Consider the following 112416-nt stretch of genomic DNA (forward strand, 5'->3'; position numbering starts at 1 on the left):
GGGCTCGGTCTGCGAACCGGGAACGTATAATGTCATCCATCGTTTTCAGCTTGCAGACGGAGAGCCCGCAGAGTTACAGCAAGTCTGGAGTTTCCTCTGCCTGTATATGAAAGGCGAGCCAGTGCCCGCAGAGCCCAAAAATAAAGGCAGACCCGACAGCTGGCGTCCACGAAAAGCAGACAAATGGCCGGAAGAGTGGGGGCGGGAATCCACCACCGCACCAGATGGTAGCACTCCTGTTATTCGGTCTCGTGAAACGCTGCCGGAATAAGTGATATTATGGACAGTCAACAAGGAAAGGGAAATGACCGACAATTTATTTGTTCGCGCTAAACCGAAGCTTAACCCTCCCGTCAGTGCCTGGAAAACGGATATGCCGGAAAGCCGTGAACCACAACTGGTGCCTCCGCGGCTTATCTGGATGAACAAGATAAATGATGTGTATCTTGAAATCCCCCGTTATGATAAAGGGATGACCTGGTGGGGCATGTTCCCATTAGCATTAGTAGTGCTTTTGTTTTTAGGGTTTATGTTAACTATGTGTGCTTTGATGCTGCAATACGTAGATGGCTACGCAATACCTTGCTTGGCAATATTGAGCGTTGTGGTTTTATCGACATTGGCATTTTTTTGTTTGAAAATTGCATTCGTTACACCTCGCGATCAGCCAATTCGTCTGAACTGCAGACGACAAAATATTTATGTCTTTAAATATAAAAAAGATCCTATCCCCTGGATGAAATGGCCGGTCATTATCACCCGATATAACTGGGCTGATGTTCACGGTGAAATCCGGTATTGCAGCGATCGCTACCGTTCGGGCCATCAGCTATGGGGCTCGGTCTGCGAACCGGGAACGTATAATGTCATCCATCGTTTTCAGCTTGCAGACGGAGAACCCGCAGAGTTACAGCAAGTCTGGAGTTTCCTCTGTCTGTATATGAAAGGCGAGCCAGTACCCGCAGAGCCCAAAAATAAAGGCAGACCCGACAGCTGGCGTCCACGAAAAGCAGATAAATGGCCGGAAGAGTGGGAGTGGGAATCCACCACCGCTCCTGATGGCAAACAACCATCCGTTTCACACCAAAAAATATTAACTGACTCTGTAAAATAACCCCCTGGCAGGCATCTGGTGAGTTTGCTCATTGAATGCAGCCAGCCTGCTATCCATTGCCGTTACTTCAAAACAAGAATCGTACTATGCCTGTCGATCTAAAAAATATGCCTGATGTCAGCGCCAGGCCTGCATCTCCCAAATTTTCTCGCTGGATGATGGTGCTGATGATCCTGATTGGTTTCTGTATCGTCATTTCCCGTCTGGTGACGGGTAAAAATAACGTGTTGCTGACCGTGGGCGCTCCCGCGATTATGCTTGGTGGGTTGCTGTTTATTTTGTTCGTGATTTATCTGCTGCGTGCAATTTCCGCCAATGCCCGGGACAGGGAGCGGGAACAGACGATCCTCAAAGAAGTTCGCCGGGGCAGACGTGCGCTGCAAATTCTGGCGGCCGAATGCTGCACGGCACACTCCTCTGCGAATAAACCGTTCACGGCCATTGGCAGCAATCTCGTGAAAAATGAGAATGTCTTTTATCCCCAGCAATCCTGGCGCGGGGAGGAAGATACCCGTCTGAGTCAGATAGCCCGTACTGGGGGAGCCAAAGAAGAGCAGCATCTTCAGGCGTTATTCAGGGCACTAATCCGCAAACTGGCGCAGCCGCTGTCTTTCCTGCCAGCAGACAAGTCCGTAATGGTGCTTCTGGAGCACTCCTCGTCTATATCTGAGGAGGAAGCCTTCGCCCTTTTTGGGGACGCATTGCGGCAGTCAGGTATTCAGCAATCTGTTTCTACCCTTGCCGGGAGCGGTGCGCAGGCGATTGATCACTGGCTCGACCATCATATCCGCAGCGAGGCTGTCCTTCTGGTGGTGTCGTGGCAATACGCACCGCTCAATACCTCAATGTCCGCTGAAGCTATAAGCGGAATACTGCTGGGGAACCGACTGACGCAGGATATCCTTCCGCCGTTGGCCTTTCTTCACCGCCCGGAAGCCGGAGAAGGAGAGCCTGACGCATTGCACTATGCCATTACTCAGGCGCTCGATTGGGTGCCGGTTGGCGCCGAAAAGCCGGAGCATCTTTGGCTTAGTGGGGTTGATGCTGAAACCGAAGCGCATGCCGCTTTGATGAAAGGCATTAGTGCTACAGGTCTGAAAAATGTCGACCCGCAGATGGGTTTTCATAATTTCAATGATTTTCTGGGTGATCCTGGTAACGCATCACTCTGGCTTGCCGTGGCAGGTGCCACACAATCAATACAACAACAACCGGCACATCACTTACTGATTAGCCGCGATCAACAAACTGGAAAGGTCTGGAATATGGTTGTATCCCCTGCGTCTTCCACTAAGGAGGGCGAAGCATGAGGCGCTTCCTCTCGCTATTTAAAAAACCGGAAATTGTGTTCTGGCTTTTGGTGTTAATTGTGCTGGTTTGCAGCCTTGCCGTGGTGAGTATCGTCTACTGGCTGCCTGAAAGGCTACAGCTCATCAGGGAAACCTCCGCCTGGTATGCCTGGTTGAGCGGTTCTGTGGCAGCAAGTATTGCACTGGCCATAACTGGAGTATTTCTTTTCTTTGGTGCGCGAGCTGAAGGTAAACGTAGCTTCAGTAAAGAGCGGCAAAATGCGCAGGGTGATGATGTTAAGACGCCACCAAAGAAAGATGTAACACCCGTATCTGCTGCAGTGACGACCCGTCAACAAATTCGCGATCACCTCCGCCGCCGTTACCATCTTTTCTGGTACCACAAAGTCCGCCTGCTGCTGATTACCGGCGATGAAGCCGCAATCGAACAGCTGGTTCCCGGCCTGCAACAGCAGCAGTGGCTCGAAGGCAACCGCACCGTGCTGATTTACGGTGGCAGCCTGGCACCGGAGCCTGACCGTGAAAAATACACCGCATTACGCAAGCTGCGCCGCGGACGCCCGCTGGACGGGATTGTCCGCGTCATGCCGCAGTCACTTAACCTGGCCCCGCAAATCAGCGACAGCGATTTACGCGGGCTGGAAAAAATCAGCGAACTGCTGCGTTATTCCGCCCCGGTCTGGCTGTGGCAGCTGTGCGACAGCAACTGGTCGCAGGGTATGCGTCCTGAGCAGGCTGTGGGGGCAAGTTTTCCCCTACGCGCAAAAGAAGACGATATTATCCGCCAGCTGGAGCGGATGCTCCCGGCCCTGCGGGCGCAGGGGGTAAGCCAGGTCGCTGAGAACAACAGCCACGACTTCCTGCTGCGTCTGGGCCAGCACCTCCAGGACGGCGGTATCGTCCGCCGGGCTCAGCAACTGCTGCCATGGCTCTACGACTCTCAGCAGCGTGTTCCTCTACGTGGCCTGATGTTCAGCCTGCCGGAGAATAAATCCGCCAGTACGTCAGCGGGAACAGCCGATGCTGAGCAATATATCCCTGAATTACAGCGCCATGCCCTGACCCTGCCGGCGACCTGGCAGGGTATCGTTGACGACTGCACCCGTGTGCGGGGCCGCCGTGTCGGCATGGCGTGGGAGAGGACGCTTGCCTGGACACTGATGACCATCATCGTTGTCTGGGGGGCGGGAATGCTGCTGTCGTTTACGGTCAACCGCCAGCAGATAGTCTCCGTCGCCGAACAGGCACATGCCCTGGTGGCGCATCCTTCCGTATCGGACAACCAGCTGACGGCCCTGCATACTCTGCGTAATGATGCCGGGCGTCTGCAGCATAATGCTCAGGAGGGCGCCCCCTGGTATCAGCGCTTCGGCCTGGACCATAACCAGCAGTTGCTCCGCGCGATGCTCCCCTGGTACGGCGTGGCCAACAACCGCCTGATACGCGACCCGGCAAATGAGGCGCTTAAGCAAAAGCTCAGTGCGCTGGCAAACTCTGCACCCAACAGCGACCAGCGGGCGCAGCTGGCGAAACCGGGCTACGACCAGCTGAAGGCCTGGCTGATGATGGCCCGGCCGGATAAAGCCGACGGCGCATTCTACGCACAGACCATGAAAACCGTGCAGCCGACGCGGACAGGTATCTCAGCCGGTCTGTGGCAGAGCCTGGCGCCGGATTTGTGGGCTTTTTACATTTCCGAACTGCCTGCGCAGCCAAAGTGGGTAATCACGCCGGATGCGCAGCTGATCAGCCAGAGCCGCCAGGTCCTGCTGCAGCAGATAGGACGGCGCAACGCGGAAAGCACGCTGTATGAGAACATGCTCAAATCCGTGCGTCGTAACTTTGCCGATGTGTCTCTGGAGGACATGACTGGCGGTACCGATGCGCGGCGACTGTTTACCACCGAGGAGGTGGTGCCGGGAATGTTTACCCGCCAGGCCTGGGATGGGGGGATTCAGCAGGCCATCGAAAAGGCGGCGAATTCCCGCCGGGATGAAATCGACTGGGTGCTCAGCGACAGCCGAAAAGCCGTCTCCTCAGACCTGTCGCCGGAAGCCCTGAAAGCGCGTCTGACACAGCGTTACTTCACTGACTTTGCCGGCAGCTGGCTGAGCTTCCTCAACAGCCTGCAGCTTAATCCGGCGAACAATATTGCAGACGTTACCGATCAGCTGACGCTGATGAGTGACGTCCGCCAGTCGCCGCTGATTGCCCTGATGAATACGCTCGCCTGGCAGGGACAGACCGGCCAGCAAAGCGAAGGCCTTTCGGATTCCATCATCAAATCGGCCAAAGACCTGGTCGGCGGAAAAGACAAACCGGTGATTGACCAGTCTGCATCAGGCCCGCAGGGGCCGCTGGATGAAACCTTTGGTCCGCTGCTTCAGCTGCTGGGCAAAAACAAAGGCAGCAACGTGATGTCGGCGGATAACACGCTGAGCCTGCAGACTTACCTGACCCGTATCACCCGCGTGCGTCTGCGCCTGCAACAGGTAGCCAGCGCTTCTGACCCGCAGGCGATGATGCAGACCCTGGCGCAGACCGTATTCCAGGGCAAAAGCGTGGACCTCACCGACACCTGGCAGTACGGCAGCCTGATTTCGGCAAGCCTTGGCGAGGAGTGGAGCGGATTTGGCAGCACAATGTTTGTGCAGCCGCTGACTCAGGCCTGGGAGACCGTGCTTCAGCCGTCGGCAGCCAGCCTGAATGATAAATGGAGCCGCTCGGTTGTCGCGAACTGGCAAACTGCCTTTGACGGTCGTTTCCCGTTTGCCGCCAGCAAAAGTGATGCCTCCCTGCCGATGCTGGCGGAGTTTGTGCGCAAGGACAGCGGGCGCATTGAGCGCTTCCTGACGACGGAGCTCAGCGGTGTGCTGCACAAGGAGGGCAGCCAGTGGGTGCCGGATAAGGTCAACAGCCAGGGGCTGAGCTTCAACCCGGCCTTCCTGCGGGCCATTAATCAGCTGAGCCAGCTGTCGGACATTCTGTTTACCGATGGCAATCAGGGCATTACCTTTGAGCTGCAGGCGCGCCCTGTGCCGCAGGTGGTGGAAACGCAGCTGACCATTGATGGGCAAAAGCTGCACTACTTTAACCAGATGGCTGACTGGCAGTCCATTCGCTGGCCTGGCGACACTTACAAGCCAGGAACCATGCTGACCTGGACCACCGTCAATGCCGGTGCGCGTCTGTTTGGTGATTACAGCGGGACCTGGGGCTTTATTCGCTGGCTTGACCTGGGTAAGCGCCAGCAGCTTGACCGCAGCCAGTGGATGATGAGTTTCACCGCACCGGATGGTCATACCCTGCAGTGGGTGCTGCGTTCACAGCTTGGCAGCGGGCCGCTGGCGTTACTGGCACTGCGCGGCTTCACGCTGCCGGAACAGATATTCAGCGTCGACAGCGCGGCTACGGCTCAGGCGCTGATGACCAAAACGGAAGACAGTGATATGGACGGAACTGAATGATGGACACTCTGCAGGATCTGGTTACTGCCTGTCAGGCGAATGAAAATCTGCTGCGACAGCAGGCGCAGGCACGCACGGAAAGCTGGCAGCCCTAGCTTGCCCCGGTCAGCGCTACCCGTCCGAGGGGAGAGGTGCCGGGATATGACGATGATTCCCAGCTCATCCGGGAGGAGGTCAATAAACTCTCCGGCATACGCCGCGGGCTGATCAGCGGGCGATGCTCAAACGTCTGTACCTGCAATAGAGTTGGCTGGAAATACCGGAGCAGGCGACCGCATCTTTTCGCGTGGCACTAACCCTCACGCAGTGGGTGCCGGCACTGCTGTTTGAAGTGAAATCGCGCCGCCTCAGACTGCTGCGCGTGAAAGCCGCACGTAGTGAAACCGATAAGACGTGGTTACAGCCAGAGATGGACCAGCTTCTGGCCGGACTGCGGCAGGCAGTGCGGTGCTTTGCGGTTGAATGGTTGATGAACTCAGGATGGGAAAAATGGCGAAAGGTTATTATCTGGTAAAGGGTGACATGACCACTTGTGGTGGAAAAATTCTTGGAGGTGATCCGACCGATACCGTCATGGGGATCCCTGTAGCCCGGGAGCAGGAGAATGTGACCTGCGGAAAACATGCCGGCACGTACAAAATAGTGGGACATATTCCGAACAATAATGCCAGTGGGCGGAAATATGCTGGTTCGCTACATAGCACCAGCAGTTGCCCCTGCGGCGCAAAATTTATCCCTTCCCGGCATCAACGTACTTATGGTGGCTAACGACAGCATCTGCCATCGTTATGTGTTTTCTCCTTATGCTGAAGATACTACAGGGCGCAGCTGTGCTCTGAATCCAACGGAAACAAAGCAAAAATAAATATGGACGACTTAACCCTGCGTTATTACGACGCCGAAATGCGCTACCTGCTGGAAGCCGGCGAAGAGTTTGCCCGCGCTCACCCCGAGCAGGCGGCAATGCTCAATCTCGATAAAGCGGGTGCGCGCGACCCGTACGTGGAGCGCCTGTTTGAGGGCTTTGCTTTCCTGATGGGTCGTCTTCGCGAGAAACTCGATGACGACCTGCCGGAACTGACCGAAGGGCTGGTCAGCCTGCTGTGGCCGCAATACCTGCGCACCATTCCGTCGATGTCGGTGGTGGAGTTCACGCCCGACTGGCGCGAGATGAAAGAGAAGATGCGTATCGTCAAAGGTTTCGAGGTCAATTCGCAGCCGATCGGCGAAAAGGCTACCCGCTGCCGATACACCACCACCAAAGAAATCTCCCTTCAGCCATTGTCGCTGGAGCATGCCCGTCTGTCGACTGCCCCTGACGGGCGTTCGGTCATCAACCTGCGCTTTAACTGCAGCCATCTCGCCGACTGGAGTCGTGCCGATCTCAGCCAGATCCCGTTCTACTTCAATGCTGATGCACCGCTGGCCTGCGCCATGCATGAAGCCTTTACCATGAACACGGCGCGTCTCTGGCTGCGGATGCCGGGTGACACGGACAGAAAGTCACTCGACGGGTATTTCACCGCGCTGGGATTCGGTGATGATGACGGGCTGTGGCCGAAGGACAGCAGCAGCTTTAGCGGCTACCAGTTGCTGCTGGAGTACTTCACCTTCCGCGAAAAATTCATGTTCACGGCTCTGCGCGGGCTGGAGACCGTAGTCTTTCCGGCTGAGCTCGCGTGGTTCGAAATCGACGTGGTGCTGGCCGAGCGCTGGGAGCATGACTTCAGCTTTACCGAAAAACATCTGCGCCTGAACTGTGTGCCGGTGATTAACCTGTTTCCGCTGGAATCTGACCCGCTGACGCTGAATTCACTGCAGACCGAATACATGCTGCGCCCGATGCGCGTGCAGGATGGCCATACCGAGATTTATGCTGTCGATTCGGTGATATCCTCAAGCCAGCATACCTATGTACCGTTCTCCAGTTTCCGCCACAAAGGCGGCATGATGCGCCATGAAGCGCCGGAATATTACTACCACACCCGCGTGCGCCGCGGTCCGTCAGGACTGTATAACACCTGGCTTATCCTCGGCGGCGAAGCCTTTGATAATCACACGGTGCCGGAAAACGAAAGCCTGTCCCTCACGCTCACCGGTACCAATGGCCAGCTGCCGCGACGCGCATTACAAAGCACCGTGCTGGATACGGTGATGAAAAGCACCTCGGCCAGCGTCGCCGTGCGTAACCTGTGTGCGCCGACGCTGCCCTGCTATCCCCCGGCACAGGACCGTTTTCACTGGCGCGTGCTGAGCCACCTCGGCAGCGGGTTTCTGTCGATGATGGATAATGCCGATGTGCTGCGCGGCACCCTGGCGCTGTATGAATGGACCGACAGCGAGATGAACCGCCGTCGCCTGGAAGCCATTATTGACGTGAAGCACAGTGAGACCGGGCGATTTGAGCAGGGCTACCTGGTACGCGGCGTGCAGATTGAGGTGACGCTCGACAGCCACGGCTTTGCCGGGCGCGGCGACATCTGCCTGTTCGGCGAGATGCTGAGCCGCTTCTTCGCGCTCTACACCGACATCTATCTGTTTAACCGCCTGATTATTATTCTGCAACCGACCGGAGAGCGCCTGGAATGGGAAGAGAAGCACAACCGCCGCATTCCCGGCTGAGCCCGCGGCTGGCAGCCGACCTGCACCGCATGAATTTTTATCGCTTCTGCCAGCTTCTGGAGAAGCGTAATCCGGACAGGCCGCTGATGGGGTCAACCAGCCACCCTGCTGATGACCCGGTGCGGTTTGCGCCGCATCCGGGGATGGGGTTTCCGGGCAGCGAACTGAAAGCTGTCGAATATGACGAGGATGATGACAGCAGGCCACCGCTCATCCGCACAACCTTTATGGGGATGTACGGTGTCGACTCACCCCTGCCGACAGCCTATCTTGATGACATCACTCAGTGCCGTGAAGGGCATGAGGTGCTACAGGGCTTTCTGGATATCTTCAGCCACCGCATCCTGACGCAGTTTTACCGCATCTGGCGGAAATACTCTTATCCGGCCACGTTTGAGGCAGGGGGAACTGACAGCATTTCGCAGTCGCTGCTGGGTCTGGTGGGGCTGGGCATACCGGGAACCGCAAACCACATCGCCACACCGGTATCCCGCTTTCTGGCGCTGCTCGGTGTGCTGCGCCAACCCGGCAAAACCCAGGAGGGGATGCAGGCGCTGGTGAGACTGCTGGCCCCGGATACTACGGTGCAGGTGAGTCCGTACTGCCTGCGGCCGGTGGAGATCGGCCAGCCGCTGGGTTTTTACGGCGATGACGATTTTCTGCTGGACGGCAATACGCCGCTGGGGGAAGAAGCGATGGATGCGGGCAGTCAACTGCTGGTTGCGCTCAGGACGGATAACGAACAGGAAGCGCAGGGCTGGAAACCGGATGGTCTGCTGTATCAGGATTTTCTGGTGATGCTGCGTGTTTATCTCGGCTGGCGTTTTAAGGCCAGGATCACCCTGACCACCCGGACCCGACTGCTGGCCGTCCCGCCGCTCGGCGAAGAACCTTTCTGGCTCGGCATGAACGGCGTGCTGGGAGCGGAGGAGGGGGCGTTTGCGGACGATCTCCCGCTGACCTTTACGACAGAACTGGGTTACTACACCGGGCTGGCGCCTGCGAAACCACAACAAGGAAATCGACGTGCTAAGTACAAATTTGATTAAACCCGCGTGCTGGCTATCTGCACTACTGGCGTTCAGCCTGGCAGGCTGTGGGGTGACGCAGAGTATTACGGATGGCACCAAAGCGGTGTATACGGCGGTGTTTTATAAGAAGATTAAGGTGCTGCATCTGGATTTTATAGCCCGTGAAGCACTGAATACGGATTCCCGCGAGAGTAACTCACTGTCTGAGCCGGTGGTGGTTCGTGTCTACCAGTTGAAAGACCGCAAAAACTTCGACAAAACGGTTTATCAGCAACTCCTCAAGAACGGCGACACGATCCTGAAAGCCGACCTGCTGGCGACCCGCGACGTGGTGATAAAGCCGGGTGGGGATGCGAATCTTGATATGCCAATGGAAGAACGCGCGCAGTTTGTCGCGGTGGCCGGACTGTTCCGCCATCCGGATATGGTCAACAATACCTGGAAGCAGGTTCTCAGACGTGAAGATCTCGATCCGGATAAACCCCGTGTTCTGGAAGCCGGAAATAACCACTTTGCATTACAGCCGCTGAAGGAGGACTAATGCCACAGGGACACAACACCCCCTCGCTGTATGAAATGCTAAGTGGTAATCCCGCCAGCCAGCAATGACGTCAAGGACATAGCGGAGATAGCTTTCTGGCTACATAGGCCTGGTTCCATTTTAAATTCAGGAGAATGGCGAGTTCATTTGATGAAATGCCTTTTCATTACGTTATTTAACAGCTCAATTGTAAGGCCGATCGCAAAATTTACCCTGATGGCAATATCCATAAGCGCGATTGATGTTCGCCCGGCGCCAGCGGGTATTATTTTTGTGTGCAAGAAAACGCAACACTGAGGGGGTAAAAAACAAAAAAATTAATGTTTTCTTAATATTCCCGCCCAACAACCTTTATCTCTTTAGCAGCGCCCCACGAATCTTCCTTTAAATTACGCCAGCGTCACAAAAGCCGTAAAAAAACAAACCCCGGCGTTGCAAGGCTCTGGTGTCCCACTATATGTTAAATTTACGTTTAATAATTGATGCCTAAAGGTTGATTTTATGTATATGAAAATTAGTGGCTTAGTGATTTCACTGACGGCAGCTATCTCCGGACAGGTCCTTGCCGCAGTTCCTCAGGGCTATCCGGCGGATTATCAAAAGGTGGTGGATGCCGGGATTAAAGAAGGCAAAGTGGTTATCTATTCAACGACCGATACCAAGGCCGCAGGCCCGTTAATTAAAGGCTTTGAAGCGCAATATCCCGGCATTAAAGTTGAATATAACGATATGAACAGCACCGAATTGTACAACCGCTATATCAGCGAACAGGCGGCGGGCGGCGGCAGCGGCGACGTGGTCTGGAGCTCTTCCATGGATACGGCGCTGAAGCTTGCCACCGATTACGCCGAAGAGTACGCCTCGCCGGAGCGGGATAAGCTGCCAAAATGGGCGGTCTGGCAACAGAAAGCCTACGGCACGACCTACGAGCCGGTGGTCTTTATCTACAATAAGCGGCTGATCCCTCAGGGCGAAGTACCGGACTCGCATACCGCGCTGGCGAAGCTGATCGCCGGCCAGGCCGATAAATTCAAAGGTAAGGTCACGACTTATGACATTGAAAAATCGGGTCTGGGTTTTATGCTGGCGGTACAGGACAGCAAAGCCGATGTCAGCTACTTTGACGATCTGGCGGGCATAGCGAAAGGCGGCCTGACCGTGCAATCGTCCACCGGTACGATGATGGAGCGCGTCTCCTCCGGGGAAAACCTGATTGGCTACAATATTCTCGGATCCTACGCGGAGGCGCGGGCCAAAAACGATCCTTCGCTCGGCATCTCCTATCCGAAAGATTATGTACTGGTGCTCTCGCGGGTCTCTTTTATTACCGCAGAAGCCGAGCACCTTAATGCCGCGAAGCTGTGGTTTGATTACGTGCTGTCGGAAAAGGGACAAAGCATCCTGGCGAACCAGGCCGATATTCCCTCCCTGCGCAATGATATCGAAGGTAAAAATGATATCGACGGTATGACCAAAATGCTTGGCAGCGCGCTGAAGCCTATTCCGGTCGATGAAACGCTGCTGGCGTATCTTGAGCCGAAACAACGACTGGAATTTATCAAACAGTGGCGTACCGCCGCGGCGAAATAACCCTCCGGCGCTGCGCATCATTTCAGGATGCGCAGCCCGCTTAACGCCCGCCAGGTTTAAAGGGATCGCTTATGAATGTCTTACGTCGAAAATGGCAGGGTTTGCCGCGCGGTATCGTCGTCGTGATGACGGCGCTGGCGATTTATGTCCCGCTGTTATTTATCGTGGTGCAGAGCTTTCTCTCGGCGCCTTTTTTTGCCCGCACGAAATCGTTCAGCCTCGAAGCCTTCGCTTTCATCTTTAGCGACCCGGATTTTTATCTGGCGCTCAAGTCCGGCTTTATTCTGGCGTTTGGTCTGGTGGCGATTGCCATCCCCCTCGGCGGGATCCTCGCCTTTTTAATGGTACGTACCGATTTGCCCGGGCGGCGGTTTATCGAGCCGCTGATTCTGGTACCGATTTTCGTTTCGCCGATGGTACTGGGCTTTGGTTACGTGGTGGCGGCCGGGCCGGTGGGCTTCTTTTCGCAGTGGGCCGAGCAGCTGATCGGCTTCGTGCCGTGGAATATTTACTCGATGTTCAGCATCGTGGTAATTGCCGGGCTGACGCACGTTCCGCATGCCTATCTCTATATCTCTTCCGCGCTGCGCAGCGTCGGATCGGATGTCGAGGAGGCCGCGCGGACGGTGGGCGCATCGCCGCTGCAGGTGATGACCTCGGTGAGCCTGCCGATGGTGCGACCGTCGATACTCTACGCCTGCGTACTGCTGTTTTTCCTCGGCCTGGAGGTATTTGGCCTGATGCTGGTGCTGGGCGATCCGGAAGGCAACATGGTGCTGGCGACCTATCTTTATAAGCTCACCAACAAGCTCGGTACGCCTTCTTATCACCTGATGGCGGCGGTGGCGGTGGTCCTGATCTGCATCACCGTTCCGCTGGTGATGCTCCAGCGCCGCCTGATGCGCACCGCCAACCGCTTTGTCACCATGAAGGGAAAAGCGTCCCAGGCCCGCGCGCTGCCGCTGGGGAAGTGGCGCTGGGTCGCCGGGGTTGTGGTGGTGGCATGGCTGACGGTCACCATTGGGGTGCCGCTGATCGGCGTGGCGCTGCGGGCCTTTATTTCAAACTGGGGCGTGGGCGTTTCGCTGTGGGATGAACTCTCGCTGGCGACGTTCCGTAACATCTGGCAGCAGCCGAATCTGCTGCGCGCCATCGTTAACTCTATGGCGATTGGGGTGATTGGCGGCGCGCTGGCGGTGGTCTGCTATCTGTTCGTGGGCATCGCGATGCACCGCAAACCGGATAACGTCACGCGCTTTCTGGACTATAGCGTGCTGGTGCCGCGTGCGGTGCCCGGGCTGCTGGCCGGGCTGGCGTTTCTGTGGGTATTTCTGTTTCTGCCGATGTGGCTCGATCAGTCGCTGAAAAACGGCTGGCTCTCGGCGCTGCCGGTGGCAGACTGGCTGCGTGAACATCTGATCGTTCAGCTGCGCGCGCTGCGTAACACCATTTTTAGCGTCTGGCTGGCCTATACCGTCGTATGGATGGCTTACGGGCTGCGGCTCATCTCCTCGACGCTGCTGCAGGTAGCGCCGGAGCTGGAGGAGGCCGCACGCAGTACCGGCGCATCGCGCGGGCAGATCACCCGCCACGTCACGGTTCCGCTGTCGCGCTACGGCTTAATCGGCTCCTGGCTGCTGATGTTTCTTATCTTCGAGCGCGAATATTCCACCGGGGTTTATCTGCTCTCTCCGGGCACCGAAACCATCGGTTCGATGCTGGTGTCGCTGTGGGCGGCGGGGGCTATCGATATCGTTGCCGCGCTCTCCTTCATTAATATTCTGCTGGTGGTCGTGGGCCTGGGTATCGCCCTGCGCTTTGGAGTGAAATTACATGATTGAATTATCGGTAGAAAACCTGCATCTGACCTACGGTGATAACCCGGTGCTCAAGGGCGTGTCAATGGAGCTGAAGCGGGGAGAGGTGGTCTCGCTGCTCGGGCCATCGGGCAGCGGAAAAACCACGCTGCTGCGGGCAGTCGCCGGGCTGGAGAAGCCGACCAGCGGCATTATCACTATTGGTAAAACCCGCGTCTATGACGGCAACCCGCGTAGCGAAATCCCGGCGGAGGCGCGCAACCTGGGGCTGGTATTTCAGTCCTACGCGCTGTGGCCGCATAAAACGGTGTTTGAAAACGTGGCGTATCCGCTGAAGCTGCGTAAGGTTGCCGCCGCGGAGATCAAGCAGCGGGTGCAGACCGTGCTTGAACAGCTGGGTCTGGGGCATCTTGGCAATCGCCATCCGCACCAGCTCTCCGGAGGGCAGCAGCAGCGCGTGGCCATCGGCCGGGCGCTGGTTTACAACCCGCCGGTGATTCTGCTGGATGAGCCGCTGTCGAATCTTGACGCCAAGCTGCGGGAAGAGGCGCGGGTCTTTTTGCGCGAGCTGATCGTCAAGCTGGGGCTGTCGGCGCTGATGGTCACGCACGATCAGAACGAGGCGATGGCGATTTCCGATCGCATTCTGCTGCTCAATAACGGGGTGATCGAGCAGCAGGGAACGCCGCAGGAGATGTACGGTAGCCCGAGAACGCTGTTTGTCGCCGAGTTTATGGGCAGCAATAACCGGCTGCATGGCACCGTCACCGCTCTGGATAATGGTCGGGCGCGAATTGAGGGCGCCAGCTGGGCGCTGTGGGGGATGGTCGGGGAGGGGGTCAAGGTGGGGGAAGAGGCGACGGCGGTGATCCGCGTTGAACGCCTGCGCATCGCCTCAGCGCCTGAGGAGAATATGCTGGCACTGCCGCTGCTGACCAGTATGTATCTCGGCGACCGCTGGGAGTACCTGTTTCGCACCGAGGGCGATGATTTCGCCATTCGCGCCTACGGCAGCGCGCTGCGCGATGCCGAGCGCTGCCATCTGGCCTTGCCCGTCAGCGACCTGTGGATCTTCCCTAAAGGGTGAGATAAAAAAGCCCCGGCGCTGAAGCCGGGGCAAACCATGTCAGAGCTTATTTATTATTAGCTAAATACCATGCCGCCATCGATCAGCAGCGATTGGCCGGTCATATAGTTGGAGTCCGGACCGGCGAGATAAGAGACGCAGGCCGCGACGTCTTCCGGCTCTGAAAGCCGTCCAAGGGTAATGCGTTTGGCGAACTCCTGGGTCCCGTAGCCCAGCGGTTTACCCGCCGCTTCGGAAACCTGACGGTCGATTTCCGCCCACATTGGGGTTTTAACGATCCCCGGGCAGTAGCCGTTAACGGTAATTCCCAGATGCGCCAGATCGCGGGCGGCGGTTTGCGTCAGGCCGCGCACGGCAAACTTACTTGAGCTATAGACCGCCAGTTCCGGGTTACCCACGTGGCCCGCCTGGGAGCAGGCGTTGATGATTTTGCCGCCGTGGCCCTCTTTTTTAAACGCCTCTACCGCGGCCTGGATACCCCAGATAACGCCTTTAACGTTGATATTGTAGACTTTATCGATCACGTCCTCGCGAATCTCTTCGATAGGCGTGGAGGGCGCCACCCCGGCGTTGTTCACAATCACGTCAAAACCGCCCAGGCCCTTCCGCGCCTGTTCTACGGCGGCAAAAACCTGGTCGCGTTTAGAGACATCCACCTTCACCGCCAGCGCCTGACCGCCGCCGCGGTTAATTTCATCGGCGACCGCCTGTGCGGTGGCGTCATTGTAATCGGCGATAGCCACGGCAAAACCATCTTTAACCAGGCGAAGGGCGATAGCTTTCCCGATGCCCTGGCCCGCGCCGGTCACGAGTGCGACTTTTTTCATTGCTGGATTCCTTCTGTAGTGACTCAAAGTATTTGACTGAGATGAAGCTGGCCCATCAGCAGCGGGTTGTCGCTGTAATCAACGGGGATGGCGACCACGGCGGGGCCGTCGACGTCCATCGCCGCCCGCAGCGTCGGCTCAAGGGCGGCAGCGCTCTCTACCGCAAACCCTTTGGCGCCGAAGGCTTCGGCGTAGGCTTTAAAGTCCACCGGACCGAACTCAACGCCGGAGAGCCGCTGGTATTTTTTCTCTTCCTGAATCGCCACCATGTTGTAGCCGTTATCGACCCAGATGATATGCAGGACGTTAGCTTTTAGCCGTACGGCGGTCTCCAGCTCCATACTGGATTGCAGGAAGCCGCCGTCGCCGGAAACCGAAACCACTTTGCGCTGCGGGTTCACCAGCCAGGCGCCAATCGCCCACGGCAGCGCCACCCCCATGGTCTGCTGGCCGTTGGAAATCATGACCTGACGGGCGCGGAAGCTGTAGAGATAGCGGGCGATCCAGATATGAAAGCTCCCCATATCGACGGTCAGCGTCACGTCGCTGTTGACGATGTCCTGCATGGCGCGAACGATGCGCAGCGGATGAAGGGCAAACTGGTTCAGCTGCGCGCCGCGGCGGTCGAGCAGCTCCCGCTGATGCTGGCGGTCAACCAGGATCTCGGCGGCCTGCGGCGACAGCACCAGCTGGTGGTCGATACGCTGAGAGAGTTTGTTCAGGGTGGCGGCAATATTGCCGACCAGCTCGATGTCCGGGGTATAGTTGCGCTCTTCGTAAGCCGGCAGTACGTCGATATGCACCAGCGTGGCATTGCCGTTATTCCACATGGCCGGTTCGTACTCCACCGGGCTATAGCCGATGCAGATGACCAGGTCGGCGAGATGCAGGAGTCGATCCCCCGCCTGGTTATTGAACAGCCCAACCCGCCCGGCAAAGCGGGTAAAGTGGTCCTGATTCACCGCGCCGGCGGCCTGATAGGTGCTGGTAACCGGGATATGGCTTTTTTTCAGCAATTCACGCAGCGCCGCGCTGTTTTCCGCCTGGCTGGCCATCAGGCCGAGCAGGAATATCGGATTTTTAGCGCCGGCAATCATCTTCGCGACTCGCTCAATGGCTTCGTCCGGCGCCGCGCCGGTCTGCGGCGCATCGCTGGCGGGCAGAACCCTGGCGTGGACCGGCCCGTCGACCACGTCCTGCGGCAGGCTGACGAAGGCGCTGCCGGGGCGTCCCTGCTCGGCTGCGCGAAACGCGTTGGAAACCACTTCCGCCAGCGCTTCCGCGGCGGTGACTTCCACCGAGTATTTGGTTACCGGACTAAACATCGCCACCGTATCCATACTCTGGTGCACCTGTTTGGCCTTGTCGGCGCGTTTTACCGCACCGCCCAGCGCCACCACCGGGTCGCCTTCGCTGTTTGCGGTGGCCATGCCGGTAATCAGGTTAGAGCAGCCGGGGCCGGACGTGACCAGCGCGACGCCCGCTTTCCCGGTGATGCGGCCAACCGCGGCGGCCATAAACGCGGCGTTGGCTTCGTGGCGTACCGGAATAATGCGAATGGAGGAGTCCAGCAGCGAATCGAAGACTTTATCGATTTTGGCCCCTGGAATGCCGAACACCTGTTGTACGCCCTGCGCCTCAAGCTGGCTGACGATAAGGTCGGCGCCGTGCGCCCACTGGCGCGGTTGATGTTGATTATCCACGAGAATCTCCTTAGTTTTCGACTGAGCGAATGGCGGCATCAAGATTGTCAGGATGCAGATCCGCCTGCAGGAAGGCGCTATCGGCAGGAAGGTCAATCATCAATTTGTGGATCTCACCAAAGGTCAGCACGCCGTGGTCGAGCTGATAATCGAGCAGATGGCCGCCGCCCTGGCGGTCATCGGTGATGAAGTGTTCGTGGTAGCCGGCAACGTTAATGCCCTGCATATGCTGCGGCGTGCGAAACCCCACCAGCACCCCTTCGCGCTGGTTGAAGCGGAAAACGGGCTGGTCGTCGAGCACGTCGGTCATCGCCCGGTAGGGCGGCGTCTGGCGCGGTACGGTGCGGGTATGGGCGTGGCGAAAATGGCCGTTGATACGCAGGGCGCAGAACAGATTATCGGAGGGGATTTGCCGGTCGATAATGTCGTGCAGCTGTTCGCGGCTGACCGGTTTATCAAACGTTTTGCGGTACTGCGGCTGAAACCAGGTCATCACCGCGAAGGGCGTGCGCTGTTCCATTCGGGCTTTACGGGCGCTGCCGTCGGCGCGCAGCTGGTAAACCTCGCTGCTAAACGCGATCAGCTCGCCGTCCAGTTCATTAAAGGTGCCCAGGCCGAAATCGCCGTGGGTGAGCAAATCGGCGATGGTGGTATTGCCCTCATAAACGCCGCTCAACAGCGCGCTCATCAGAGAAGTCTGGTAGATGACGCTATCGGGATGTTGCGCGGAAAATCCTCGTAGAGTTTCACACAGGCTCTCTTCGCAAGAGCATTCAGCAGAATGGTTCATTACCCGCTTCCTCGTTCAACGAATATCAGAAAGGTTAAATAAATGTTGACGCGATTCAGCTCACAGTTCCAATATAGAATCTATGATTGTTTGAGACGTTTTCGATATGGAACTTCGTTATCTGCGCTACTTCGTCGCCGTCGCTGAGGCGCGACACTTCACTAAAGCGGCAAAAGAACTTGGCATCTCCCAGCCGCCATTAAGCCAGCAAATACAGAGACTTGAACGGGAAATTGGCACACCGCTTTTCCGCCGTTTAACCCGCGGCGTCGAGCTGACGGAAGCGGGGGAGTCTTTCTATGAGGATGCCTGCCAGATCCTGGCATTAAGCGACGCGGCGCTGGAAAAGACCAAGGGGATCGCCCGCGGGTTGAACGGCCGACTCTCTCTGGGCATTACCAGTTCTGATGCCTTTCATCCGCAGATCTTTAGCCTGCTCCAGCAGTTTCAGCACAGTCACCCGGGAGTCACGTTACATCAGGTCGAGGGCAATATGGCGACGCTGATGGGGGCGCTTGGCGAAGCGGAGCTGGATATCGCTTTTGTGCGCCTGCCCTGTGAAAGCAGTAAAGCGTTCAACCTGCGAATTATCGACCAGGAGCCGATGGTGATTGCGCTGGCGCGTTCGCATCCGCTGTCGTCCCATAGCGAGCTGACGCTGGAGCAGTTAACGGACGTGGCGCCGATTCTTTTCCCGCGGGAAGTGGCTCCGGGGCTGTATGAGCTGGTGTATAACAGCTATCTGCGCGCCGGTATTGATATGCAACGAACGTATCAGTCATCGCAAATATCGTCGTCGTTAAGCATGGTGGAGGCCGGATTCGGGTTTGCGCTGGTGCCGCAGTCCATGACCTGCATCACGCTACCTAACGTCAGCTATCACCCTTTGTCGGGCACGCCGCTAAAAACCGATATTGCTATCGCCTGGCGACGCTACGAGCGCTCGCGCACGGTGAAGCGTTTTCTGGCCATGTTTTAATCCGCTCGGTAGCGCCTGGAGCCGGTGTTTACGAAAGATAGACATTGGCGGCGGTTGGCCCTCGCAGTCCGTTAACTCGACGAAATTCAACGCGGATTCCCGGGCTGATTGTGGTGGGTTCGCCGGGCGATAATGCGGAAATATGAACCTGAACGTCTTTGCGACCATCGGAGGGGATTATCAGGCCTTTGCCTGTTTTATTATCAAATGCTTTGACAATACCTGTCATTTTTTGGAACAACGAAATACCTTTTAAATATGAAAACCGCCACGACTATACAGTAAGCGCGCGGGAAGTCTATTCAAATCAAAATAAAACCCGCGCTGGCGGGCTTTTTTTCGCCAAAAGAGATCGGCGCTGGCTGATTATTGCTCAGCCACGCGCGGCAATCGGCATCTGGCAAGAGAAAATTATGCAGCGGGTCGTGATGAGGACTGAAAGAGTTTATGGCAGTAGGGACAAATGAGTTGTGCACCTTTTTGGACTCGGCTGAAGCTGTGTTCTGAATCCTGGGAGCAGTTAGGGCAGGAGCATTTAACGAGATAATTACGGCGAGTTTTAGCGTCTTTGCGTTCTGACATATGATATTTCCTGATTTAAGAGCGTATGACCATACAGCATTCTAAAGAAAATAGCTCTAACTCATTCTTCGCAGCGGCGGCTCAGGCTGTGAGCGGCAGGACGAAAAAAAGATCCAGCGGAAGCGTGCAGGAGAAGATTTTTCCTCTACCTTTTGTGATTAACATCACCCTTTAAAATAAAGTTATTTTATATCAATTGCTTAATGATTATTGATTTTGGCGTGTAGAGAACAGTTTTCTCGTTTTTTCCCTGAATAGAGTGAAAATAGGCAAAATTTTCTTCCTTGTCTGATATACATTTTAATAGTGATTGAAGGACGCAAATCTCTTTTATCTGGTTCCGCGCGCGGTATTCTGAACGTTGAGAACTTTTCAAAGAACTTTATATCGGCTAAGCCAGCATAGTTAAAATTAGTTTAATCATGATCCTGGCTTTCCTGATGGGGCATATTTCAGCGGAACTGAACACCGGGCAGTATATTGCCTCCATTACCTCCGGCGTTATTCCATCCGGTTTCGCGATCGGCTTTATCTTTCTGATTGCCACGGTGATGTCGCTGGCCGCGGGCATCCCCTGGGGGAGAGGCAGGTAAAAAAAACCGGCAGGGTAGCCGGTTTCGTCGTTAGATCTTACAGGCGTCGCCGCAGTCATCGTCGGCAACAACGGCCTGCGCTTTTTTATCTGCCTCTTCAAGGCGTTCAGCGTTGCGCTCTTGCGCTTCTTCCAGCCCGCTAAAGACGAGGTTATCGAGATCAATTTCCATGCGTTACCCACTTAAGTTCAGTTTTGACCGTGAGCAAGTATAGGCAAAACGCCGGGGGGATGCACCCGGTGTGAACCCGGGTAGCACATAGCGATAAGTGCGGGTGTGCTACTGCATACAGTCGGGAGCGAGCGCGGGTCGGGATCCTACTAATAATAATAGTTGAAAGCATGTTTCATAACCTGCCAGCGATTATTTTAGTCGCGATCAAATTATTTATTAAACGAATCGACAACGAGCGCTGGGTTAGACATTGACTTGTATAAAATATGCTAATATTGACCGGCTTATGGATGTATCTATGGATTATGGTCAATGGTCTCGACAACAGCAGTAGCCGCTATCAAAGAATGGCGGAAAACTAATAAATTTATTTGTCACGTTAAACTCAACTATAAAAAGGTATTGCGGAAATGCAGGGAAATATCTTTAATCGGAGGAAAATATAAGGAATATCAGACGTTATGTGAAAATTACGCTTGTGCAAAACTAACGGGAGCAACCGAGGGGCTGGTTAACTTTGAAGATAAACCCTTTAAGGCCTATTTAAATAAAAAGATGTCAAAAAGAGCGAAGCTCAATATTGCTCATGGCGCTTTGAATTTTATAGAGAAAACCTTTCTTCCCGAGGCGTTGCCGCAGCTGTACGATATGAAAGCATTTGGTCGTTCGCTAATCACTATTGCGCTGAAAAACGGTACCTGCATTGATGTGAAGCTGCTGGCATCGCCTTTTCAGGAGGAGGGGGAGCTGATGCTCTTAATGTTCCTTGGTGATAAACGCGTCTACAGTATCTGTTTTTCCTGCACCGAAGATGGCCGAGCCTGGATTGGCGGCATCCAGGGTGGGAAAGACATTGATAATGAAGAAGTGAAAGCGCTGACCAAGGAGCTTTACGGCATCCGACCGAAGAACTTAATTATCACGCTGCTGTACGGTTTTTTGTCGCATTTCAATATCAAGGAGATCTATGCGATCGACAGCCAATACCATGTAAAAAGCGACAGAGTAAAAACCAGCTATTCTGAGCTTTGGCTGGAAATTGGCGGTGAGAAGCATCGTCGCGGCTGGTATAAATTGCCGGCGAACGAGATAAAGAAAAGCCTGGAAGAGGTTAAAAGCAAGCACCGGAGCCAGTTTATCAAGCGAGAAGGCTTGAAAGAGCTGGCCCAGCTGGATATGGCCGCCGCGCTACGCGATATTAGCGTGAATCGTTACGGCTGATTATCCTCGTTTCGCATTTGCCGATGGGCAGGGGGCTGCCCACCGGCAATGGCGGAGTCAACCAGGCTGAATGCGGCCGGCGCCCTCATCGCGGTGGCCGCTCGGCTAAAGACGTTATTCGCTAAGCTTCAGGCTGGGAGGCAGTTGATTCATGGTCACCAGAATGCCTCGATGGAGCTGAATAGCGCCCAGCTGTTTTAATTTGGCCAGGGTTCTCATGACCCCACTGCGCGACAAAAAGGTTCGCGACAGAATATAATTGGCGGCGGTGATTTTATTTTTGATCGCTTCTGGTTCATTGTTTAATTCTATAAGCTGATGAACAATGATCTCATAACAGGAAAGTTTAGAAACCTTAAAACAGTGGGCGTAGACTTTTGCCGAGGAATATTCCAGGAGACGTGAGACATTTTCCCATAATTGCTGTTCGGCGATGATCTTATGCGCCTCGTTAATTGATATCAGGCCAATAGAAGATGTTTCCTGGGTGCGCAGGTAAATATGCCGAGAATAACGTAGCTGACTATTCATGCCAAAGATGAATGGACTCGTTTCGGAGTTGATGATGAGTCCGTCGTTGTTGCGATATAAAGACATCGTGCCGCGGAACAAAACCAAGCATTGATGCTGGTTTTCTTTTACTATGCCGATGTTTCGTCTACCATTCATTAACATTTTGTTACATTTAGGCGCCAGGCAGCGAATGAGTTTATCAATGTCGTCTATGGGTTTGGTGATGGTCCGGAGCAGGTCTGTGTCATGTTGTACACGAGGGATTGTTTCCATGCTTATGATTTCCTTATAAAAAATAGAACTTCCAAAAAACAGCAAACTGTAGCCAAAACATTATCGATGACGCTGAGGGGGCGAATAAACCCCCAATAAGTCTACACATAGACTTAAAAAAACTTGCCGCCTCATCAGACTTAAGATAAATATTAATAGCATAAGCTTATAAATCTCCTTATTTACATAACAGCTAAATCTATTTGTTTTTAATTTTACCGATGTGATATTTGGGCTATTCCTGATATTTGATACTATTGGGCGGTAGCGTTTATGACTATTAACAGTGTTCAGGACTTGCAGTTATCAAGGATTGCTCGACAGTGGATTGCCAGTAGCCATGAGCAGAGTCAATACAGGAGCCGAATCTCAGGGGCTCCATTGAAGAAACCGTCAGGTTGGCTATGAAAAAACGAAAATATTTAAGTAAAAAAGAGGTGCAGGCATTAATTGATGCTTCGCAGCAGCAGGATGGCTCGCTGCGGGATTATTGCATGCTCCTCATGTGTTTTATTCACGGACTGCGCGTAAGTGAATTACGTTTTTTAAAAGTGAGCGATATTGATTTATCCAGCCAGCGGATCGCCATTCGGCGTTTAAAAAATGGCTTTTCAACTATTCACCCTCTTCAGCCCCGTGAACAGCTGGCGTTAAGCCAGTGGCTGGTTAAGCGCACGAGCTGTTTAAACGCCGATCTTCCCTGGCTGTTCCTGTCGCGAAAAGGCACTCCGCTTTCCCGACAGCATATTCACGTTATGATGCGAAATTATGGCGTGCAGGCCGGCATTGCCGTTCCGGTACACCCGCATATGCTGCGCCACGCCTGCGGTTATGCGCTTGCGGAAGAGGGCGTTGATACACGCCTGATTCAGGATTATCTCGGCCATCGCAATATCCAGCATACCGTCTTGTATACGGCGAGCAATCCGGCGCGCTTTAGCTCAATTACCCTCTGAAGCCGGAGTATCTGGCTCGGTAAGAGCCAGATAACCTTTAGTTATAGGTAAAATTCATAACGACCATTGCGCTAATATTACCCGCGGTGGCACCCCCTGCGACGCTAAAAATGCGCGCCCGCATATCGAATATGGCCTGACGGTTATTATCGACGTCGACGGCAATAGATTTTCCGCTGCCGGCATTTACTGAACCGGTTATACGCTGAAGTTCTATCGCGACATTGCGTGAACTATCGGGGCTGCTCACGTTGGCATATAAATCAGGGTCAGCTCCGTCAACAGGGCCTGTAAAGTGAGCGGTAACTCTTGATGTCCCCACGGGACAGTGGCTCAGCGTGACGTAAAACTCTTTCCACGCGGAGTAAGAGTTGGCCGCGCTAAGCCGGCGGCTGGGAATATTATGTCCGAGATCGATATTATAAATACCGTTATTTTCGACGGTGCAGGAAGACGCAACAATATCGCCGTTGATATAAAGAGTGACATCCGCGGCATAAGCGGGTAATGACGACGAAATCGCCGTAAATAACGTTATGACGGCCGGGCTGGCGATAATTCTCATTATCGACTCCTTAAGTAAGCAGTGAGAAACGAGAGCGGGATAAACTCAGTTGTACATCATCGTTAAGGTGGCCACCGCGTTGGCATGGCCGGGATGAATCTCCGGCGTGTTCTGGTAATAGCGAAAGGTGAGCGGCAGGGTTATCGAGGCGCCAGCCTCAGGGATGGTGCCGACCGGGAAAAAACGATCGAACTGAACGGGCGAGCCGTTATAAAGCACCTGAACGCCGACCCCCTGGGCTACGCCGGTTTCACTGCTTAAGGCCACTACGCCGAGCGTCGGGGAGAGATAACCTTGACTGCTTATTGACGTATTCACGGCGACCTTATCGTCGCACCGCACCGGAATTGACAGGTTTTTTTCGTCGCTGGTGCTGCCAGGACCAGAGAATTGGCCCACCGGAACAGAACCCATGTTGACAGTTAACGACGAGGGGACGGTGCAGCTTACCGCTTTATAAACAATATCTCCGGCATAGCTTATATAGTTAAGTTCTCCCCGATTACCGATACCTATACCGGTATCATATGCACCCATACCGAACTTGGTTTGCGCGACATCGAGAGTCCCGTTCATTACCGTATCCCCCGTTTTTACCAGCGTTAATGTGATCGTATATCCGAAGGTCATGCTGGCGTCGCTGGAGGTGTATCCCAGCGCCTGCGCGCGCGTATCGCAGTCGCTGCCGATACCTCTCACCCTTTGGCCGGCGCTATTTTGCAGCGCAATACCGATACCTTCGACGCCGGTTTTATAGACCCCCGGAAAACCCGCCACTTCTTCTCCGCTGCCGTAATAGCAGGCGACAATCGGGTGCCCTCGAGTGACATCCGCCCAACCGCTTTGACCCTTGCAATTTCCGCTAAAGGTGAAGACCCGCTGCGTGCCGGGAATATCGCTGCCAACCGGCAGCGTCCGCGATACCGCGATCCGCGCAAGCTGCTGGGTAAACGGCGTGGGCGGGGAGCTGGGACAATAGCCGCTCTCCGCTTGGGCTGCGCTTGCGATGGGAATAACCAGCATAAGGGGGACGTTGACTCGTTTCATATCGTCATGCTCCTGCTATAAACACTGTGCATTAAGGTTGATAATCCCGCCGGCGTTTTGCGTCAGGCTGTAATTCACTCTGCATCGGCCATCAGGGTCGTGACTCCAGCTAACCTCCAGCTGACCCGCGTCTTTTAGCCCTGTCAGATAAACCTGTCCTCCATCGCCTACGATGAAGCTTTTTGGCGTCGGGGAGGCGGGATCGATAACCGTTGCGCCGAACGGTACCGACGAGCCGTTGCGTTTTCTCAGGGTCATCAGGACCCGTTTACCGAGGCTGGTTTCATAGCTGGCCTTCACCAGTGCGCCGCGCGTGGGGATGACCGTCTGCGTTGCCAGCGCCAGTTCGGCATCATCGGCCAGGGTTTCGGTATTCAGCGTGAGATCGTTTTTGCGATAGGGGCTGAGGTAGGGGACGACGGTGTAGCCGAAGCGATCGGTTTTGACGCCTGACTGCCCAAGCACCGCTACGTTTTGTGCGCCGGGCGCGGCGATCAGCGCCATCGTTTCGCCGAGGGGCTGGCTAAAGGTGAGGCCGTTGCGATGCGCCACGATCCCGCCCTGCACACCATAGTTAACGCGTTCGCTGTAGCGATCGCGGGCGTAGCCGACGAGGGTCTCGGCGTAAGAGGCGCGCCAGTCGGCATTAATCCCGCTATTGCTTCCCTGGCCCTGAGAACCATAGCCCTGCATGACGCTCCAGCTCAGATTGTTATCGGCCAGCAGGGTACCGCCCAGGCTCAGATTATTGGTGGTATTCCCCTGCTTACTGGTATTCATCATGTAGCTAACGTAGGTGGGATGGCCGCCGAATAATTTCTCCAGAGGAATACTCATGGTGAGCGCAAACAGCCCATCGCGGTCGTAGATGCGCCCGGAGCGCTGGCCGTAGCGTTCCGCGGAGTGAATGTTATAGCTGTAGCTCAGACCGAAACTGATGCCTTTATACGAACCGTTGTAGCTCGCGCTATATGACTCCATGCGCTTGTTGGTATCCCAGTAGTCTTCCACGATGGCGCTAAGCGCGAGGTTGCCTGGGATCTGAAACAGGTTCTGGCTGACGGTTAACTCGGCGCGGTTGCGTCGGCGTTCCGGCATCACATAGCGCCGTCCGTCGCGCCAGGTATTGAGAACGTCCTGCATATCCCAGTAGCCGCTGGTGGCATAGCGATAGCCCGCGAAGGTGAAGTTAGTCCCGGTCTGCACCAGGTTTTTGCTGTAGCGAATACGCCAGGATTGGCCTTCTTCTCGTGGTCGATTTTTTTGCTGCGACCAGGCCTGGGTGATATCGGTGGATAGGGCGCCAATGGGACCCAGGTTTTTACCTATGCCCAGAGCTAACGCCTGGTATCTTTTACTGAACTGGCCGCCACCGTATACGGTGTAGCCGGCGGGAAGGCCATAAATCGCCGTGCCGGCGGCCAGCGGAGCTTTATCAATGCCGTTGTCATAGGCGCGGTAAACGCCGGCGGTCATGGCGTATTTTAACCGACCTTCGCGCTGCAGCACCGGGACCGAGGCGTAGGGCACCACGAGGAATTGTTCGCTGCCGTCAGACTCTTTGATGGTAACGTACAGGTCCCCGGAACCGCCGGTGGGGTACATATCGGTGATTTCGAAGCTGCCGGGCGAAACGTAGGTCTGATAAATGATGTATTCGTTTTGCCGGATCGTAACCTGGGCATGGGTGCGAGCAATCCCCCGCACAACGGGGGCATAGCCGCGCAGGCTCTCCGGCAGCATATCGTCATCAGACGCAAGCTGGCCGCCGCGAAACGGAATACTGTCGAAAATATCGGAAGGCGTGGTGCTATCGCCCAGCGTCAGTCGGCTCTTCAGCGTGCGTATATCGCGCTGGGCGTAGGTATAAACGGTATCCCATTTTGTTGAGGTGCCGTTTTCGCCACCCTGATGGCTGCGGTTCCAGGTGGTGTAATTACGCAATCGCCAGGGACCGATATTAAGACCGGGACGTAAATTAATGTACTGCGCGTTTCCGTCGCCGTCGTCGCCTTTTTTGTCCCGGTTGTTGGCGCCGCTGACGCTGTAATTAACCAGCGCTGCCGGAATGCCGTCATCCCACCGCGCAGGATCGACCCAGCCGCGCGCGGCGTTGGTAAGGGAGGATTGGGGAAAACTTAACAGCAGCTGCTGGTGCGAGAAACGAAAGTCGGCGCTGGCCTGAGGAATCGCCGACAGCCTTGCGCAGCTGGCATCGGGCTGGCCTAACGTCGGATAACGCTGGATCATGACGCCCCATGAGGCCAAATCGTTCAGGGAGAGACAGGGCTGTAATGCGCTCTGTCCCTGCGCGTTTTGCTGCATGCGGAACTCAACGTCCCGGGTATCCACCTTGCTGTCATTGACATAAATATCCACCCTGTAGCGGCCGGGCTGCTGCCCGCCACGCACCTCGAAGGCGGAGAGATCGGTGGTGGCCAGACCGTCTGCGCCGGTTTCCAGATGGGCGGGGTTGAACCGTTCACGGGCGTAAGCATAGGGGCTTATCACCACAATGAGGGCAACCTGGGTGGCGATAAGGTAAGCTAAATTCAAAGGCGAGTCGCTTAACGTTTTTTTGTTCATCCTGAAAGGCTCCTGAACTGACGGCAATTGCCGCAGCGCAAACCGTCGACAGCGGCGGGTTAGCGAACCTGCGTGTGGCTTTTACCCACGCCGCCAAAGTCGTTAATGATTTTCCATGACACCAGGCCGGTCACCTTGCCGGGGGTAGCAAACGTGGCTGAGCTCATTGGTGCGACAAAGGTGGCTTCGGTAATGGGATGATTGCCCACCGTGACCTCGTTGAAATTCATGTAAAACGGCGTCGGATTCGATACCGTTAGCCTGCTGCCCGTCTGGCGCCATCGCAGCTTATGGGTCACCTCTTCCGGGATACCCTTCAGCGTGTTGGGGCGATAAATAAGCTTGAGGCGCGTCCTTACGGCGATTTGCAACGTATTCGCGTTTTCCGGGGCGGTATTTGTCGGAATAGCTTTGACGTTTAGCCAATAAAGCGACTCGCGATCGGTTGGGAGCTGGCCGCCGGTATTGACGATCCGCAGCAGGTTTTGCTGATTGCCGTCGAGGCGGAACAGCGGCGGGGTAATAATAAACGGCGGGCTGGCCGGATCGTTATTGTTCGGCTCCACCCACGACTGGATCAGATATGGGCCGGTATCCGAATTGCTGACGCTTAAAGAGGCCTCTTTTTTGCCGCCATCAAAAATCAGTCGCGTGCCGCCAATAGTGACGCCGCCGCTTTCTGTCGCCGCCGCTAATTCGCTCGCCAGCACCAGAAGGAGGAGGGGAAATACTCTATATCCTTTATGCATGATAGCTATTGACTCCACAAATACGAAAAAGGACGGACCGGCCGCTGCCGGTCCGCGGAAATAACGCCAGCGCAAAAGAAATACGCCGACGAAATATCCGTTAGTTGTAATTGAGGGTAAATGTGCTGGTTGAGTTAGCGAACCCTGCGTTTACGGTGTTTGATGTCGCATAATAGCGAGCGACGAAAGCGAGACTATTTCCGCCCGGCTGCAGCGGGTAAGCGGATGAGGCGGTATATAATGGGACGACGACGTTTTTATTATCCATTAATTGGATCCCAACACCTTTAGCTACGCCCGGTTGCTGGGTGAGCGCCAGAATAGTGCCAACGCTGCTATCCGCCGTGCCGTCGAATTTTACCGTGGCCGACTTAGCGGATTTCGGGCAATCTTTCAGCTCAATAATAAATTTGGTTGCCGAGGCCGTGGAGCCCGCGCCGTTGAAGGCTTTGCTGGAGACATTCCCCATCATGACCGTCAGCGGGTTGGTCATATGATTGATCACGGTACAGGCGCTATCGGTGATGGAGCCGTAAAATTCAATACGGCCATCATCCGCGAATGCGGATGCGGACATGACACCGGCTAACAGACCAACAGTAATAAGACTCTTGTTCATAAGATAGTCCTTATATGCAATATAGAAAGGTAATAGCTTCACAGAAATAAATTTCTCATGAGCCTTTATTAATCTGATAGCCAGATGTCGTGCTGAAATAGATCCAGTGACGCTGAGATTTATTTCTGCAGAAGACATTTTGTATCAAAGTGTCATGTTTAGTTTTATCTATTTTGTTTATTGATTTTTTAGATATAGATGCCATGGATGGCTATTTTTGCGATATTAAAAACCAATAATTCATGGGTGTATGGTAAATAATCTGGTGTTTCGGAGGGGGGCGTCTGAGGTTAAGGTTTGCTGAAACATGCGCACTAATTGCTAATCTATTGATAATTAATGTTTTTAATTATTCGAGTTACGAAAAACCTTACGGGTTGACAGGGTATTGGTGATTTATTATGTTAGTGACAATCTGATACATTATGTCAAGTAAGAAATATATTGGTTGTCGCGTCACCATATATTTTTAAATCTTGCAGCATTGCTCGCAGTATAAAGCACCGTATGCTGAATATTTCTGTGACCGAGATAATCCTGAATTAGCCGGGTATCCATGCCTTTATCGGCCAGCGAAAAACCGCAGGCGTGGCGCAGCATATGCGGATGGGCCGCAATTCTTAAACCCGCACTTTGGCTATAGTGGCTAATCAGTACGTGGATCCGCTGACGCGATAGCGGCGTTCCTTTTTGCGAAAGAAATAGCCAGTCGCTGTCGCTGTTGCGATAGTTTTTACGCACCGACAGCCATTCACGGATAAACGTCATCTCGCTGGAAAAGAGAGGATGCGTTGTGGAAAACCCATTTTTAAGCCGTTTGACGTAAATTGAGTGGTTATGCAGGTCAAGGTCAGATAGCCGCCAGTGGCGAATTTCGCTAACGCGGCAACCGTGAATGAAGCACATCCAGATTAAACAACGATCCCTCTCCGGGTTCGCTCCCTTGTACGCCTCGTTGATGATTTTTTTTATCTCCATTTCGGTGAGATATTTTCGTTTATTCATGTTTAATCTCCTGAACAGTCATGAAATTTTTCCCCTTCCGGTGTGAAGGCGAATGGCTTCGCCCGATGTAAGCGGTCAAATGAACGCGCCGGGTATGATTAAACAGCGGGGGGAGGATAGCAAGACGGATCGGACTGATTCGCCAGGATCGAAACGCGCTTAACAGCGAATGCAACGCGGGCTTTACGGCTTTCGTTATAACCCATCATTCGTTCAACTTACTTTTATAAATTAAAAAAATTTAAACATTTAATGCCTGATAGTTTTACATTATTTTTACAAATACATATAATTCCTTACGTTCTTCGCTCTGTCCGGGAGCGTCCAACCAACATGATATGCGGTATGCGCTTTTATTGGTCTGATAATGCGCTGTTTATATAAGATGTTTTGGTTTTTTCGACTGATGTCGTATGGGATGAAATATGGACGAACAACAAGGTGGCGGTAGGGGCCTGTTCTTTACCGTTTACCGGGTACTTTTTGCATTACTAAGCTTTGGCACTGGACTCTTTTTCACTATCTGGGGGGGAAAACTCCTCTCTCTCGGCGGCAGCGCCTGGTATCTGTTAGCCGGTCTCGCTTATCTGCTTATCGCCGTCGGCTATCTTGTCCGCAGCCGTTATGTCCTGCCTTTTGCCATTCTGACTTTCCTGTTGACCCTTTGCTGGGCGCTGTATGAAGTGCAGCTCAGCTATTGGGGCCTGATCCCCCGGCTGGTCGTTCCCGCGCTGATGCTGATGCTGGCGCTGTGGCTGGCGGCGACGCTGCCGATCCGGCCTGCGCGCAGACGCTACGCCAACTGGAGCGCCTCGGCGATTTTCCTCCTGCTGCTGGCGACGCTGGTCTCCGCCTTCTACCCGCACGGCGGTATTCATCAAGGCGTGGTGAAAGCGAGCGACGCCAGCACGCCGACCCTGGCGTCAAAAAGCGATAACTGGGCGTTTTTCGGTCGTGATGCCTCCGGCACCCGTTTTGCGCCGTACGATGAGATCACGCCGCAAAACGTCAAAAACCTGAAAGTCGCCTGGACGTATCACACCGGCCGCCGGCTAACCGGCGCCGGGATTGGCGTCGATGAAAATACCCCGCTGCAAATTGGCGACACGCTGTACTCCTGTACGCCGCTGAACGTGGTCACGGCGCTGGATGCGGATACCGGGAAAGCGCGCTGGCGTTTTGACCCGCACGCAAGTACCGCCGAACACGTCACCTGTCGCGGGGTCGGCTATTACGATGTACAAAGCGATGATTCGCTGAGCGCAGAAGAGAAGGCCAGCCCGGCGCTGCAGCAGTGCCCGCAGCGTATCCTGGTGTCCACGGTCGACGCCCGTTTGATCGCCCTGAACGCCAAAACCGGCGAACTGTGCGATGACTTCGGCGACCACGGTAGCGTCGATCTGAAACAGGGTATGGACAATACCGAAAACAGCAAACGCTACCACCCGACCTCAACGCCGGTGATTATGGGACATATTGCGGTGCTCGGCGGCTGGGTGCGCGATATCGTGCACGGCGAGCCGTCCGGGGTGGTACGCGCGTTTGACGTACGTAACGGAAACGTGGTGTGGGCGTGGGACGTCGGCCAGCCGGAAAACGTTACCGACCCGGTAAAAGGTCGCGTCTATACCCTCGAAACGCCGAACGTCTGGACGGTGCCGGGCTTTGACAAAGAGCTGAACCTGATTTATCTGCCGACCGGTAACGGTCCGCCGGACTACTGGGGCGGCGATCGCAACGCGGCCAAAGAGAAATACGGATCTTCCGTGGTGGCGGTGGACGCCAGCACCGGCGAGACGAAGTGGGTCTTCCAGACCGTGCATCATGATATCTGGGACTATGACCTGCCGTCGCAGCCGGTACTGTTCCATATGAAAAACGAGCGGGGCGAAGAGGTTCCGGTTCTGATCCAGACCACCAAAACCGGGCAGATTTACGTACTCGACCGGCGTACCGGTAAGCCGGTGACCCGCGTGGAAGAGCAGCCTGTCGCCCATGACGGCGCGGAAGGCGAGCATCTCTCCGCCACCCAGCCGTTCTCCACCGGCATGCCGCAGCTGGGCGTCGAGCCGCTCACCGAGAAATCGATGTGGGGCGTGACGCCGTTCGATCAGCTGATGTGCCGTATCGACTTCAAAGCGTCAACTTATCTTGGCATGTACACGCCGCCGTCAGAGAAGCCGTACATCGAGTGGCCAAGCCTGCTGGGGGGCATGAACTGGGGCGGTATCACTATCGATGAGCGCACAGGAACGCTGTTCGTCAACGATATGCGGATGCCGTTGAGAATGTCGCTGGTGCGCAAAGAGGATATGGCGAAATATAAAGTCTCCACCGACGAGGTGCCCGGCTTTATGGGAACCGTGCGGCCGCAAATTGCCGGGCCATACGGCGGCGTGCGGATCGATATTTTGCAGTCGGCGCTGGGCGTTCCCTGTAATACCCCGCCGTTTGGCACCATGAGCGCCATTGACCTCAACACTCGCCAGCTGTTGTGGCAGGTGCCGATGGGGTCGGTGGAGGATACCGGTCCGCTGGGGCTGAAAACGCACATGCATATCCCTCTGGGTATGCCGACGCTGGGCGGCCCGACGTCAACCGCTTCCGGACTGGTGTTCTTCGCGGGAACTCAGGATAACTACCTGCGCGCGCTGGATTCCGCCACCGGTAAAGAGCTGTGGCGCGCTCGTCTGCCGGTTGGGGCAGTGGCGGCGCCGCTGATCTATAAATCACCGAAAAGCGGTAAAGAGTACGTGGTGATCTCCGCCGGGGGCGCCAGCCACTCGCCGGACGTGGGCGATGATATTATTGCCTTCGCGCTGGAAGAGTAGCCGCAGCCGTTTCGCTTTTGCGCAAGTAACCGCCCCTGTGGGCGGTTTTTTTATGGTCTGAAGCCTGGCCGGCGCTAAACCGCGTGACAGGCGACGTGGTGGCCGTCGGCGACCTCCCTTAATAGTGGAATATCGCGACGGCAGCGGTCGCTGGCCTGCGGGCAGCGGGAGGAAAAGCGACAGCCGGAAGGCGGCCGGGACGGGTCGGGAATTTCACCTTGCACCACCGCGACCGGCTCGCTGTCCGGATCGAGGGTCGGTACCGCCGCCAGCAGCGCCCGGGTGTAGGGATGCAAAGGCCGGCTGAATAGCGCATCGCGGCTGGCGGTCTCCACCAGCTGCCCGAGATACATCACCGCCACGTCATCGCAGAGATGTTCTACCACCCCGAGATCGTGGGAGATAAACAAAAACGTCACCCCATGATCGTCGCGCAGATCGGAAAACAGATTAATAATCTGCGCCTGAATCGACACATCGAGGGCCGAAATCGGCTCATCGGCAATAATAAAATCCGGGTTTAAGATCAGCGCCCGGGCAATGCCGATGCGCTGACGCTGGCCGCCGGAAAATTCGTGTGGGAAGCGGTTGTAATGCTGCGGGGCCAGCCCGCAGATGCGCATCACCTCAAGGGTTTTGTCATACAGCTCCGCCCGGCGACAGAGCTTGTGCTCCAGCATCGCTTCGCCAATGGTGTCGCCGATGCGAATGCGCGGGTTTAACGAACTGTAGGGGTCCTGAAACACCAGCTGGATTTTAGGCCGCAGCGCGCGCATTGCCCGCGGCGGCAGTTCGGCAAGTTCCTGACCGCGAAACTTGACGCTGCCGGCGGTTTTCTCATACAGCCCCAGCAGCGTGCGGCCAACGGTGGTTTTCCCGCTGCCGGATTCGCCCACCAGACCAAAAATCGTTCCCCGGCGAATCTTAAAGCTCACGCCATCCACCGCCCGCAGTACGCCGGTCTGCTGACCGAACAGCCCATCGCGCAGCGGGAAGTGTTTTTTCAGCCCATCCACTTCAATCACGTATTCATGACTCATGTCACGGACTCCGAAAGTTCACAGTAAAAGCAGGCGGCCTGCCGGTCTTGCCCTGACAGCGGCGGAATGCTCTGTCGGCAGCGCGCGGTGGCTTTTGCGCAGCGCTCGGCAAAGGCGCATCCGGCGGGAAGGGCGGCGAGGTCCGGCACCTGGCCGGGGATTGAATAGAGGCGTCGGCGCCGCGCCCCCGGCACCGGCCGCGAGGCAATCAGCCCCTGAGTATAGGGATGCTGCGGGTGACGCAGAATCGCGGCGGTCGCGCCCTGCTCGACGATACGTCCGGCGTACATCACCACAACGTGCTCGGCCATCTGCGCGATAACCCCGAGATCGTGGGTAATCAGCATCATCGCCATCCGGTTGGCCCGCGCCTGGTCGCGCAGCAGGCGCAGGATCTGCGCCTGCACGGTGACGTCCAGGGCGGTTGTCGGCTCATCGGCAATCAGCAGCTTCGGCTGGCAGCTCAGCGCCATGGCAATCATCACCCGCTGCAGCATGCCGCCGGAAAGCTGATGCGGATAGCTGGCCATCAGGCTCTCCGCGCGCGCCAGCCCGACATCCGTCAGGCGCTGGGTAGCGTGCTGCCATGCGGCCTTCGGCGGCTCGCCGCGGTGGCGAATCAGCGGTTCGCAGAGCTGCTCGCCGACGGTGAGTACCGGATTCAGGGCGCTCATCGGCTCCTGAAAAATCATCGCCAGCTGATTGCCGCGCAGGTCGGCCATACGGGCGTTTTTCAGCCGCAGCAGGTCCTGGCCCTCAAAAAGAATTTCCCCGCCGTCAATGCGCGCCGCCTGCGGTGGCAGCAGACCCATTAACGACATGGCGGTGACGCTTTTGCCGCAGCCGGATTCGCCGACCACGCCAACGGTCTGCCCGGCGCGAATAGTGAACGACACATCCTGTACCGCGCGTACCCGGTTTTTGTCGGCGGCAAAAGAGACCGAAAGCTGATTAAAGGTGATTAATGCGCGACTCATTTCAGCCTCTGTTTCATTTTAGGGTCCATGGCGTCGCGCAGGCCGTCGCCCAGCACGTTGATGGCGATGACGGTGATAAAAATGGCGATCCCCGGCGGCATCCACAGCCAGGGCCGGCGCTGAAAGTCGATCAGGCTGTTGGCGGCGTCCATCATATTGCCCCACGACGGCGTCGGCGGTACTACGCCAAGCCCGAGGTAGCTGAGCGCCGACTCGCTGAGGATAGCGTTCGCCACCGCCATGGTTGCCATCACCACCAGAATCGGTACCGTATTCGGCAGCAGATGACCAAACAGACGGCGTCGCGCCGACAGTCCCAGCACCTGGGTCGCCAGCATAAAGTCGCGCTCGCGCAGGGAGAGGCACTGCCCGCGTACCAGCCGCGCCAGCTTCGGCCACTCCAGCAGGCTCAGCATAATCACCACCATATAGATGCGTGAGTCCGGTGAGAAATCGAGCTCCGAGAGCATCGCGCCCGCGACAATCAGCAGCGGCAGGCCGGGGATAGTCATCACCAGATCGGCAAAACGCATAATAAGTTTATCGGTCAGGCCGCCGGCGTAGCCCGACAGCGCGCCGAGCAGATAGCCAAGGGTGACCGACAGCAGCATGGTCAGCAGGCCGATAATCAGCGAAATGCGCCCGGCCAGCAGCAGGCGGGTGTAAATATCGCGACCGAGAAAGTCGGTACCCAGCCAGTGTTCCGCGCCTGGCGGCCTGTTAATCATCAGCGCGTCGGTGGCATCGTCTTTCCACGGTGACCACAGCGGCCCCAGTATGCACCAGAGGGCCATTACGACCAGCAGCAGCAGGCACAGCATCGCCAGGCGATTGCGGCGCAGCGCCTGCCAGGCCTGACGCCAGGGGGATGGGGTCACCTGCGCCAGCGCCGGGATTTCCGCCTTGCGCAGGCGTCGGTTAGCAGAAAACAGAGAGCTGAGCATCAGGACCTCACGCGAATGCGCGGGTCGACCCACGCGTAAAGCACATCGGCAATCAGGTTGCCAAGAATGGTCAGCACCGCCAGAAACAGGGTAAAGCCCATTAACACCGGGTAGTCGCGGGCGGCCAGCGAATCGATATGAATATGCCCGGCCCCCGGCCAGTTAAACACTTTTTCGGTAATGATCGCCCCGGAGAACAGCCCCGGCAGCTCGAAGCCGAGCAGGGTGATGATCGGCAGCAGGGCGTTACGCAGGGCGTGCTTCAGGATAACCGTGCGTTCGCGCAGCCCTTTCGCGCGGGCGGTGCGGATAAAATCCATTTTCACCACGTCGAGCATGCTGGCGCGAAAATAGCGGGTCAGGCTGCCCGCCTGGAGCATCACCAGCGCCAGTACCGGCAGCACCAGATGGGCGGCGACCTGCAGCACATACTCCCAGCCGCTGTCGTCGCTGCCGGTATTGGTCATGCCGCCCACCGGTAGCCAGTGCAGGTCGACGGCGAACCACTTGATGAGCAGCAGACAGAGAAAAAAGGTCGGGAACGACATGGCGGCGAACACCGCGACGCTCACCAGATGATCGAACGCAGAATTGGGCTTCAGTGCTGAGACCACGCCCACCGTCAGGCCAATTCCCCAGTAAAACACCAGCGCCACGCTGGCCAGCAGGAAGGAGTTCCAGATGTACTGGTTGAGCAGCTGGCTGACCGGGATCTGGTACTGCAGCGAAAACCCGAGATCGCCGCGCAGCAGCTGGCCGAGCCAGTGGATATAGCGGGTGAGCAGCGGCTGATCCAGGCCGTAAATGGCTTTCAGTTCGGCGGCGCGGGCGGCGGTGAGGGTGATATTGCCGTCGATAAAATCGCCCGGCGTTTTGGCAAACAGCATAAAGATAATCAAGGAGGCCAGCAGCAGCATCGGCAGCGTTTGCAGCAGCCGTCTCAGGATGAAATTTCTCATGACATTCTCACGTCAGCCGCCGGTCATCCCGGCGGCCGGGGATTTACTTAACGATTTTGACATCCGGCAGGCTGCCGGTCAGGCCGTTGTAGATATCCGGTTTGAAGCCGGTGACCCGGGCGCTGCTCGCCGAGAGAATTTCACGGTAGCCGAGAAGGATCACCGGCGGGTCCTGCGCCAGTACCTGATACAGCTGGTGGTAGATAGGCTTACGTTTCTCGACCTCGAGCACCGAGTTACCTTCGGTAATCAGCTTATCGACCTGCGGGTTGTTATAGCCGGACTCTTTCGCTTCCGCGCTGTAAAAATCCCACACGCCATCATGCGGGTCGTTAAGGGTACTGGTGCTGAACGACGCCAGATCGTAATTACCCGACTTACGCTGCGCCATCAGGGCGTTGAAATCGACGACCTGCGGTTTTAACAGGACGCCGATCTGCTGCCAGTTCTCTTTGGCGATGGGGATCAGCGCATCGTTGAGCACTTTCTTGCTCACCAGCAGCGTTAACTCCAGGCGTTTGCCCTCTTTGACGCGGATACCGTCCGGCCCCGGTTTCCAGCCGGCTTCGTCAAGCAGCTTTTTCGCCTGCGCCGGGTCATAGTGATACGGGTTCACCCCCTCGGCGTTCCATGCCCAGGAGATCGGCGCGATAGGCTCAATCGCCACCTTGCCGTAGCCCTGGTAGACCACATCAATCAGCTTCTGGCGGTCGAGGCCGTAAATCAGCGCCTGGCGTACCTTCACGTCCTTCAGCGCCGGGCGGCGGACGTTAAATTCCACCTGACTGTAGTCGCTGGAGCCGTAAAGGTTGATGTTGGCAAAGCCGAGCATTTTCAGCTGTTCGATATCGTCAGGACGCGAGGTAAAGGCGTCGTAGTCGGTTTCACCCGTCTGGAAGAGCTGGAAGTTGGTTGACGGGTTGGTCACGCGATAGATAAAGCGCGGAGTGGGCGGCGTACCGCGATAAAAATGGCTGTTGGCGTGGAAACGAATCTCCTGGCCGGGGATGTATTTGTCGTAAACGTAAGGACCGTTGCCCAGCGGTTTGCCGTGCAGGGTGCGCAGATAGTCGAGATTGCCGCGCTGGTAGCCTTTGCCGTAATAGGCTCTGGAGAGTACCGGACCGCCAATTTTTGCCAGCGTCGTCGCGCCCGGCTGGGTGGTGGTCACCTGCAGCGTTAAGGGGTCAAGCACTTTCAAACCGCTGACGCTATCGGCTTTCGCCGCTTTGTACTCCGCGCCGCCGGCAATATTGGCGAGCGTGATATCGGTATCGCCGTCGTATTTCGGATCCAGCAGCACGGTAAGGGTAAAGGCGACATCGTCGGCGGTCAGCGGCGAACCGTCGCTAAAGGTCAGGTTGGGGCGCAGCTTGATGGTGTAGACCTTGTTATCCGGACTCACCGTCCAGCTTTCGGCGAGACCCGGCACCAGATTGCCGTGGCTGTCCCAGTCGATCAGGCGAGAGAAAATCACGTTGGTGACGTTCTCATCCCAGCCGTTGACGAAGAAGTAGGGGTTAAAAATGCCCTGCGGCTCGGAGATGCCGGCCACGACGGTATCTTTGCGCAGCTTCGCGGCCGCGGGGATCTGGCTGGCATCGCTGGCCGGGGTGATCCCTTCTTTTAAAATGTCGTCGGCGATGGCGACCGAAGAAAATGCCACCGCGCCGCCGAGCAACGCGATTTTCAGAGCAAGCGCGAACCGCGTCTGTTTGGTTTTTAACCCGTGCAGTAGTCTGGACAAAAGTGCTCCCTCATCAAAGAATTGCGTAAAATATTTACAAATCATGACGAAAGATAAGAGGCGCACCGCGCCCTGTCTAACACCGAAAAGCTATGGCTTATAGCGATTTAGCATTAGCAATAATTCAGAATTAATCTGTCATTTTTGCGCTAAGCACCAGCATTCTCTGCTGTTTAGGGGGGAGGGCTTCCATCCGGCCGCAATGCCGCGGTAAGCAGTATGTAGCGTGCGGCGATCGCGGGCAGCCCCGTGACGTAAGCCAAATGTTTATCGCGTCTGCCAGAGGGTCTCCGGCTCGGCGAAACCCTCTTCGACCCGGGCAAAGAAGCGGCTGGCGTGCAGGCCGTCAACAAAGGCGTGATTGAATTTGCCCGCCACCGGGATAATGCCGTTTTTCAGCTTGCCCCAGGTGAGGGCGGGCACCGCCGCGCCGACGTAATACTCCGCGTGGGTGATGGCGCTGAAATGCAGCCACGGCAGGCAGCTGGCGCAGAAGAAATTCTCGCCGTTGACGATAAGCGGTGCCGGCGCGGTATGTTTCGCCGCTTCAATGTTCGGCGTGGCGGCATGGCTGAAGGCGGCAAAATCGGCGGCGTTGTCGCACCAGACCTGGCGAAAGCCTTCCTGGGCGGTCATCACCGGCGTCATTACTGCCAGCTGGTCATATTCGATAATATCGTCGCCCAGCAGCCGCTGTTTCAGCTGCGGCACCCCGTTCGCCGCGCGAACCAGGGCGTAGAGCGCCAGCTGGAAAAACGAGACGCCGCGATCTTTCGCGCACTCATATAGCCGCTGCGCCTCGACAGGAACGCAGAGATTAAAGCTGGGGTTGGCAAAACCGCGATAAAAATCAAAATGATCTTTTCGCGGCCAGTTTTGTTTGTCGATTACGCGATAGTTGGCCACGGGCGTCTCCTGTTGAGTCAGTGCCTGATACTATGCGACGATTTCAATCAGGTTGCCATCGGGGTCTTTAATCACCGCTTCATAATAGCCATCGCCGGTGGTCCGCGGCGGCGAGACCAGAATCCCCTGCGCAGCGGCGCGGTTTGCCAGCATATCCACCTTTTCAGAGCCGCCAACGGTAATCGCCAGGTGTACCCAGCCGGTGTGGTTGTTATCCGCCGTCTGCGCGACAAGCCCCGGCTTGGTCATCAGCTCAATGGCAATGCCGTCGCCAATCTTGACAAAAAAGGACTCAAAGCCCGGGTTGGTTTGGCTGCAGTACTTCTCATTAATCTCGCCGTCGAAGAAGGCCACCCAAAAGCGGGCCTGTTGCTCAAGCTGGCGGGTCCATAGGGCGATGTGGGCAATTTTCATAGCAAACCTCTTTATAGGGTGTATTGACAGTCAGGGGCTGAATGCACGATCATGCACTTTGTTGCTCGATAAAGATTTTATCAGGAGTTATTTGTGCTCGATTATGCTGCTTTTCCTAAACAACGACAAGCGCTTATTTGCCAGATCCTGCAGGAGAACGGCAGGGTGGTTTGCGCCGAACTCGCCAGCCGGCTTAACGTCTCCGAGCATACTATTCGCCGTGATTTACATGAACTTAGCCGCGAAGGGTACTGTAAAAAGGTCTACGGCGGCGCGGTGATGACCCTGCCGGAGGCGGGGGACTATAGCGAGCGCAAAGAAAAAAATACGGCGACAAAAAGCAGGATCGCGCAGAAGTGCGCAAAGCTGGTGAAGCCCGGCGGCTGCATTTTTATCGATACCGGCACCACCAACCTGGCGATGGCGGAAGCGCTGCCGGCGGAGCTGGCGTTAACGGTGGTCACGAATTCTCCCGAGATCGCTGCCGTACTGCTCAAAAAACCGCTGTATGATGTGGTGATGCTTGGCGGTCAAATCCAGCGGGCCAGCGGCGGCTGCGTGGGCGCCTCCGCCGTGGCGCAGATTCAGGGCATGCTCTTCGATCAGGGATTTATCGGCGGCTGCGCCATGGCGCCTGAGTCCGGTCTGACGGGCTTTGACTACGCCGACTGTGAATTTAAAAAAGCGGTGATAAAACAGTGCAGCGAAATCATCGTCGGCCTGACCTCGGACAAAATCCCTGCGGTGGCGCGCTTTGTGGTGGTCGAAAGCAGCGCCATTGACGTGCTGGTGGTCGAGGAGAATATCAGTCGCGAATATCGCGACGCGTTTAGCGAACACGATATTCGTATTTATACCGTTTAAACGGTTTGCTGGCCTACTTTGACAGCGAAGTGGCAATCAGGCGCAGGCCGAGCGCGCCCAGCACCGTGGCGGTGACGATATCGATCTTACGCTTCATGCGCAGGTAGACGCTGCGCGGTCGCGCGGAAGAGAGCACCAGGGCTACCAGCGAATACCAGCTGACGTCAATCAGGAAGCTCATCAGCGGCACGATATAGTAAAAGGCCAGCGGGATGCGCTCCGGCAGCAGGGCGGTAAAAATAGAGGCGAACACCAGCGCCGTTTTTGGGTTGCTGAGCTGGGTATAGAGGCCATCGCGGAAGGTTTTCAGCAGGGAATGTTCCGCCGCCATGCCGCCTGCCGCAAAATCCATCGGCTGCGCCGCGCCGCGGTAGATTTTATACCCCAGCCAGAGCAGATAGAGGCCGCCCGCGACCTTCAGGCCAATAAACATTTCCGGCACCGCGGTCAGCACTTTTTGCAGCCCCATCATGGCCATAATCGAAAAGATAGCCGCCCGCGTCCCGGTTCCCAGCGCGGTGACCAGACCATGCATCCTTGAGCGCGCAACGGCGTTGCGGGCCACGTAAATAAAGCTTGGGCCGGGGCTGATCACGCCCATAATGAGTACGGCGGCAATGGCCATCAGGCTGGATAAAAACATAAACGCTCCTGGTTGATGTTGAGCGCTAAAGTCGCATCCGGCTCCCGCTCATGATTGTTTCACCGTCAAAAAATAAACAATCTTTAGCGTGCTGTCACCCGACTTTACGGCGCGATGTTTCATCGCCTGTTCGAATAACGATTCCCATTTCGCGCGTCGGTGATAAACTGGCTAAATGTGATCTTTGTCATATCGTCATTAAAACAGAGAAAAGAGACACTGCTATGCAACATATCATTGAGGGCTTCCTCAACTTCCAGAAAGAGATTTTCCCGCAACGTAAAGAGCTCTTCCGCAGCCTGGCCTCCAGCCAAAATCCTAAAGCGCTGTTTATCTCTTGTTCCGATAGCCGCCTGGTGCCGGAGCTGGTGACCCAGCAGGAGCCGGGCCAGCTGTTTGTGATCCGTAACGCCGGGAATATCGTGCCCTCTTTCGGTCCTGAGCCGGGCGGGGTTTCCGCGACGATCGAGTATGCCGTCGTGGCCCTGGGCGTGACCGATATCGTCATTTGCGGCCACTCCAACTGCGGCGCGATGAAAGCCATCGCCACCTGCCAGTGCCTGGACCCCATGCCTGCCGTGTCCCACTGGCTGCGCTACTCCGATGCGGCGAAAGCCGTCGTGGAGAAGAAAACCTGGGCCAACGAGACCGATAAAGTCAACGGTATGGTGCAGGAAAACGTTATCGCCCAGCTGAACAATATTAAAACCCACCCGTCGGTTGCCGTGGGTCTGCGGGATAGCACGTTGCGTCTACACGGCTGGTTCTACGATATTGAAAGCGGTGACATTCGCGCGCTGGATAAAAACAGCAAAACCTTTGTGTCGCTGTCGGAAAACCCTGACGTTTATTTCGAATAAACTTCTCTTTCAGGGCACGGAAGCCCTGAGATGCTCACCTCCTGCCATAAATTTCCTGTCTGCCATACTCATTACGGCTTCCTGAATGATTTCTTAAGGAGAAGTGATGATTAAGCTGTGCGCAACCTGCGGGACGTCCTACGACGATCGCGGCAACACCCTGAACCATTGTCGTATCTGTGAGGATGAACGCCAGTACGTCCCGGCCAGCGGGCAGGTCTGGATCAAGCCAGACGATCTGACCGAGACGCATACGAATACGTGGCAGCAGCATAACGATCGGCTGTTGAGCGTCAGGACGGTACCGAAATTTGCAATCGATCAGCGCGCGTTTCTGCTGCTAACGCCGCAGGGGAATATTCTCTGGGACTGCATCGCCAATCTTGATGCCGCCAGCAAAACGCTGATTACCGCCCTGGGCGGGATAAACGCGATCGCCATCTCCCATCCTCATTACTACACCACGATGCAGGACTGGGCCGACGCCTTTAATGCGCGAATTTATCTCCACGCCAGCGATCGCGAATGGATTATGCGCGATAGCCCGGCCATCACGCTATGGGAAGGAGATGCGCTGGAGATCCTCCCGGCGGTGCGGCTGCTGCGCCTGGGCGGTCATTTCGCCGGAGGAACCGTTCTGCACTGGGCGAAAGATGACGGTATTATGCTGGCGGGCGATATTATCCAGGTGACGCCGGGGGGGCGCGCCGTTTCGTTTATGTGGAGCTATCCCAATTTGCTGCCGTTGGCGGCCGCCAGCGTGGAGAAGATCGTTGAACGTCTGGGCGATACGCCTTTCGGGGCGCTGTACGGCGCCTTTAAGGGGCAGAACGTCCCCAAAAATGCCCGGCAGATCGTTTTAGACTCAGCGCAGAAATACCTCGCCTGTCTTAAGACGACGGCGCACCGCTGAGGGCGCGCCGCCGCGCGGGATTTACAGCACGCCGTCGCCGCCGTCGGAGCACCACACCTGGCCGGAGGTGAAGGAGCAGGCATCAGAGGCAAGGGTAACGTACAGCGGCGCAATCTCCACCGGCTGCCCGGGACGCCCCAGCGGCGTATCGGCGCCGAACTGACGCACCTTCTCATCCGGCTGGCCGCCGCTTGACTGCAGCACCGTCCAGTAGGGACCGGGGGCGACCGCGTTTACCCGGATACCCTTCGGCCCCAGCTGTTTGGCCAGCGATTTCGTGAACGCCACCAGGCAGGCTTTGGTTTGCGCGTAGTCCAGCAGGATGGGGCTCGGCTTAAAGGCCTGGACGGATGAAGTATTAATAATCGCGCTGTGTTCTTTAAGATGACGCAGGGCGGCTTTGGTGATCCAGAAGGCCGCATAAACGTTGGTTTTGAAGGTGGCGTCAAAGTCGGCGGTGGTGAGTTCTTCCAGTGATTCGCAATATTGCTGGCGTCCGGCGTTATTGACCAGAATATCCAGCCCGCCGAGTTCGCTGGCGGCCTGTTCCACCAGGGTTTCGCAGAAGGATTCGTCGCGCACATCTCCCGGAATCGCGACGGCTTTACGTCCTTCGGCCTGAATCAGGGCAACTACGGTTTCCGCATCGGACTCCTCTTCCGGCAGATAGTTTATCGCCACATCGGCGCCTTCGCGGGCGAAGGCGATCGCGACCGCGCGCCCAATCCCGGAATCGCCGCCGGTAATCAGGGCGCGCTTACCGGCGAGCCGACCGGAACCGACATAGCTCAGCTCACCGTGATCCGGCTGCGGCTTCATCTCTTCGGCAAGACCCGGCGGCGATTGCGGCTGGTCAACAAAGGGGGGACGGGGATACTTCTCGGTATTGTTAGCGTTGTCGCTCATACTGACCTCCTCGTGTTAAAAGAGTAAGCGTAGTTGCCTGGTCAGCCTGCCGTGGAATATTGAAGAATAATTGAACGGCTTCGCTGTTATAATTTTGGCGCTTTGATTCCTCTCCCAACGGTAATTTACTGATTGCCGGGAAACTTTTCAAAATGAGAGGCGCCAGCAGCGTTTGGCATTTTAGGATTATTCTATCGCAAGCCCGACGGTATATTTAGCGCCTTTTTAATGCTGCCCGGTGCGCATATTTACGCGGGCGGTGAAGTCGTAAAAAATATTTCCCGGGCGATTCATCAGGTACGGAACTTGTGAAAATGAACATCAGCAACCAGACTTATTAAGACAAGACAAAAATATGCCGGAGGTATGGTTGATGAAAAAATTACTGTCCGTTATTTTCTGTGCGCTAATGGCTCAGGGCGTTTATGCCGCGGATGACGGGGGATTTAAAAAAGATGCCGCTCCGCCGCCGCCGCATAAAATTGACGATGGCTACCGCGGGACGGAGGACGGGCGAATTATGACCGTGCGCCAGGCCCTGGAAATGCACGATGGGGCAACCATCTCATTACGCGGCAATCTTATCGAGCAGCACGGTAATGACCGCTACAGCTTTCGCGATAAAACCGACACCATTGCAGTGATTATCCCCGCCGCGGTTTTTGATGGCCGCGAAGTGAAGCCCGATCAGATGATCAGCATCAACGGCAGCCTCGATAAAAAAATGACGCCGCCGGTAGTGCGGGTGGACCGGATCCAGAAATAACCGCTCAAGCAGGAGGAATTGATGTCCGTACAGCATCCAGCCGACCCGGATAAGCGGGGCCGTCATCCGTCGAAAGAGGACCCGCGCGAGCAGGGGGAAGTGCCGCGTAAAAGAGACGACAGCGAAGATCATAAAAAAGATCCCTGGCATCCCCAGCCTGAAAAGCGTTAACAATAGCCGCCCGTCAACGGGCGGCTATTTTTCTTTCCTACAGATCGAGCGGGGATAAACGCCTGCGCGAGCGGCTTGCCGGCTGGGATATCGCTTTCGCTATCGCCGCGCCGATCTCCGCGCAGGCGGTGATACCCTGAACGAAAGGCTGGTCGTGCATCAGCCAGGGAATGGCGGCGAACGCGATGCGCCCCCGTACTTCGGGCGGTTCCCGCAACGTATAGTCGTCACCGACATCAGGAATCTCTTCTCCGGTCGCCAGCAGCTGCTCCCTTAAATGCGGGAAGGGAAGATCTTTATTTTTCAGAGGCTTTTGCCCTCTGGCATCAATAAACACATCAAACGTATAGCGATTTTGTTCGCTGGTAATCACCGTTTTTTCCTGCTCTACCGCCATCTCATAGTCATGCCCTAAGGCGAGAATACTGATGACGCCCGCTTCGCGCAGCGCCAGCAGCCGGCGGATGGACTCCGAAGGAATGGCGGCATAACAGTCGATAAAGACCCGCGCAAGGCCATTTTTGAAACGCTCCCGGTCATGGTCATTAAGGTGAGGCACCATCGCCTGAACGGCTTCATGCAGCCGCAGGATCGCGTAGCGCCAGGGAACCGTATATCGCGCGCGCTTGTTGCGCTCAACTTCTTCAAGGTTATCCAGCGCCCAGTGGAACGGATTATGCTGCTGGCGTTTAGCAAACCACGCCTCGCTGAAGCTGTCGGCGTTAAGGCTGTGAAGGGCGATATTTTCGCTCCATAGGGGGTCGGCAAGCGTGATTTCCTGCGCCACCAGCTCAAAGACGCGATCGAGCAGACCGTCGCTGCCCGCGGCGATGGCTTGTTCCATCGCGCTTTCGCTGACGATGCTCAGCGGCTCCCAGGGAATGGGGCAGTAAAAATCCGCTTCCGGCAAAATGCCGGAGCGCGACATCAGCACGATGCTTAGCGCCTCGCTTGCCTCGTCCAGCCTGAAGGCGAGGGCGTCATCGTCAGACCCGATAAACCGACCGTGCTGGACGGCGACGGCCATCGCGGCGTCAATTCCGCTTAGCGAGGTGCCCATAATGCCCACCCGGCAGGGGGGAATGCTGGCCTCCATGAGGCCAGACCACGGGCTGGGAAACCAGGTGCGGGTCGACTCTTCTTCATCGGGCCAGACGTGTCCGGTGGCGATTACCGCGAGGTCAAAGGCTTCGGCGACCGGCTCATCCTCAACCCACAGTCTGACCCCTTCTTCGGTCGCCTGCAGGTCGCTGACCCGGCAGGACTCATTGACCCGGATGCGAAAGCCCTGCTCCCTGGCCTCTCCGACCAGCGCAAGAAACTGGTCGCGAAAGTATTCACCCAGCAGGATGCGCGGTAAAAATTGACGATCGTGCAAAGCGTCGTAATCCACGCCGTAGCGCGCAAGGCGGGTCCGGCTCTGGGCTTTCAGCCAGTCGAGATAGCTGCTCTGAATGGGGGGGATTTCAATGCTGGCGATATTGGCCAGCATCATGCGCGAATTCTCTTCATCGCTGTAGGGCATGCCCACGCCCGCTTCCTCGGCCTGCTCGTAAATTGACACGTCCAGCGGCTCGCCCTGTTTGAGTAATGAGAACAGGGTATAAATTCCGGTTGGACCTGCGCCGATAATGGCAATTTTCTTCATAATGACTGACCCGCCGTTGTTGTTATCACATTTGTTGTCGGTGGCCTTCCGCCAGTTGAAAAGCTCCACGATAGATCATTTCCGGGTAACGGAAATCTGGCCCAATAATTGTGGTTCAAAATGAGGAAGAGGGCCAATTACTGGCGCGCCTCTTCCTCGGGGTATACATATTAACGACTTAACAGGCTGGATAACGCAGATGACAAAAAGCTGATGGGGATTGACCCCACCAGGATTCAGATGATTGATCGTCCCAATGAAACCGGGTGACACCATCGGGTTTTGTATTCACCTGACATCATGCCATATGAGTAGTACAGATTCAGATTATTCTCGGCGGCTTCTTGGTATAGTGCGGTGAGATTTTTCCACATGAGCATAGTCCCCAGGGAACCGGCATTGATATCTTTTCGATAACCGATATTGATGAAGTCCACAAACATTACGCCGTATGACAGATGCTGATGCTGCTCAACGAATAACAAGCGAGATGTCGCGTTTTGCTATTAATCCGGCTTTAGCGCGTCGAACTTGACATATTAAGCCGGGTTGCTATTTCTTAAACTGGCGCCCCGATAATAAGCGCAACGGTGAGGTGAAAAATGGCAAGTGAAAAAGAGAGGCTGCCCGGGATTAAAGAGAACGAATTTTTTCTTAATTTTGAATGCGCTGCCCGCCAGATAGGCCTCGGAATATTATTGGCGATCATACTGGCAGCCCTTTTGGGACTCTTTTCTGGAGGATATTTTAGCACTGCCGAAAAAACAACTGCGCAGCGCAATTTAACGGTGGCCTATGACCGCTTCGGTCGTTTGCAAACTGAATTCAGGCTAAAGATTACCGCCCATCCGCGGGTCGCGGATAAATATATTTTTAGCCTTGGCGGTGATTTTACCTCTTCTTTTGAACCTGGCAGTATCTGGCCCCGGCCAGACAGGATGTACAGTCAGAACGACCGGCTCTTTCTGGTCTATAATGATCTGAAAAGCATGCATAATTTTTCTATATGGCTCTACGTTACTCCAACCCGCCCCGGTAAGTTGAACCACTCTTTGCAGCTAAACGGCGAACCCGAAATCCGCTTCTGGCAATTTATTTATCCTTAGGAGGATGCGATGGAGATGGTCTTGCGTGCGTTAGCGATATATTTAATTTTGCTGGTGGTATTTAAAATCGCCGGCCGCCGGGCGCTATTACAAATGACCAGCTTTGATCTGATTTTATTACTTATTATCAGTGAGGCTACCCAGCAGGCGCTGCTGGGGAACGATTTTTCGGTGACCGGCGCAATGCTGACGATTATGACGCTGGTGGTCGTGGATATGCTTTTCGGATTAATGAAGAAATATACCGCTGGCGCAGAGTCAGCGCTTGATGGTTGCCCGGTGATTTTAGTCGAAAATGGCGTGCCGTTAATTGACAAGCTGAAAAAAGTGGACGTCTCCTGTGATGATATTCTGGTCGCCGCGCGGCAGAATCAGGGTCTTACGGAATTAAGTAAAATCAAATTTGCCATACTGGAACGGAATGGCCACATTTCTATTATTCCTGCTGAGAGTTAAAAAGGTCTTTTTATGTCAAATAACCCTTATAACCAGGCGAAAACCACCGGCGAGCTGACTAAACAGGTCGCCAGCGCGCTGATTGACCGTCGTTTACGCTTAACCACCGCGGAATCCTGCACCGGCGGTAGCCTGGCGGCAGCGCTGTGCGCGGAAGCGGATACGGCCGCATTCTACGATATTGGCTTAATCACTTTTAGCGATCGGGCGAAACAGCAGCTTCTCGACGTCAACGCCTCAACGCTGGAAAAATATAGCGCCGTCAGTCGGCAGACCGTTGAAGAGATGTCCACCGGCGCGCTGGCGCGTTCCGGGGCGGATATCAGTATCGCCATTAGCGGATATGCGGGGCCGGACGGCGGCGATGACGGGACGCCTGCGGGGACCGTCTGGTTCGCGTGGAACTTTCGCGGCAGTATCGACGCGCATAAAACGCTGTTTTCCGGCGAGTGCCAGGATGTTGTGGAGAAAGCCGTACGCTATTCACTGGCGATGCTCATCGAGAAACTGCCCGGCTGGCAGAGCGCATAACGCTTTTATTACGGAGGTTTATATGGCAGTCATGGCGATCACTGGCGGTACTGCGGGAGTCGGTAAAGCAACGGCCCTGCGCTTTGCGCGGGCAGGCTATGACGTCGGCATTATTGCCCGCGATGGCCGAAGCCTTGAGGCGACGAAGCAGGAGCTCCTTCGTTGCGGCGTTCGGGTGCATACCGTGCAGGCCGATGTGGCAAATGCCGATGCGCTCTTGACCGCCGCCGGCGAAATCGAAAATCGGCTCGGGGCTATCGAGGTATGGGTCAATAACGCGATGTGTGCGGTGCTGGCGCCTTTCAGAGCGATGACCCACGACGAATTTAGACGGGTAACCGAGGTCACCTACCTCGGCTACGTCAACGGGACTCGCGCCGCGCTGGCGCTGATGACGCCCCGGGATCGCGGAGTGATTATCCAGGTTGGCTCCGCGCTCGCCTATCGCTCCATTCCGCTACAGTCCGCCTACTGCGGGGCAAAGGCCGCGATTCGGGGTTTTACCGATGCGGTGCGTACGGAGCTGATGCATGAAAATAGCGGCGTGAGTATTGCGATGGTACAGATGCCGGGGCTGAATACGCCGCAGTTCGAGTGGGCGCGCAATAAGTTTGCCTGGGCGATGCGCCCGGTGCCGCCGGTATTTCAGCCGGAAGTGGCCGCCCAGGCTATCTTCAACGTCGCGCGCCGGCCCGTACGCGAACTCTGGGTAGGGAGCAGCACGATTCAGTCCATTATTGGGCAATTTCTTTTCCCGGGCTTCCTTGACCGGCTGATGGTCAAAAAAGCGTGGGAAGGGCAAATGACCCGGCGCTTGAATGCCGACGACCGTCAGGACTATCTCGAACAGCCGGTCAGCGGATTGCATAAAACGCACGGGCGTTTTTCCTCTGAGGCGAAATATCGCGCCACCGCCATCACTTCCGGCGTGCCGGGAAAAGCGCTGCTGGGCGGCGCGGCAGCGGCGGGGGTACTTTTAGCAAAATGGTTTATCTCGCGTAAAAAACGCTAACGCAGCGCGCTACTGTTGGTCCAGAACCATCGATAGCCATATGCGCTAATCTCCAGCTTAGCGTGCTTACCGGGAGTGAGCGCGTCCGCGTAGGTTTTGTCGGCCAGGCAGGGCGTCCACACCGCCGCATAGATCCCTTTCGCGGTAAAACGCAGCGGTTTATCACTGAAATTAAGAAAGGCGATGACGCTGCGCTCGCGGTCATCGTAGCAGATCCCGAGAATCGCCTGCCGATCGGTGCTAATGATGCGGAAAGGCGCAACGGCGATTTCCGGGAATTCTGACCGCGTATTGGCGATATCAATAATACGGTGCAGGAGAGAATGGCGGTGCAGCAGGGAATCAGCGACGTTGACTTTCTGATAGCGAAACGGCCCCCGGTCGATCATGGGAGCCACAAACGTCTGCGGATCGGCTGCGGAGAAGCCGCCGCCCGCTGAACCGGCCCACTGCATCGGCGTACGCACCGCGTAGCGCTCTTCCAGCGCCAGGTCGTCACCCATGCCGATCTCATCCCCGTAGCGCATGATCGGTACGCCGGGCAGCGAAAAAAGCACGGCATGACAGAACGCCAGCCGCCGCCGGTCGCTGTTCAGCATGGGCGCCAGCCGACGGCGAATACCGCGCTGATAAACGTTCATCTCCTTATCCGGCGCGAAGGCATCCAGCACGGTCTGCTTGTTCTTGTTACCGATCCCTTCAAGATCCAGTTCATCGTGGTTGCGCAGCCAGTTTGCGAAGCAGCAGGCGTCAGGAGGCACTACCATTTTCTTGATGGCCTCGATCAGCGGGCGGGCGCTCTGGCTGGCGAGGCTGACGTAAAAATATTTGTTCAGCCAGAAGTTAAGTACCATATTAAGTCGGTTATTATCGCCAAAATAGTCGCGATACTGCGCCACCTCAACGTCGACTTCGCCGAGCAGTATGGCCTGCGGATTATGTTGTTCAACCAGCCGACGCAGATGTTCCAGGAGCCATAGCCCGCGTTTCTCCTCGCCGCGTCCGGCCTGTTTCGTCAAATGCGAGGCGGCATCCAGACGAAAGCCGGAAACCCCCAGCTTCAGCCAAAAGATAACGATATTTTCGACCTCTTTGATCACCGCGGGAGAGGCCAGATTGAGATCGGGTTCATGGCGGTAAAACATATGGCGAAAATATTGCCCGGCTTCGTCATCCCACGACCAGATGCTCTCTTCGACGCCGGGAAACATGGGCGGCGTATTGTCATCATCGCTATCTGCCCACAGATAATAGTCGCGGAACGGCGAGCGACGGCTGCGCCGCGCTTGTTGAAACCAGGGGTGAGCGTCGGAGGTGTGCTGGATCAGCAATTCAATAATAACCTGCATGCCTAATTCGCGGGCCTGCTCGATAAAAGCAATGATATCCGCCAGTTGACCAAATCGCGGATCGACCTGCAGATGGTCGCTGACATCGTAACCCTCATCCAGAAACGGCGTCAGGTAGAAGGGCGTTATCCAGATCACCGTCGCGCCCAGTCGGCGAATATAGCGCAGCTTCGCCGCGATCCCGGCGATATCGCCGCAGCCATCGCCGTTAAGATCGTAAAACAGTGCTGAATCAATCTGATAGATAATGGCCCGCGTATGCCAGTCAGCCATAGCCCACCTCAGTGATAGCCTTCATTTCCGGAAACTTTGCCGCGGAATACGTAGTAGCTCCATGCGGTGTAAACCAAAATCACCGGAATGATAAGCAGGGTTCCTACCAGCATAAATAGCTGGCTGGCCGGCGGCGCGGAGGCTTCCCACAGCGTGATATGCGGAGGGATGATATTGGGCCACAGACTGATGCCCAGGCCGCTGAAGCCGAGAAAAATAAGCCCGAGCGTCAGGAGGAAAGGGCGGGCGTGGCTCGCGGGGTGAGCGCTCAGGCGCCAGATCCACAGGCTAAAGACGAGTACCAGAATGGGAACGGGCACAAACCAGTAGAAATTAGGCAGGGTAAACCAGCGTTCAGCAACGGACGGCCAGCCCAGCGGCGTCCAGACGCTGACCACGGCGATGACCGCCATCAGCGCCAGAAGCGTGTGGCGGGTCAGCTCACGCATGCGCTGCTGCAGCGCGCCTTCGCTTTTCATGATAAGCCAGGTGGTGCCGAGGAGCGTATAAGCCACCACCAGCCCTAAGCCGCAGAACAGGCTAAAGGGCGTCAGCCAGTCCAGCGCTGAGCCGATGAACCTGCGGTCGGCAACCTCGAAGCCGCTGATGACCGCGCCCACGACTATCCCCTGGCTAAAGGTGGCCAACAACGAGCCGCCCACAAATGAGTAATCCCAGAATTTTTGATGAGAGGGGGTGGCCTTAAAACGAAATTCGAAGGCGACGCCGCGAAAGATCAGGCCAATTAACATGGCGGTGAGCGGAATCGTTAGCGCATCGGTGATGACGGCGTACGCCAGCGGAAAGGCGCCGAATAGCCCCGCGCCGCCCAGCACAAGCCATGTCTCATTGCCGTCCCATACCGGGGCGACGCTGTTCATCATCACGTCGCGCTCGTTGGCGTTGGGCACAAAGCTGAAGACGATTCCGATGCCGAGATCGAAGCCGTCCATAATGATATACATCAGCGTGGCAAACACTATGATGACAAACCAGATAACGGAGATATCGATGCCCATTAGCGAGTCTCCTCTTCAGGCACGGCCTCTGCGGCGGAAAGGGGGCGAGCCGGCGTACCGGAGGTTGTCGATGTCAATTCGCTGACGGGCTGAGGCCCTTTCTGAATCAGCCGGATAATGTAGTAATAACCTACGCCAAACACCGAACAGTACACCACGATAAAGACCAGCAGGCTGACGATCATTTGCGCTGTGCTGTGGAGAGAGACCGCATCCCGGGTGCGTAATAAACCATAGATGACCCAGGGCTGGCGTCCCGCTTCGGTCGTGATCCAGCCGGCCAACAGCGCCAGCAGCCCCGCCGGCCCCATCGCCAGCGCAAACCACTGAAAGGCGCGGGAGTGAAAAAGACGCTGCCGGTAGCGAAGCCACAGGCTCCATACGCCGAGGGCAATCATCAACACGCCCATGCCGACCATGATGCGGAAAGACCAGAAGACGATAAGGGAGTTTGGCCGATTCTGCGGCGGAAAATCTTTCAGCGCCGGGACCTGCTTGTTCAGGCTATGGGTGAGGATCAGGCTGCCAAGCGCAGGGATTTCCAGCCCGTATTTGGTGCGCTCTTCATCCATATCGGGCACGCCAAACAGCAGCAGCGGGGTGGCTTCTCCGGGTTTGTTCTCCCAGTGGCCTTCTATGGCAGCGATTTTTGCCGGCTGATGTTCAAGCGTGTTGAGCCCGTGCATATCGCCAACGATAGCCTGAACCGGCGCGACCAGCAGGGCCATCCACATCGCCATGGAAAACATTTTACGTATGGCCGGCGTATCATTGCCCCGCAGAAGATGCCAGGCGGCGGAGGCGCCGACGAACATCGCGCTGCTGAGAAAAGCGGCAATCGCCATATGGGACAGACGATAGGGGAAAGAAGGGTTAAAGATAATCGCCAGCCAGTCCTGGGGAATGACATGACCGTTTTCAATGGTAAAACCCTGCGGCGTCTGCATCCAGCTATTTGACGCGAGGATCCAGAAGGTTGACATCAGCGTGCCCAGCGCCACCATGCAGGTGGTGAAGAAGTGCAGGCCGGGAGGAACTTTGTTCCAGCCAAAGAGCATAACGCCTAAGAAACCGGCTTCGAGAAAAAAGGCGGTGAGCACTTCGTAAAGCAGCAGGGGACCGGTAATACTACCGGCAAACTGTGAGAAACCGCTCCAGTTGGTGCCGAATTGATAAGCCATGACCAGGCCTGAAACCACGCCCATGCCGAAATTAACGGCAAAAATTTTCAGCCAGAAATTATACAATGAGCGCCAGACGTCATCTTTTGTCCGCAGCCACATCCCCTCCAGCACCACCAGATAGCTGGCCAGTCCGATGGTAATCGCCGGAAAAAGGATATGAAAAGAGACGGTAAATGCGAACTGCAGCCGAGCCAGATTAAACGCGTCGAGTTCAAACATATTCCGGACCCCATCACAGAACAACCCCCCGAATTGAGCAGGGGGAAGTGATTAACAGCAGGTTATTGAGGATTAGGGCTTCTTCTTGCCTGCGCCGAGCTCTGCGCCGGTAAGAGGATCGCCATCCGGGTCGGATTGGGTTCGTTCCGCCATGGCTTTAACCAGCGCCTGCTGCTCGGCACTTAGCTTGACGCTGACGCCTCCGTCTCCGCCGTCGACTGCAGGCTGGGGATTCGCCACATACTCAAAGTGCCGATCGCTATTCCAGCTACCGCGAATGTCGTCGCCCTCTGACATATTGTAGTAGGTGCTGGCGTATTCATTGACGGGCGGTAATTTCCCCGGCGGATAGTTGTTTCTGATGGACTGGAGCGCTTTTTCGAAAGAGAGCTGATGAGCGGCTTCCCGGGTCATCAGAAAAGCCAGCGCATCCTTGACTCCGGGATCATCAGTGACGTTGATCAGGCGCTCATAGATGATTTTGGCTCGCGCCTCGGCCGCTACGTTGGAGCGTAAATCCGCGGTTGGCTCACCAATCGTATCAATATAGGCGGCGGTCCAGGGCACCCCGGCGGAGTTGGTCAGCGGCGTGCCTGCGCCATATAGCAAAGAGGTGATATGGCTGTCGTTACCGTTAGCGGTAAGCGAGCGGTACAGGTCGGCTTCGTTTTCCACGCCTTCCGCCAGGGCGCCTTTGGCCCCTTTATTGAGCATGCCAACCAGCGAGCCGATAATTTCAAGGTGGCTCAGCTCTTCGGTGGCTATGTCCATCAGCATATCTTTACGGCCCGGATCGTCATCGCTCAGGCCCTGAGTAAAATACCGGCATGCGGCGGCCAGTTCGCCCTGGGGCCCGCCGAATTGTTCCAGAAGGAGGTTCGCCAGTCCCGGATTCGGCTCGGCGACCCTTACGGTATACTGAAGCTGCTTAACGTGTCGGAACATAGGCTCTTATCCTTATTGCTTATTTTTTCGCTTCAACGCCTTCGGCTTCAGAGCGCAGAAGGAACTCTTCCGTTGTTTGCGGAATATGTTTCAGCAGCCAGTCGGCCATGGCCCGCTCTTCTGCCAGAATCGATTCGATAGCGGGGATTGAGGCGGTGTCGCCGGCTTTATTCGCGGCGGCAAGCAGGGAGGTATAACAGGCAATTTCAAACTGCTCAAATACATAACCGCTAATTGACCCTTTAACGATTTCATCGGAAGGGAACATCCCGCCAATGGATTGACCTAACGCGGCCATTTTGCTCATGGAATCCTTCAGCACCGAGCGTGATATATTATTACGGTCCAGAATCTCCTCCAGTACCGTAATTTGGCGTTTGGTTTCAGTTACGTGCTGTTGAATTCTGCTGCGCAGGTCAGGGTAATTATCGATGCGGCTCGCCATGGATTCCAGCATAGATTCTGCCTGCTTTTCCATTGCATGCGCATCGCGTAGCCAGTCGTGATAATGTTCAAGATAATTCATAATCAACTCCTTAATATTGGTTTACTCTCTGGCTATTTATTTTGGGCATCTTTATTAATATTGCCGACCGCCAGGTCAGTTAATTTAAGGTCGGTTGATTTTTCTTCTTCTAACGTTTCCGCTAAAAGTTTAACCGCTTTTTTATAGCCAAGCTGTTCTGCTAAAGTGGCGAGAGTGCCGTAGCTGGCAATTTCATAATGTTCAACCTTTTGCGCAGCGGCAATTAACGCCGCATCCCGCACTTCATTTTTCTCCGTGCTCTCAATAACTTCGTTAGCTTCTTCAATCAGCCCCTCCATGGCCACGCATTTCATCCGTTTGATTTTGATATCAGGCTCTTGTTCGACAATTTGATCGATACGTTCAATTTGCCCCTGAGTCTCCTCCAGGTGGGCTTTGAACGCGGCGCTAAGCTGTTCGCTGGACGCCGCTCTGGCGAGTTTCGCCAGGCCGCGGGTTAATTGTTTTTCTGCGCTATACGTATCCGATAAAAGATGAATAAAAACGTCTTCTATGCTCTTCATATTCATATTAATTACCTTTATAAACGGAGAATAACTGCGAGTCCGCAGACTCGCAGGTTACTCTTTTAGTTACAAGCGAATGAGGCGATTAATATCAGGAATTATCAGATTTACGCCCGCCGCCATGGCTATTTTGGCCGCCTTTTTTACCGGCCTCAGATGCGCGCTGCGGATCGTTTTTAAAGTTACCACCGCTGTGCTGACCGCCTTTACGTCCTGCTTCAGATGCTTTATCACGGTCTTCAGCAAAATTACCGGAACCACCACGATGTTCTGCCATATTTTCATACCTCTGTTGTTGAGTTTATGTCAGGAAGATACGCTTTAGGTACGTATCCGTTGTCGTTCAGAAATTAAATTTAGTCGTTATTTTTGAACAGTCAAACCGGTTTGTGGTGATATTTTTTGAAATACTCTGAATTGCACTGCTGTTACCGTTTCGCTTGTTTTTAATGAATGTCAGCATAACGGGTTATGATCTAACGAAAGATTTTTATTCGCGAGGGAATATCGGCGGGGCCGCTGCGTTAATAAATGCAGCGTAGACGCGGCGCAGGGCTTTACGTCAATTTACATAAGCGCGGGAAATAAGTTGTCGGAATGGTGAAAGATATTAAGGACACGACCGGGAAAAATCAGAAAATAGCGTATTGCCAGCGCTGAAAGTAATTTTCGGATATTTCAATGCGGGAGATAAAAGGCACCATATCACGAGGCTGTGAAATGGTGCGTCCGAGTGGACTCGAACCACCGACCCCCACCATGTCAAGGTGGTGCTCTAACCAACTGAGCTACGGACGCATTATGGTGCGTTTAATTGGACTCGAACCAACGACCCCCACCATGTCAAGGTGGTGCTCTAACCAACTGAGCTATAAACGCATTATGGTGCGTTCAATTGGACTCGAACCAACGACCCCCACCATGTCAAGGTGGTGCTCTAACCAACTGAGCTATGAACGCAATGTTGCAGTGGCAACGGGGACGCATATTAGCGGGAGGGAGGGGTTGTGGCAAGAGGTAAACGTCACTTTTCTTCCAGATTTCTCACGATCGCAGAAGTTTTATCCATATTGGTTATATTTTACTGATGCAAAAGAATATTTCTTCACCAGCATGAGAAAACGGCGCTGAATCAGCGCCGTTGGATAGCGGCTTCGCTTCCGCGACGGTCTAGCGCGCCGCGCGTTGTAAAATGACGCTGGAAGGCTGACGCTGCAGGAAACGCATGCGCAGCATCATCATTACGGCGGCGGAGGTGAGGCCAATAATAAAGCCGCACCAGAACCCGGCGGGGCCCATGCGCGGTACCACGATATCGGTCAGCGCCAGCAGGTAGCCGCTCGGCAGTCCCAATACCCAGTAGGCGGTAAAGGTGATAAAGAAGATGGAACGCGTGTCTTTGTAGCCGCGCAGAATTCCGCTGCCGATCACCTGAATGGAGTCGGAAATCTGGTAGATCGCCGCCAGCAGCATCAGCTGGGACGCGAGGGTAACCACCTCGGGATTATCGTTATACAGCAGCGCGATTTGCTTGCGCATCAGGATGGTGAAAACCGCCGTGAAAACGGCCATGCACACCCCGACGCCGACGCCGGTTCTGGCCGAGGTCTGGGCCTCCAGCGTGGAACCCTGCCCGAGACGGAAACCGACGCGAATGGTCACCGCTGCCGCCAGCGAGAGCGGCAAGACGAACATCAGCGAGCTGAAGTTGAGGGCTATCTGATGCCCGGCGACGTCAACGATCCCCAACGGCGAAACCAGCAGCGCCACGACGGCGAAGAGGGTCACTTCGAAAAACAGCGCCAGCGCAATCGGCAGGCCCAGCTGTACCAGACGCTGGATGACGGCGAAATCAGGTTTACTGAAGCGCTCTGTGTGATGAATATCGCGCATCGAACGCGCGCGGCGCACCCAGAAGAGCATGCTGAAAAACATGACCCAGTAAACCGATGCCGTCGCCACGCCGCAGCCGATACCGCCGAGCTCCGGCATACCAAAGTGGCCGTAGATAAAAATGTAGTTCACCGGAATGTTGACCAGCAGACCGATAAATCCCATTACCATACCCGGTTTGGTTTTCGCCAGGCCTTCACACTGGTTGCGAGCGACCTGAAAGAACAGATAGCCGGGCGCGCCCCACAGCAGCGCCCGCAGGTAGCCGACCGCCTTCTCTGCCATCGCCGGGTCGATGTTATGCATTGAGCTGATAATGTAACCGGCGTTCCACAGCACAACCATCACCAGGAGGGAGACGAAGCCAGCCAGCCAGAACCCCTGGCGTACCTGGTGAGCAATACGCTCGCGACGGCCGGAACCATTCAGTTGGGCAATAACGGGCGTCAGGGCCAGCAGCAGGCCGTGGCCAAAGAGGATCGCCGGTAGCCAGATAGAGGTACCGATGGCGACGGCCGCCATGTCGGTGGCGCTATAGCCACCCGCCATCACGGTATCGACGAAGCCCATGGCGGTTTGCGCCACCTGGGCGAGTATAACGGGTATAGCCAGTGCTAATAACTGACGCGCTTCAATAAAATACTTCTGCACGTAAACACCTTTATATTGTTGTTATTGGAGGACTAAAAAAGCCGCCATATGTGGCAGCAAGAAGAAAAGCAGAGGGATTTGCCAGACTATTGTAGCGAGGATTAGCCATTTAGCCAGTGAAAAAATTCCACTGCACGTTGTGCGCTGGCAACCTGTTTTGCCACCTGTTATTGTTCGTCATAGCCTAAAACGGTACTGATACCGTCACGAATTTATACAGGAGCAAAATATGTTTACCGGTATTGTGCAGGGGACCGCCAAAGTGGTGGCGATCGATGAAAAACCTAACTTTCGCACCCACGTCGTGGAGCTGCCTGAGCATATGCTGGCGGGGCTCGAAACCGGGGCTTCCGTAGCGCACAACGGCTGCTGCTTGACCGTCACCCATATAGACGGCGCGCGAGTGAGTTTTGACCTGATGAAAGAGACCCTGCGTATAACCAATCTGGGCGAGGTCGGCGAGGGCGACAGCGTTAACGTTGAGCGCGCGGCGAAATTCAGCGATGAAATTGGCGGTCACCTGATGTCCGGCCATATTATGACCACCGCGGAAGTGGTGAAAATTCTCACCTCGGAAAATAACCGCCAGATCTGGTTTAAGGTTCAGGACCCGACGTTGATGAAATATATCCTTTATAAAGGCTATATCGGCGTAGATGGGATTAGCCTCACCGTCGGTGAAGTGACGCCAACCCGCTTTTGCGTTCATTTAATCCCGGAAACGCTGCAGCGCACCACGCTTGGGGTGAAAAAGCTGGGCGATCGGGTGAATATTGAAATCGATCCGCAGACTCAGGCGGTCATCGATACCGTCGAGCGCGTGCTGGCGGCGAAAGAGGCGGCACTGAAAACGGCGGCCGAGTAAAAAATACCCCCGCCGACGCGGGGGATATTTTTAGCGGGCCACGCGCAGGCCGTGTTCGGCCCCACGAGAAAAAACCACCTGCCAGAGCTGAATATCGCGCGCGCGGAAAGCGCCAGCGCAGGCATTCAGATAATAGCTAAACATACGTTTGAAGCGTTCCGAGTAGTTGTCGGCGATTTCCGGCCAGCTGGCGAGGAAGCGCTCATACCAGGCCATCAGCGTCGTGTCGTAGTCGGCACCAAAATTATGCCAGTCTTCCATAACGAAATGCGATTCGCTGGCTTCGGCAATATGGCGCACCGACGGCAGGCAGCCGTTAGGGAAGATATATTTGTTAATCCACGGGTCAACGCTATGATCGGTTTTTTTCGAACCGATAGTATGCAGCAGGAAACGACCGTCGGGTTTCAGATTACGATCGACCACATCAAAATAGGTGGCGTAATTTTTAGGCCCGACATGTTCGAACATGCCGACGGAAACAATACGATCGAAGCTTTCGTGCAGGTCGCGATAGTCCTGGAGCAGGATGGTGACGTCGAGGTCCGCGCAGCGCTGCTGCGCCATTTTCTGCTGCTCTGCCGAGATGGTCACGCCAACCACGCTGACCTGGTAATGTTTGGCCATGTAGTAAGCCAGCCCGCCCCAGCCGCAGCCGATATCCAGCACCCGCATCCCTGGCTCAAGCTCAAGTTTACGGCAGATCAGATCTAATTTTGCCTGCTGCGCGTCATCGAGAGTCTGCGCGTCTTTCCAGTAAGCGCAAGAGTACTGCATATAGGGGTCGAGCATGCGGCTGAACAGATCGTTACCTAAATCGTAATGCTCTTTACCGACAATCCAGGATCGTTTTTTACTTTGCAGATTGAATAAGCGTGCGCTGGCGATACGCAAGGTATCTTTGAAATGATGGGGAAGCTGATTTTCCAGACCGGCGCGTAAAACTTTATGGAAAAATATATCCAGCCGCTCACAATCCCACCAGCCGTCCATATAGCTCTCGCCTAACCCCAGCGACCCTTCCTGTAAAACGCGCTTAAAAAAGAGAGGGTTTTTAATTCGCAGGTCGGAGGGAGCAGGACCATTAATTTCAATGCCCGCACGGCCTAATAATTCAGCTGCAATTCGGTACCAGTCATCATTTGGTACACTTACTTCTTCTATACACGATGAACTCATAGCTTCTCCATCACGCCCAAGTGATCAGAACCTTAAAACAGCGTAGACGCTTTTTTGGCTTTGTGAGAAATCTCACGGATAATCCGTGAGGCTGCTATCCGACGTAGAACAGAGGAAGGGAGGTAACCCTTGCCGAAAGGCCTTCCATGGTGAAACGGGATGCATCCTGCTCCCGTTAAAATCAATTAGTTTTCTATTTATGTGACGCCGGATCCAGTATAGGCCGCTAAAAACAGGCTTTCAACAAAAATATCTTAGCAAGCTAATTACTGGATCTTAGCACTATCAGCACATTACCTTAAGCATGTGACGATTTTGTTTCCAGATGCGCGGCTTTGTGCTGCATGCGGTAGCCCATCCCGGCCAGCACGATGGAGACCAGCATCACGCTGGTGGTCGTTTGCAGCGGGGTGGCAATCAGCGTCGAGACCAGCAGGCTGGTAAGGAAACAGAGGCCAAGCTGCAGGGTGTTTTGCAGCGCAGCGGCGCGACCGGTCGCCTGCGGGAATGGCTTCAGGGCCTGCGCGACGACGATAGGGTAAATACCGCCATTCACCACCGCCATGGCGCAGAACGGAATCATCAAACCAACGAGCGTGGCGTTTTCCCGCAGGCCTACCAGCCAGGTGGCGGCGACGCTGAGGGCGAAAATCGTCAGCAGCCAGGGCAGAATTTGCTGGCCCTGCCATTTTTGCAGCGCCGCGCGGCAGCCATAACCGCCCACCAGAAACGCGATAGTTTGCGGAACGTAGCTCAGGCCGATAACGGTCGGGCCATAGCCCATTTCATGAAGAATAAACGGCGACCCCGTCAGCCAGGCAAAAAAGCTGGCGGAACAGGCGGCGTAGATGAGCACGTTACCGCTATACTCGCGCGAGCGCAGCAGGGTGAGAAACGTGAGCTTCTGCTGGGCGCTGGCAACCGGTTTGTTCGCTGGCTTCAGGCGCAGGGCGGGCAGCATCAGCAGCAGGGTAATCGCGAACAGCACGGCAAAAATAGCCTGCCATTCAAAATGGACCAGCAGCCAGCTGCCGAGCAGCGGCGCCAGCGCCGGCGATAAACCGACCAGCGGCATAATGGCGGCGAAAATCCGGTTGGTTCTTTGCGCTGGATAATAATCGGTGACCATCGCCTGCCAGGTCACCGCGGCGGCGCAAACCCCCAGGGCCTGAATAAATCGCAGCGCGAGCATCAGGTTGGCATCGCGAACCCACAGCATCCCCAGACAGCCAATAGCAAAAATGGCCAGCCCGCTCAACAGCACCGGCTTGCGGCCATAGCGATCGGAAAGGGGCCCCCAGAAAAGCTGGCCCAGCGCAAAGCCTGCCAGGAACAGGCTCAGGCTGGCGCTGACGGAGGCCGCAGAAGTGTTCAAATCTTGTTGCATGGCGGCGAAAGCCGGAAGATACATATCGGTCGCCAGAAAGCCCAGTACGCTGAGTCCAGCCAGCCAGACTAAAAATCCTTTCCCAGGTTGTTGCATCATCTTCTCTTTTTATTGTTGCAGGTACGATGGCGCAGAGTGTAGGGAGTGCATTAAGGCTTGTGAAACGCTAATATTTGTCAGGTGAATTCAAAAATTTTGCAGGCAGAAAATGTGGTCCGAATACTCGCTTGAAGTTGTCGATGCTGTCGCCCGTAACGGCAGCTTTAGCGCCGCAGCGCAGGAACTGCACCGCGTACCCTCGGCCGTCAGCTATACCGTGCGTCAGCTGGAGGAGTGGCTGGCGGTACCGCTGTTCGAACGCCGTCATCGTGATGTGGAATTAACGCCGGCCGGCGTCTGGTTTTTACAGGAGGGGCGTTCTGTTATCAAAAAAATGCAGATCACCCGCCAGCAGTGCCAGCAGATAGCCAACGGCTGGCGCGGGCAGCTCTCTATTGCGGTGGATAATATCGTTAAACCCACGCGCATGCGGCAGATGATCGTTGATTTCTATCGTCATTTTGATGACGTCGAACTGATTGTTTTTCAGGAGGTGTTCAACGGCGTCTGGGATGCGCTCGCCGACGGTCGCGTGGAGCTGGCTATCGGCGCGACGCGCTCAATTCCGGTAGGGGGCCGCTACGCCTTTCGCGATATGGGAATGCTGAGCTGGGACTGCGTCGTCGCGAGCCACCATCCGCTGGCCCAAATGGCCGGGCCTCTGAGCGATGACGTCCTGCGCAACTGGCCGTCGCTGGTCAGGGAGGATACCTCGCGCTCGCTGCCGAAGCGGACCACCTGGCTGCTGGATAACCAGAAGAGGGTGGTGGTGCCGGACTGGGATGCCTCAGAAACCTGTCTCTCCGCCGGACTGTGCGTCGGTATGGTACCCGGGCATTTAGCGCGCCCGTGGCTTGATAGCGGCGCATGGACGGCGCTGGAGCTGGAGAACCCCTTCCCGGACGCCGCATGCTGCCTGACGTGGCAGCAAAGCGATGCCTCGCCGGCGCTGCTATGGCTGCTGGATTACCTTGGCGATAGCGAAACGCTAAACCGGGAGTGGCTGCGGGCGCCGGAATGACCGACGCCGCGGGAAAGGTTAACGGCGATAATCGACAAACGGGCCGTCGGCCACGGAACGGCGCTCGACCAGGCGAGGGTGGACTTCAATCGACTGCGAGATTTCACGCTTATTAACGATGCGGTCCAGCAGCATGTTAAACGCCGCTTCGCCAAGAGAGTCTTTAGGCTGATGAATGGTGGTCAGCGCCGGGCTAAAGTAGCGGGCGTTGCGCACGTTATCATAACCGATCAGCGAAATATCCTGCGGCACGCGCAGACCCATTTCATCCGCCGCGCAGATGGCGCCCATCGCCATAATATCCCCGCCGCAGAAGATGGCCGTTGGGCGAGGGTGCTGGCCGAGAATCTGCTGCATGGCGCGATAGCCGGATTCCGGCTCAAAATCACCCTGCACAATCCAGTTTTCCGGAACGCTAATCTGCGCCTCTTCCATCGCTTTCATAAAACCTGCCAGCCGGCCTGCGCCGGTGTTACGCTCCAGCGGGCCGGGGATCACGCCGATATCGCGATGCCCGCGCTCAATAAGGTAGCGCCCGGCGATATAGCCGCCTTCAAAGGCGTTATCGACAACCGAGTCGGTGAAGTCGGCTTTTGCCTCGCCCCAGTCCATCACTACCATCGGAATATGGCGATACTCTTCCAGCATGCTTAACACCGACTCCGGATACTCGGAGCACATCACCAGCAGGCCGTCTACGCGTTTCTGCGCCATCATTGACAGATAGGCGCGCTGTTTCTCCGGGTCGTTCCACGCGTTGCCGAGGATCAGGGTGTAGCCCTTCTGGAAGCAGCTCTTCTCGACGGCTTCGATAATCTCAGCGAAATAGGCCGCTTCGCTGCTGGTTGCCAGCAGACCAATAGATTTGGTGTGATTGACCTTCAGGCTGCGGGCAACGGCGCTGGGGGAGTAATGCAGTTCTTTTATTGCCGCCCACACCGCATTGCGCGTCTCTTCCGCAACGAATCGGGTTTTGTTAATAACATGTGACACTGTTGTAGTGGAAACGTTTGCGCGCTTCGCTACATCTTTAATAGTTGCCATTACTTCTCACTCCAGACCTTGACCTGATCGTCTGTTTATCGGTACGTAAACGTTTGCCTGTACACACCCTGGCGCCAAAATTGAGCATGGCATCACGTCGGGAAAACGACACAGAACGACAGGAAGGGGTCAATGGCCGATACGCTTTCAAATTAGCGTGGGATTTTGTCCGATCTTGGGGCAAAGGGGAAGAGCAAAAATGTGCATCACTCTAAATCTCGGAAGATTTTTACGCTATTCTGTGTAAAAATGAGCAAGCTCACTTTTCATGTGGGGATAATCAGGGGGAAAAATTGATGGATACAAATTTAAAGTTTTCGCTGACGACAACGATTATTGTTCTTGGTTTGATTGTTGCCGCAGGTTTGACTGCAGTACTGCACTAATTATGCGATTAAGGGAGAGGCCGCTCTCCCTTTCTCTCCGCCATTATTATCATTTTCGCAAAAATCTTTTGCCATTTCGTTCACTTTTGTTTTTCTGTGATTGATGTCATGCTTTTGACTTCTGATGAGATGCCGTCGCGGAAGGCGGCCTGATGGAGTCCCTGCATGAAAATCAATTTTCCCCTGCTCGCGCTGGCGATCGGTGCCTTTGGTATCGGCACAACCGAGTTCTCCCCGATGGGGCTATTACCGGTTATCGCTAAAGGCGTGGACGTTTCGATTCCGGCGGCGGGAATGCTGATTAGCGCCTATGCCATCGGCGTGATGGTCGGCGCGCCGCTGATGACTCTGCTGCTCTCCCACCGCGCGCGCAGAAATGCGCTGATCTTCCTGATGGCGATTTTTACCCTCGGTAACGTACTCTCTTCCATTGCGCCGGATTACACCACGCTGCTGCTGTCGCGCATTATTACCAGCCTTAACCACGGCGCCTTCTTCGGCCTGGGTTCGGTGGTGGCGGCGAGCGTTGTGCCAAAACACAAACAGGCCAGCGCCGTGGCGACGATGTTTATGGGGCTGACGATAGCCAATATCGGCGGCGTTCCCGCGGCGACCTGGCTGGGCGAAACCATCGGCTGGCGGATGTCGTTTCTTGCCACGGCGGGGCTGGGCGTGATTGCGATTATCGGTCTGTGGTTTTCTCTACCGAAGGGCAGCGCCGGCGAGCGCCCTGACGTCAAGCAGGAGCTTTCCGTGCTGATGCGTCCGCAGGTGCTGTCGGCGCTGCTGACGACGGTACTGGGGGCAGGGGCGATGTTCACGCTTTATACCTATATTTCTCCCGTTTTGCATACCATCACCCACGCCTCTCCGCTGTTTGTGACCGCCATGCTGGTGCTGATTGGCGTCGGCTTCTCGCTGGGTAACTACCTTGGCGGTAAGTTTGCCGACCGTTCCGTTAGCGGGACGCTGAAGGGCTTTCTGCTGCTGCTGATGGTTATCATGCTGGCGATCCCGCTGCTGGCGCAATCGCAGGTGGGCGCGGCAATCAGTATGGTGGTCTGGGGCGCGGCGACCTTTGCGGTGGTGCCGCCTTTGCAGATGCGCGTGATGCGCGTCGCCCACGAAGCGCCGGGGCTGTCATCATCGGTCAATATTGGGGCTTTTAACCTCGGAAACGCGCTGGGCGCGGCGGCGGGCGGCGCGGTCATCTCTGGCGGCCTGGGCTATGCCTTTGTCCCGGTGATGGGGGCGATTATCGCAGGCGTGGCGCTACTGCTGGTGCTGTTCAGCGGCCGGGCGCAGCCGGAAGAGGCGTTCGCCAACCGTTAATATTGCGTGAAGTCATACAATAACCGCAGAAGCTGAAAGGCTTCTGCGGTTTGCTTTTATGCAGCCAGATTAGCAGCAACAAACTTCCAGTTTACCAGCGCCCAGAAGTGCTCCAGATAGTTCGGACGGGCGTTACGGTAGTCGATGTAATAAGCGTGTTCCCAGACATCCACGGTCAGCAGCGGAGTCGCGTCGCTGGTCAGCGGCGTACCGGCGTTGCTGGTGGAGACAATAGCCAGGCTACCGTCGGCGTTTTTCACCAGCCAGGTCCAGCCTGCGCCGAAGTTTTTTACCGCTGCGTCGGTGAATTTGGCTTTGAAATCAGCGAAGCTGCCGAAGGACTTAGCGATAGCCGCCGCCAGTTCGCCTTGCGGTTCGCCGCCGGCGTTCGGCGCGAGGCAGTTCCAGTAGAAGGTGTGGTTCCAGACCTGAGCGGCGTTGTTAAAAACGCCGCCATCGGAAGAACGCACGATCTCTTCCAGGGTTTTGCCTTCAAACGGGGTGCCTTTGATCAGGTTATTCAGGTTGGTGACGTAGGCCTGGTGGTGTTTACCGTAGTGGTATTCCAGGGTTTCTGCGGAAATGTGCGGCGCCAGGGCGTCTTTTGCATATGGTAATGCAGGTAATTCGAACGACATTGCTACTCTCCTTTTTATAGTTTGCCTGCGTAATAACCATGTATTACGCAGGGTAATAATAGTAGCAAATTAAAAGATGTGGCAAAAGAGAGAGTTACCCTGTCGCCGCAGCGACAAGGCACAATTAGCGAATGGTTTTCGGCGTCATGACGCGACGTGCGCCCACGTAGTGGCGTACCCAGTAATCGTCGCTTAATGAGGTGATCTGAATGTCGCGGCCGGTACGCGGAGACTGGATAAATTTGCCGTTGCCAACGTAAACCCCGACGTGATCGGCAGTGCCGCGCCCGCGGGTGCGGAAGAAGACGAGATCCCCGCTTTGCAGCTCACCGCGATCCACAGGACGGGCGTCGCGCAGGTGATACATCTCATTGGCGGTGCGCGGAATGTGAATTTTAACCAGGTCCTTATAGGCGTAATAGACCAGACCGCTACAATCAAACCCGGTACGCGGAGAGGTGCCGCCCCAGCGATAGGGTTTGCCAATCTGATCCATCAGCTTGGACATGGCGGTGCTTTGCGCCTTTTGTACCCGAGCTTTATGCGCGTCGGCGATGGTCAGCTGCGGCTCGTCGGCAACCGGTTTGCAGCGGGTTTTATAGCCTTTACGCACCACGCACTTTTTCTGCACGCTTGCGGTTGCCATCTTGCTTTCCGCTATCGACCTTGTCGAACTGGCGCACAGTTTTTTATAGCCTTTGCGCAGAACGCATTTTTTTGTGGCGCTGGCAGTCTGGCGTGACGCGGTTGATTTGCTGCGGCTGGCGGTCGACGTTTTCTTGCTGGGGGTTTTGGCGGTGGTTTTACTTTTAGAACTGGCTGCTTTTTTCTTACGCTCTGCGGTCGTGCCCTTGGCCGGATGCGCTTTTGGCGTGGCCGAAGCGTGCGTATGCCCGGAAGCATGCGCCAGCGGCGTAAGTGAAATAGATGTGAAAAGTAATGCACAGAGCGAAATCGCGATTTTGTTAAGACGCGCCACTGAGCAATCCCCTGATTAAATTACAGACATATACAGATGCCTGACGATGAATGACAAACCGCATCGATTCTAAAGCATAAAATCGTGGAGAGTTACTACTCTTTTGTATCTAACGTCTCGTTTGGTTAACATTTGCAAAAAAATGCTTCCGTCAACGGTACCCGCGCATGAAAAACGCGCAATGCGTTGCCGCGTATAGCAATAAAATGATATTTTTAAGGCAACTTATGCCGACAGAAGATAAAATGTGGCAAGTGAAAAAAATGTTATTATCGGTCCTGCGCCCAGGGCGCTACAATGTCAAATTACTGCCGTAAAGAAGTTTAAGGAAGCACGACAATGAGCACGACTTTAGAAAAAATCCAACGTCAAATCGCTGAAAACCCGATCCTGCTGTACATGAAAGGGTCGCCGAAGCTGCCAAGCTGCGGTTTCTCCGCTCAGGCCGTTCAGGCGCTCTCCGCCTGTGGCGAACGTTTTGCCTACGTCGATATCCTGCAAAATCCGGACATCCGCGCAGAGCTGCCGAAATACGCTAACTGGCCGACCTTCCCGCAGCTGTGGGTTGACGGTGAACTGGTCGGCGGCTGTGACATCGTGATTGAAATGTATCAGCGCGGCGAACTGCAGCAGCTGATCAAAGAAACGGCCGCGAAGTACAAGACTGACGAACCGAAAGCAGAGTAATTCGGCTGCCAATAAAAAAGCGACTTCCGGTGAAGTCGCTTTTTTTATCGCTTACTCTTCGGCCACGGGTAATGGCCAGCCGCCAAGGCGCTTCCAGCGGTTGACGATTTCGCAGAACAGCTGGGCGGTTTGCTGGGTATCGTAAAGCGCCGAGTGTGCTTGAGTACCATCAAATGCCATTCCCGCGGCAATACAGGCTTTCGACAGCACCGTTTGACCCAGCGCCAGGCCGCTCAGAGCCGCGGTATCGAAGGTCACGAACGGATGAAAGGGGTTACGTTTCAGGCCAGCCCGCTCTGCCGCCGCCATGGTAAAGCTGTGATCGAACGTGGCGTTGTGCGCGACCATAATCGCGCGGCTGCAGTCGCTCTCTTTCATTCCCTTGCGGACCATTTTAAAAATCGCGTGCAGCGCATCGTATTCGCTCACCGCGCCGCGCTCGGGATCGTTAGGGTTAATACCGTTAAAAGCCAGCGCTTCGGGCTGCAGGTTGGCGCCTTCAAAAGGCTCAACATGAAAATGCAGCGTTTCGTCCGGCATCAGCCAGCCTTCCTCATCCATTTTCAACGTAATAGCGGCGATCTCCAGCAGGGCGTCGGTTTTGGCATTAAATCCGGCGGTTTCAACATCGATTACCACAGGATAAAAACCGCGAAAACGGTCGCACAGACCATTAAGTTGAACGTTCTCGGACATCAGATTCTCTTAGCTGGAAAAAAGTAGCGCGCATTATGGCAAATTTTGCCGCAGCTTGCAGCAGGAAGGGGATAAAACAGCAGGCACCGCGGGTGCCCGCAGCCGATTAGTTGCCGAGGCCTTTTCCGGCGTCTTTCTCTTCAATCAGTTCAATTTTATAGCCATCCGGATCTTCGACGAAGGCGATGACGGTGGTGCCGCCTTTGACCGGGCCGGCTTCACGCGTCACGTTGCCGCCGTTCTGGCGGATACGCTCGCAGGCTTCGGCCGCGTTTTCAACGCTGAGCGCGATATGGCCATAAGCGCTGCCGAGATCGTACTTATCAACGCCCCAGTTATAGGTCAGCTCAATCACGGCGGTATCGCTCTCTTCGCCGTAACCCACGAATGCCAGCGAATATTTATACTCAGTGTTTTCGCTGGTGCGCAGCAGTTTCATGCCCAGCACGTTGGTGTAAAACTCAATAGAACGTTGCAGGTCGCCAACGCGCAGCATGGTGTGAAGTAAGCGCATAATGTCCCCTATGCAGTTTGTTTTGATACATCAGAGCGTTGAGTATAGCGGCGATAACCCGCCGCTATCAATGGAGGGATTACAGGGTAGGGTAATCGGTATAACCTTCCGCGCCGCCGCCGTAGAAGCTTTCCGGACGCTGCGGATTCAGCGCGGCCTTCTTCTGCAGGCGCGCGACCAGATCCGGGTTGGCAATATAGTCGCGACCGAAGGCCACGGCATCGATCAGGCCTTTACCGATCAGATCGTTTGCCTTTTCCACCGTGTAGGCGCCAGCGCCGATAATAGCGCCCGGGAAGCGGTCGCGGACTTTCTGACGGAATTCATCGCTGTACGGTTGGCCGCCAGCCCAGTCCGGCTCGGACATATGCAGGTAAGCAATACCGCGTTTGGCCAGCGCTTCGATGAGATAGAGCGCGTCGGCTTCTTCATTCGGGCCATTATCGACGTTCTGAAAGCTGCCGATAGGCGAGACGCGAATCCCGATACGGTCGGCGCTCCACTCTTTACTCGCCGCATCAACCACTTCCAGCACCAGGCGAGCGCGATTTTCCACGCTGCCGCCGTACTGGTCAGTACGATGGTTGGAAGAAGGGGAAAGGAACTGGTGCAGCAGGTAGCCGTGCGCGGAGTGCAGTTCGACAAGGTCAAAGCCGGCATCGCGGGCGTTGCCTACCGCCTGGCGGAAATCATCAACGATCCCCGGGATCTCGGCGGTTTCGAGCGCGCGCGGCATCGAGGTGTCTACGCGAATAGCGTGGCCGTTTTCATCACGCAGCGAGGTACGGGTACCCGCGCTAATGGCCGATGGCGCAACCGGCGCGGCGCCACCCGGCTGAATGCTGCTGTGGGAAATGCGCCCGGTGTGCCACAGCTGAACGGCAATACGCCCGTTTTCCGCGTGTACGCCGGCGGTGATTTTTTTCCATGCGGCAATCTGCTCCGGGCTGTGCAGGCCCGGTGCGCCCGCGTAGCCTTTAGCCTGAGCGGAGATCTGGGTGGCTTCGGAAATAATCAGGCCGGAGCTGGCGCGCTGGCGGTAGTATTCGCCCATCAGCGGGGTTGGAATATCGCCCGGTTCAATGCTGCGCAGACGCGTCAGCGGAGCCATAAACACGCGATTCGGTACGGTTACCGCACCCACTTTCAACGGGGTAAACAACTTTGATTCTGACATAATGACTCCTGAGTAGACCGGTCGTCTTGAAACGGGATAAATAAAAACGCCTGTTAAACGGCAGGCGCAGCAATAATACGTTTGGCGTGGGCAAGGGCGCTTTCCAGCGGCGTTGCGCTACGCGTAATTTTAGCCTGCAGATTCGCCCCCAGCCACAGGGAGTAAAGCACCTGCGAGAGCGTTAAGGCGTCGCCGTCAAACGCAAGGCTGCTCTCCTGACGGCCTTTCTCCAGCGCATCGCCGAGGAGAACGATGATCTGGCTGGCGCCTTTATCCATCGCGGTGCGCATATCTTCCGACAGATCGCAGACCTCTGCCGACAGCTTCACCGTCAGACAGCCGCTGATGATGCCCTGCTGGCAAAACTGCGTCAGCGTATGCTGATAGTAGGCCAGGAGGCGATCGCGATAGTTCCCCTCGCCGTGGTCAAAATGATCGACCAGGCGCTGAAGATATCCGGCGTAGTGATGGTCGAGCAGCGCAACGCCAAAGGCTTCTTTAGAGCGAAAGTAGTGATAGAAAGAGCCTTTCGGCACCTCCGCTGTTTTCAGCAGTTCGCTCAGACCCATACCGGTAAACCCTCGATGCATGCAGAGCTGCTCGCCGGTGGCCAGGATATGTTCGCGGGTGTTACATTCACTGTGCTTGTTCATGGCGCTCACTGTAATAGACCGATTGGTCTAATGCAAGTCATAATTAAAAATGCCGCCTGGCGAAGAGGCTGATGAACAAAATTTGCGTACGGCGGATGAAACGTCTTCAATAAAGAAAGAGATGAGCGGCAGGAGAGGCGAAGTGGCTGAACAACTGGAATTCTTCCCGGTACAGAGTCCGTGCCGGGGGATTTGTCAGTCTGATGAGCGCGGCTACTGTCGGGGGTGTATGCGTAGCCGCGACGAGCGTTTCAACTGGCAGAAAATGAGCGATGCGCAAAAGCAGGATGTTTTGCGTCTGTGCCGACAGCGGCTACTGCGCAAATTACGCGCAGCTAAGCAGGATAGTGCGGAAGAACCGCAGCAACCCTCACTGTTTTAAGCCTAAAATTGCGTATACTCAGGGCACTTTTTTATTGAGGAAGCTGTTATGGTTCAGCGTATTGCTATGGCTCCGCAGGGGCCGGAATTCTCTCGTTTTGTGATGGGCTACTGGCGTCTGATGGACTGGAATATGTCCGCTCAGGCGCTGGTGGGCTTTGTTGAGCAACACCTGGATCTGGGCATTACCACCATCGATCATGCCGATATTTACGGTGACTATCGCTGCGAGGCGGCGTTTGGCGAAGCGCTAAAGCTGGCGCCGCATCTGCGCAGCAGGATGGAAATTGTCACCAAGTGCGGGATTGCCACGAAAGCGCGGGCGGAAAACACCATCGGTCACTATATTACCGACCGCGACCATATTGTTCTCAGCGCGGAGCAGTCGCTGCGTAACCTTGCCACCGACCATATTGACCTGCTGTTGATTCATCGTCCGGACCCGCTGATGGATGCGGATGAAGTGGCGGAAGCCTTCCTGGCCCTTCACCATAGCGGCAAGGTTCGTCACTTCGGCGTATCGAATTTTACCCCCGCCCAGTTTACCCTGCTGCAGTCGCGCCTGCCGTTTACCCTGGCGACCAACCAGGTGGAAATTTCTCCGGTTCATCAGCCGCTGCTGCTTGACGGTACGCTGGATCAGCTTCAGCAGCTGCGTATTCGCCCGATGGCATGGTCCTGCCTCGGCGGCGGTCGTTTGTTTAACGACGACAGCTTCCTGCCGCTGCGCGATGAGCTGGCGCGCGTTGCTCAGGAGCTGAATGCGGAGAGCATTGAGCAGGTGGTGTATGCCTGGATCCTGCGCCTGCCGTCGCAGCCGTTGCCGATTATTGGCTCAGGGAAAATAGAGCGCGTGCGTTCCGCGGTGGCGGCCGAAAAGCTGAAGATGTCCCGCCAGCAGTGGTTCCGTATCCGCAAAGCGGCGTTAGGTTACGACGTTCCGTAAACCCCATCACCTCCGCAATGGCCTACACTTAGTAGCGACAGAGCCATTAAGGAGGTGTTATGCAACGATGTATTCTCGCCATACTTACCCTGGCCGCGTGCGCAGGCGCGCAGGCGGCCAGTGAAAGCGTCGATATCAATCTTGTCACCAGCCAGAGCGTCGGTCAGGCTATCGGTAGCGTTAAAATCAGCGAAACCGCGAAAGGCCTGGAATTTACGCCAGACCTGAAGGCGCTACCTCCCGGCGAGCACGGCTTCCATATCCATGCCAACGGCAGCTGCCAGCCCGCGATTAAAGAGGGTAAAGCCGTCGCCGCTGGCGCGGCAGGCGGGCACTACGATCCGCAAAAAACCGGTAAGCATGAAGGTCCCGACGGCGCCGGTCACCTCGGCGATCTGCCGTTCCTGGTGGTCAATAACGACGGTAAAGCAACCCAGCCGGTGGTCGCGCCGCGCTTAAAAACGCTGGATGAGGTTAAAGGGAAGGCGCTGATGATTCACGTGGGGGGCGACAATATGTCCGATAGCCCGCAGCCCCTTGGCGGCGGCGGCGAGCGGTTCGCCTGCGGCGTGATTAAGTAGTTCTTTCCGTTAAGGTGCCGGCAATGGGCGCCTGTTCCAGCTGCGACAGCGCGCACCACAGTCGCCAGATAACCGCCGCCAGCTCTTTGGCTGCCGGCTGGTGGTGGTGATTAAGCGCGTCGCAGATGCGCTGCAGCTCCTGCAGCGTCGAGGCGAGTGGCCGCTGCTGTACCCCGCGCTCGCTCATCACATCCCGCAGCAGGCTGATGCATAAATCGCGCACCTGCGATAGCGGGTCGGAACGGGTTTCCCACTCGCGAAGCTGCCACACCACGTGGGAACAGTTGAGCAAAACCACGCCCCAGCGCAGCAGCCAGCGGCGCGCCAGCGCATCCTGGCTATTGCTGAGCTGGCTGATGTGGTGATAAACCAGCGATTCAAATTCATGCTCGCTATGCTGCGGGCGGCGGCTTAGCTGGTCGACAAAGTGACGCCGTAACGCACGGATATGACGGCGGCTTTTACGCGCGTCTGAACCCGGGCTGATGATGGCGAACGCCAGCCAGGCAAGGCCGACGCCGATGATTTTGCCCAGATTATCGTTAAGAAACGACGCGTAGTCGTAGACCGGCGGGTTGGTCACCGAAATAAACGACCCCATAAATACAATCAGCTGCCCCCACAGTCCGGCGAGCTTAGGCATCTGGAGTTTCAGCAGCTGCATGGTGGTCAGCAGGGGAAACAGAAACAGCAAGAACTGCCATAAATCGGTTATCTGCACCATCAGGCCAAACTTCACCACAAAGCTAAAGAGTGAAAGCAGGATCAGGGTACGCATCAGCAGCGTTAGTGACTTAAACGGCGAAGGAGAGACCGAATAGAGCACGCAGCAGATCGCCGCCAGGGTCAGGGCTGCGGCGCAGGCCTGCCATTGGGTGCTAATTCCCCAGGCGCCGACCATCACCAGCGCGCAAAAGGTGCGTACGCCGTTCCATAAGGCTTCGGCCTGATCGGTATGGCGAGCCAGCGCTGGCGCGGAAGGTACGTTAAATTCGGTTATCGCGCTGGCGTTTTCGATGCGCCTTAGCCAGCGGCTGCTCTCCAGATAGAGACGACAGAAGTAGCGCAGACGCTTCCAGAAGGCGATATGCCGGTAGTCAGCGTCCGCGGGGGGCGCCAGCGGAGCGATGATGCGGGCAACGCTCAGGGCGTCGGCGTTGGCATGAGATAATGCGTTGAGCAACGACTCCAGTATCTCGCGGGTGCGGGCAGGAGCGGTGGGCCAGTTGAGCAGCATTCGCCGCAGGCTCGAAATCACGCTGGTCATTCGCAGCTGTTGATGCAGCAGGTAGTTCAGCAGCGGGTTTTGCCGACGAAAGCGATAGTGGCTCCAGAATGCCTGAATGCGCAGCAGATTCATGGTCAGGATTTGCCCGATCACGCTCTCGTGCGCGGTGCGAATGGCATCGGTCGTTTCCGGCACCCACAGCAGGCTGGCGTGTTCCAGCAGGCGCGCATGCATGTTTTTCAGCGCCGTCAGCAGCGTAGCGCCATCGGAGGTGCTCGGTAAGATCATCATCATCAGCCCGCCGCACAAAATACCGACGATGACTTCGCAGACGCGCGACTGGGCGATGGTCCACAGTTCGTTCGCGTCGGTGATATTGATAACCGGGAAGGCGATAATCGCGCAGGTGTAGCCCGCAAGCTGGAAAGCGTAGGCGACGTTATTGGTAAACATCGCGCAGGCCCACGTGCAGAGGGCTATCCACGCCGAAATGCTGAACAAAAACAGCCACGGATCGTTGAGGGTATGCCCGGCCAGCAGCAGCGCCGCGCAGGCGCCGAGCAGGCTGCCGGCAATACGCCCGAAGCTTTTGCTGATCACCCCGCCGACGGTGGGAAAGCTGACCACCGCGGCGGAGGTCATCGCCCAGTAGGGTTCGTCAAGATTCAGCCAGTAGGCGACGCTCAGCGCCAGGCACATGGCAATCCCGTTACGCAAGGCATAGCGCCACTGCGGACGGCTGGCCTTAATCCACGGGAGCGAGCGCCACGTCAGAGCCTGCAGCTTCATTATTGCGCGCCGATGGCTACGGTGCAGGTGGTACCGGAGACCAGGATGGTATCCGGCGGCAAATGATCAAACTCAATACGCACCGGTACGCGCTGGGCAAGTCGGACCCACGGAATATTCGGTTTAATGTTCGCCACCAGATCGCCGCCGCTCTCCACGCTCTGGTCGACGATGGCGCGTCCGATGCTGCTTACGTGACCCTGTAACTTCTGCTTGCTGCTATAAAGAATGATCTGCGCGCTGTCGCCGGGACGGATATTGCGCAGTTTCGTTTCTTCAAAATAACCCACCACGTAGAAGGAGCGGCTATCCACGAGGGCGAAAACCGGGTGGCCAACGGCGGCGTAGTCGCCAACCCGGGTTGAGAGATTGGTGACCCAACCGTCGACCGGCGCTTTTATTTCCGTCTGCGTGAGCTGCCATTGGGCGTGATCGAGGGTGGCCTGCGCCACGCCAACCACGGCCTTAGCGGCTTCGAGGTTGGTCGTGGCGGTATTCAGCGCGGTATTGGCGTTTTCTAAATCTTCTGCCGAGATAAAGTTCTGTGATAGATGACGCCGACGGCTGGCATCGCTGGCGGCTTTTTTCTGTTCTGCCTGCGCGCGGGCGACTTCCGCTTTGGCTTTAGCAAGCTGCGCCCGGGCGTTGAGCAGGGCGATTTTATAAGGCGTGTCATCGATTCTGAACAGCACGTCTCCCGCTTTAACCAGCTGGTTGTCGCGCACGTTGAGCTGCAGGATGCTGCCGGAAACCTGGGGTGTGACGCCAACCTGCTCGGCGCGGACCTTGCCGTCGCGGGTCCACGGTGATTGCGTGTAGTAATTCCAGACCAGCCAGGCGGCAATAATAGCCAGCGCGGCGACCAGCAGCGTGGATAAGTATTTTAGTTTCTTCATGTAATGAACATTACCAGATAGTCAGTAAAACCAGCGCCAGACAGACGGAGAGCGCAAAGAAGGAGAGGTCCATTAGCAGGGGATGCCAAATCTCGCCTGCATACATCCAGTCCCGCAGCTGGCGGTGGATAATCAACCAGATAAAAAAGCCCAGCAAAACGGCTTTAAACACGGGAGGGAAATAGACAGCAGCGCCGAACACCAGGTCCTGGAGCGACAATCCGGCAGTGTTAAGACTCAGTTTCACAAGCAAAAATCCTTTGCCGTTGCAGGAAGAATGTTCAGGTTATGCGATTATTCACATTGTAAATCATTGTTCTGATTTTAGTGAATCGGGTAATTCATTTGTTTTGGTAATTTAAATGCTGCACACTATTCTAAAATCAGTATAATAACTTAGCAAGCTAATTATAAGGAGATGAAATTGGAATCGCCACTTGGTTCTGATCTGGCACGTTTGGTGCGCGTCTGGCGCGCGCTAATCGACCATCGCCTGAAACCTCTGGAGTTAACGCAGACGCACTGGGTCACGCTGCATAACATTCACCAGCTGCCGCCTGAACAGTCGCAGATTCAGCTGGCGAAAGCCATTGGTATTGAGCAGCCGTCGCTGGTTCGCACGCTCGACCAGCTGGAGGAGAAAGGGCTTATTTCTCGCCAGACCTGTGCTAACGATCGGCGGGCAAAACGTATCAAGCTTACCGAAAAAGCCGAGCCTCTGATCAACGAAATGGAAGAGGTTATCGGCAAAACGCGTGATGAGATTCTGGCCGGCGTATCTAAGGAAGAGGTGGAAACGCTGCTTAATTTGATTCGTAAACTTGAACACAATATTCTCGATCTCCAGGCAAAAGATTGACCTTAGCGAGGCCTTGAGGACTCTCAAGGCCTCTTTTTTATTCATTCATGCCAGACCACTACGCGGTTACGCCCGCTGTTTTTCGCTTCATACATCGCGGTATCCGCGCGCTTAACGCACTCTTCTGCCGAAACGTGCGCATCCTGCGTGGTGAACACGCCCATACTGATGGTCATTCTCTCCGGTAATCCCTCCTGCTTCTCGCTGACCGACAGGCGGATACGTTCGGCGATTGCCAGCGCTTCGTTGGCGCCGATATTCACCAGCAGCAGGGCAAACTCTTCCCCGCCGATACGCGCGGCAGCGTCGTCCTGGCGCACGTTGTTCTGCAACACGCTGGCAGCAAACTGAATCACCTTATCTCCCTGCACGTGACCGTAGGTGTCGTTGATGCGCTTAAAGCGATCGAGGTCGCAGACGATGACCGACAGCGGCTGTGAAGCGGAAGCCTTCGACAATCGCTGAGTCAGGGTGTCATAGAAATAGCTGCGGTTATACAGCCGGGTCAGGGGATCGCGAATCGAGTTCTGGTAAGAGCGGACGTATCTTTCGTTTGATTCACGATAGAGTATAAAAACGTCACCAAGCAGAATTAAAATCAGAAACAGGGTGCTAAGCGTTTCAAAAAGCCGCGCCTGATTCCAGGAGTGAGCGTTACCGCTAACCGTGGAGAGCAGCACCAGCAGCGTAAAGATATAGGCGGTACAAAAAAAGGCGCCGCTGTACCAGAATATATTACGCAGCCGAGTCAGGCCGATCATTAAAATCAGCGTTAATGACCATATGATAATTAATAGCCAGCCAATGCGATTATGCCATAGTGGCGTAAAGGTATAGGTTAGATTGTCAATGAATTCAATGCTTAGCAACGGCGAGTTGCTTGAATGAACCCACGATAATATGAGCGTTGCGCTGATAAAAATAAAACAACTACTGAGCACCGCACCGTGAATTTTTCTTGAGTGGCCGGTAATATGTCGGATGCGATATAAAATAATTGAGGTTATAAATAAAACAGCCATCATCACGTTGCGGAAAAAATAAAAAATCAGCGCGTCATTTTGATTGATCTCGCGCCCCTGAGCACAGACCAGCCAGTCGGGATAGCTGCCTATCGTTCCCAGCATCAGCAGGGCCGAGCAGGTAAACGCGAAGGCTATCGGGGCCAGGTACAGCTGTTTTTTATCACACAGATATTTCATGCCCATAAAGCAGGCAATCATAATATGAAAACCCATCAGTGAAATAGTTAGCACAGGGAAAAGCATGGATGATGTTGTAGAGATACGATGAATTAATGAGGTGGTAATAAAATTAACCACAGCAATAGAAAGACTGCACGCGATAGCGTAAATAAATATCCGGCAGGGTAAGCTTTTTATATTAACGCGCATAGTCAACATCCCTGAAAAATGCGAAGGTAAAACGACAGAATTGCCGCAATGTTTTAAATAATACTGGCTGGAGAATACTTGATGGTGGCGGGCGGAATATTGCGCGGGCGCAAATTAGTGCATGTATAAAAGAAAAATATAAATATATATGAATTATTTATTTATACTGAGGAAATAATACGTATTTTATATCAATAAGCGGCCCGTCCGGGCCGCAGAGAGAAGATTTAGCGCGGGGAGACCGTCACCTGGCTGCCGCTGCCGGCAATGGCTACGCGCTGGCCGACGGAGAACGGCGTGCTGCCTTGCTTTTGCACTACCATGATGGTGTTACCGTCATCTTTGCGGATTTCCAGCTCAACGCCCTGAGTTTTATTCATCGCGCCCTGTACGCCCTGACCGGCTACGCCGCCGGCGACAGCGCCTGCCGCCGTTGCCAGGGAGCGACCCGTGCCGCCGCCAATGGTGTTACCGAGGAAGCCGCCGAGCACCGCGCCGCCGATGGCGCCGATGGCGTTGCTGTCATCTCCGCCCTGAATCTGCACCGCGCGGGTATGCACAATGGTGCCGTAGGTCACGCTCTGGACCTGTTTGGCTTCAGATGCGGAGTAAACATCGCCGGACAGGCCGCTGCTGCTGACGCAGCCTGCAAGCGTAAAACCAATCATCGAGACAGCCAAAACACGTAAAATCATTTATGAATCTCCTGTTCACCAAGAAGCGTTCTGTTGAACTTCCTTGTAGCCAATTATATGGCATTTAAGCGTCTGCTGGCATAGCAGATGCAACGACTATACAAAAAATAATAATCAGAGTCGTCTCAACCTAAACTAAACACAAGTTCTTTACCCTAAGAATCGGCAGCGCTGCTTGTATTGTTAAAAAGTATTATAGCAGCGTAGCTTTGCCCCCTCGTTTATGATGGAGTGTGGGGATATACGAGAGTCATGGAATGAAGGAAAGCGTATGAAATCAGGCCGCTTTATCGGCGTTATGTCCGGCACCAGCCTTGATGGTGTTGATGTTGTTCTCGCAGCAATTAATGAAAATCTGGTTGCCCAGCAGGCCAGCCTGACCTATCCCATCCCCATCGCGATTAAAGAAGATATCCTGGCCATCTGCCAGGGGCAGCAGCTGACTCTTTCGCAGCTGGGGCGTCTCGATACGCGCCTGGGACGGTTATTTGCCGATGCGGTTCTGGCATTGATGGCTCAGGAAAAGCTCAAGGCGGCGGACATCATCGCTATCGGCTGCCATGGCCAAACGGTCTGGCATGAGCCAGCAGGCGATGCGCCGCATACTTTGCAGATTGGCGACAATAACCAGATTGCCGCGCATACCGGCGTGACGGTGGTCGGGGATTTTCGCCGTCGCGATATGGCGCTCGGCGGGCAGGGCGCGCCGCTGGTCCCGGCGTTCCACCACGCGCTGCTGGCGCACCCGGTTGAGCGTCGAATGGTTCTCAATATTGGCGGGATCGCCAACCTCTCTTTGCTGGCGCCAGGTCTGCCGGTGCGCGGCTACGACACTGGCCCGGGCAACATGCTGATGGATGCGTGGGTCTGGCGTCAGTGTGGTAAACCCTTCGATAAAGACGCGCAGTGGGCCAGCGAGGGTAAAATTGTGCTGCCGTTGCTGCAGGATATGCTAAGCGATCCGTGGTTTGCGCTGCCGGCGCCAAAGAGCACCGGTCGTGAATACTTTAACTACGGCTGGCTGTCGCAGCATCTGGCGCGTTATCCGGGGCTTCGCGCCCAGGACGTTCAGGCGACCCTTGCGGAGCTGACCGCCGTCAGCATCAGTGAACAGGTGCTGCTCAGCGGGGGATGTGAACGCCTGCTGGTATGCGGCGGCGGGGCGCGCAATCCGCTTCTGATGGCCCGTCTGGCGGCGCTGCTGCCGGGAACCGAGGTATCGACGACCGATGAGGCGGGGATCAGCGGTGATGATATGGAGGCGCTGGCTTTCGCATGGCTGGCGTGGCGGACGCTTGCTGGACTACCCGGCAATCTCCCTTCCGTGACCGGCGCGTCGCAAGCTTCCGTGCTTGGCGCGATTTTTCCGGCCAATCCGCCGCAAAATCAGAGTTAACTGAAATCACCCGCGCCGGTTTCTTCGTAAACTGGACAGCGTTGAGGGAGGGCGTTATGCCTTCCCGGACCGGGAAAGTCGAAGGCAAATTGATGAAAAAAATTCTTATTCTTGCTGTACCTTTTATGCTGGCGGGCTGTAGCTACTACAACCAGTTTGTCGAGCGGATGAATACGGACACCCTCGAGTATCAGTGTGACCAGAAACCGTTGACCGTCCATCTCAATCATACTCGCCAGCAGGTCAGCTTTATTTACGATAATCAGCAGCTCAATTTACAGCAGGGGCTCTCCGCCTCTGGCGCGCGCTATACCGATGGCGTTTACGTCTTCTGGTCGAAGGGCGATAGCGCCACCGTCTATAAACGGGACCGTATCGTGCTGGAAAACTGTCAGCTGCAAACCGCCAAACGTTGAGATTTCAGCCATGGGGGCGCACAATAACGCTACCCTTTGATTATTTTCTCAATTGCCATGTCTGATAACGACGAATTGCAGCAAATCGCGCACCTGCGCCGTGAGTATACCCGTGGTGGCCTGCGCCGCCACGATCTTCCCGCCGAACCTCTGGCACTCTTTGAGCGCTGGCTGCGTCAGGCCTGTGACGCAAAGCTCGCTGACCCAACGGCGATGGTTGTCGCGACCGTCGATGAAAACTCGCAGCCTTACCAGCGCATCGTGTTGCTCAAGCACTACGATGAGAAAGGCCTGGTGTTCTATACCAACCTCGGCAGCCGCAAAGCCCATCAGATTGAAAAAAATCCCCGCATCAGCCTGCTTTTCCCATGGCATATGCTGGAGCGTCAGGTGATGGTTATCGGTAAAGCGGAACGTCTTTCAACGCTGGAAGTGGTGAAATATTTCCATAGCCGTCCGCGCGATAGTCAGATTGGCGCATGGGTGTCGCAGCAGTCCACCCGTATCTCGGCGCGCGGCATCCTTGAGAGTAAGTTCCTGGAGCTTAAGCAAAAATTCCAGCAGGGCGAAGTGCCGCTGCCGAGCTTCTGGGGCGGATTCCGCGTCAGTATCGAACAGATGGAGTTCTGGCAGGGCGGCGAGCATCGTCTGCACGATCGTTTTCTCTACCAGCGGCAAAACGGCGGCTGGCAAATCGACCGACTGGCGCCATAAAGGACGCAAAAATGTTGTGTTAAGCGCTGGTGCATCGTGGCCCGGCGCTTTATTCTATACGCTTCATTTTTCAAGCTGCATCTTTGTTAGCTGCGCCTGCCTGGCTCTGTCGCTTACCTGAGTAAGTTCCCCGGGCTTTCACATGCTTGCCGCGGCGACGCAGCTTGAATAATTTTGCGTAGATATTTTTTTCGCGTCTGGCGAAAAGTCGTGTACCGGCAGAGGTGCAGTCGTTTTATAGATGGAGAATTTGATGGCAAGCAGTAACTTGATTAAACAATTGCAGGAGCGGGGGCTGATAGCCCAGGTGACGGACGAAGAAGCGTTAGCAGAGCGACTGGCGCAAGGCCCGATCGCGCTCTATTGCGGCTTCGATCCCACCGCTGACAGCTTGCATTTGGGGCATCTTGTTCCATTGTTATGCCTGAAACGCTTCCAGATGGCCGGCCATAAACCGGTTGCCCTGGTGGGCGGCGCGACCGGTCTGATTGGCGACCCGAGCTTTAAAGCCGCGGAGCGTAAACTGAACACTGAAGATACCGTGCAGGAGTGGGTAGATAAAATTCGCAAACAGGTCGCGCCTTTCCTCGACTTTGATTGCGGTGAAAATTCTGCCATTGCCGCCAACAACTACGACTGGTTTGGCAGCATGAACGTGCTGACATTCCTGCGTGATATCGGCAAGCACTTCTCGGTAAACCAGATGATCAACAAAGAAGCGGTGAAGCAGCGTCTGAACCGCGACGACCAGGGCATCTCTTTTACCGAGTTCTCCTACAACCTGCTGCAGGGTTACGACTTTGCCTGCCTGAACAAGCTGCACGGCGTGGCGCTGCAAATCGGCGGTTCTGACCAGTGGGGCAACATTACCTCCGGTATCGACCTGACCCGTCGTCTGCACCAGAACCAGGTCTTTGGCCTGACCGTTCCGCTGATCACCAAGGCGGACGGCACGAAATTCGGTAAAACCGAAGGCGGCGCAGTGTGGCTGGATCCGAAGAAAACCAGTCCGTACAAGTTCTACCAGTTCTGGATCAACACTGCGGATGCCGACGTTTATCGCTTCCTGAAGTTCTTCACTTTTATGGACATGGCTGAAATCAATGCCCTGGAAGAAGAAGACAAAAACAGCGGTAAAGCACCGCGCGCCCAGTATGTGCTGGCCGAACAGGTGACCCGCCTGGTGCACGGTGAAGAAGGTCTGGTGGCGGCAAAACGCATTACCGAGAGCCTGTTCAACGGTAACCTGAGCGATTTGAGCGAAGCCGATTTCGAACAGCTGGCGCAGGATGGCGTGCCGATGATCGAAATGGATAAAGGCGCCGATCTGATGCAGGCGCTGGTGGATTCTGAACTGCAGCCGTCCCGCGGTCAGGCGCGTAAAACCATCGCATCCAATGCGGTGACCATCAACGGCGAAAAACAGTCCGACCCGGAATACGTATTTGTTGATGCCGACCGTCTCTTTGGTCGCTACACCTTACTGCGTCGCGGTAAGAAAAATTACTGTCTGGTCTGCTGGAAGTAATTGCGTAAAGGCAGGGGCGTGGGAAACCGCGCCCCTTATTTTTTGCTCTCAGGTAATCAAGATGAAGAATATCCTCGCCATCCAGTCCCACGTTGTGTTTGGCCATGCGGGCAACAGCGCCGCTGAATTTCCGATGCGCCGCCTTGGCGCCAACGTCTGGCCGCTTAATACCGTACAATTCTCCAACCATACCCAATACGGAAAGTGGACCGGCTGCGTGATGCCGCCAGCGCATCTGACGGAAATTGTTCAGGGGATTGCCGATATTAACCAGCTTCAGCGCTGTGACGCGGTATTAAGCGGATACCTGGGATCGGCGGAACAGGGCGAACATATTCTTGGCATCGTGCGTCAGGTGAAAAGCGCCAATCCGGCCGCGAAATATTTCTGCGATCCGGTCATGGGGCACCCTGAAAAGGGCTGTATCGTAGCGCCCGGCGTCGCGGAGTTTCATGTACGCTATGCGCTGCCGGCGAGCGATATTATTGCGCCAAACCTGGTTGAGCTGGAGATCCTCTGCGGGCATCCGGTGGCGAACGTTAACGAAGCGGTGCTGGCCGCGCGCGAGCTGATTGCACAGGGGCCGGAAGTGGTGCTGGTGAAGCATCTTTCGCGGGCCGGGCTGAGTATGGATCGTTTTGAAATGCTGCTGGTCACCGCGCAGGAAGCCTGGCATATCAGCCGTCCGCTGGTGGATTTTGGCATGCGCCAGCCGGTGGGCGTCGGCGATGTCACCAGCGGGCTGCTGCTGGTTAAGCTGCTGCAGGGCGCGGGACTGCGCGATGCGCTGGAGCACGTGACCGCTGCGGTGTATGAAATCATGCTTGCGACAAAAAATATGCAGGAGTATGAACTACAGGTTGTGGCGGCTCAGGATCGCATCGCGCAGCCGGAGCACTACTTCAGCGCTACGCAGCTTTAAGAGGTGTGAGAACAACTTGCCCGACCTGCATCGGGCAAGCATCGGCTTCACTTCAGCCCTTCAGCCTCAAGGGCGGCGGCAACCGCAGGCCGGGCGGCAACGCGCTTCATCCAGGCTGCAATATTGCTATAGCCTTCCATATCCAGCTTCACGGCGTACGCCCAGCGCAGTACGGTGAACAGGTAGCCATCGGCGATAGTGAAACGGTGCCCGTTAATCCACTCTTTATCTTCCAGGCATTCGTTCACGTACTGCATTTTTTTGTCCAGCAGCGCGCGAGCGACAGGTTTGTAATCCTCCGGCGTATCCGGGCGAAACAGCGGGGTAAAACCTTTATGCAGCTCCGTCGCAACGTAGTTTAGCCACTCCAGCGTCTGATAGCGGGCGATGCTTCCCACCGGCGCCAGCAGCTGGCGGTCCGGCACGCGATCGGCGATATATTGCATAATGGCCACGCCTTCCGTCAGCAGCACATCATCGTCCAGCAGCAGCGCCGGTACCTGACCCTTCGGGTTGATCTGCAGATAATCATCCCCGTTTTCGAGACGTTTCTTCATCACGTCAACGCTCTGCAGGGTGAAGTCCAGCCCGCTTTCGCGTAGCGCGATATGCGAAGCAAGAGAACAAGCGCCGGATTTGTAGAACAGTTTCATCGGTAACTCCTCGTGGCTGCGGTTTCCTGTATGTTAGTCCGCCCAGGGGTAAAAAAAAACCGCTAACAGCGCGTTAGCGGTTTAAATTTATGGGTTTTCCCGGGGAGCTTAAGCCGTAGCGGTATCGCTGGCTTTTGCCGTTTTATCGTCGTCCTGGGTCATACGGTTCAGCTTCGGCGCCGTCATGAGCATCAGGATGGCGATAATGCCGGTGGCGACACCGATATGCAGGAACACGCGACCGTAAACTTCCAGCGACATCAGCGGGTCAGTCACGTTATCCGGCACCGCCATCATGTTCGCCACGTAGCCGCCGATCAGGTTGGCGCCAGCAGTAGTCAGGAACCAGCTACCCATAATGAAGCCCATCAGGCGCTGCGGAACCAGCTGTGCCACCATCGCCAGACCCAGACCGGAAATCATCAGTTCACCGATACTCTGCAGGCCGTAGCTGATCACCAGCCAGCTGACGTTTACGATGCCCGCGTCGCTGGCGAACTTAGCGCCCAGCGGCAGGACAAGGAAGGCGCCGGAGCACAGGACCATACCAATAGCAAACTTCATCGGCATCGGCAGGGTATCGCCCATCTTGTTATAAATGGCGGCCAGAATCGGGCTACCGATAATGATCCAGAAAGGGTTCAGCGCCTGGTACTGCTCAGGCTCGAAAGCGATGCCCAGCAGAGAGTGTTCAACGTTGCGAATCGCAAAGAAGTTGAGGGAGGTTGGCATCTGGCTATACAGAACGAAGAAGATAATCGCCTGCAGCATCAGGATGAAAGCGACGATCATTTTACGACGGGCCGCGCCCTGCATCGCGAAAGCTTCTTTAGCGAAAATAACGATGATGCCCAGCGCAACCACGCCCAGCGCCATACGTGCAATACCCTGGTTGTGCAGCAGCCAGGTTGCAATCGCGATGAGAACCACCACGCCAACGATAGTCGCCAGCAGCTTACCTACCTGCAGCGGGGCGAAGTCAGGCTTCGAGCCGTACTGTTTAACCCAGCGCTGGCAGAAAGCGAAATTGACGATGGTGATAACCAGGCCGACAAAGCTCAGGGCGAAAGCGACGCTCCAGCCAAACTTCGCCGCCAGCCACGGCGTGGCCAGCATAGAGAAGAAGGAACCGATGTTGACGGACATATAGTACATGGTAAATGCACCGTCCAGACGCGGGTCGTTCTTTTCATAGCAGGTTGAGAGCAGGGAAGAGGGGTTAGCCTTAAACAGGCCGTTACCGACGGCAATCGTCGCCATACCCATATACACGATGCTCGCATCGTGCCCGGACCACGCTACCAGGCCGTAGCCGATAGCCAGAACGATTGCGCCGAGCATGATGACGCGCTTAGTGCCAAGCACCTTGTCGCCCAGCCAGCCGCCAATCGCCACCAGACCGTAGACCAGCGCGCTAAAGGAGGAGAACAGAGTAATAGAGTCCGCTTCTGACATACCCAGCTGTTTAACCAGGTAAACGGCCATGATCCCTTGCAGGCCGTAGAAACCAAAACGTTCCCACAGCTCAATAGAGAAGATGAGATAGAACGAACGTGGTTGTTTGAAAGCGTTTAAACTTACGCTTTCTGTTGGTTTATTGTTTGCAGTCGACACAAATACCTCTTTTTTTACATCCCATATTAACGGGGGGTGTTCGGGGCGCAATCTTCTCAGACCGCCGCCTTTATAGTTATTCTGGAGGGAAAACGGCAGGTAATGTTCACTATCCTGCCCCTTCAGGCAATAGCTTTGCAATAATCTGTTACACATATTCCATGCGGCATAATACACCGCCTACTCAAATGTTATTCAGAGTTAAATTTCAAGGTTTAGCCAAAGGGAGAGTTTTTATCTGCTGGAATCCGAAGTTTTTCGCATAATGGCGATATGTTCGGCTGTATGCGCTTGCATCCAGTGATATAGCCCGTAATCCTAAAAATTGATGGGTTATTGTGTTGGTATTTAACTTAAGGGTATTTGAATCAGCAGGTTTGCACGCAAAAGCGTTAACATTAAATCAACAATAAATTGACCAGGTGATCTCGATCACAAATGTATAGAAATTTTGCCTCTAAAAAAAATGAATAAGCTGGCCGATGATTATATAACCGCATAATCACCCGCAACAGCGCGAAAATGATGGCGTGAATGTCGATGAAGGCGGGGGAAAAGCAGCGTCATCACCCTGATGGATAATGACGCGATGCGTGTTCAGAGATCGACCTTCTCTTTGTACTCGCAAAGGTCTTCTATCAGGCAGGAGCCGCAGCGCGGTTTGCGGGCAATACAGGTATAACGACCGTGCAGGATTAACCAGTGATGGCAGTCGACTTTAAATTCCGCTGGAACCACCTTTAACAGCTTTTCTTCGACCTGTTCAACGTTCTTACCGGGCGCGAATTGTGTCCGATTGCAAACGCGGAAGATATGCGTATCGACGGCGATTGTCGGCCAGCCGAAGGCGGTGTTGAGTACCACGTTCGCGGTTTTACGGCCGACGCCGGGAAGCGCCTCAAGGGCCGCCCGATCTTCCGGCACTTCACCATTGTGCTGCTCAAGCAGGATACGACAGGTCTTGATGACGTTTTCTGCTTTGCTGTTAAACAGGCCAATAGTCTTGATATACGACTTCACGCCCTCAACGCCCAGTGCCAGCATGGCCGCCGGCGTGTTGGCGACCGGGTAGAGTTTTGCCGTCGCTTTGTTGACGCTGACGTCGGTGGCCTGCGCCGAGAGCAGGACGGCAATCAATAATTCAAACGGCGAGTGAAAATTCAGCTCCGTAGTGGGGTGCGGGTTGTTATCCCTGAGCCTGGTGAGGATCTCCAGGCGTTTACTCTTATTCATTCCAGGCTTTTCCCGTCACATCAGACGGCGCAACGACATCGGCTTGTACCGCTTTAGCTTTGCGCTGTTTGCTACGTTCATCGATAAGGTATTTTACCGCCAACATCATGCCGAGGCCAATAAATGCCCCCGGCGGCAGCATCGCCAGCAGAAACGGCGTATCGGTATGAAATACTTCAATGCGCAGAACTTTAGCCCAGCTGCCGAGCAGGCTATCGGCACCGTCAAACAGGGTACCGTTGCCGAGAATTTCCCGCATTGATCCGAGCACAAACATCGCACAGGTGGCCCCCATGCCGATGGAAAAACCATCCAGCGCCGACAGCGCCGGGCCTTTTTTCGCGGCAAAGGCCTCAGCGCGCCCAACCACGATACAGTTGGTGACAATCAGCGGGATAAAGATCCCCAGAGACTGATAGAGGCCGAACGCGTAGGCGTTGATCAGCATCTGCACGACGCTCACCACCGAAGCGATGATCATGACGTAAATCGGAATACGAATTTCCGCCGGCGTCCAGCGGCGCAGGCTGGAAATGGTCAGGTTCGTCAGGGTGAGCACCAGCGTCGTCGCCAGCCCAAGGCCAAGGGCGTTGGTGGCGGTCGAGGTCACGGCGAGTAGGGGACACATCCCCAGCAGCTGAACCAGCGCGGAGTTGTTTTTCCACAACCCCTGAACAATAACGTCTTTTACTTCGCTCATGATTTAGTCTCCACAGGGAGTGAATGCGGAAATCTGCGCGGGCAGCGTTTGTGCGTACAGGCCGGCGCGCTTGACGGCATTGACCACCGCGCGCGGGGTAATAGTGGCCCCGGTAAACTGGTCGAAGTCGCCGCCGTCTTTTTTTACGGCCCAGTGGCTGTCGTTTTGTCCATGAATCACTTTACCGGCAAAGAGGGTGATCCAGTCGGAAATTCTGAGTTCGATTTTATCGCCCAGCCCCGGCGTCTCATGATGTTCGGTGACGCGGGTACCCAGCACGGTACCTTTAAAATCGGCGGCCACCAGCAGCTGAATGGCCCCGGAATAGCCGTCCGGTGCGGTGGCTTCCATCACCGCAGCCACCGGTTTTTCGCCATCCTGAGCGATCCAAACCTTGTGCTGGCCTTTTCCCAGCGCCGGGGCGGTAACTTGATAACAGCTTTTCAGCAAGTCGTTGTTATAAAGATTAGCCGGCATAACCTGGTCAAATAAGGCTTTTTGCTGCTGGGCAGCCTGGTCTTCAATGGTGCTTTTGGTCAGCTCGTTAATCGCGGCCGTCAGCCCGGTAGACCCCGCCGCAAAGAGGGCCAGCGTGATGCCGTGTTTACGCATGCTTTGTAACATGTTCGGGTCCTCAGCGGTGGCCGTACGCGCGCGGGCGCGTATAGTAATCGATCAAGGGAACGGTAATATTGGCCAGCAGAACGGCAAAGGCCACGCCATCCGGATAGCCGCCAAAGCTGCGAATTAGCCATACCAGTAACCCCGCCAGCGCGCCGAAGATCAGGCGTCCGCGATTGGTGGTGGAGGCGGTTACCGGATCCGTCAGAATAAAGAACGCGCCCAGCATGGTGGCGCCGGACAGCAGATGAATCTGCGGCGAGGCGAGGCTTTCCGGGGAGAACAGCCATCCGAGGGTAGCGCAAACGGCAAGGCTCAGCAGAAAACTGACCGGAATATGCCAGCGAATAGCTTTCTGCCATAACAGGCACAGACCACCCGCCAGATACGCCACGTTAACCCACTGCCAGCCGAGGCCGGCGAGCGCGCCGCCGTAGACAGGATACTGGAGAATCTCTTCAACCGCGTGACCGGCATGAAGCGAGGTTTTGAAGGTATCCAGCGGCGTGGCCTGGCTGATACCGTCAATGCCCATTCGCAGGCTGTTCATGTCTCCACCGCTCGCCGTATGGCCAGTGAAAATCATCCGCAGCGCGTCGCTAAATCCGGGAACATTGGCGGCTATCTCATGCGGCGGGAGCCACGAAGTCATCTGGACCGGGAAGGAGATGAGCAGTACGACATAGCCGATCATCGCCGGGTTAAAAGGATTATGACCCAGACCACCGTAGAGCTGTTTAGCGATGATCACCGCGAACGCGGTCCCCAGCACCACCATCCACCAGGGAGCAAAAGGCGGAATACTGATGGCCAGCAGCAGGCCGGTCAGCAGCGCGGAGTTATCGGCGAGGATCGCGGGAATATTTTGTTTGCGCAGTTTAAGGATGGCCGCTTCGGCTCCCCACGCCGTGATGGCGGCAAGGATAATTTGCAGCACGGTACCCCAGCCGAAAAACCAGGTCTGAACCGCGATGCCGGGCACGGCGGCGAGCAGCACCAGCAGCATAATCCGCGAAGTCTGGCGCTGATTGTGGGTATAAGGGGAACTTGCGATTCTGAAAACCATTTAATCCTCGTTAACTGCCTGCCGGGATGCTTTCCGGGCCTGAACGCGGGCGATTGCTTCAGCGACTGCCGCTTTGCGGGCGTCATCATTGGCTGCCGACGGGGGAACTGCTTGTTGCTGTTGTTCTGCTTTACGCGCTTTAGCCCGGGCGATGGCGGCCTCGACGGCGGCCTTGCGCGGATCAACGGCGGCGGGCTGCTCCGCTGCGGCGTCTTCCGCAGGAACCGCCTGCTGTTCGACTTTGCGCGCTTTGGCGCGGGCGATGGCGGCCTCAACGGCGGCTTTGCGCGGGTCAACGGCGGCGGGCTGCTCTGCTGCGGCGTCTTCCGCCGGAGCGGCCTGCTGTTGGGCTTTACGCGCTTTGGCCCGGGCGATGGCGGCCTCGACGGCGGCTTTGCGCGGGTCAACAGCGGCAGGCTGCTCTACTGCGGCGTCTTCCGCAGGAACCGCCTGCTGTTCGACTTTGCGCGCTTTGGCTCGGGCGATGGCGGCCTCGACGGCGGCCTTGCGCGGGTCAACGGCGGCGTCGGATGACGGCCCGGCGACGTTGCTTTGTGCCTGTTGCTGCGCTTTGCGTGCCCGGGCCTCGGCCTTGCGGGCTTCGCGGGCGGCAATGGCTTCGCTGTTATCCGGTTTGGCGCCGGAGAGCACGATAATTGGCTGCGCCGCGTCACGCTGCTTTTCCCGTACCCGGGCAAGGGCGGCGTTAATCGCGTCCTGATCTTTCGCCGCGGGCTGGACCGCGGCCTGCTTATGCCGTTCCAGACGCGCGGCTTTATCGCGCTCAAGACGCGCCTGACGGGCCTCAAAGCGTAATTTCGCCTCCGCCGCGCGTTTCTCTTCCTGAGCAAGCGCGTAAATCTCCGCTTTTTCCTGGCGGAAGTACTGCACCAGCGGGATATTGCTTGGGCAGACCCAGGCGCAGGCGCCGCACTCAATGCAATCCGCCAGGTTATGGCTGGTGGCTTTGTCGTGCTGCTGGCCTTTGCTGAACCAATAAAGCTGCTGCGGCAGAAGATCGGCCGGGCAGGCGTCCGCGCAGGCGCTGCAGCGGATGCAGCCTTTTTCCTCTTCCGGCTCGCCCATTTCGCTCGCCGACGGCGCCAGCAGGCAGTTGGTGATTTTCACGACCGGCACGTCGAGCCACGGCAGGGTGAAGCCCATCAGCGGCCCGCCCATAATTACCATAGGATCGCCGCTCGGACAGAAACCGGCATCGTTGAGCAGATGGCTGACCGGAGTGCCGAGGCGCGCCCAGACGTTGCCCGGACGCGAGATCGCTTCCCCGGTCAGGGTGACGACGCGCTCGGTCAGCGGCTCGCCGTCGATTACCGCGCGTTTCACCGCATAGGCGGTGCCGACGTTCTGCATCAGCACGCCGATGTCAGAGGAGCGTCCGCCGTGAGGCACCTGCTTGCCGGTAAGGATCTGCGTCAGCTGTTTCGCGCCGCCGGAGGGATATTTCGTGGGGATCACGCGCAGGGAAATACCGTGCGTGTCGGCTAATACCGCGCGCAGCATCGAAATCGCCTGCGGTTTATTATCCTCGATGCCGATCAGTACCTGAGCTGGCTGCAGAATATGGGCAAGGATGCGAATACCCTCGACGATCTGCGCCGCGCAATCCTGCATCAGACGGTCGTCGGCGGTAATATAGGGTTCGCACTCGGCGGCGTTGATAATGAGTGTGTCGATTTTGTCGCCGCCGCCGTGCAGCTTGGCGCCGGTCGGGAAACCCGCGCCGCCCAGTCCGGCCACGCCAAACTGGTGAATACGCTCAATCAGCGCTTCGCGGGATTTATTCTGGTAATCGTTCCAGCCATCGCGTTCAATCCAGCGGTCTTCGCCATCGGCATCAATAATGACGCTCATTTCCGCCAGCGCGGAAGGGTGGGCGGTAGAGTGGGGAGCAATGGCCGCCACCGTACCGGACGTCGGGGCGTGCACCGGCAGCATTCTGCCCCAGCCGCGCGTTAACGGCTGGCCGCGCAGGACGCGATCGCCCGGCTGAACGCAGAGTTCACCTTCCGCGCCAATATGCTGTTTTAGCGGAATGACAAAACGCTGCGGCAGTGAAACCTGACGCAGCGGGGTACCGTTGGACTGGGTTTTCATTTCTGGCGGATGGATGCCGCCGTTGAAGTCCCAGACTTTATCTTTGCGAAAAGCGGAAAATAACTTAAACATGTTGTTCCACGGGAATAATGCGTACCGGGATGGTCTGAAGATCCCATTTCCAGGTTTCTGTCGTCGGCGCCACCGGGCGCAGTTCAATACATTGCGTCGGACAAGGCGCGACGCAAAGATTACAGCCGGTACAGAGATCGCTCATCACCGTATGCATGGCGCGCGTGGCGCCGACGATGGCATCGACGGGACAGGCCTGAATGCATTTTGTGCAGCCGATGCAGTTCGCCTCGTCGATCACCGCCAGCATTCGCACCGGTTCGGCTTCCTGCGCATCGCCGTCTGTCGGCTGCGGATCGACGTTCAATAGCTCGGCGATTTTCAGCATCACCGCTTCGCCGCCGGGGGCGCAGCAGTTGATTTTCTCGCCCTGGGTCCCCACCGCTTCAGCGTAGGGACGGCAGCCAGGGTAGCCGCACTGGCCGCACTGGCTCTGCGGAAGCAGGGCATCAATTTTTTCCACCACCGGGTCATCTTCCACCGCAAAGCGGCGGGAGGCGTACCCCAGAATTAAGCCGAAAATTAGCCCCAGCAGGCTAATGGCGACCACGGCTATCCAGACAGCGTTCATTACAACTTCACCAAACCACTAAAGCCCATAAAAGCAAGGGACATTAAACCTGCGGTGACCAGCGCAATCGCGTTACCGCGAAACGGCGCGGGAACATCCGCTACCACCAGCCGCTCGCGAATGGAGGCGAAAAGCACCATAACCAGCGAAAAACCGACCGCGGCGGCAAAACCGTACAGCGCCGATTGCAGGAAATTATGCCCAAGGTTAATGTTGAGCAGCGCCACGCCGAGCACCGCGCAGTTGGTGGTGATCAGCGGCAGGAAGATGCCCAGCAGGCGATACAGCGCCGGGCTGGTTTTACGCACGACCATTTCGGTAAACTGCACCACCACGGCGATGACCAGGATAAAGGCCAGCGTACGTAAATAGACCAGATCCAGCGGGATAAGGATCCAGGTATCAATTAACCAGGCGCAAATAGAGGCCAGCGTCATCACAAACGTGGTGGCGAGCCCCATCCCCATAGCGGCTTCCAGCTTTTTGGAAACCCCCATAAACGGGCACAGTCCAAGAAACTTCACCAGCACGAAGTTGTTAACCAGGACAGTGCCAACAAAGAGCAGTAAATAATCAGCCATCATTTGACCTGAAATAGAAAAAGCCGTCTATTATCGAATAAATCGATACCGGCGACAACAGGTTAACTGTGTGGTTATTACGGATTCACAAAGGTCCGCTTAACCCGTTGAGAGCGCCTGAAATAGGGCGCAAGCAGCGCTGCGGCGAGGAGAGGGAATAGCAGCTGGCGCAGCGCGAGCGCGTCGGAAATCGGGGAAAAGGCAAAGGCTTTTACCGCCAGCAGAAGCGTGATCAGCAGCCAGATAATGTAGTGCTTCGGTACCCCTTTCCGCCGTTTAAAGAAGGCGATGGTCAACCACAGCGTGTAGTACCACATGGCGATCGCAAAGGCTAAGGAGGCGATCCACAGGGCGAGATGTTCGATGCTCATCGCGCTCAGCAATGCGTAAGTCTGGGAAGACATCAGGGCATCAGCAAAAAACAGCAGCGACAATGAGGCGCTAAGCAGGGCTACCAGGAGCCATGCCAGCGGTGCCAGAAGCCATCCGCCAATACGTTCCACAGAGTCAGAAGACATTATTACTCCAGAATTCAACGCCAGTTATAAATAAAAGCAGGGCGGAAGTATAAGCAACTGGCGTGAATGATGACAGTCTTTATTGCACGTAGCGCCAGACGGACTTGGGCACTTCGCCGATGTTGAACAATTTGCCGCCAGAAACCAGCTCCGCCCGGCGATGGTCGGCCGCGCGATACATGTTGACGATCTCTTCGTTATCGGTCAGGGAATAGTTAAGGTGATCAAAAAGTTTTTCCAGACTTTCCAGCGAACTGATTTTACGAAATTTTAATAAGTAGTCCTGAACGGTCATTTGCGTATCCATTTTATAATCGGAATAAATTAAGTTGAATATACCCATACTGAGTAAACCTGTTCTCAACCGGCAGTTCCTTTCTAAGATAAACTGTATGCAATTATTTCGGTTGTAAATACCGGTGACAAGAACAGATGATGTTTCCGGCCTGGTAAAAAGAAATTTAAGAGTATTCCAGAACTGAATCAGGCGCCGGAAGGCGCCTGGGAGAGAAGATTAACGCTGTTCGCCTCGGCTGGCAATAACGTTTTGGTACCAGAAAAAACTCTTTTTCCGTTTACGCGCCAGATTTTGCTGGTGATCGACATAAACGAATCCGTATTGTTTTTTGTAACCGTTCAGCCAGCTCAAAAGATCAATAAAGGACCAGGGGTAGTAGCCGCGCACGTCGGCGCCCTGTTCCAGCGCTTTTTCCAGCGCGGTAATATGGCTACTGAGATAGTCAATCCGCGGGTCATCGACGATTTCGCCATTGATAATCGGGTCTATTGCCCCCAGGCCGTTTTCGGTGATGTAGATCGGAATATCACCGTAGCGCGCTTTAATCATCATGATCCCGTCGGTTAAGCCCTGAGGCCAAATTTCCCAGCCCCATTCGGTATAGGTGCTTTGCGGGTTGCGCACGAAGTGGAAGAGCCCATCCACGCCCGGCTCGCCGCCGGTCGGTACTTCAGGAGGCTGCGCCGACACGGTTTCACGGCGATAGTAGTTCAGGCCGATAAAGTCACAGCGGTTGTCACGCAGCAGCGCGTCGTCTCCCGGTTCAAAGACCGGAACCCCCCACAGCGCCCGGGTCTGCTGCAGTGGCTCTGCGGGATAGCCGCCTTTTAATACCGGATCGTAGAGCCAGTGGGTATGGATGGCGTCCGCCATCTCTGTCGCCCGCTTATCTTCCTCACTGTCGGTTAATGCGGTGTGCGGCTGCAGCACGTTGACAAAACCTATCTCCCCCGCCACGCCCATTTCACGAAACGCTTTCACGGCCAGCGCATGGGCGATAAAGACGTGGTGGCAGGCCTGAATGGCGCGCGCCGGATCGCGCACCGCAGGAGGATGGAGGCCGTTAATGTAACCGTGGCCGATAAAGACGATAGTCTCGTTAAAGGTTGCCCACAGTTTGACCCGGGAGCCAAAACGTTGATAGCACAGGCGAGCGTACTCAGCGAAGGCTTCCGCGGTACTGCGCGCCTCCCAGCCGCCTTCATCCTGTAGCGCCTGGGGAAGATCCCAGTGGTACAGGGTAATCATCGGTTCAATGTTATGCGCCAGCAGTTCGTCAATCAGGTCGCTGTAGAATTGGACGCCAGCCTCGTTCACTTCACCGCGGCCGCCAGGCAGCAGGCGGGGCCAGGAAATAGAAAAGCGATAGCTTTGTAAACCCATTTCCGCAATCAGCGCTACGTCTTCGCGAAAACGATGGTAGTGGTCAACGGCGACGTCACCGGTCGTCCCCTGATAGGTGGTGCCCGGAAGGTGGGAATAAGTATCCCAGATAGAAGGGCCTTTGCCGTCGGCATCGTGACCGCCTTCAACCTGCCAGGCCGCGGTCGCGGCGCCCCATAAAAAGTGTTGCGGGAATTTGGACATGAAGAAACTCCTTATCGATTGATAAAGAGAGTGTAATAAAGGCGTGTGCAACTATGCAACCGGTTTCAGAAATCGGTTGCATAGTTGCGAAGCGGGTCACTGTTTATTTCGACAGCGGCTTCGTCTGAACAGCATCAACGGCAGGCGGGGACTGGTAGTTATCAATATGATGAGCGATAACTAAAAGCAGGGCCGAAACGCCCAAAACAATCCAGCCAATAAGTTCTACAATACGGTTAAAAACGTTTTCCATAACTCTACGGCAAATGGTGAAACCAGACTGAAATGGTACTCAACGACTGAAGTAACGCAAGTGTTACATGATCTTAGCTGCGCAAATGGCGTAAAGCTGAGCAACCGGTGCAGGGGCAAACGCGTCAAAGATGCGTTCAGAATCGCGGTGTAGTGCGGCTGCGATATTTCGTTAAGGGGGCAGAAAAATGAGTGACCCTATCCGGGTAGGTTTAATCGGGTACGGCTATGCGAGCAAAACCTTTCATGCGCCGCTGGTCAGCGGTACGCCGGGGATGACGCTGGCGGCGGTCTCGAGCAGCGATGAAACGAAAGTGCTGGCCGACTGGCCTGCGGTGAAGGTGGTGACCGCGCCGCAGGCGCTCTTTAGCGACCCCGATATCGATCTGGTGGTGATCCCCACGCCCAATGATACCCATTTCCCGCTGGCGAAAGCTGCGCTGGAAGCGGGCAAGCATGTAGTGGTGGATAAACCGTTTACCGTGACACTGTCACAGGCTCGCGAGCTTGAGGCCATTGCCAAAAGCGAGGGGCGACTGCTGTCCGTGTTCCATAACCGCCGCTGGGACAGCGATTTTCTGACGGTGAAGTCGCTGATTAACGAAGGCCTGTTAGGGGAAGTCGGCTATTTTGAGTCGCATTTCGACCGCTATCGACCGCAGGTACGGCAACGCTGGCGCGAGCAAGGTGGGCCGGGCAGCGGCATCTGGTACGATCTTGCCCCGCATCTGCTGGACCAGGTGGTAAATCTCTTCGGTCTGCCGGTGAGTATGCAGGTCGACCTGGCTCAGCTACGGCCTGGCTCCCAGTCCACAGACTATTTTCATGCGGTGTTGGCCTGGCCGCAGCGTCGCGTGGTGCTGCACGGAACCCTGGTGGCCGCGGCGGAAACGGCGCGCTTTATCATCCACGGTTCGCGGGGAAGCTATGTGAAATACGGCCTTGATCCGCAGGAAGAACGGCTGAAAAGCGGCGAGCGCCTGCCGCAGGAGGATTGGGGGTACGATATGCGCGACGGGCTGCTGACGCGTGCCGAAGGCGAGGAAATCACCGAGGAGTCGTGGCTGACGCTACCGGGCAACTATCCGGCCTATTACGCCGCCATTCGCGATGCGCTTAACGGCATCGGCGTTAACCCGGTTCCGGCAAGCCAGGCGATTCAGATTATGGAGCTGATTGAGCTTGGGCTGGAGTCGGCCAGGCATCGGGCGACGCTGTGCCTGAATTAGGCCGACCTGACGAAACGCGCTGACCAGGCGCTGATTGAGCTTCCCCCCGTGCTGGCACGGGGGAGAAACATCAAGCCTGCTGCACGCGCTGGATCAGCGCCGCTTTTTCCTGGGCGCTTAAAAAGGCGAGCTCCAGACCGTTTCTCTGCGCCTGGCGAATTTCCTCGCGGCTTAAACCGGCAGCCGGGGCGGCGACGGTGTATTCGTGGATAATATCGACGCCCTGAACGGCAGGGTCGTCGGTATTGATGCAGGCCAGCACGCCGTGTTCAAGGAATGTTTTCAGCGGATGCTCGGCCAGGGATGGCACGGTGCTGGTCTGAATATTAGAGGTCAGGCAGGACTCAATCCCGATTCGCTGCGCGACGAGATAATCCATCAGCGCCGGATCCTGCACCGCCTTCACGCCGTGGCCGATACGCTCGGCGCCCAGTTCGCGAATCGCCTGCCAGATGCTTTCCGGGCCAGCGGCTTCGCCCGCATGTACGGTGATGCGCCAGCCCGCATCGCGCGCGCGGCTGAAGTGATCCATAAACAGATTTCCCGGGAAGCCGAGCTCATCCCCGGCGAGGTCGAGGGCGGTGATGCCATCGCGATGGGCGAGCAGGGCCGCAAGCTCCTCTTCGCAGGCCGCTTCGCCAAAGGTGCGGCTCAGAATGCCGATCAGGCGGGCCTCAACGTTAAAGTCGCGGCTGCCTTCTTTAACGCCGGCGATCACCGCTTCGACTACGCCCGCGACCGGCAGCTGGTGGGTCATCGCCATATAGCGCGGAGAGAAACGCAGTTCAACGTAGTGCAGGCCGTTGCGAGCGGCATCTTCGAGGTTTTCATAAGCGACGCGGCGGCAGGCTTCCAGCGAGGCCAGCACCTTTACGCCCCAGTCCAGCTTAGCGAGGAAGCTGACCAGATCAGGCTCATTGCTGGTGACCTGTACATGAGGACGTAAGGTGTCGAGGGTGTCTGCCGGAAGGGCGAGGTTGTACTGGCGGCCAAGATCGAGAATGGTTTGGGCCCGGATATTACCATCAAGGTGGCGATGGATGTCGGTTAGTGGCAAAGTTAAATCAATCATGGTCGCACTCTTTTTTTAGTTAAAGTGCGCGTCATTGTACATCAGAACGATAAATGGTTAAAAGCGGAGAAAATTACCGAACAATACAAGGAAAAACGGTGAGGGAAGGGAAGATTGCCCTCTTAAAGGGAGCAATGACGAAATCGCTCATAGCAAAACGCTATTAATCATAGACAATCAGTATTTAATTTCGCGCCCGAGATTTTCTATAGTCTCAGGCGCTGGTTTTCCTGCAATGAATGGCAGGCAATTTTAAAAAGGACTCTGGGAATATGATCTTCACGTTAAAAAAAGTCGCGGTACCGCTGGTTGTCGCAGGCTCGCTGCTGCTGGCCGCCTGCAAACCTGGCGAGCAGGACCCTAACCACATCAAAGTGGGCATAAGCGCAGGCGTTGACCAGGAAGTCTGGGCGGTGGCGCAAAAAGTGGCGAAAGAGAAGTACAATCTCGACGTTGAGGTGGTGACGTTTAATGATTTCGTCCTGCCCAACGAGGCGCTGAACAACGGCGATCTTGATGCTAACGCTTTCCAGCATAAGCCCTATCTGGACAAACAGATCCAGGAGCGCGGCTATAAGCTGGTTCAGGTTGGCACCACGTTCGTTTATCCGATAGCGGCCTATTCGAAGAAAATCACGTCGGTTGCTCAGCTGCCCGATGGCGCGCAGGTGGCGGTCCCCAACGATCCAACTAACCTCGGCCGCTCTCTGCTGCTGCTACAAAAGCAGGGGCTGATTACGCTGAAGGACGGCGTGGGTCTGCTGCCCACCTCGCTGGATATTATTAACAACCCGAAAAAGCTAAAAATCGTCGAAATTGAAGCGCCGCAGCTCACCCGCGCGCTGGACGACCAGCAGATAACCATGGCGATTATCAATACCACCTTCTCAAGCCAGGTCGGGCTGTCGCCGTCGCGCAACGGCCTGTTTGTGGAAAGCAAAGATTCCCCTTACGTGAATATCTTCGCCAGTCGTATCGAAAATAAAGACAGCGAAAAGGTGAAAAACCTGGTGAAGGCCTACCAGAGCGATGAGGTGGCCGCGGCAGCAGAGCAGCTTTACAAAGGCGATGCGGTTAAGGGCTGGTAATCGTTGACGTTTTCAGGCCCGTGACGCGCGGGCTAGCGCATGTGATGCGGAAGACAGCCGGTAGCCCACTACCGGCTTTTTTCTGGCTATTTTTGAATCAAATAGCGGATGGTTGGCCCATCCTGCTGAATGTCGAGCACGGTATAGCCGTGGTTTTTGGCATCCAGCGGGATGTTGTTAATCGACTGCGGACAGTCGCTGACCACTTCCAGAATCTCGCCTTTCTTCAGCGAAGGCATGGCTTCCAGCGTGGCGATGGCCGGATAGGGGCAGGGTTCGCCAACCATATCGAGGCGATAATCGGGGACCAGAGTTTTCATGCGGTTTCCTTAACGGTCGAGGGGGCGAGAGACTGGCGGCGGAAAAACCGTTTTTCCCAGCCAATCACCAGAATCAGCGCGATCAGCAGCAGGAGATAGGTCACCAGCAGGCCGCCAAATGGCCCGAAGGTCGCCAGCAGGTTGATTTTATCCCAGCTTGTGGCCAGCGCCGGAGAGAGCCCGTCCCAGTAGTAGGCGAGGATCGTTGAACCGATAACGTTGCCCAGCCCGACCCACCAGTAGTGCACCTGACCTTCCACCGCGCGGTACATCCAGCCGGTTTCGCAGCCGCCCGCCAGGACGATGCCAAAGCCAAACAGCAGGCCGCCGATAACCGCGTTGGGCCCCGCCCACATGATTTTCGGCTCCATACCCAGCTGCACGTAGCTGAAGATCCCAATAGCGCTGGCGGCCATGCCGAAAATAATCGCCTTCGCCATATTGGTACGCCCGGTGATCCACATATCGCGAAAGGCGGAGGTGAAGCAGATCTGCGCCCGTTCGATGAGCAGGCCAAATCCGACGCCAAACAGCAGCGCCAGGCCGAGCTTCGGCCGATCGGCCGCGGTGAGCAGGCCCCAGGCGATCATGGCGAAAAAGACCGCCATGCCGAGACGGAACCGGCGCCGCGCCTGGTCAGGTTTTTGCGTCAGCGGCGAGGCCTGGGACACTTTCTGCATTTTTACCGGAATACGGAAGATGGGCAGTAAGGTAAAGCGCGCGCCGAACCAGGTTCCGATAGCGGTAGCGATGGCAAAGAACCAGGCGTGCAGGGAAAACTGTGGGATACCGGTAAAAAATGCGGCCAGATTGCAGCCCATCGCCAGACGGGCGCCGAAACCGGCGATGATTCCCCCGGCGACGGCCTGCAGAATGCGGATCCGGCTGCGGGGGAAGCGCAGCTTGACGTTATTTGCCCACAGCGCGGCGGCGAAACAGCCGCCGAACATGCCGATGATCATCATGCCGTCGATACGGGTGAGCGGGGTGCCCTCGAGATGAATGAGTTTATAGTAGCCCCACTCTTCGCTGTGCACGCCGACGAGCTGCAGCAATTGCCCACCCCAGCGGGTGAATTCGCCGGTGACGGCCCAGAAGGTGCCGGTAATGCCGAAGTAGTAGGTTGAGAGAATACCCGCGGCGATAACGGCGGGGACGGGCGACCAGAATTTAATCAGCCACGCCTGTTTGAACTGTTGCCATGTCATGAAGATGCCTCTGAACTCAGAAGGTATATTACCCGTAGCGGGTAGAAGAGGGGCGATAATACGCTGCTTATTAATGTAAAACGCTCGATGGGATCAAATTGAACGATAAAGAGAATATCAAAGGCCACGCCTGGGTGGCCTTTTACGCCTGCGGATCCGCGGTCAGATATTGATGACGGATATTGCGATTAATTAAAGCCCAGGCGAATAAGGTTTAGCGGGCAATATAACCCCTGATGTCCGTCTATTTCCACGCAGTCCGCCCGGCGGAGCTGCTCCGCCGTTTTACCCTCGGCGTGGATGGCTTTGATGACGCCCGTCGCGCCGCTGTCGGCCACCATAACCATGCTGCCGGTAGCGATAGCGTTACGGTTACGATCGTAGGTGTTCATATTTTTTCCTCCTGGTGAATATTTTGACGGGAATTAAAAACGGCATTTAAATACACCTTTGTGAAATAGCGTTTTTTGAGTCTCGTCAAAATATCGTTTTATTGTGCGGGGGGGACGGATGAGTGAGCGGAGAGTCAGCGGTAGCGGACAGGCCGCTACCGCGTTGGTGGCCAGCGAAAACAGTTAGCGCAGCGAGCCCAGGGCGGCAATTAATCCCTGCACGCCTTTTTCCAGCTTTTCACGTGGGCAGCCGGCATTCAGACGGACAAAACCCTTACCCTCATCGCCGTAGGTGTCCCCTGGCATAATGGCGACCTTCTGTTCCTCAATAAGTGCTTTTTGCAGGGCGCGATCGTCCACCGCCAGCGGGCGCAGGTCAATCCACGCCAGGTAAGTCGCCTGCGGCGGCTGCCAGTTTAGCTCGGGAAACGCCTGATTCAGTTCGCGCGCGATGTAGCGCATATTCTCCTGCAGATAGCCGCGCAGGGCATCCAGCCAGGCGGCGCCCTCGCGATAGGCGGCGATATGCGCCACCAGCGCCGGTACGGAAGGGGAAGAGAGGCCATCGCGGGCCTTAAGCGCGTGCAGATAGCTTTCGCGCGCCGCGGGATCGTCAATCAGCCCGTATGCGCCAGTAAACGCCGGAATGTTGAAACTTTTCGATCCGGAGGTGAACAGCGCCCAGGGGCTGCGAGCCACCTCGCACCACGGGGTGTGCTGATGTTCGTCCCACACCATGTCCATGTGGATCTCGTCGCTAATTACCTTTACGCCGTGCTTCTCGCACAGCCGCGCCATGGTTTCCAGCTCTTCGCGGGTCCATACCTTGCCGGTGGGGTTATGCGGACTGCACAGCAGCAGCACGGTATTACGCGGCTGAGCCAGTACCCGTTCCAGCTGCGCCATATTGCAGCGCCACTGATGGTTGTCGAGGGAGAGCGGAACCGCCGCGACGCGCCGCTGGTTGCCTTCAATGGTTTTATAAAAGGCATCGTAGGCCGGAGTGTGTACCACAATACCGTCACCCGCTGCCGACCACTGACGAATCATCTCCGCCACCATATAGATAACCGACGGCCCGTAAACAATTGCTTCGCGGTCGATTGGACTATGAAAACGGCTGGCGAACCAGTGGCTCACCGCGCCGAGGAATTCATCGTTTTTCCAGCGGCTGTAGCCAAAAACGCCGTGGGCCAGGCGTTTGCTGACGGCATCGATAATGCAGGGGGCGGTGGCGAAATCCATGTCGGAGATCGTAAAGGGCAGCAGGTCGGCCGCGCCAAAACGGTCGGCGACGTAATCCCACTGGGTGCACCAGGTGCCGTGACGGTCGACCGGCGTTGAAAAATCAAACATCTGCACTTCCTTCATCATGTCCCCCTCCTGCACGGAGGGGGCGGAGCCTATGCCTCGACGGTATTCATCAGGACAGCCATTTCATCTTTCACCGACTGCACCTGCGGGCCAATCACCACCTGCAGGTTGTGCTGGTTAAGCTGCACCACGCCGATGGCGCGATTCGCTTTCAGCGCGGCGCTGTCGACTTTGCTCATATCGTTAACCGACAGACGCAGGCGGGTAATGCAGTTATCGAGCGAAACGATATTTTCCGCGCCGCCGAGCGCCGCCAGAATCGCCGGAACGTTATAGCCTGATTTTCCGGTCACGCCGGTGACGGCCTTTTCGAAAGCACTATTGGTTTCAATATCGCGTCCCGGGGTTTTCAGGTTAAAGCGGGTGATAGCGAAACGGAAGATACCGTAGTAAACCGCAAACCAGATGGCCGCGACTACCGGTACCAGATACCACTTGGTTGACAGACCGTGCAGAATGCCGAACACCACAAAGTCGATAACGTTGCCGTCGGTGTTGCCGATAGTCACGCCCAGAATGGCCATCATGGTAAAGCCCAGTCCGGTGAGGAGCGCGTGGATAACGTACAGCACCGGGGCGACGAACAGGAATAAAAATTCCAGCGGCTCGGTCGTACCGCCTACCACGCAGGCGATAACGCCGGAAATCAGCAGCCCCTTAATTTTATGGCGGTTTTCCGGGCGAGCGCAGTGGTACATCGCCAGCGCCGCTCCCGGCAGGCCGCCGAGGAAGGCCGGCATTTTGCCTTGCGAGAGGAAACGGGTCGCGCTTTCGGAGAAGCCGTGGGTGGTTGGGCAACTGAGCTGGGCCTGGAAAATCGTCAGCGCGCCGCTGACGCTATGGCCGCAAACGTCCATGGTTCCACCCGCCTCGGTAAAGCGGATCAGCGCCACCAGAATATGGTGCAGGCCGAAAGGCAGCAGCAGGCGCTCTCCGGTACCGAAAATCATCGGTCCGAAATCTCCCGCGCTATTGATGACGTGGCCGAGGGCATTAATCCCCATGGCGAAGACGGGCCAGATCAGCGGAATGACCAGACCGACCAGGCCGAGAACCACGGTGGTGATAATCGGTACAAAGCGGGTGCCGCCAAAAAAGGCCAGCGCGTCGGGCAGGCGGATATTGTGAAAACGCTCATGCAGCATCCAGACGATGATCCCGGCGATCACCGCGCCGAGGATCCCGGTGTCGATCGATTGAATGCCGATAATATTCTGGATGTTGTTCGCTTTGAGGACGGCGGCATCGGTGGTCGGCAGAATGCCTTTGGCCGTCAGCCAGAAGTTAACCGCCAGATTCATCACGGCATAGCCGACAAAACCGGCAAACGCGGCGACGCCTTTGTTTTCTCGCGCCAGACCCAGTGGAATGGCGATACAGAACATCACCGGCAGAAAGCTGAAGGCGAAGGAGCCGACTTTGCCCATCCAGATGAATACGGCCTGCAGCAGCGGCACGTCCAGCCACGGCAGGAGCGTCAGGACATCATGGCTGCTCAGAGAGCTGCCGATCCCCAGCATGATCCCGCAAAAGGAGAGCAACGCCACGGGTAACATGAAGGTTTTCCCTAACTGCTGGAAAAACTCCCACAGGGTAATTTTGGTTGCTGTTTTCGCCGTCATAACACGAATCCTGGTTCTTTAAGTTATCGGTAGGATGTAACGCCACGGAAAGATAAAACGTTTTACCAAATTTTAGTGCGATAAAAATCACATATTCCGGCGATAATAACGTTTATAAAGAGAGTATCTTGATAAAACGTTTTATCGACAGCCAAAGGGAGTCGGCCTGCAGTTATGGCTATCGCGAAAAAAATCACCATTAATGATGTCGCCCAGGCGGCGGGCGTGTCGGTCAGTACGGTATCGCTGGTGCTGAGCGGCAAGGGGCGTATTTCGTCGGCGACCGGCGAGCGCGTCAATCATGCCATTGAACAGCTGGGCTTCGTGCGCAACCGCCAGGCGGCGTCGCTGCGCGGCGGCCAGAGCGGCGTTATTGGCCTGATCGTCAGCGACTTATCGAAGCCTTTCTACGCGGAGATGACCGCCGGATTGACCGACGCGCTTGAGTCGCAGGGCAGAATGGTGTTTCTCACCCAGGGGGGGCACAGCGGTGAAAAAATGCTCCAGCGTTTTGATACCCTGGTGGCGCAAGGGGTCGACGGCGTGGTGATTGCCGGGGCGATCGACCAGGGAGCGGAGCTGCGCGATCGCGCGGCGCAAGCTGGAATGCCGCTGGTGTTTGCTTCCCGCGCCAGCTATCTCGACGATGTCGACCTGATCCGCCCGGATAATATGCAGGCGGCGCAGATTGTCACCGAGCACCTGATCCGCCGCGGCCATCAGCGCATTGCCTGGCTGGGGGGGCAGAGCTCGTCCCTGACGCGCGCCGAACGGGTAGGCGGCTACTGCGCCACCCTGCTGAAGTATGGCCTGCCGTTTCATAGCGAGTGGGTGCTGGAGTGCGAGTCGAGCCAGAAGCAGGCGGCAGAGGCGATGGCGGCGCTGCTGCGGCAAAACCCAACGATTAGCGCGGTGCTGTGCTACAACAGCGTGATTGCCACCGGGGCGTGGTTTGGGCTGATGCGCGCCGGGCGCCAGAGCGGCGAAGCTGGCGTCGAAAGCTATTTTGAACAGCGGGTCGCGCTGGCGGCCTTTGCGGAGTTACCCGAGGAGGCGCTGGACGATCTGCCGCTGACCTGGGTGACGACGCCCGCCCGGGAGCTGGGACAAAGCCTCGCGGAGTGTATTTTACGGCGTATGGAAGAGGGACAGGGCGCGGCGAGAAACCAGATTATTTCTCCCCGGCTGATTACCCGAAAATAGCCCCTGGGCAGGGGCTATTTGCCGTTTATTGCTGCGGCGCGGCGGGTGGCACCACGTCTTGCGGCGCGTCATCTTGCGGCTGAGTTTCCTGCGGCGCTGCGGGTTCAGAGACGGCGGGAAGCGCTAAACCGAACATTCCGGCAAACTCATCCAGCGGCATTTTCTGTCCGTTCAGCGTAACCTGGCCGTCAGCGTACTGCAGACTTGAGGTAATGGCGTTATCTTCCATGGTGGTGATGCGGAACATCTGCCCCATCGCCGCCAGGCCTTTCACCTGCTGATCCGCAAGCTTAGCGGCGTCGGCGGGCTGATAGCCTTCCAGCCCGGCAATCTGGGTCATAAACGCCGTCGCCATATCCACCGGGATCACCAGCTTGCCGTCGAGCGATTTAACGCTACGATCCACTTCATCCGCCAGCGTCTGCGGCGGCGTGGTGGTCAGCGACGGGTCTTTCAGCAGAATCGAAAGATTCAGGGTGGTTTCCCCCTTCGCATTGCGCCAGCTCAGCGGCGAAATGGTCAGAGACGGGCTGCCTTTCAGCATCATCGGCAGCGCGCTAAAGAAGGTTTGCGTTAACGCCTGCTGATAGAGCTCAGGATTCTGCGCCAGCTGCGGATCCGCCATCAGCGCCTGCGCTTCAGCGTTGTATTTTTGGCTGAACTGATGGAAGGCTTCGCCATCAATATTGTCCAGCTTCAGCGTCAGCCGGCCGCTACCGATATCCTGATTTTGCAGCTTGAGGCTGTTGACCGTGTAGTCCAGCTGGCTGTTAATACCTTTACCGTCGGCAGTCAGCGACGAATTGCCGTCAATTTTCATCCCTTCGAACAGCGCCAGCTCTTTGCCTTCAACGCCAATCGCCAGCTTGTCCAGCGAGATAGCCTGTTTACCGATACGCTCGTTGAAGCTGGCCATTTCGGTAGAGCCGTCGGTTTTCAGGTTATTAAAGGTGAGCTGAACTTTCTGGTTGTACTCGTTAACCGCGTTAATCTGCCCGCTACCGGCTTCGCCGCTCAGGCTGAGGGTTTTCCCTTCGCGGTCAGCGTCCAGCTGGAACTGCCCGCCGCTGAAGGTCACCTTTTCATCGCCTTTCGCGTAATCAAGCGGGTTGAGCACAATAGCGGATGTGTTGTCGCCGCTATAAGCGATACGGGTATCAATGGTGAACGGCGTTTCGCCTTTAGCGATGTCGAACAGCGCCTTGCTGGCGTCGTTATTGGTCAGGGTGGTTTTGACGGACGCCATCGCCGGGGCGAGGTTAAAGGATTTGAGCGATGCCAGCGGGAAAGGGCCGTGATCGACGACTTCATCAAACACCAGCGACTGTCCGGCGGCAAGCCAGCGGGGCGCTTTGCCGGCAGCAGGCTTCAGCACCAGCTGTAAATGGCTGCGGAACAGTCCGCGCTGATAGCCCTGATACGTCAGCTCCACGCCAGCCTGCGGCGCGCTGCTTTGCAGCTGAGCATTAGCCTGCTGCACCATGTCGGCAATGCGGCTTTCCAGCTGCTTCCCCGTATACCACGCGCCGCCCGTCCAGACGACGCCCAGCGCAATGATAACTCCTGCTGCGACCAGCGATTTTTTCATAGCATTTGTCCATAAATGAAACCAGGCGGATCGGGCCGCCTGGTTGTGTTGTCATGATGGGTGAAAGTCTAGCAACTGTGGCTAAAAAGTTCAGTAACTTACTGGAGCTTATTAAACACGCGCGCCACGCGGCCGCGGCCGCTGACCTGCACCGGTGATTCATTACAGCCGATAAACGCGGATTCACCCGGCTTCAGCGTCAGGCGCTGTTCGCCTTTGGCAATCGTCGCCTCACCCTCGACGCAGAACAGGATCGCCGCGCTCTGCTGGGCGATGGTTGATGCCTGCGCTGACAGGTCGTGCAGCGAGAAGGCAAAATCGTCAACCGGGATGGGGAAGTCCAGCTCCGCGCCGTGAATTACCGGCTGGGTCAGCAGTTGGCCCGCGGGTTTTGGCTCAAATTTGACGTTCGCCACCAGTTCCGGAATATCGATATATTTCGGCGTCAGGCCCGCGCGAAGCACGTTATCAGAGTTGGCCATCACTTCCAGCGCCACGCCCTGCAGGTAGGCGTGCGGGGTTTCCGCAAACAGGAACATCGCCTCGCCGGGATTCAGTTTGACCACGTTGAGCAGCAGAGGAGAGAAGAGGCCGCTATCGTCCGGGTAGAACTCGGCGATCATGCGGATAGTCTGCCAGGGCTCACCCTGTTCGCTGTCCAGCGCCGCCTGCAGCGCCCGTAAGGCGTGCGCTTTTTCATCGCCTTTCATGTTCAGCAGGCTGGCGAACAGCTGGCTCAGATGCCCGGCGTCAGGCTGCGCAAGGAACTGGGCAATCGCCGGATGCGCATCGGCAACCGGCTGCAGCAGGGTGACGATTTCGGCAAACTCGCGGAAGGCGTTCATGGCGAGGAACGGCGTTAAGGCGAAAACCAGCTCCGGCTTGTGGTTCGGATCTTTATAGTTACGTTCGGCGGCATCAAGCGGGATCCCGGCAGCGTTCTCTTTGGCAAAACCGATTTCCGAGGCCTGCTTGTTGGGGTGCACCTGGATAGAGAGCGGCTGCGCGGCGCACAGAACTTTGAACAGGAACGGCAGTTCGCCAAAACGCTCGGCGACTTTCGCGCCAAGCAGGGTTGCTTTATCGCTTTCGATCGCATCGCGCAGAGAGCGCGGTGTCCCGCTATTATCCACAATCTGCGAGCTGCTCTTGGGATGGGCGCCCATCCACAGCTCCGCCATCGGCAGGTTGTCCGGGTTAGCAATCCCATAAAGTTCGGTTAAGGCGGTATGGCTTCCCCAGGCGTAGTTTTGCACTGAGTTAATGAGCTTTTGCATTCTCAATCCCTGTTTCCACTTAATAGTCATGGCACTATTAAACCAGCAATCGACCGATAAGCAACCGGCGCGAAGAAAAAGTCGTCCTTGTCTCAGTTTTTGTTAAAAAATTGTGTAAAATCGATCGACTCGCTTTTCCACGGGCAAATGGAGTGTCTGCCTGAAATATAATCAGCTAAGCAGTAAGTGAGAGCACAATGTCGAATAAACCTTTTGTATATCAGGATCCTTTTCCACTGAAAAAGGACGATACCGAGTACTACCTCCTCAGCAGTGATTACGTCTCCGTCGCCGAATTCGCCGGCCAGGAAGTTCTGAAAGTTGAACCTCAGGCGCTAACTTTACTGGCACAACACGCTTTCCACGACGCCTCCTTTATGCTTCGCCCGGCGCACCAGCAGCAGGTGGCCGATATTCTCAACGACCCGGAAGCCAGCGAAAACGATAAGTACGTGGCGCTGCAGTTTCTGCGCAACTCTGAAATCGCGGCCAAAGGCGTGCTGCCGACCTGCCAGGATACCGGTACCGCGATTATTACCGGCAAAAAAGGCCAGCGCGTGTGGACCGGCGGCGGCGATGAAGCCGCGCTGGCGCAGGGCGTTTATAACACCTATATCCAGGATAACCTGCGCTATTCGCAGAACGCGCCGCTGGATATGTATAAAGAGGTCAACACCGGCACTAACCTGCCTGCGCAGATCGATCTTTACGCCACCGACGGCGAGGAGTACAAATTCCTCTGCATCGCCAAAGGCGGCGGCTCGGCGAATAAAACCTACCTGTACCAGGAAACCAAAGCGTTAATTACCCCGGCGAAGCTGAAAAACTATCTTGTCGAAAAGATGCGCACTCTGGGAACCGCCGCCTGCCCGCCGTACCATATTGCTTTCGTCATTGGCGGCACCTCGGCGGAGTCCACCCTGAAAACCGTTAAGCTGGCCTCAACCAAGTACTACGACGGCCTGCCGACCGAAGGCAACGAACATGGTCAGGCCTTCCGCGATATTCAGCTGGAACAGGAACTGCTGGTGGAGGCGCAAAACCTCGGTCTCGGCGCGCAGTTCGGCGGCAAATACTTCGCCCACGATATTCGCGTCGTGCGCCTGCCGCGCCACGGCGCCTCCTGCCCGGTGGGCATGGGCGTCTCCTGCTCGGCGGATCGCAATATCAAAGCCAAGATCAACCGCCAGGGGATCTGGATTGAGAAACTGGAGAGCAATCCGGGCAAATATATTCCCGAGCATCTTCGTCAGGCCGGCGAGGGCGAGGCGGTCAAGGTCAACCTCAACCAGCCGATGAGCGATATTCTGGCGCTGCTGTCGCAGTACCCGGTGTCGACCCGCCTGTCGCTGAGCGGGACGATTATCGTCGCCCGCGATATCGCCCACGCGAAGCTGAAAGAGCTTATCGACAGCGGTGAGGCGTTGCCGCAGTACGTCAAAGACCACCCGATCTACTACGCGGGCCCGGCAAAAACGCCCGACGGCTACGCGTCCGGCTCCCTTGGCCCGACGACCGCTGGCCGCATGGACTCCTACGTCGACCTGCTGCAGGCGCACGGGGCGAGTAAAATCATGTTAGCCAAAGGCAACCGCAGCCAGCAGGTGACCGACGCCTGTCATAAACACGGCGGTTTCTACCTCGGCAGCATCGGCGGCCCGGCGGCGGTACTGGCGCAGCAGAGTATCCGCAGCCTCGAGTGCGTGGCCTATCCTGAACTGGGGATGGAAGCCATCTGGAAAATTGAAGTCGAAGACTTCCCGGCGTTTATCCTCGTGGATGACAAAGGCAACGACTTCTTCCAGCAAATCCAGAGCTCGCAGTGCGCCCGCTGCGTAAAATGATTTCAGCCGCCCTTCGGGGCGGTTTTTTTATGCCGCTTAGCGGCACGAACCACCAAAACAACTTATAAATCTGACCCATACTTTACCCTTTGAGCAGGTGAGCTTTGTCGCTATTACGCACGTTGAATCCAAGGAGAAAGTCATGACAACGCATCGCAGTGAAAAAGACTCAATGGGCGCCATCGATGTGCCTGCCGACAAGCTATGGGGCGCGCAAACCCAGCGCTCGCTGGAACATTTTCGTATTTCGACGGAAAAAATGCCGGCCGAGCTTATTTATGCGCTGGCGCTGACCAAGCGCGCAGCGGCGAAGGTGAATAACGATCTCGGCCTTCTGGCCGCGGAGAAAGCGCAAGCGATTATTCAGGCCGCGGACGAAGTGCTGGCAGGCAAACATCCGGACGAGTTTCCGCTGGCTATCTGGCAAACCGGCTCCGGCACGCAAAGCAACATGAATATGAATGAGGTACTGGCCAATCGCGCGAGTGAACTGCTGGGCGGGCCGCGCGGGATGGAGCGTAAGATTCACCCCAACGATGATGTCAACAAGAGCCAGAGCTCTAACGACGTGTTCCCGACGGCGATGCACGTGGCGGCGATGATTGCCCTGCGGGAGAAGTTGATCCCGCAGCTCAACGTGCTGAAGCAGACCCTGAACAATAAAGCCGTTGCCTTCAGCGATATTGTCAAAATAGGCCGCACCCATCTGCAGGATGCGACGCCGCTGACCCTCGGTCAGGAGATCTCCGGCTGGGTAGCCATGCTGGAGCACAATTTAAAACATCTCGACCATAGCCTGCCGCATCTGGCCGAGCTGGCGCTGGGCGGGACGGCGGTGGGAACCGGGCTCAATACCCATCCGGAATATGCGGTACGCGTCGCCGCCGAGCTGGCGGCCTTAAGCGGCCAGCCGTTTGTCACCGCGCCGAACAAGTTTGAAGCGCTGGCGACCGTTGATGCGCTGGTGCACGCGCACGGGGCGCTGAAAGGGCTGGCCGCTTCGCTGATGAAAATTGCCAACGATGTGCGCTGGCTGGCCTCCGGCCCGCGCTGTGGGATTGGCGAAATTGCGATCCCGGAAAATGAACCGGGTTCGTCGATTATGCCGGGCAAGGTGAACCCGACCCAGTGCGAAGCCCTGACCATGCTGTGCTGTCAGGTGATGGGCAACGATGTCGCGGTGAATATCGGCGGCGCATCGGGCAACTTTGAGCTCAACGTCTATCGCCCGATGGTGATCCACAACTTCCTGCAATCGGTGCGGCTGCTGGCTGACGGGATGGCGAGCTTTAACGAGCACTGCGCGGAAGGCATTGAGCCGAACCGTGAACGCATCAGCCAGTTGCTGAATGAGTCGCTGATGCTGGTAACCGCGCTGAATACCCATATCGGCTATGACAAAGCGGCGGAAATTGCCAAAAAGGCCCATAAAGAGGGGTTAACCCTGAAAGCGTCGGCGCTGGCGCTCGGCTACCTGACGGAAGCCGAGTTTGACCGCTGGGTACGCCCGGAAGAGATGGTGGGCAGTATGTCTACTCGCTAGCCAGCCACAGGTGCAGCCGCGGAATCAGTAGCCTGAGTGACTGCGCCTGCGGTTTGTAGCGATACTGCACGTTATCGGCGTCATAGTTCAGGAGTTCACCGAGGTCCGGCACGCTGACGCCCTTGGTGCCGGATATCAGTGCAATCATCGGTCCCGGACAGGCGTATTGCACCTGTTTTTGTTCCCCGCTGTACCAGACCCTGGCGATGGGCTGCACCTTCACCGGCCGCTTGATTTTCAGCTTTGCCCGCTGCGGCAGGGCGGCAATATCCTGATACTCTCGCTCCAGCTTGCTTTGCCACTGCTCGCGGGTCCACGGCGGAACCGCCCGGGGCGACTGAAGGCTTTTTTCCAGCTGCATGAGTACCCGATCGCGGGTGAGATTTTTAATCACGTGCTTATTGGCCCAGCCGAAGCGGATGGTGCTCGGATCGAGGAGGGGAGTTAGCGTGCGATAGGCGCTCAGCGTAATCAGTCCCGGCAGGTGGCGGTGGACCCACTCAAACCGCGCGGCGGCAGGCAGGCCGGAATCCACGGTGATAATCTTCTCGAAGCGCGCTTTGAGGGCGTTGATATGGGTGATTTTGTCTAAGAGTTCAGCCTGTTCCCGGGCGTCAGTTTGCAGACAAATCGCGCCGGGTAAACGCACGGCGGCTTTGCTGCTGCGGGTTTCCGACTGCTGCTGGATAAACAGATGACTATAGTGCCTGAGCGCCATCTCCAGCGCGGTTTTGCCGGTGTGCTGAACCACGTTGATGCTCTCCAGCGGCTGGTGTTCTGCGTCTTTACTCACCGGCGGCAGCTCAAAGACGCGGGCGGCCAGCAGGCGGCACTGGCTCAGGGCGTGTTTTAGCGCCTGCAGTTCATGCTCGAGCTGGCGAAAGGTGTCGTTCAGACGTTCAACAAGGTCATAGCTGGCCATATTTCCCCATCTTAGTTACAACATACTTAGCGATTTTTTAACTATAGCAGGCCTCAGCTTTTGCGCAAAGGCGTATCAGGCGGAGGTAAAATCCGGCAACTGATGATAGACCGGCCAGCTAAAGCAAAAACAGGCCCCGCCCAGCGAACTCGCTTCGCAATGCACTTCTCCGGCCATTGCCTGGGCGATGCTGTGGACGATAGCTAAACCGAGGCCACAGCCGCCGGTCGCGCGATCGCGGCTCGGGTCGAGGCGTACGAAAGGCTCGAACACTCGCTCACGTTCATCAGGCGCAATTCCGGGGCCATCATCTTCGACCCGCAGCGTCGCGCGCGAAGCCTGCAGCGTCAGGCTGATCTGAATACGCTGGTTACTGTAGCGCAGGGCATTATTCACCAGATTATCCAGCA

112 protein-coding genes, 3 tRNA genes and 2 pseudogenes (1 of these 117 only partly in view) are annotated in these 112416 nt (G+C 56.1%); 45 read left to right on the top strand and 72 right to left on the bottom strand.

Going from position 1 to position 112416, the window contains the following annotated elements; genetic code table 11:
- The 11 genes and pseudogenes from F8562_RS29445 to F8562_RS11185 form a co-directional block, all read left to right on the top strand.
- The coding region (locus tag F8562_RS29445; protein WP_319644007.1) for a DUF6708 domain-containing protein at positions 1–271 on the top strand (271 nt) is incomplete at its 5' end.
- A 33-nt stretch (positions 272–304) separates the two neighbouring features.
- Positions 305–1114, top strand: a complete 810-nt coding sequence (locus F8562_RS11130) for a DUF6708 domain-containing protein (protein WP_151891909.1) — start codon at positions 305–307, stop codon at positions 1112–1114.
- Between the two features lie 86 nt (positions 1115–1200).
- Complete coding sequence (locus tag F8562_RS11135) at positions 1201–2424, top strand: hypothetical protein (protein ID WP_179294846.1); 1224 nt, start codon at positions 1201–1203, stop codon at positions 2422–2424.
- Positions 2421–5891: an ImcF-related family protein gene (locus F8562_RS11140; protein ID WP_014838699.1), complete on the top strand. Its 3471-nt coding sequence runs from the start codon at positions 2421–2423 to the stop codon at positions 5889–5891. The genes F8562_RS11135 and F8562_RS11140 overlap by 4 nt, the downstream gene beginning before the upstream one ends.
- Before the next feature lie 489 nt (positions 5892–6380).
- Positions 6381–6650 (top strand): annotated as a pseudogene (locus F8562_RS11155) (PAAR domain-containing protein); the annotation flags it as partial.
- A 108-nt stretch (positions 6651–6758) separates the two neighbouring features.
- Positions 6759–8513, top strand: a complete 1755-nt coding sequence (gene tssF / locus F8562_RS11160; RefSeq protein ID WP_014838697.1) for a type VI secretion system baseplate subunit TssF — start codon at positions 6759–6761, stop codon at positions 8511–8513.
- On the top strand, positions 8477–9562 hold the full coding sequence (tssG, locus tag F8562_RS11165) for a type VI secretion system baseplate subunit TssG (protein WP_014229647.1): 1086 nt from the start codon (positions 8477–8479) through the stop codon (positions 9560–9562). The genes tssF and tssG overlap by 37 nt, the downstream gene beginning before the upstream one ends.
- Entirely contained in the window at positions 9540–10085 is a 546-nt protein-coding gene (gene tssJ, locus F8562_RS11170; protein WP_014838696.1) for a type VI secretion system lipoprotein TssJ, read from the top strand. The genes tssG and tssJ overlap by 23 nt, the downstream gene beginning before the upstream one ends.
- Positions 10086–10586: 501 nt before the next feature.
- Entirely contained in the window at positions 10587–11675 is a 1089-nt protein-coding gene (locus F8562_RS11175; RefSeq protein WP_014838695.1) for an ABC transporter substrate-binding protein, read from the top strand.
- Between the two features lie 71 nt (positions 11676–11746).
- Positions 11747–13516 (top strand): ABC transporter permease, encoded by a 1770-nt coding sequence (locus F8562_RS11180; protein WP_014229644.1) that lies wholly within the window; start codon positions 11747–11749, stop codon positions 13514–13516.
- Positions 13509–14579 carry an ABC transporter ATP-binding protein gene (locus tag F8562_RS11185; protein ID WP_014838694.1) on the top strand — a complete coding sequence of 357 codons (1071 nt, stop codon included), beginning with the start codon at positions 13509–13511 and terminating at the stop codon, positions 14577–14579. Before F8562_RS11180 ends, F8562_RS11185 begins: the two co-directional genes overlap by 8 nt.
- Positions 14580–14635: 56 nt before the next feature.
- On the opposite strand, the gene F8562_RS11190 is transcribed toward F8562_RS11185, so the two are convergent.
- The 3 genes from F8562_RS11190 to budA are packed head-to-tail and all read right to left on the bottom strand — an operon-like array spanning position 14636 to position 17899.
- Entirely contained in the window at positions 14636–15406 is a 771-nt protein-coding gene (locus F8562_RS11190) for a (S)-acetoin forming diacetyl reductase (RefSeq protein WP_014838693.1), read from the bottom strand.
- Positions 15407–15429: 23 nt separating this feature from the next.
- A complete protein-coding gene (gene alsS, locus F8562_RS11195; protein ID WP_014838692.1) occupies positions 15430–17109 on the bottom strand; it encodes an acetolactate synthase AlsS in 1680 nt (559 codons plus the stop codon).
- 10 nt (positions 17110–17119) lie between these two features.
- Positions 17120–17899, bottom strand: coding sequence for an acetolactate decarboxylase (gene budA, locus F8562_RS11200; protein ID WP_004851637.1), 780 nt, complete (start codon positions 17897–17899; stop codon positions 17120–17122).
- A gap of 106 nt (positions 17900–18005) precedes the next feature.
- Between budA and F8562_RS11205 the strand changes: the two genes are divergently transcribed.
- The gene (locus F8562_RS11205; protein ID WP_014229640.1) at positions 18006–18878 is read left to right on the top strand and encodes a LysR family transcriptional regulator; all 873 of its coding nucleotides are present in this window, start codon (positions 18006–18008) and stop codon (positions 18876–18878) included.
- A 28-nt stretch (positions 18879–18906) separates the two neighbouring features.
- Here F8562_RS11205 and cspF read toward each other — a convergent pair whose 3' ends face one another.
- A complete protein-coding gene (cspF, locus tag F8562_RS11210) occupies positions 18907–19119 on the bottom strand; it encodes a cold shock-like protein CspF (protein WP_004136705.1) in 213 nt (70 codons plus the stop codon).
- On the opposite strand from cspF, the gene F8562_RS29265 reads away from it, so the two are divergent.
- Positions 19067–19345 (top strand): hypothetical protein, encoded by a 279-nt coding sequence (locus tag F8562_RS29265; RefSeq protein ID WP_162097154.1) that lies wholly within the window; start codon positions 19067–19069, stop codon positions 19343–19345. The two genes, cspF and F8562_RS29265, sit on opposite strands and share 53 nt — an antisense overlap.
- On the opposite strand, the gene F8562_RS29450 is transcribed toward F8562_RS29265, so the two are convergent.
- The gene (locus tag F8562_RS29450) at positions 19290–19460 is read right to left on the bottom strand and encodes a YnfU family zinc-binding protein (protein ID WP_213220741.1); all 171 of its coding nucleotides are present in this window, start codon (positions 19458–19460) and stop codon (positions 19290–19292) included. The two genes, F8562_RS29265 and F8562_RS29450, sit on opposite strands and share 56 nt — an antisense overlap.
- Before the next feature lie 317 nt (positions 19461–19777).
- Between F8562_RS29450 and F8562_RS11215 the strand changes: the two are divergent.
- A pseudogene (locus F8562_RS11215) lies at positions 19778–20041 on the top strand (Na+/H+ antiporter NhaC family protein); the annotation flags it as partial.
- 42 nt (positions 20042–20083) lie between these two features.
- Here the strand turns inward: F8562_RS11215 and F8562_RS11220 are convergent.
- Complete coding sequence (locus tag F8562_RS11220; protein WP_004851627.1) at positions 20084–20224, bottom strand: hypothetical protein; 141 nt, start codon at positions 20222–20224, stop codon at positions 20084–20086.
- Positions 20225–20539: 315 nt separating this feature from the next.
- Between F8562_RS11220 and F8562_RS11225 the strand changes: the two genes are divergently transcribed.
- Positions 20540–21448, top strand: a complete 909-nt coding sequence (locus F8562_RS11225) for a DUF535 family protein (protein ID WP_014838691.1) — start codon at positions 20540–20542, stop codon at positions 21446–21448.
- 114 nt (positions 21449–21562) lie between these two features.
- Here the strand turns inward: F8562_RS11225 and F8562_RS11230 are convergent, their stop codons facing one another.
- Positions 21563–22234, bottom strand: coding sequence for a helix-turn-helix domain-containing protein (locus tag F8562_RS11230; protein ID WP_014229637.1), 672 nt, complete (start codon positions 22232–22234; stop codon positions 21563–21565).
- A 404-nt stretch (positions 22235–22638) separates the two neighbouring features.
- Here F8562_RS11230 and F8562_RS11235 point away from each other — a divergent pair, with 404 nt between their 5' ends.
- The gene (locus F8562_RS11235) at positions 22639–23190 is read left to right on the top strand and encodes a tyrosine-type DNA invertase (protein WP_014838689.1); all 552 of its coding nucleotides are present in this window, start codon (positions 22639–22641) and stop codon (positions 23188–23190) included.
- Positions 23191–23227: 37 nt separating this feature from the next.
- On the opposite strand, the gene F8562_RS11240 is transcribed toward F8562_RS11235, so the two are convergent.
- From F8562_RS11240 to F8562_RS11265, 6 genes are all read right to left on the bottom strand, one after another.
- Complete coding sequence (locus tag F8562_RS11240; protein ID WP_014229635.1) at positions 23228–23755, bottom strand: fimbrial protein; 528 nt, start codon at positions 23753–23755, stop codon at positions 23228–23230.
- Positions 23756–23800: 45 nt separating this feature from the next.
- The gene (locus tag F8562_RS11245; RefSeq protein ID WP_042934104.1) at positions 23801–24802 is read right to left on the bottom strand and encodes a fimbrial protein; all 1002 of its coding nucleotides are present in this window, start codon (positions 24800–24802) and stop codon (positions 23801–23803) included.
- Positions 24803–24817: 15 nt separating this feature from the next.
- Complete coding sequence (locus F8562_RS11250; protein ID WP_089046369.1) at positions 24818–27388, bottom strand: fimbria/pilus outer membrane usher protein; 2571 nt, start codon at positions 27386–27388, stop codon at positions 24818–24820.
- Between the two features lie 59 nt (positions 27389–27447).
- Positions 27448–28137 (bottom strand): molecular chaperone, encoded by a 690-nt coding sequence (locus tag F8562_RS11255; protein ID WP_094909298.1) that lies wholly within the window; start codon positions 28135–28137, stop codon positions 27448–27450.
- 100 nt (positions 28138–28237) lie between these two features.
- The gene (locus F8562_RS11260) at positions 28238–28756 is read right to left on the bottom strand and encodes a fimbrial protein (RefSeq protein WP_094909299.1); all 519 of its coding nucleotides are present in this window, start codon (positions 28754–28756) and stop codon (positions 28238–28240) included.
- Positions 28757–29212: 456 nt separating this feature from the next.
- Positions 29213–29761 carry a tyrosine-type DNA invertase gene (locus F8562_RS11265; RefSeq protein WP_014229630.1) on the bottom strand — a complete coding sequence of 183 codons (549 nt, stop codon included), beginning with the start codon at positions 29759–29761 and terminating at the stop codon, positions 29213–29215.
- 425 nt (positions 29762–30186) lie between these two features.
- Here F8562_RS11265 and F8562_RS11270 point away from each other — a divergent pair, with 425 nt between their 5' ends.
- Entirely contained in the window at positions 30187–32592 is a 2406-nt protein-coding gene (locus tag F8562_RS11270) for a membrane-bound PQQ-dependent dehydrogenase, glucose/quinate/shikimate family (RefSeq protein WP_094909300.1), read from the top strand.
- A 74-nt stretch (positions 32593–32666) separates the two neighbouring features.
- Here F8562_RS11270 and F8562_RS11275 read toward each other — a convergent pair whose 3' ends face one another.
- The 7 genes from F8562_RS11275 to F8562_RS11305 form a co-directional block, all read right to left on the bottom strand.
- A complete protein-coding gene (locus F8562_RS11275) occupies positions 32667–33632 on the bottom strand; it encodes an ABC transporter ATP-binding protein (protein ID WP_014838683.1) in 966 nt (321 codons plus the stop codon).
- On the bottom strand, positions 33629–34609 hold the full coding sequence (locus tag F8562_RS11280; RefSeq protein ID WP_014838682.1) for an ABC transporter ATP-binding protein: 981 nt from the start codon (positions 34607–34609) through the stop codon (positions 33629–33631). Before F8562_RS11280 ends, F8562_RS11275 begins: the two co-directional genes overlap by 4 nt.
- Positions 34606–35553 carry an oligopeptide ABC transporter permease gene (gene opp4C / locus F8562_RS11285; protein WP_004851599.1) on the bottom strand — a complete coding sequence of 316 codons (948 nt, stop codon included), beginning with the start codon at positions 35551–35553 and terminating at the stop codon, positions 34606–34608. The genes F8562_RS11280 and opp4C overlap by 4 nt, the downstream gene beginning before the upstream one ends.
- A complete protein-coding gene (locus F8562_RS11290; RefSeq protein WP_009652083.1) occupies positions 35553–36512 on the bottom strand; it encodes an ABC transporter permease in 960 nt (319 codons plus the stop codon). Before F8562_RS11290 ends, opp4C begins: the two co-directional genes overlap by 1 nt.
- A gap of 43 nt (positions 36513–36555) precedes the next feature.
- Positions 36556–38259 (bottom strand): ABC transporter substrate-binding protein, encoded by a 1704-nt coding sequence (locus F8562_RS11295; RefSeq protein ID WP_014838681.1) that lies wholly within the window; start codon positions 38257–38259, stop codon positions 36556–36558.
- A 267-nt stretch (positions 38260–38526) separates the two neighbouring features.
- The gene (locus tag F8562_RS11300; protein ID WP_014838680.1) at positions 38527–39165 is read right to left on the bottom strand and encodes a CatA-like O-acetyltransferase, family 1; all 639 of its coding nucleotides are present in this window, start codon (positions 39163–39165) and stop codon (positions 38527–38529) included.
- Between the two features lie 30 nt (positions 39166–39195).
- On the bottom strand, positions 39196–39579 hold the full coding sequence (locus F8562_RS11305) for a VOC family protein (protein WP_014838679.1): 384 nt from the start codon (positions 39577–39579) through the stop codon (positions 39196–39198).
- Between the two features lie 93 nt (positions 39580–39672).
- On the opposite strand from F8562_RS11305, the gene F8562_RS11310 reads away from it, so the two are divergent.
- Positions 39673–40443: a DeoR/GlpR family DNA-binding transcription regulator gene (locus F8562_RS11310; RefSeq protein ID WP_004851588.1), complete on the top strand. Its 771-nt coding sequence runs from the start codon at positions 39673–39675 to the stop codon at positions 40441–40443.
- 13 nt (positions 40444–40456) lie between these two features.
- Here F8562_RS11310 and F8562_RS11315 read toward each other — a convergent pair whose 3' ends face one another.
- Positions 40457–41086 (bottom strand): LysE family translocator, encoded by a 630-nt coding sequence (locus F8562_RS11315; protein WP_094909301.1) that lies wholly within the window; start codon positions 41084–41086, stop codon positions 40457–40459.
- A gap of 224 nt (positions 41087–41310) precedes the next feature.
- Here F8562_RS11315 and F8562_RS11320 point away from each other — a divergent pair, with 224 nt between their 5' ends.
- Positions 41311–41946: a carbonic anhydrase gene (locus F8562_RS11320; RefSeq protein WP_004119381.1), complete on the top strand. Its 636-nt coding sequence runs from the start codon at positions 41311–41313 to the stop codon at positions 41944–41946.
- Between the two features lie 106 nt (positions 41947–42052).
- The gene (locus F8562_RS11325; RefSeq protein ID WP_014838678.1) at positions 42053–42859 is read left to right on the top strand and encodes an MBL fold metallo-hydrolase; all 807 of its coding nucleotides are present in this window, start codon (positions 42053–42055) and stop codon (positions 42857–42859) included.
- A gap of 21 nt (positions 42860–42880) precedes the next feature.
- Here the strand turns inward: F8562_RS11325 and F8562_RS11330 are convergent, their stop codons facing one another.
- On the bottom strand, positions 42881–43765 hold the full coding sequence (locus F8562_RS11330; RefSeq protein WP_014229621.1) for an SDR family oxidoreductase: 885 nt from the start codon (positions 43763–43765) through the stop codon (positions 42881–42883).
- A gap of 373 nt (positions 43766–44138) precedes the next feature.
- On the opposite strand from F8562_RS11330, the gene F8562_RS11335 reads away from it, so the two are divergent.
- Entirely contained in the window at positions 44139–44531 is a 393-nt protein-coding gene (locus tag F8562_RS11335; RefSeq protein ID WP_014229620.1) for a YdeI family stress tolerance OB fold protein, read from the top strand.
- A gap of 21 nt (positions 44532–44552) precedes the next feature.
- Positions 44553–44702: a hypothetical protein gene (locus F8562_RS29270; RefSeq protein ID WP_004851580.1), complete on the top strand. Its 150-nt coding sequence runs from the start codon at positions 44553–44555 to the stop codon at positions 44700–44702.
- 37 nt (positions 44703–44739) lie between these two features.
- On the opposite strand, the gene F8562_RS11340 is transcribed toward F8562_RS29270, so the two are convergent.
- Complete coding sequence (locus F8562_RS11340) at positions 44740–46350, bottom strand: FAD-NAD(P)-binding protein (protein ID WP_042934363.1); 1611 nt, start codon at positions 46348–46350, stop codon at positions 44740–44742.
- A 236-nt stretch (positions 46351–46586) separates the two neighbouring features.
- Positions 46587–46793, bottom strand: a complete 207-nt coding sequence (locus F8562_RS11345; protein ID WP_032719240.1) for a transcriptional regulator — start codon at positions 46791–46793, stop codon at positions 46587–46589.
- Between the two features lie 159 nt (positions 46794–46952).
- Here F8562_RS11345 and F8562_RS11350 point away from each other — a divergent pair, with 159 nt between their 5' ends.
- From F8562_RS11350 to F8562_RS11365, 4 genes are read left to right on the top strand one after another with little or no spacing between them, the layout of a single operon-like run.
- The gene (locus tag F8562_RS11350) at positions 46953–47456 is read left to right on the top strand and encodes a hypothetical protein (RefSeq protein WP_014838676.1); all 504 of its coding nucleotides are present in this window, start codon (positions 46953–46955) and stop codon (positions 47454–47456) included.
- 9 nt (positions 47457–47465) lie between these two features.
- Positions 47466–47912, top strand: coding sequence for a DUF421 domain-containing protein (locus F8562_RS11355; protein WP_094909302.1), 447 nt, complete (start codon positions 47466–47468; stop codon positions 47910–47912).
- 12 nt (positions 47913–47924) lie between these two features.
- Positions 47925–48443, top strand: coding sequence for a 2-oxo-tetronate isomerase (locus tag F8562_RS11360; RefSeq protein WP_009653693.1), 519 nt, complete (start codon positions 47925–47927; stop codon positions 48441–48443).
- Between the two features lie 22 nt (positions 48444–48465).
- Positions 48466–49455: an SDR family oxidoreductase gene (locus tag F8562_RS11365; RefSeq protein ID WP_014229616.1), complete on the top strand. Its 990-nt coding sequence runs from the start codon at positions 48466–48468 to the stop codon at positions 49453–49455.
- On the opposite strand, the gene F8562_RS11370 is transcribed toward F8562_RS11365, so the two are convergent.
- From F8562_RS11370 to mdtK, 11 genes are all read right to left on the bottom strand, one after another.
- Positions 49452–51077: an alpha-amylase family protein gene (locus F8562_RS11370; RefSeq protein ID WP_014838675.1), complete on the bottom strand. Its 1626-nt coding sequence runs from the start codon at positions 51075–51077 to the stop codon at positions 49452–49454. The two genes, F8562_RS11365 and F8562_RS11370, sit on opposite strands and share 4 nt — an antisense overlap.
- Before the next feature lie 8 nt (positions 51078–51085).
- Positions 51086–52096 (bottom strand): cytochrome d ubiquinol oxidase subunit II, encoded by a 1011-nt coding sequence (gene cydB, locus F8562_RS11375; protein ID WP_014229614.1) that lies wholly within the window; start codon positions 52094–52096, stop codon positions 51086–51088.
- Positions 52096–53499 (bottom strand): cytochrome ubiquinol oxidase subunit I, encoded by a 1404-nt coding sequence (locus tag F8562_RS11380; RefSeq protein WP_014229613.1) that lies wholly within the window; start codon positions 53497–53499, stop codon positions 52096–52098. The genes cydB and F8562_RS11380 overlap by 1 nt, the downstream gene beginning before the upstream one ends.
- A gap of 72 nt (positions 53500–53571) precedes the next feature.
- The gene (locus tag F8562_RS11385) at positions 53572–54444 is read right to left on the bottom strand and encodes a manganese catalase family protein (protein ID WP_014229612.1); all 873 of its coding nucleotides are present in this window, start codon (positions 54442–54444) and stop codon (positions 53572–53574) included.
- Positions 54445–54463: 19 nt separating this feature from the next.
- Positions 54464–54970 carry a ferritin-like domain-containing protein gene (locus tag F8562_RS11390; protein ID WP_009653688.1) on the bottom strand — a complete coding sequence of 169 codons (507 nt, stop codon included), beginning with the start codon at positions 54968–54970 and terminating at the stop codon, positions 54464–54466.
- A gap of 32 nt (positions 54971–55002) precedes the next feature.
- Positions 55003–55500: a ferritin-like domain-containing protein gene (locus F8562_RS11395; RefSeq protein ID WP_014229611.1), complete on the bottom strand. Its 498-nt coding sequence runs from the start codon at positions 55498–55500 to the stop codon at positions 55003–55005.
- Positions 55501–55588: 88 nt separating this feature from the next.
- On the bottom strand, positions 55589–55774 hold the full coding sequence (locus tag F8562_RS11400; protein ID WP_004136767.1) for a general stress protein: 186 nt from the start codon (positions 55772–55774) through the stop codon (positions 55589–55591).
- A 444-nt stretch (positions 55775–56218) separates the two neighbouring features.
- Positions 56219–56295, bottom strand: a tRNA-Val gene (locus F8562_RS11405).
- A gap of 4 nt (positions 56296–56299) precedes the next feature.
- A tRNA-Val gene (locus tag F8562_RS11410) sits at positions 56300–56376 on the bottom strand.
- Between the two features lie 4 nt (positions 56377–56380).
- Positions 56381–56457: transfer RNA gene (locus F8562_RS11415), tRNA-Val, on the bottom strand.
- A 210-nt stretch (positions 56458–56667) separates the two neighbouring features.
- Positions 56668–58041: an MdtK family multidrug efflux MATE transporter gene (mdtK, locus tag F8562_RS11420; RefSeq protein ID WP_014229610.1), complete on the bottom strand. Its 1374-nt coding sequence runs from the start codon at positions 58039–58041 to the stop codon at positions 56668–56670.
- A gap of 229 nt (positions 58042–58270) precedes the next feature.
- Between mdtK and F8562_RS11425 the strand changes: the two genes are divergently transcribed.
- On the top strand, positions 58271–58906 hold the full coding sequence (locus F8562_RS11425; RefSeq protein ID WP_004851490.1) for a riboflavin synthase: 636 nt from the start codon (positions 58271–58273) through the stop codon (positions 58904–58906).
- Positions 58907–58936: 30 nt separating this feature from the next.
- Here F8562_RS11425 and cfa read toward each other — a convergent pair whose 3' ends face one another.
- Complete coding sequence (gene cfa / locus F8562_RS11430) at positions 58937–60085, bottom strand: cyclopropane fatty acyl phospholipid synthase (protein WP_014838673.1); 1149 nt, start codon at positions 60083–60085, stop codon at positions 58937–58939.
- Positions 60086–60383: 298 nt separating this feature from the next.
- Positions 60384–61568 carry a purine nucleoside transporter PunC gene (punC, locus tag F8562_RS11435; RefSeq protein WP_014229607.1) on the bottom strand — a complete coding sequence of 395 codons (1185 nt, stop codon included), beginning with the start codon at positions 61566–61568 and terminating at the stop codon, positions 60384–60386.
- 112 nt (positions 61569–61680) lie between these two features.
- Here punC and punR point away from each other — a divergent pair, with 112 nt between their 5' ends.
- Entirely contained in the window at positions 61681–62592 is a 912-nt protein-coding gene (gene punR, locus F8562_RS11440) for a DNA-binding transcriptional activator PunR (RefSeq protein WP_014229606.1), read from the top strand.
- A gap of 18 nt (positions 62593–62610) precedes the next feature.
- On the opposite strand, the gene purR is transcribed toward punR, so the two are convergent.
- Positions 62611–63636: an HTH-type transcriptional repressor PurR gene (gene purR / locus F8562_RS11445; protein ID WP_004851481.1), complete on the bottom strand. Its 1026-nt coding sequence runs from the start codon at positions 63634–63636 to the stop codon at positions 62611–62613.
- A gap of 296 nt (positions 63637–63932) precedes the next feature.
- Between purR and F8562_RS11450 the strand changes: the two genes are divergently transcribed.
- Both F8562_RS11450 and F8562_RS11455 read left to right on the top strand, forming a co-directional pair.
- Positions 63933–64022: a YnhF family membrane protein gene (locus tag F8562_RS11450; protein WP_049082851.1), complete on the top strand. Its 90-nt coding sequence runs from the start codon at positions 63933–63935 to the stop codon at positions 64020–64022.
- Between the two features lie 165 nt (positions 64023–64187).
- Positions 64188–65354 carry an MFS transporter gene (locus F8562_RS11455; protein ID WP_004851479.1) on the top strand — a complete coding sequence of 389 codons (1167 nt, stop codon included), beginning with the start codon at positions 64188–64190 and terminating at the stop codon, positions 65352–65354.
- 56 nt (positions 65355–65410) lie between these two features.
- On the opposite strand, the gene sodB is transcribed toward F8562_RS11455, so the two are convergent.
- A complete protein-coding gene (gene sodB / locus F8562_RS11460; protein WP_004851476.1) occupies positions 65411–65992 on the bottom strand; it encodes a superoxide dismutase [Fe] in 582 nt (193 codons plus the stop codon).
- A gap of 124 nt (positions 65993–66116) precedes the next feature.
- Positions 66117–66971, bottom strand: a complete 855-nt coding sequence (locus F8562_RS11465; RefSeq protein ID WP_014229604.1) for a C40 family peptidase — start codon at positions 66969–66971, stop codon at positions 66117–66119.
- Positions 66972–67310: 339 nt separating this feature from the next.
- Between F8562_RS11465 and grxD the strand changes: the two genes are divergently transcribed.
- On the top strand, positions 67311–67658 hold the full coding sequence (grxD, locus tag F8562_RS11470; RefSeq protein WP_004102692.1) for a monothiol glutaredoxin 4: 348 nt from the start codon (positions 67311–67313) through the stop codon (positions 67656–67658).
- Between the two features lie 51 nt (positions 67659–67709).
- Here the strand turns inward: grxD and rnt are convergent, their stop codons facing one another.
- From rnt to F8562_RS11490, 4 genes are all read right to left on the bottom strand, one after another.
- Positions 67710–68354, bottom strand: coding sequence for a ribonuclease T (gene rnt / locus F8562_RS11475; protein ID WP_014229602.1), 645 nt, complete (start codon positions 68352–68354; stop codon positions 67710–67712).
- 106 nt (positions 68355–68460) lie between these two features.
- A complete protein-coding gene (gene gloA / locus F8562_RS11480; RefSeq protein WP_004119471.1) occupies positions 68461–68868 on the bottom strand; it encodes a lactoylglutathione lyase in 408 nt (135 codons plus the stop codon).
- A 79-nt stretch (positions 68869–68947) separates the two neighbouring features.
- Positions 68948–70045, bottom strand: a complete 1098-nt coding sequence (locus tag F8562_RS11485; protein WP_004851469.1) for an alkene reductase — start codon at positions 70043–70045, stop codon at positions 68948–68950.
- Positions 70046–70098: 53 nt separating this feature from the next.
- Entirely contained in the window at positions 70099–70698 is a 600-nt protein-coding gene (locus F8562_RS11490; protein ID WP_014838672.1) for a TetR/AcrR family transcriptional regulator, read from the bottom strand.
- A 121-nt stretch (positions 70699–70819) separates the two neighbouring features.
- Here F8562_RS11490 and F8562_RS11495 point away from each other — a divergent pair, with 121 nt between their 5' ends.
- Genes F8562_RS11495 through sodC form a run of 3 tightly spaced genes read left to right on the top strand, consistent with a single transcriptional unit; the run spans position 70820 to position 72606 of the window.
- Positions 70820–71080, top strand: a complete 261-nt coding sequence (locus F8562_RS11495) for a DUF1289 domain-containing protein (protein WP_162140793.1) — start codon at positions 70820–70822, stop codon at positions 71078–71080.
- A 48-nt stretch (positions 71081–71128) separates the two neighbouring features.
- Positions 71129–72025, top strand: coding sequence for an aldo/keto reductase (locus F8562_RS11500; protein WP_014838670.1), 897 nt, complete (start codon positions 71129–71131; stop codon positions 72023–72025).
- A gap of 59 nt (positions 72026–72084) precedes the next feature.
- Positions 72085–72606, top strand: coding sequence for a superoxide dismutase [Cu-Zn] SodC (gene sodC, locus F8562_RS11505; protein WP_004119475.1), 522 nt, complete (start codon positions 72085–72087; stop codon positions 72604–72606).
- Here sodC and F8562_RS11510 read toward each other — a convergent pair.
- The 3 genes from F8562_RS11510 to F8562_RS11520 are packed head-to-tail and all read right to left on the bottom strand — an operon-like array spanning position 72599 to position 75766.
- Positions 72599–74623, bottom strand: coding sequence for an FUSC family protein (locus F8562_RS11510; protein WP_014838669.1), 2025 nt, complete (start codon positions 74621–74623; stop codon positions 72599–72601). The two genes, sodC and F8562_RS11510, sit on opposite strands and share 8 nt — an antisense overlap.
- Positions 74623–75519, bottom strand: coding sequence for an HlyD family secretion protein (locus F8562_RS11515; protein ID WP_014229597.1), 897 nt, complete (start codon positions 75517–75519; stop codon positions 74623–74625). The genes F8562_RS11510 and F8562_RS11515 overlap by 1 nt, the downstream gene beginning before the upstream one ends.
- Before the next feature lie 10 nt (positions 75520–75529).
- Positions 75530–75766: a DUF1656 domain-containing protein gene (locus tag F8562_RS11520; RefSeq protein ID WP_014838668.1), complete on the bottom strand. Its 237-nt coding sequence runs from the start codon at positions 75764–75766 to the stop codon at positions 75530–75532.
- Positions 75767–75937: 171 nt separating this feature from the next.
- Here F8562_RS11520 and slyA point away from each other — a divergent pair, with 171 nt between their 5' ends.
- Positions 75938–76378, top strand: coding sequence for a transcriptional regulator SlyA (slyA, locus tag F8562_RS11525; protein WP_016810099.1), 441 nt, complete (start codon positions 75938–75940; stop codon positions 76376–76378).
- Positions 76379–76419: 41 nt separating this feature from the next.
- On the opposite strand, the gene F8562_RS11530 is transcribed toward slyA, so the two are convergent.
- Both F8562_RS11530 and slyB read right to left on the bottom strand, forming a co-directional pair.
- Positions 76420–77772 (bottom strand): GGDEF domain-containing protein, encoded by a 1353-nt coding sequence (locus F8562_RS11530; protein ID WP_014229595.1) that lies wholly within the window; start codon positions 77770–77772, stop codon positions 76420–76422.
- A gap of 227 nt (positions 77773–77999) precedes the next feature.
- Positions 78000–78467, bottom strand: coding sequence for an outer membrane lipoprotein SlyB (slyB, locus tag F8562_RS11535; RefSeq protein ID WP_004851450.1), 468 nt, complete (start codon positions 78465–78467; stop codon positions 78000–78002).
- Positions 78468–78738: 271 nt separating this feature from the next.
- Here slyB and anmK point away from each other — a divergent pair, with 271 nt between their 5' ends.
- The 5 genes from anmK to pdxY all read left to right on the top strand — a co-directional run bounded on the left by anmK (position 78739) and on the right by pdxY (position 83443).
- Positions 78739–79863: an anhydro-N-acetylmuramic acid kinase gene (gene anmK / locus F8562_RS11540; RefSeq protein WP_014838667.1), complete on the top strand. Its 1125-nt coding sequence runs from the start codon at positions 78739–78741 to the stop codon at positions 79861–79863.
- A gap of 92 nt (positions 79864–79955) precedes the next feature.
- Positions 79956–80279, top strand: a complete 324-nt coding sequence (mliC, locus tag F8562_RS11545; protein ID WP_014229593.1) for a C-type lysozyme inhibitor — start codon at positions 79956–79958, stop codon at positions 80277–80279.
- Positions 80280–80336: 57 nt separating this feature from the next.
- Positions 80337–80993, top strand: a complete 657-nt coding sequence (gene pdxH, locus F8562_RS11550; protein WP_042934361.1) for a pyridoxamine 5'-phosphate oxidase — start codon at positions 80337–80339, stop codon at positions 80991–80993.
- A 253-nt stretch (positions 80994–81246) separates the two neighbouring features.
- A complete protein-coding gene (gene tyrS, locus F8562_RS11555) occupies positions 81247–82521 on the top strand; it encodes a tyrosine--tRNA ligase (RefSeq protein WP_004851444.1) in 1275 nt (424 codons plus the stop codon).
- Positions 82522–82582: 61 nt separating this feature from the next.
- Complete coding sequence (gene pdxY / locus F8562_RS11560; RefSeq protein ID WP_009654806.1) at positions 82583–83443, top strand: pyridoxal kinase PdxY; 861 nt, start codon at positions 82583–82585, stop codon at positions 83441–83443.
- Between the two features lie 47 nt (positions 83444–83490).
- Here pdxY and gstA read toward each other — a convergent pair whose 3' ends face one another.
- From gstA to blr, 13 genes are all read right to left on the bottom strand, one after another.
- Positions 83491–84096, bottom strand: a complete 606-nt coding sequence (gene gstA, locus F8562_RS11565; RefSeq protein WP_014838665.1) for a glutathione transferase GstA — start codon at positions 84094–84096, stop codon at positions 83491–83493.
- A gap of 108 nt (positions 84097–84204) precedes the next feature.
- Positions 84205–85710: a dipeptide/tripeptide permease DtpA gene (gene dtpA, locus F8562_RS11570; protein ID WP_014229591.1), complete on the bottom strand. Its 1506-nt coding sequence runs from the start codon at positions 85708–85710 to the stop codon at positions 84205–84207.
- A 597-nt stretch (positions 85711–86307) separates the two neighbouring features.
- A complete protein-coding gene (gene nth, locus F8562_RS11575; protein WP_004851438.1) occupies positions 86308–86943 on the bottom strand; it encodes an endonuclease III in 636 nt (211 codons plus the stop codon).
- Positions 86936–87643, bottom strand: a complete 708-nt coding sequence (locus F8562_RS11580; protein WP_004851436.1) for an electron transport complex subunit E — start codon at positions 87641–87643, stop codon at positions 86936–86938. The genes nth and F8562_RS11580 overlap by 8 nt, the downstream gene beginning before the upstream one ends.
- 3 nt (positions 87644–87646) lie before the next feature.
- Complete coding sequence (gene rsxG / locus F8562_RS11585) at positions 87647–88267, bottom strand: electron transport complex subunit RsxG (protein ID WP_004851434.1); 621 nt, start codon at positions 88265–88267, stop codon at positions 87647–87649.
- A 10-nt stretch (positions 88268–88277) separates the two neighbouring features.
- Positions 88278–89330, bottom strand: a complete 1053-nt coding sequence (gene rsxD / locus F8562_RS11590) for an electron transport complex subunit RsxD (RefSeq protein WP_014838663.1) — start codon at positions 89328–89330, stop codon at positions 88278–88280.
- A complete protein-coding gene (gene rsxC / locus F8562_RS11595) occupies positions 89331–91517 on the bottom strand; it encodes an electron transport complex subunit RsxC (protein ID WP_089046368.1) in 2187 nt (728 codons plus the stop codon). It lies immediately after the preceding gene.
- Positions 91510–92088 (bottom strand): electron transport complex subunit RsxB, encoded by a 579-nt coding sequence (rsxB, locus tag F8562_RS11600; RefSeq protein WP_014229588.1) that lies wholly within the window; start codon positions 92086–92088, stop codon positions 91510–91512. Before rsxB ends, rsxC begins: the two co-directional genes overlap by 8 nt.
- Positions 92088–92669, bottom strand: coding sequence for an electron transport complex subunit RsxA (gene rsxA, locus F8562_RS11605; protein ID WP_004102633.1), 582 nt, complete (start codon positions 92667–92669; stop codon positions 92088–92090). Before rsxA ends, rsxB begins: the two co-directional genes overlap by 1 nt.
- Positions 92670–92746: 77 nt before the next feature.
- On the bottom strand, positions 92747–93187 hold the full coding sequence (locus F8562_RS11610; protein WP_014229587.1) for a DUF2569 domain-containing protein: 441 nt from the start codon (positions 93185–93187) through the stop codon (positions 92747–92749).
- A gap of 79 nt (positions 93188–93266) precedes the next feature.
- Positions 93267–93482 carry a transcription modulator YdgT gene (ydgT, locus tag F8562_RS11615; protein WP_004134363.1) on the bottom strand — a complete coding sequence of 72 codons (216 nt, stop codon included), beginning with the start codon at positions 93480–93482 and terminating at the stop codon, positions 93267–93269.
- A gap of 219 nt (positions 93483–93701) precedes the next feature.
- On the bottom strand, positions 93702–95072 hold the full coding sequence (locus tag F8562_RS11620; protein ID WP_094909304.1) for a GH1 family beta-glucosidase: 1371 nt from the start codon (positions 95070–95072) through the stop codon (positions 93702–93704).
- Between the two features lie 103 nt (positions 95073–95175).
- On the bottom strand, positions 95176–95325 hold the full coding sequence (gene blr, locus F8562_RS11625) for a division septum protein Blr (RefSeq protein ID WP_014229585.1): 150 nt from the start codon (positions 95323–95325) through the stop codon (positions 95176–95178).
- A 187-nt stretch (positions 95326–95512) separates the two neighbouring features.
- On the opposite strand from blr, the gene F8562_RS11630 reads away from it, so the two are divergent.
- The gene (locus F8562_RS11630; protein WP_014838658.1) at positions 95513–96553 is read left to right on the top strand and encodes an oxidoreductase; all 1041 of its coding nucleotides are present in this window, start codon (positions 95513–95515) and stop codon (positions 96551–96553) included.
- Between the two features lie 70 nt (positions 96554–96623).
- Here F8562_RS11630 and add read toward each other — a convergent pair whose 3' ends face one another.
- On the bottom strand, positions 96624–97625 hold the full coding sequence (gene add, locus F8562_RS11635) for an adenosine deaminase (protein ID WP_014838657.1): 1002 nt from the start codon (positions 97623–97625) through the stop codon (positions 96624–96626).
- 272 nt (positions 97626–97897) lie between these two features.
- Between add and metQ the strand changes: the two genes are divergently transcribed.
- Positions 97898–98713, top strand: coding sequence for a methionine ABC transporter substrate-binding lipoprotein MetQ (gene metQ / locus F8562_RS11640; RefSeq protein ID WP_004851417.1), 816 nt, complete (start codon positions 97898–97900; stop codon positions 98711–98713).
- A gap of 86 nt (positions 98714–98799) precedes the next feature.
- Here the strand turns inward: metQ and yedF are convergent, their stop codons facing one another.
- From yedF to malX, 5 genes are all read right to left on the bottom strand, one after another.
- On the bottom strand, positions 98800–99033 hold the full coding sequence (yedF, locus tag F8562_RS11645; protein ID WP_004102619.1) for a sulfurtransferase-like selenium metabolism protein YedF: 234 nt from the start codon (positions 99031–99033) through the stop codon (positions 98800–98802).
- The gene (yedE, locus tag F8562_RS11650) at positions 99030–100241 is read right to left on the bottom strand and encodes a selenium metabolism membrane protein YedE/FdhT (protein WP_014838656.1); all 1212 of its coding nucleotides are present in this window, start codon (positions 100239–100241) and stop codon (positions 99030–99032) included. Before yedE ends, yedF begins: the two co-directional genes overlap by 4 nt.
- Before the next feature lie 188 nt (positions 100242–100429).
- On the bottom strand, positions 100430–100633 hold the full coding sequence (gene ydfZ, locus F8562_RS11655; protein WP_004851411.1) for a putative selenium delivery protein YdfZ: 204 nt from the start codon (positions 100631–100633) through the stop codon (positions 100430–100432).
- Positions 100634–100816: 183 nt separating this feature from the next.
- Positions 100817–101989 (bottom strand): MalY/PatB family protein, encoded by a 1173-nt coding sequence (locus tag F8562_RS11660; RefSeq protein WP_042934359.1) that lies wholly within the window; start codon positions 101987–101989, stop codon positions 100817–100819.
- 47 nt (positions 101990–102036) lie between these two features.
- Positions 102037–103629 carry a maltose/glucose-specific PTS transporter subunit IIBC gene (gene malX, locus F8562_RS11665; protein WP_004119586.1) on the bottom strand — a complete coding sequence of 531 codons (1593 nt, stop codon included), beginning with the start codon at positions 103627–103629 and terminating at the stop codon, positions 102037–102039.
- 174 nt (positions 103630–103803) lie between these two features.
- On the opposite strand from malX, the gene F8562_RS11670 reads away from it, so the two are divergent.
- A complete protein-coding gene (locus F8562_RS11670; RefSeq protein ID WP_004851407.1) occupies positions 103804–104832 on the top strand; it encodes a Mal regulon transcriptional regulator MalI in 1029 nt (342 codons plus the stop codon).
- Between the two features lie 25 nt (positions 104833–104857).
- On the opposite strand, the gene F8562_RS11675 is transcribed toward F8562_RS11670, so the two are convergent.
- Both F8562_RS11675 and manA read right to left on the bottom strand, forming a co-directional pair.
- Positions 104858–106420: a YdgA family protein gene (locus tag F8562_RS11675; RefSeq protein WP_014838654.1), complete on the bottom strand. Its 1563-nt coding sequence runs from the start codon at positions 106418–106420 to the stop codon at positions 104858–104860.
- 98 nt (positions 106421–106518) lie between these two features.
- Positions 106519–107697 carry a mannose-6-phosphate isomerase gene (gene manA / locus F8562_RS11680; RefSeq protein WP_014838653.1) on the bottom strand — a complete coding sequence of 393 codons (1179 nt, stop codon included), beginning with the start codon at positions 107695–107697 and terminating at the stop codon, positions 106519–106521.
- Between the two features lie 197 nt (positions 107698–107894).
- Here manA and fumA point away from each other — a divergent pair, with 197 nt between their 5' ends.
- A complete protein-coding gene (fumA, locus tag F8562_RS11685) occupies positions 107895–109541 on the top strand; it encodes a class I fumarate hydratase FumA (RefSeq protein ID WP_014838652.1) in 1647 nt (548 codons plus the stop codon).
- A gap of 142 nt (positions 109542–109683) precedes the next feature.
- The gene (fumC, locus tag F8562_RS11690; protein ID WP_004851399.1) at positions 109684–111084 is read left to right on the top strand and encodes a class II fumarate hydratase; all 1401 of its coding nucleotides are present in this window, start codon (positions 109684–109686) and stop codon (positions 111082–111084) included.
- Here fumC and tus read toward each other — a convergent pair.
- Both tus and rstB read right to left on the bottom strand, forming a co-directional pair.
- Positions 111074–112006 carry a DNA replication terminus site-binding protein gene (gene tus / locus F8562_RS11695; protein WP_014229577.1) on the bottom strand — a complete coding sequence of 311 codons (933 nt, stop codon included), beginning with the start codon at positions 112004–112006 and terminating at the stop codon, positions 111074–111076. The two genes, fumC and tus, sit on opposite strands and share 11 nt — an antisense overlap.
- Before the next feature lie 75 nt (positions 112007–112081).
- A protein-coding gene (gene rstB / locus F8562_RS11700; RefSeq protein ID WP_014229576.1) for a two-component system sensor histidine kinase RstB crosses the window boundary here: on the bottom strand, positions 112082–112416 show its 3' end. It continues 967 nt past the right edge of the window; only the last 335 of its 1302 coding nucleotides appear in the window; its start codon lies off the right edge, out of view; its stop codon occupies positions 112082–112084.

Origin of the sequence: Klebsiella sp. RCJ4, assembly GCF_009025755.1 — a bacterium.
GTDB classification, from domain to species: domain Bacteria; phylum Pseudomonadota; class Gammaproteobacteria; order Enterobacterales; family Enterobacteriaceae; genus Klebsiella; species Klebsiella michiganensis.

Bases quoted from the DNA above. Each gene is read 5' to 3' on its own strand.
- F8562_RS11130 (WP_151891909.1), top strand. From the start codon at position 305: ATGACCGACAATTTATTTGTTCGCGCTAAACCGAAGCTTAACCCTCCC.
- F8562_RS11135 (WP_179294846.1), top strand. From the start codon at position 1,201: ATGCCTGTCGATCTAAAAAATATGCCTGATGTCAGCGCCAGGCCTGCA.
- F8562_RS11140 (WP_014838699.1), top strand. From the start codon at position 2,421: ATGAGGCGCTTCCTCTCGCTATTTAAAAAACCGGAAATTGTGTTCTGG.
- tssF (WP_014838697.1), top strand. From the start codon at position 6,759: ATGGACGACTTAACCCTGCGTTATTACGACGCCGAAATGCGCTACCTG.
- tssG (WP_014229647.1), top strand. From the start codon at position 8,477: ATGGGAAGAGAAGCACAACCGCCGCATTCCCGGCTGAGCCCGCGGCTG.
- F8562_RS11175 (WP_014838695.1), top strand. From the start codon at position 10,587: ATGTATATGAAAATTAGTGGCTTAGTGATTTCACTGACGGCAGCTATC.
- F8562_RS11180 (WP_014229644.1), top strand. From the start codon at position 11,747: ATGAATGTCTTACGTCGAAAATGGCAGGGTTTGCCGCGCGGTATCGTC.
- F8562_RS11185 (WP_014838694.1), top strand. From the start codon at position 13,509: ATGATTGAATTATCGGTAGAAAACCTGCATCTGACCTACGGTGATAAC.
- F8562_RS11190 (WP_014838693.1), bottom strand. From the start codon at position 15,406: ATGAAAAAAGTCGCACTCGTGACCGGCGCGGGCCAGGGCATCGGGAAA.
- budA (WP_004851637.1), bottom strand. From the start codon at position 17,899: ATGAACCATTCTGCTGAATGCTCTTGCGAAGAGAGCCTGTGTGAAACT.
- F8562_RS11205 (WP_014229640.1), top strand. From the start codon at position 18,006: ATGGAACTTCGTTATCTGCGCTACTTCGTCGCCGTCGCTGAGGCGCGA.
- F8562_RS29450 (WP_213220741.1), bottom strand. From the start codon at position 19,460: ATGTCAGAACGCAAAGACGCTAAAACTCGCCGTAATTATCTCGTTAAA.
- F8562_RS11220 (WP_004851627.1), bottom strand. From the start codon at position 20,224: ATGGAAATTGATCTCGATAACCTCGTCTTTAGCGGGCTGGAAGAAGCG.
- F8562_RS11225 (WP_014838691.1), top strand. From the start codon at position 20,540: ATGGTCTCGACAACAGCAGTAGCCGCTATCAAAGAATGGCGGAAAACT.
- F8562_RS11230 (WP_014229637.1), bottom strand. From the start codon at position 22,234: ATGGAAACAATCCCTCGTGTACAACATGACACAGACCTGCTCCGGACC.
- F8562_RS11235 (WP_014838689.1), top strand. From the start codon at position 22,639: ATGAAAAAACGAAAATATTTAAGTAAAAAAGAGGTGCAGGCATTAATT.
- F8562_RS11240 (WP_014229635.1), bottom strand. From the start codon at position 23,755: ATGAGAATTATCGCCAGCCCGGCCGTCATAACGTTATTTACGGCGATT.
- F8562_RS11245 (WP_042934104.1), bottom strand. From the start codon at position 24,802: ATGAAACGAGTCAACGTCCCCCTTATGCTGGTTATTCCCATCGCAAGC.
- F8562_RS11250 (WP_089046369.1), bottom strand. From the start codon at position 27,388: ATGAACAAAAAAACGTTAAGCGACTCGCCTTTGAATTTAGCTTACCTT.
- F8562_RS11255 (WP_094909298.1), bottom strand. From the start codon at position 28,137: ATGCATAAAGGATATAGAGTATTTCCCCTCCTCCTTCTGGTGCTGGCG.
- F8562_RS11260 (WP_094909299.1), bottom strand. From the start codon at position 28,756: ATGAACAAGAGTCTTATTACTGTTGGTCTGTTAGCCGGTGTCATGTCC.
- F8562_RS11265 (WP_014229630.1), bottom strand. From the start codon at position 29,761: ATGAATAAACGAAAATATCTCACCGAAATGGAGATAAAAAAAATCATC.
- F8562_RS11270 (WP_094909300.1), top strand. From the start codon at position 30,187: ATGGACGAACAACAAGGTGGCGGTAGGGGCCTGTTCTTTACCGTTTAC.
- F8562_RS11275 (WP_014838683.1), bottom strand. From the start codon at position 33,632: ATGAGTCATGAATACGTGATTGAAGTGGATGGGCTGAAAAAACACTTC.
- F8562_RS11280 (WP_014838682.1), bottom strand. From the start codon at position 34,609: ATGAGTCGCGCATTAATCACCTTTAATCAGCTTTCGGTCTCTTTTGCC.
- opp4C (WP_004851599.1), bottom strand. From the start codon at position 35,553: ATGCTCAGCTCTCTGTTTTCTGCTAACCGACGCCTGCGCAAGGCGGAA.
- F8562_RS11290 (WP_009652083.1), bottom strand. From the start codon at position 36,512: ATGAGAAATTTCATCCTGAGACGGCTGCTGCAAACGCTGCCGATGCTG.
- F8562_RS11305 (WP_014838679.1), bottom strand. From the start codon at position 39,579: ATGAAAATTGCCCACATCGCCCTATGGACCCGCCAGCTTGAGCAACAG.
- F8562_RS11315 (WP_094909301.1), bottom strand. From the start codon at position 41,086: ATGTTTTTATCCAGCCTGATGGCCATTGCCGCCGTACTCATTATGGGC.
- F8562_RS11320 (WP_004119381.1), top strand. From the start codon at position 41,311: ATGCAACATATCATTGAGGGCTTCCTCAACTTCCAGAAAGAGATTTTC.
- F8562_RS11325 (WP_014838678.1), top strand. From the start codon at position 42,053: ATGATTAAGCTGTGCGCAACCTGCGGGACGTCCTACGACGATCGCGGC.
- F8562_RS11330 (WP_014229621.1), bottom strand. From the start codon at position 43,765: ATGAGCGACAACGCTAACAATACCGAGAAGTATCCCCGTCCCCCCTTT.
- F8562_RS11335 (WP_014229620.1), top strand. From the start codon at position 44,139: ATGAAAAAATTACTGTCCGTTATTTTCTGTGCGCTAATGGCTCAGGGC.
- F8562_RS29270 (WP_004851580.1), top strand. From the start codon at position 44,553: ATGTCCGTACAGCATCCAGCCGACCCGGATAAGCGGGGCCGTCATCCG.
- F8562_RS11340 (WP_042934363.1), bottom strand. From the start codon at position 46,350: ATGAAGAAAATTGCCATTATCGGCGCAGGTCCAACCGGAATTTATACC.
- F8562_RS11345 (WP_032719240.1), bottom strand. From the start codon at position 46,793: ATGTTTGTGGACTTCATCAATATCGGTTATCGAAAAGATATCAATGCC.
- F8562_RS11350 (WP_014838676.1), top strand. From the start codon at position 46,953: ATGGCAAGTGAAAAAGAGAGGCTGCCCGGGATTAAAGAGAACGAATTT.
- F8562_RS11355 (WP_094909302.1), top strand. From the start codon at position 47,466: ATGGAGATGGTCTTGCGTGCGTTAGCGATATATTTAATTTTGCTGGTG.
- F8562_RS11360 (WP_009653693.1), top strand. From the start codon at position 47,925: ATGTCAAATAACCCTTATAACCAGGCGAAAACCACCGGCGAGCTGACT.
- F8562_RS11365 (WP_014229616.1), top strand. From the start codon at position 48,466: ATGGCAGTCATGGCGATCACTGGCGGTACTGCGGGAGTCGGTAAAGCA.
- F8562_RS11370 (WP_014838675.1), bottom strand. From the start codon at position 51,077: ATGGCTGACTGGCATACGCGGGCCATTATCTATCAGATTGATTCAGCA.
- cydB (WP_014229614.1), bottom strand. From the start codon at position 52,096: ATGGGCATCGATATCTCCGTTATCTGGTTTGTCATCATAGTGTTTGCC.
- F8562_RS11380 (WP_014229613.1), bottom strand. From the start codon at position 53,499: ATGTTTGAACTCGACGCGTTTAATCTGGCTCGGCTGCAGTTCGCATTT.
- F8562_RS11385 (WP_014229612.1), bottom strand. From the start codon at position 54,444: ATGTTCCGACACGTTAAGCAGCTTCAGTATACCGTAAGGGTCGCCGAG.
- F8562_RS11390 (WP_009653688.1), bottom strand. From the start codon at position 54,970: ATGAATTATCTTGAACATTATCACGACTGGCTACGCGATGCGCATGCA.
- F8562_RS11395 (WP_014229611.1), bottom strand. From the start codon at position 55,500: ATGAATATGAAGAGCATAGAAGACGTTTTTATTCATCTTTTATCGGAT.
- F8562_RS11400 (WP_004136767.1), bottom strand. From the start codon at position 55,774: ATGGCAGAACATCGTGGTGGTTCCGGTAATTTTGCTGAAGACCGTGAT.
- F8562_RS11425 (WP_004851490.1), top strand. From the start codon at position 58,271: ATGTTTACCGGTATTGTGCAGGGGACCGCCAAAGTGGTGGCGATCGAT.
- cfa (WP_014838673.1), bottom strand. From the start codon at position 60,085: ATGAGTTCATCGTGTATAGAAGAAGTAAGTGTACCAAATGATGACTGG.
- punC (WP_014229607.1), bottom strand. From the start codon at position 61,568: ATGCAACAACCTGGGAAAGGATTTTTAGTCTGGCTGGCTGGACTCAGC.
- punR (WP_014229606.1), top strand. From the start codon at position 61,681: ATGTGGTCCGAATACTCGCTTGAAGTTGTCGATGCTGTCGCCCGTAAC.
- purR (WP_004851481.1), bottom strand. From the start codon at position 63,636: ATGGCAACTATTAAAGATGTAGCGAAGCGCGCAAACGTTTCCACTACA.
- F8562_RS11450 (WP_049082851.1), top strand. From the start codon at position 63,933: ATGGATACAAATTTAAAGTTTTCGCTGACGACAACGATTATTGTTCTT.
- F8562_RS11455 (WP_004851479.1), top strand. From the start codon at position 64,188: ATGAAAATCAATTTTCCCCTGCTCGCGCTGGCGATCGGTGCCTTTGGT.
- sodB (WP_004851476.1), bottom strand. From the start codon at position 65,992: ATGTCGTTCGAATTACCTGCATTACCATATGCAAAAGACGCCCTGGCG.
- grxD (WP_004102692.1), top strand. From the start codon at position 67,311: ATGAGCACGACTTTAGAAAAAATCCAACGTCAAATCGCTGAAAACCCG.
- rnt (WP_014229602.1), bottom strand. From the start codon at position 68,354: ATGTCCGAGAACGTTCAACTTAATGGTCTGTGCGACCGTTTTCGCGGT.
- gloA (WP_004119471.1), bottom strand. From the start codon at position 68,868: ATGCGCTTACTTCACACCATGCTGCGCGTTGGCGACCTGCAACGTTCT.
- F8562_RS11485 (WP_004851469.1), bottom strand. From the start codon at position 70,045: ATGTCAGAATCAAAGTTGTTTACCCCGTTGAAAGTGGGTGCGGTAACC.
- F8562_RS11490 (WP_014838672.1), bottom strand. From the start codon at position 70,698: ATGAACAAGCACAGTGAATGTAACACCCGCGAACATATCCTGGCCACC.
- F8562_RS11495 (WP_162140793.1), top strand. From the start codon at position 70,820: ATGAGCGGCAGGAGAGGCGAAGTGGCTGAACAACTGGAATTCTTCCCG.
- F8562_RS11500 (WP_014838670.1), top strand. From the start codon at position 71,129: ATGGTTCAGCGTATTGCTATGGCTCCGCAGGGGCCGGAATTCTCTCGT.
- sodC (WP_004119475.1), top strand. From the start codon at position 72,085: ATGCAACGATGTATTCTCGCCATACTTACCCTGGCCGCGTGCGCAGGC.
- F8562_RS11510 (WP_014838669.1), bottom strand. From the start codon at position 74,623: ATGAAGCTGCAGGCTCTGACGTGGCGCTCGCTCCCGTGGATTAAGGCC.
- F8562_RS11515 (WP_014229597.1), bottom strand. From the start codon at position 75,519: ATGAAGAAACTAAAATACTTATCCACGCTGCTGGTCGCCGCGCTGGCT.
- slyA (WP_016810099.1), top strand. From the start codon at position 75,938: ATGAAATTGGAATCGCCACTTGGTTCTGATCTGGCACGTTTGGTGCGC.
- F8562_RS11530 (WP_014229595.1), bottom strand. From the start codon at position 77,772: ATGCGCGTTAATATAAAAAGCTTACCCTGCCGGATATTTATTTACGCT.
- slyB (WP_004851450.1), bottom strand. From the start codon at position 78,467: ATGATTTTACGTGTTTTGGCTGTCTCGATGATTGGTTTTACGCTTGCA.
- anmK (WP_014838667.1), top strand. From the start codon at position 78,739: ATGAAATCAGGCCGCTTTATCGGCGTTATGTCCGGCACCAGCCTTGAT.
- mliC (WP_014229593.1), top strand. From the start codon at position 79,956: ATGAAAAAAATTCTTATTCTTGCTGTACCTTTTATGCTGGCGGGCTGT.
- pdxH (WP_042934361.1), top strand. From the start codon at position 80,337: ATGTCTGATAACGACGAATTGCAGCAAATCGCGCACCTGCGCCGTGAG.
- tyrS (WP_004851444.1), top strand. From the start codon at position 81,247: ATGGCAAGCAGTAACTTGATTAAACAATTGCAGGAGCGGGGGCTGATA.
- pdxY (WP_009654806.1), top strand. From the start codon at position 82,583: ATGAAGAATATCCTCGCCATCCAGTCCCACGTTGTGTTTGGCCATGCG.
- gstA (WP_014838665.1), bottom strand. From the start codon at position 84,096: ATGAAACTGTTCTACAAATCCGGCGCTTGTTCTCTTGCTTCGCATATC.
- nth (WP_004851438.1), bottom strand. From the start codon at position 86,943: ATGAATAAGAGTAAACGCCTGGAGATCCTCACCAGGCTCAGGGATAAC.
- F8562_RS11580 (WP_004851436.1), bottom strand. From the start codon at position 87,643: ATGAGCGAAGTAAAAGACGTTATTGTTCAGGGGTTGTGGAAAAACAAC.
- rsxG (WP_004851434.1), bottom strand. From the start codon at position 88,267: ATGTTACAAAGCATGCGTAAACACGGCATCACGCTGGCCCTCTTTGCG.
- rsxD (WP_014838663.1), bottom strand. From the start codon at position 89,330: ATGGTTTTCAGAATCGCAAGTTCCCCTTATACCCACAATCAGCGCCAG.
- rsxC (WP_089046368.1), bottom strand. From the start codon at position 91,517: ATGTTTAAGTTATTTTCCGCTTTTCGCAAAGATAAAGTCTGGGACTTC.
- rsxB (WP_014229588.1), bottom strand. From the start codon at position 92,088: ATGAACGCTGTCTGGATAGCCGTGGTCGCCATTAGCCTGCTGGGGCTA.
- rsxA (WP_004102633.1), bottom strand. From the start codon at position 92,669: ATGGCTGATTATTTACTGCTCTTTGTTGGCACTGTCCTGGTTAACAAC.
- F8562_RS11610 (WP_014229587.1), bottom strand. From the start codon at position 93,187: ATGTCTTCTGACTCTGTGGAACGTATTGGCGGATGGCTTCTGGCACCG.
- ydgT (WP_004134363.1), bottom strand. From the start codon at position 93,482: ATGACCGTTCAGGACTACTTATTAAAATTTCGTAAAATCAGTTCGCTG.
- F8562_RS11620 (WP_094909304.1), bottom strand. From the start codon at position 95,072: ATGTCCAAATTCCCGCAACACTTTTTATGGGGCGCCGCGACCGCGGCC.
- blr (WP_014229585.1), bottom strand. From the start codon at position 95,325: ATGGAAAACGTTTTTAACCGTATTGTAGAACTTATTGGCTGGATTGTT.
- F8562_RS11630 (WP_014838658.1), top strand. From the start codon at position 95,513: ATGAGTGACCCTATCCGGGTAGGTTTAATCGGGTACGGCTATGCGAGC.
- add (WP_014838657.1), bottom strand. From the start codon at position 97,625: ATGATTGATTTAACTTTGCCACTAACCGACATCCATCGCCACCTTGAT.
- metQ (WP_004851417.1), top strand. From the start codon at position 97,898: ATGATCTTCACGTTAAAAAAAGTCGCGGTACCGCTGGTTGTCGCAGGC.
- yedF (WP_004102619.1), bottom strand. From the start codon at position 99,033: ATGAAAACTCTGGTCCCCGATTATCGCCTCGATATGGTTGGCGAACCC.
- yedE (WP_014838656.1), bottom strand. From the start codon at position 100,241: ATGACATGGCAACAGTTCAAACAGGCGTGGCTGATTAAATTCTGGTCG.
- ydfZ (WP_004851411.1), bottom strand. From the start codon at position 100,633: ATGAACACCTACGATCGTAACCGTAACGCTATCGCTACCGGCAGCATG.
- F8562_RS11660 (WP_042934359.1), bottom strand. From the start codon at position 101,989: ATGTTTGATTTTTCAACGCCGGTCGACCGTCACGGCACCTGGTGCACC.
- malX (WP_004119586.1), bottom strand. From the start codon at position 103,629: ATGACGGCGAAAACAGCAACCAAAATTACCCTGTGGGAGTTTTTCCAG.
- F8562_RS11670 (WP_004851407.1), top strand. From the start codon at position 103,804: ATGGCTATCGCGAAAAAAATCACCATTAATGATGTCGCCCAGGCGGCG.
- F8562_RS11675 (WP_014838654.1), bottom strand. From the start codon at position 106,420: ATGAAAAAATCGCTGGTCGCAGCAGGAGTTATCATTGCGCTGGGCGTC.
- manA (WP_014838653.1), bottom strand. From the start codon at position 107,697: ATGCAAAAGCTCATTAACTCAGTGCAAAACTACGCCTGGGGAAGCCAT.
- fumA (WP_014838652.1), top strand. From the start codon at position 107,895: ATGTCGAATAAACCTTTTGTATATCAGGATCCTTTTCCACTGAAAAAG.
- fumC (WP_004851399.1), top strand. From the start codon at position 109,684: ATGACAACGCATCGCAGTGAAAAAGACTCAATGGGCGCCATCGATGTG.
- tus (WP_014229577.1), bottom strand. From the start codon at position 112,006: ATGGCCAGCTATGACCTTGTTGAACGTCTGAACGACACCTTTCGCCAG.